We start from the raw sequence: 115,343 nt of genomic DNA on the forward strand, positions 1-115,343 counted from the left end.
CTGCTTCACGTGGGTGGGCTACTCCATCGGCATCGGCCTGCTGGCCAGCTCTTTCCCGTGGCTGCACCACAATCCGCTCCTCAGCGCCGGTATCGCGGTGGTCTTCGCCATCGTTCTGGGCGTCCTGCTGGACCACGTGCTCCGGCTGTGGCACAAGCACCTCGCCCGGAACGACGCGCAGGAGGTTGACGGGTGGCTCGACGGCGGCCCGTCCGGCGCCCGCAGCCCACGGAAGGGCAGCGCGCAGCACTATGCTTCCGCAGCCGGGGACGGCGAACCGGCAGCAAAGTAGCGGCTGGCTTTGGGCTCCTGCCCACCCTAAGGTGGGAACGTGACTGAGCCCATTGTTGACGCTGCCCCTGCCATCGATTTCGACCTGAAGAACCTGCCCAAGGTCTCCCTCCACGACCACCTGGACGGAGGACTGCGCCCGGCCACCATCATCGAGCTGGCGGAAGCCGTTGGGCACACACTGCCTTCCACCGATCCTGTCGCCCTGGGCGAGTGGTTCCGCGAGTCTGCCAACTCGGGTTCACTGGTCCGGTACCTCGAGACCTTTGACCACACCGTGGCCGTCATGCAGACCCACGAGGGCCTGTTCCGCGTGGCCAAGGAGTTCGTTGAGGACCTCGCTGACGACGGCGTGGTGTACGGCGAGGTGCGGTGGGCCCCTGAGCAGCATCTCCAGAAGGGCCTCTCGCTGGATGAAGCCGTCGAGGCCGTGCAGGAAGGCCTCGAGGCCGGCGTCGAGGCCGTGGGGGAGAGCGGGCGCGAGATCCAGGTGGGACAGCTCATCACCGCCATGCGCCACGCTGACCGCGGCCAGGAGATCGCCGAGCTCGCCGTCCGCCACCGCAACAAAGGTGCCGTCGGTTTCGACATCGCCGGAGCCGAGGACGGTTTCCTACCCTCCCGCTTCCGGGATGCCTTCACGTACCTTGCGCAGCAGAACTTCCCCGCCACCGTCCACGCCGGAGAGGCGGCCGGGCTCGAGAGCATCCAGTCCGCCCTGGTGGACGGCCGCGCCCTCCGGCTGGGCCATGGCGTCCGGATCGCCGAGGACATCATGGTGGAGTTCGAGGACGACGCCGAAGACACCGTTGGCCTGGTCACCCTGGGCGACCTCTCCAGCTGGATCCGGGACCGCGGGATCGCCCTGGAGATCTGCCCCTCCTCCAACCTGCAGACGGGTGCAATTGCCGGTTTCGGCGAGGGCATCGAAAGCCACCCCCTGGACATGCTGTACCAGCTCGGCTTCAACGTCACCATCAACACCGACAACCGGCTGATGAGCGGCGTTACGCTGACGGACGAGTTCGACCTCCTGGTGGAAACCTTCGACTACGACCTCGACGACCTGCTGGAACTGACCCTCAACGCAGCCGAGGCATCCTTCCTGCCCCTGGAAGAGAAGGAAGCCCTGGTGGAGTACATCAACGACTCCTACGCCAACCTTGGCTAACCAGCCGGACGCCCGCGGTTTCCCGGCGGGGGAGGTGGAGAAGCTTCAATACGTCATCGCTTCCCTGCGGGAGCACTGCCCCTGGATGGGGGCGCTCACCCACGCATCCCTGGTGGAGTACCTCCTCGAAGAGGCCTTTGAAGTGGCCGAAACGGTCGAGGCTGCCGTTCCCGGGGAAGGCCGGGGCGCGGGCGGGGCAGCAAATCCGCAGGGAATAGACGACGCCGAGCTGCTGGGTGAGCTGGGCGACGTCCTGCTGCAGGTGGTGCTGCACGCCCGGCTGGCCGAGGAACGCGGCGCCTTCACGTTCGACGACGTCGCACGCGGTCTGAGTGCCAAAATGGTCCGCCGGAACCCCCACGTCTTCCGCCCGGACGGTTCCCTGCAGGACACGTTCCCCGCAACCGTGGAGGAAATCGTGCAGAAGTGGGACGCCGTGAAGCGCACCGAGCGGCCGGAACGGCAGGATCCCTTCGCGGGGATTCCCCAGGCGCTTCCGGCGCTTGCCCGGGCACAGAAATCCATCGACCGGGCCGCGCGGGCCGGGGCCGCCCTGCCGCCTGCCGTTCCCATCCCCGGAACGGAAGAAGAGCTCGGGGAGCTGCTGCTCGCCGTCGTACGTTCCGCCCGGACCAGCGGATTAGATGCCGAGCGTGCCCTGCGCGGCGCCGTCCGGCGCTACCAGCAGGGCTAGCCGCACCATCATGACGTCCGGGCACTGGATAGTTTTCCGTAACCGGGACCACTCTCGACTACGCTGGTCTGTGACGAGTACGTCGAATCTTTCTGTTAGATCCCCCCGTTAATCGCCCATAAGGAGCAAATTCATGGCGCTTATCGATGCCATCCACGCCCGCGAGATCCTCGATTCCCGTGGCAACCCGACCGTAGAAGTTGAGGTCCTGCTCTCCGACGGCCAGATTGGCCGCGCAGCAGTTCCCTCCGGTGCTTCCACCGGTGAGCACGAAGCCGTTGAGCTGCGCGACGGCGACAAGGGCCGTTACCTCGGCAAGGGTGTCCAGAAGGCCGTTGACGCGATCATCGACCAGATCGCTCCGGCCCTGACCGGCTTCGACGCCACCGACCAGCGCAGCATCGACCAGGCCATGCTGGACCTGGACGGTACCCCGAACAAGGGCAAGCTGGGCGCCAACGCCATCCTGGGCGTGTCCCTGGCCGTTGCCAACGCAGCCGCCGCCTCCGCGGACCTGCCGCTGTACAAGTACCTCGGCGGCCCCAACGCCCACGTCCTGCCCGTCCCGCTGATGAACATCCTCAACGGTGGCAGCCACGCCGATTCCGACGTCGACATCCAGGAATTCATGGTTGTTCCGCTGGGTGCCGAGACCTTCTCCGAAGGCCTGCGCTGGGGTGTTGAGGTCTACCACGCCCTCAAGTCCGTCCTCAAGGAAAAGGGCCTCGCCACGGGCCTGGGAGACGAAGGCGGCTTCGCGCCGAACCTGCCGTCCAACCGTGCCGCACTGGACCTGATCCAGGAAGCCATCAAGAACGCCGGCTACACCCCGGGCAAGGACATTGCGCTGGCCCTGGACGTCGCCTCCTCCGAGTTCTTCACCGACGGCGCCTACCAGTTCGAAGGCAAGTCGCTGACCTCGGCCGAGATGAGCGCCTACTACGCCGAGCTCGTGGCCGACTACCCGCTGGTGTCCATCGAGGACCCGCTGGACGAGAACGACTGGGACGGCTGGAAGACCCTCACCGATTCCATCGGGGACAAGGTCCAGCTGGTGGGTGATGACCTGTTCGTCACCAACCCCGCCATCCTGCAGCGCGGCATCGACACCAAGACCGCCAACTCGCTGCTGGTCAAGGTCAACCAGATCGGTTCGCTGACCGAGACCCTGGACGCCGTCAGCCTGGCCCAGCGTGCCGGCTACACCACCATCACCTCGCACCGCTCCGGCGAAACCGAGGACACCACCATCGCCGATATCGCGGTGGCCACCAACGCCGGCCAGATCAAGACCGGTGCCCCGGCCCGCTCCGAGCGCGTCGCGAAGTACAACCAGCTGCTGCGCATCGAAGAGGAACTCGACGACGCCGCACGCTACGCCGGCCGCGCTGCCTTCCCGCGTTTCAAGGGCTAGTAGCCGCGTAAAACAATCAACGGTGGCTATGGTTGAAAGACCATAGCCACCGTTGCTGTTTCAGCAGCACGTGTTTCAGCAGTACGTGTTCCAGCCCAGATAGTGGCGGCCCAGGCAGGCTGCGTGTTTCAGGAGTGTCATGGCTACCCGCCGTCCCAAAGTCCCCAAGGTTGCCCCGGCCCGTTCCGCAAAGGACGCTTCCGGCGACGCGGAGGTCATCCGCGCAGGCTTCGGCCCGGGCAAGGACACCACGTCCGCCAAGGCGCCCTCGGAATCCGCCGGTGCACCGTCAGCCGCATCACCAAAGGGACGCCGGGAACCGCAAGGCCGCAAGGATGGCGGGCAGGTCAGCCGCCGCAAGGGGAGCAGCGCCACCTCGGGCACGGCACAACGTGCCGGCACCGGGGCCGCAGGCGACGAAGCAGCAGAAGACCAGCAGCCCGTACCGGCGAAGGCGTTCTCCGGACGGATGCTCGCACTGGCCGTGGTGATGGTGGCCATCACCATCATGCTGGCGCCCACGGTCAAGATCTTCTTCGACAAGAAGGCTGAGATCGATGCGCTGAACGCCGACATCGCAGCCCGCCAGGCCGAGGGTGACGCCCTCCGGCAGCAGGTCTCGCGCTGGCAGGACCCCAACTACGTGAAACAGCAGGCACGCGACCGCATTAACATGGTTATGCCGGGAGAAACCGGCTACTGGGTTTTCGGCAGCGACCTGCCGGCCGGAGAAACCAGCAGCCAGCCCGGCGCAGCAGCACAAGACCCCGCCGATCTGCCGTGGGTGGATTCCCTGTGGGAGTCCATCACGCGCGCGGCTACAGACTGAACCGCAACAGGAAGGACGGCCCGCCACAGTGGAACACAACACGGCAGCCGCCCGGGATGAATCCCGCCAGCCATCAGCACACGACCTTGAAGTACTGAGCCGCCAGCTGGGACGGCCGGTCCGTGACGTGGTGGAGATTCCTGCGCGCTGCATTTGCGGCAATCCGCTGGTGGCCGCCACCGCTCCCCGCCTCAGCAACGGAACACCGTTCCCCACCACTTTCTACCTGACGCATCCGGTCATCACCTCGGCGGTCTCAAGGCTTGAGGCAGCGGGCGTCATGAACGAGATGAATGACCAGCTGGCCGCCGACGAGGATTTGTCTGCCGCCTACCGCTCGGCCCATGACGCCTACCTGGCAGCGCGCAACGCCATCGGCGAACGCTCGGGGATCGGGGCCGTCCCTGAAATCGACGGTATCTCCGCAGGGGGCATGCCCACCCGCGTCAAATGCCTGCATGTCCTGGTAGGCCATTCACTGGCCGCCGGGCCTGGCGTCAACCCGCTCGGGGACGAAAGCCTGGACCGCATCAAGGAATGGTGGACCGCTGACAGGTGCTACTGCGAGGGAGCCTGGGACACCTCCGGCGAAGCCCCCTCGCGTGACCTCAGCCGCCATGGACCCCAGGGCCTGCCGGACATCGTGGGCCGGCCCGCCCCCGTCCGGAAATCCGCCGCCACCACGGAGGCTCCGGAATGACGAGGGTTGCAGCCATCGACTGCGGCACCAACTCCATCCGCCTCCTGATCGCGGACATCGAGCGCAGCAATGGAACCACCGCACTTACCGACGTGGTGCGTGAGATGCGCGTGGTCCGGCTGGGCCAGGGTGTGGACGCCACGGGGGAACTCGCGCCCGAGGCCCTGGAACGCACCTTCGCCGCCACCGCTGACTACGCGCGGCTGATCCGGGACCACGGGGCAACGAAGGTCCGCTTCGTGGCAACCTCGGCCAGCCGCGATGCACGGAACCGGCAGGTCTTCGTGGACGGAATCCGGAACCTGCTCGGCGTGGAACCGGAAGTGATCTCCGGCGACGAGGAAGCAGCCCTGTCCTTCGCCGGAGCAAGCAGCGTCCTGCCCATCCTTGACGGCCAGGAAGTGCTGGTGGTGGACCTGGGCGGCGGCAGCACCGAGTTCGTGCTGGGTACCGCCAGCGGGGTCACAGCCGCAAAGTCCGTGGACATCGGCTGCGTCCGCCTTACCGAACGGCACCTCCGGGACGATCCCCCCACTGCCCGGCAGATAGCAGCCGCGGAAGCCGACGTCGACGCCGCCATCACCCGCGCCCGCCAGGACGTTCCGCTGGAACGTGCCACCGCCGTCGTCGGTGTTGCCGGCTCCATCACCACCATCACCGCGCATGCGCTCGGACTGGCCGAGTACTCGCCTGGCGCGATCCACGGCGCCGAACTGCCGCTGGACACCGTGCGGGCCGCCTCCACGGGCCTGCTGGAAATGCCCCGTTCCCAGCGTGCCGCCCTGCCTTACATGCACCCCGGCCGGGTGGACGTGATCGGAGCCGGCGGGCTCGTGTGGCGGCGCGTCCTGGAACAGTTGGGTGAGCTTACCGGCGGCCGCATCACCACGGCCACCGCCAGCGAGCACGACATCCTCGACGGCATCGCCCTAAGCATCGGCTGAGCGATGCACCTCTCCATTTCACGGACTGCCCGCCTGCCGCGCGCTGCAGCCGCAGTACTGCTGGTCCTGGTCCTTGCGGCCTCCTGCCTTGGCTTCGGCCTCTACTCCGCCCCCGCGGCGCAGGCGGATGAGTGGCGGGACAAGCAGTACTGGCTCGCCGAGTCCGGCATCACCAAGGCCTGGGAGGTTTCCAAGGGCGCGGGCGTCAAAGTGGCCATCATTGACAGCGGTGTGGACGCAGAGCATCCGGACCTGAAAGGCGCAGTGGCCGGGGGCTATGACGCGTCCGGTTCGGGCCGGCCGGACGGACAACAGGGCGTCGGCGTGAAACCGGAACACGGCACCCTGGTGGCCACCATGCTGGCGGGGCGCGGCCACCAGCCGGCCACTCCCAGTCCCAGTCCCACCGCCAGCGCCAGTCCGGCACCCGCCCCCTCCGGCGCTGCGCCCGATGGCATCGTCGGGGTTGCCCCGGAAGCCCAGATCCTCTCCGTTTCCACCTGGCTGGGTTCGGCCAATCCCTCGGGCAAGAGCGACCAGGACCAGATCCCCGAAGCCGTCCGCTGGGCAGTGGACAACGGCGCAAAGGTCATCAACATTTCCCTGGGCAGCACCACTCCCCAGTGGCCGCAGAGCTGGGACGCCGCGTTCCTGTACGCAGAGCAGAAAGACGTGGTCATCGTTGCCGCTGCAGGGAACCGGGTGGGCGGCAATATACAGGTGGGTGCTCCGGCCACCATCCCCGGCGTCCTCACCGTTGCCGGGCTGGACCGGAAGGGCGCAGCGAGCATTGATGCGTCCTCGCAGGGCATCAGCATCGGGGTGGCCGCGCCGGCAGAGAACCTGCTCGGCGGCCTTCCGGGCGGGGGCTATGCAGAATGGGCCGGAACCTCCGGCAGCGCTCCGATTGTTGCCGGCGTAGCTGCGCTGATCCGCTCCAAGTGGCCGTCCATGAGCGCAGAGCAGGTCATCAACCGCATTGTCTCAACTGCCAGGGATGCCGGTGCGCCCGGCAAGGATCCGCTCTACGGCTTTGGCGTGCTGAACGCGGAGGCGGCACTGAAGGACAGCGTCCCGGAGGCTGCAGGCAACCCGCTGGGCTCCATTGCGGAATGGATCCGGGTCCACCGCAGGGGAAACCTGGCTACCCCCGCTCCGCTCCCCACCACGGACGTACCCAGCGCCGCTCCAACGCTGCCTGAAGCCACGGTGCCGGCAGCGGAGCCGCCCTCGCAGCGTGACAGCGCTATTGGGGCGACCGTCGTCATCGGCTTTGGCGTGCTGTTTGTGGCCATTCTGGGGGCGGCGGCGGTCCAGTTGCGGAGGGCCGCGGGGAACCCGGCGCTGCTCCGGGAGGACGCGGAGACCGGCGCCACCGAGACCGTGGAAACAGGCCCGACAACCTAGGATGCAGCCGGCCCAACCAGTTAGTGAAGATTTTCACAAACTGCTGTATCCTTAAACCCATGGCAACCACCCCAGAGCTCCAGGACCGTCCCAGGGTACTCGTCGTCGGCGGCGGGTACGTCGGCCTGTACGTAGCACTCAAACTGCAGAAGAAGATCGCGAATGCCGGTGGCATCGTCACCCTCGTGGATCCACTGCCCTACATGACCTACCAGCCCTTCCTCCCCGAGGTGGCAGGCGGCAACATCGAGGCACGCCACGCTGTGGTTTCCCACCGCCAGCACCTCAAGCAGACCGAACTGATCCAGGGCCGCGTCACCTCGATCGACCACGCCAACCGGACGGCCGTCGTGGCCCCCGCTGACGGCGGCGCGCACTTCGAGGTTCCCTACTTCGACGTCGTGATGGCCGCTGGCGCCATCACCCGTACGTTCCCCATCAAGGGACTCGCGGACAAGGGCATCGGCCTGAAGACCATCGAGGAAGCCGTTGCGCTGCGCAACAAGGTCCTCGAGCGCATCGAGGTCGCCTCCACCATGACCGATCCTGCCGCCCGTGCACGCGCCCTCACCTTCGTGGTGGTTGGCGGCGGCTTCGCCGGCATCGAGTGCATCACCGAGATGGAAGACCTCGCCCGGGCCGCCGTCCGGAACAACCCGCGCATCAAGCAGGAGGAAGTCCGCTTCGTCCTGGTCGAGGCCATGGGCCGGATCATGCCGGAAGTTACCGCTAAGCAGGCGGAATGGGTTGTGGAGCACCTCCGCAGCCGCGGCATCGAGGTGCTCCTCAATACGTCCCTGGACAACGCCGAGGGCAGCCTCAAGCTCATCAACCTCCCGGACAAGACCCCCGCACAGGAGTTTGAAACGGACACCCTCGTGTGGACCGCCGGCGTGCAGGCCAACCCCATGGTCCGCTCCACCGATTTCCCGCTGGAGCCGCGCGGCCGCGTCCGCGTCCTGCCGGACCTTCGGGTTGCCGGTGACGAAGGCATCATCGACAACGCCTGGGCAGCCGGCGACGTCGCCGCGGTTCCCGACCTGACCGGCAAGGGCCTCCCGGACGGCACCTGCGTCCCCAACGCCCAGCACGCGCTGCGCCAGGCCAAGCGCCTCGCCAAGAACCTGTGGGCTTCCCGCTGGGACAAACCGATGAAGGACTACAGGCACAAGAACCTCGGTGCCGTGGCCGGCTTCGGCCAGTGGAAGGGTGTTGCCAACATCAACCTGGTGGGCAGCATCGGCCTCAAGGGCGCCCTTGCCTGGCTGGCACACCGTGGCTACCACGGCATGGCAATGCCTACCTTCGAGCGCAAGTTCCGCGTGATCCTCAACTGGATCATCAGCTTCTTCACCGGCCGCGACACCACGCAGCTGATGGACCTGGACAACCCGCGCGGCGCGTTCGTCGCAGCAGCCACCCCGGCCCCCAAGCCCGCTGCGGCTCCTGCTCCGGCCCCGGTGGGCGGCGGTTCCGGCTCCTCGGCGACGTCCCCGGCCGCTGCTGAGGCCAAGGAAACGGTCTCCGCGAAGGCCAAGTAAGGGCCCACGGCCCCTGCGCCGGAAAAGTACGACGGCGGCTGCCCCCTGTTCGGGGGCGGCCGCCGTTTGCGTCCCGGCATGATCGTCTCCAGGAGGGTGCGTCCCGCCGACGGTGGTCAACGGCTCCTAGACTGGCACCATGACTGGCGGGAAGAACCTCGGGGCGCTGCTTGCCGCGCTGCATCCGGTGCAGCGCAGCGGCGAATATGTCTATGTCCTGTGGCCGGAGGGAAGGCCGCTGGTGCAGGGCATTGAGGCGGCAATCCGCGAAGCCGAAGGCCTGGCGGTGGTGCTGCCCCGGGCGATGGCTGACAGGGAGGGCCTGGCATACGGCTTCGTGGGCGCCTGGATCACGCTGGAGGTCCATTCTGCGCTGGACGCCGTGGGCCTGACGGCTGCCGTCAGCAAGGCCCTTGCCGAGGCGAGCATCAGCTGCAACGTGCTCGCCGGGTTCCACCATGACCACCTCCTGGTTCCGGTGGCCGATGCGCCCCGCGCCCTGGAAGTCCTGGCCGGGCTTTCCCAGGACAGCAGGCAGGTGCCACGGCCCGAGCTTCTGCTGCGCAGCGAGGCGCGTGAGGACCGCGAGGCCATCCTGGCCCTGACAGCTGACGCCTTTGCGGTCTCCCCGGCCACCGGCCTGAAAGTTGAGGGCGAACCCGTGGAGGTGAGGGTGCTCCGGGGCCTCTTCGAGTCCAAGGAGTACCTGCCCGAGTTCAGTGTGGTTGCCGTCCTGGACGGCCAGGTGGTGGGCCACGTCATCAGTACCCGGGCCCGCGTGGGTGACCACGGGCTGCTGGGCCTGGGGCCGATCGGCGTTACGCCCAGGCACCAGCGGCACGGTATAGGTTCTGCGCTCATGAAGGAGACCATCCAGCGGGCGAACGCTGCGGGGGAGAGCGGCATCGCCCTCCTGGGCAGCCCGGACTACTACTCGCGCTTCGGTTTTGTCCCTGCCACCTCGCTGGGCGTACTTCCGCCTGAGGAAGCGTGGGGCGACTACTTCCAGTTGTTGCCCCTGGCTCTCTGGCCCGGCGGCATCCACGGGACGTTCCGGTATGCCGAACCCTTCGCACTCGCCTGACGGGATACCATTGACCGGGCGCCCCAGTAGCCCAATTGGCAGAGGCAGCGGACTTAAAATCCGCGTGTTGTGGGTTCGAGTCCCACCTGGGGTACACAGCAGCTAAGCAAGGCCAGGAACGGAAGCCGTCCGCACCGCGGGCGGCTTCTTCCGTTTAATTCCACATATGCAACTACTGTTATAAGGATGTGACCTCAGTCACTTATCTTCGGCTCCGATTTGCATTAGCTTGAAGCTAAATCAGGAACACCTGATTTTTCGTGTCAAAGGCCGTTCGCACCTTTAGATCGAGGAGCTCGTAAATGACTTTATTCCCCCAGGCGGGAACCCGTGTTGCCAAGCTGACAGCGCTTGGCATCGGCGTCGCCTTTATGGCAACGGCTTGCGGCGGTTCGTCCACACCCACGGCAACCGAATCCTCTGCCACCGGATCAGCGGCAGGGATTGCTTGCCCCGCAACGGAGGGCAGTGGAGGCGCTGCCGCCAGCCAGCCTGCCGAGACCCCCTCGGTGCCGCCGTCAACCGGCTCTACTGAAACCCCCCTGCGGATTGGTTCGCTCCTTCCCACCACCGGATCGCTGGCGTTCCTCGGCCCGCCCGAAATCGCCGGTGTCAACCTTGGCATCGACGAAGTCAACAAGGCCGGCGGCGTCCTGGGCAAGCCGGTCGAAGTGATTCACCGCGACTCCGGTGACACCAAGACGGACATCGCCACCCAGTCCACGTCCGCGTTGCTGGGCCAGGGGGTCAGTGCCATCATCGGTGCAGCGTCCTCAGGTGTATCCAAGACGGTCATCAACCAGATCACCGGCGCCGGCGTCATCCAGTTCTCGCCCGCCAACACCTCACCGGACTTCACCACCTGGGATGACAAGGGCCTGTACTGGCGTACGGCACCCTCCGACGTCCTGCAGGGCAAGGTGCTCGGCAACTACATGGCCACCTGCGGCGCCCAGACCGTGGGCATGATCGTCCTGAACGATGCCTATGGCACCGGCCTGGCATCCAACATCAAGTCCGCCTTCGAGGCAGCGGGCGGCCAGGTTGTGGCGGAGGAACTCTTCAACGAGGGCGACACCCAATTCAGCAGCCAGGTGGACAAGATCATTGCGGCCAAGCCGGACGCCATTGCCCTGATCACCTTTGACCAGGCCAAGAGCATTGTCCCGCTGATGACCGGCAAGGGCGTCAAAGCCACCCAGATGTTCCTGGTGGACGGCAACACCTCCGATTACAGCAAGGACTTCCAGCCGGGCACCCTGAAGGGCGCGCGGGGCACCATCCCGGGCACGTTTGCCCAGGAGGAGTTCAAGAAGAAGCTGCTGGCCATCGACCCGGCGCTCAAGGACTACAGCTACGCCGGCGAGTCCTACGACGCCGTGAACCTCATCTCGCTGGCCGCAGAGGCGGCACAGAGCACCAAGGGCGTGGACATTGCGGCCAAGCTCAAGGAAGTCTCTGAAGGCGGCGAGAAGTGCACGTCCTATGCTGCCTGCGTCACGTTGATCAGGGAAGGCAAGGATGCGGACTACGACGGCCAGTCCGGCCCCGTAACCTTCTCCGAAGCCGGGGACCCGACAGAGGCCTACATCGGCATCTACGAGTACCAGGATGACAACAAGTACACCGCGGTCAAGGAAGAGTTCGGCAAGCTGTAAACGCCGTTCCTGACACACAAGGAAGCCCCCGTCCAGCTGAACCGGACGGGGGCTTCCTTGTGTTTGGCCTGGGCCTTATTCCACGGTGTCCGCCAGGGTGCCGAGGTAAAGCTGGATGACCTTGGGGTCCTTCATCAGCTCACGGCCGGTGCCGGTGTAGGCGTCCCGGCCCTGGTCCAGGACGTAGGCGCGGTCGCAGATCTGCAGGCAGCGCCGTGCATTTTGCTCCACCATGATCACGGAGACGCCTGCGCGGTTGATCTCGTGGACCCGGAGGAACGTCTCATCCTGCTTGACGGGGGAGAGGCCTGCGGAGGGCTCATCGAGGAGCAGCACGGCCGGATCCATCATCAGCGCCCGGCCCATGGCCACCATCTGCCGTTCTCCGCCGGAGAGGGAACCTGCACGCTGCGCGCGCCGCTTGCCCAGTTCGGGGAACAGGCCGGCCACGAAGTCGAACCGTTCCGCGAAATCCTTGGGCCGCTGGAACATGCCCATCTGCAGGTTTTCCTCGATGGTCAGCGTGGCGAACACGTTGTTCGTCTGGGGGACGAAACCCACGCCCCGGGACACGAGCTTGTTGGCTTTCAGCCCGGTGATATCCTGCCCGCGGACCACCACCGTCCCGGAATGGACTTTGACCAAACCGAACATGGCCTTCAGGAGGGTCGATTTACCGGCGCCGTTGGGGCCGATGATGCCGATCAGCTCGCCTTTGCGGGCTTCGATGCTGCAGCCGTTGAGGATGTTCACTCCCGGCAGGTAGCCCGCAACGAGGTCGGTGACCTTGACCACCGAGTCCCCGTCGCTGACTGGCTGTGCGGCCGGTGCCGCGCTGGTGCTGCTCATTGGCTGTCCTTCTCTGTGGTGCCTGTGTCCGTGCTTCCATGGCGGCCATGGGGGCTGCCGCCCTGATGCCGGCCGCCGCCCCGGCGTTCCGGTTCAGCCTCTGCCGCCACAACGTCCAGCGAGATGATTCCGGCGTTCTCGGTTCCCACAATCGATTCCTCGTCGGCTACGAGTTCGGCCGCAAGCTCCTTCAGGCCCTCGGAGTCCCCAAGGTCCACGTCATGGTGGGCACCCAGGTAGGCGTCGATGACCGCAGGGTTCTTCATGACCTCGCCCGGCGGGCCTTCCGCCACCACCTTGCCCTCAGCCATGACCACCACCCAGTCCGCGATATGCCGGACCATGTGCATGTCGTGCTCGACGAACAGTACCGTCATGCCTTCGGCCTTAAGGTTCTTGATGTGGTCCAGCAGGGACTGCGTCAACGCGGGGTTGACCCCTGCCATCGGTTCGTCCAGCATGACCAGCTTGGGCCGCACCATGAGCGACCGGGCCATCTCCAGGAGCTTGCGCTGGCCTCCGGAGAGGGACGCCGCATAGTCGTCCTTCTTGGCGTCGAGTTTGAACTTTTCAAGCAGGACGTTGGCCTCGTTGGTGATCTGTTTCTCCCGGCCGCCCCACATGCCCTTGAAGAGGGCTTTGGACAGCCGCTCGCCGGGCTGGTTGGCGGCGCCGAGCCGCATGTTTTCCATGACGGTCAGCTTGCCCATGACCTTGGTGAGCTGGAAGGTGCGGACCATCCCCATCCGGGCCACCTTGTAGGGGGACACCCCGGCAAGGCTCTTGCCTTCGAACTGCCACTTGCCCGTGTTCGGGGTGTCAAAACCGGTCAGCAGGTTGAACAGGGTGGTCTTTCCTGCGCCGTTGGGGCCGATCAGTGCCGTGATTTTGTGCCGGGGGATCTCGAGGTACTCGACGTCGACGGCGTTGATGCCGCCGAAACTGCGTGTCACGTTCTCCGCAACGACGATGGGGTCGCGCTTCTTGCAGCCGGGTGCTGCCTCGCCTGCCGCGATGGGCCGGGTGTCGGTCATGTAGTCCACGCCAGCTTCGCCGGCGGCTGCGGGTTCTTCGCTGTGCATGCTCATGCGAACGCCAGCTCCTTCTTGTTTCCAAAGACGCCCTGGGGCCTGAAGATCATCAGCAGCATCAGGGCGACGCCAACCAGGATGTAGCGCAGCTGCCCGGCCTGGACCGTATTCAGCCACGTGATGGCCCCTGACTCGATCAGGCCGTAGAGGATGCCCTGCGTAAGTGACAGGACCACCCAGAAGATCATGGCGCCGATGACCGGCCCAAGCACGGTGCCCAGGCCGCCGAGCAGGAGGCACGTATAGAGGAAGAAGGTCAGTTCCGTACCGTAGTTGGCCGGCTGGACCGCTCCACGCGGGAGCGTGAAGATCATGCCGGCGAGGGCTCCGAGAACGCCGCCGATGATGAGGGCCTGCATTTTGTAGGCGTAGACGTTCTTGCCCAGGGACCGGACGGCGTTCTCGTCCTCGCGGATGCCTTTGAGGACGCGTCCCCACGGGCTGCGCATCAGCAGCCAGACCAGGGTGCAGCAGAGCGCCACCAGCGCCCACCCCACCACGCGGATGAAGAAGTCGCGGTTGTTCATGCCGAAGTAGGAGCCTTCAGGGAAGGGGTTCATGCTGTAGAACCCGCCTTCGAAGGCCGCAAGGCCGTTGGCCGACCCCGTCACGGACGTGAGCTGGTTGGTGGTCACAATGTAGCGGACAATTTCCGCTGCCGCGATGGTCACGATGGCCAGGTAGTCCGCCCGGAGCCGCAGGGTGGGTATGCCCAGCAGCAGGGCGAAGACGGCAGAGGCAAGGATGGCTATGAGCAGCCCCACGAAGAAGGGGACCCCAAAGCTGAGGGTGGAGATGGCAAAGCCATAGGCCCCCACCGCCATGAAGCCTGCCTGCCCGAAGTTCAGCAGGCCGGAGTAGCCGAAGTGCACGGCGAGGCCGAGCGCGGCCATGGCGTATGCCGCCGTGGTCGGGCTGAAAATTTCACTGGCAGCGCTGGCAAGAATGAATCCAAAGTCCATGGCTGTCTCCTAACCCACGCGCTCGCGCCGGCCCAGGATTCCCTGGGGCCGAAACAGAAGGACAACGATCATGATGAACAGGGCGCCCACGTATTTCAGGTCCGCGGCGAGTCCGAACACGGTGGTCAGCTCCACAAAGATGCCCACGATGATCGAACCGATCAGGGCGCCGAAGACTGTGCCGAGGCCGCCGAGGGTGACGCCGGCGAAGATGAGCAGGAGGATGGCTGACCCCATGTCGAACGTCACGCCGGGACGGTAGTAGGCCCACAGGATGCCGCCGAGCGAGGCCAGCATGCCGCCCGTGATCCACACGATCCGGATGACGGAGTCCACATCAATGCCCGAGGCCGCTGCGAGGGCGGGGTTGTCGGCCACCGCACGGGTGGCCTTGCCCAGCCTGGTCTTCAGCAGCACGATGCCAATCAGGGCGATCACCACGGCGCTGATACCCAGGGACCATAGGTTGTTCGGCGAGATGGAGACCGGTCCAAGCTGGATCTCGGGGCTTTGGGCGTATGGCAGCTGCTGGGTGGCACCACCGAAGTAGAACTGGATGACGTAGCGGACGGCCAGTGCCAGGCCGATGCTGACGATCATCATGGGCACAAGTCCGGTTCCGCGGCGGCGCAGCGGCCGCCATAGGCCTCTGTCCTGGGCGTATCCGAAGAGGCCCCCGCCCAGCAGTGCCAGCAGGATGGCCAGCCAGAAGGGAAGGCCCAAAGCGTTGAAGGCGAACACCAGGACAGCGCCCAGTGTCACCATCTCTCCGTGGGCGAAGTTGGTGAGCCCGGTGGTGCCGAAGATCAGGGACAGCCCCACAGAGGCCAGGGCCAGGAGGAGGCCGAAGCTCAGTCCTGCGACGAGCCGGTTGAGCAGGTTCTGCCCGAAGTCCTGCTGCTGCACCACGATGCCCTTGCCGAACGCAAAGATCACGGAGAGGTTTGAGGTCTGGCTGAAGGTGACGTCGCGGGGGTTCTCCTGGCCTTCAGCCAGGGCGATGCCCTCAGGCAGTGTGGACTCGTCCAGTTCCACTGTGTAGGTGCCCTGTTCGGGCACCCCAATGTTCCAGGATCCGTTCGCGGTTGACTTCGCGGTGCCGGTGAAGTCGCCCTTCTTGGCCGTGATGGTCACGTCCGCCAGGGGTGCACGGGTGTCATCGCGGAGGAATCCGCTGATGTTGTTTTGGAAGGTTTGGTTCGACGGGGATGGTGTCGGTGATGGGGAAGTGGCCTGGGAAGCCGGTGCTGCCACGAGAAGGATTGCCAGGATGGAAGCGCTGATGGCTCCCAGTATTCTCAGCAACCCTCGCCGTGCGCCGGCCGGCGGGCCTTGGGGTGTACTTCTCAATTGGTAAACCTCCACTTGGGGGCGGTCTCGGCTGCGCCATTGCAGCCGCTGCGAACGGATGCAGGGGTACGATGGTGCCATCAGGCCGGCACCGTCACATGTGTGAGTTCCGTCACCCTGCTTGGCTTATGCTACAGCGCGGAAGTACCGGTAAATGCCGAGGTCCAGGCGCCGATGGTAGCGATCGGATAACAACTCCAGGGTCCTGTTTCCGACGGGGAACTATTGCGGGTGCATTTACGTGAGAATTGGTAGCGTAAACCTTAAGGTTCACAACACATCCCATATGGAGGAATCCCGCAATGGCACTTGGCGGCAACCCGATCTTCAACGGAAAGAGCTTCCGTGGAGCCACCCAGGCACCGCCTGTTCCGCAGGCTCCCTACGGACAGCAGCCTTACGGCCAGGCCCCTTACGGCCAGCAGCCGTATGGTCAGGCACCCTACGGCCAGGCCCCTTACGGCCAGCCGCAGAACATGACGGACGAGCAGTTGCGGCAGATGTACAACCAGCCCGCCGCAGGTCCGGCTGACACCGGCCGGATGACATACGACGACGTGATCGTCAAGACTGCCGCCTGCCTGGCGGTGCTGCTCGTCGGTGCCGGCGTGACAATGTTTGTCGGCCTGGGCCTGGCCTCTATGCTGATGATCGTCGGTGCGCTGGGCGGCTTTGTGCTGGCGCTCGTCAACACCTTCAAGAAGCAGCCGTCACCGGCGCTGATTCTCGCTTACGCAGGCCTTGAGGGTCTCTTCCTTGGTGGCCTCACCCGGGTCCTGGACACCATGTACCCGGGCGTTGGGCTCCAGGCCGTCATCGGCACGCTGTCCGTCTTCACCGTGACACTGCTCCTGTTCAAGAGCGGCAAGGTGCGCGCCACCCCCAAGGCCATGAAGTTCTTCATGATCGCTTTGGCTGGCTACGCCCTCTTCTCCATCGTTAACCTCGTCATGATGCTCACCGGCCTGACGACGGAACCCTTCGGGCTGCGCAGCGGCATCATCGGCGTTGTGATCGGAATCCTCGCAATCGGCCTGGCCGCATTCTCACTGGTCATGGACTTCACCAGCATTGAGGCAGGCGTGCAGAGCGGTGCCCCGCAGCGCTTCTCTTGGACTGCAGCGTTCGGCCTGACGGTGACACTGGTATGGCTCTACGTGGAAATCATCCGCCTGCTGGCCATCCTGCGCGGGGACGAGTAACGCCCACGCCGGCTCCCGCCGTCGGACATCCTTAACAGGTAAGGGCCCCACCTCTGAACTGCTCCCCGGAAGTTGGACTGAGAAATTCAGTTCTGACTTCCGGGGAGCAGTTCTTTGCGTGTAGATAGTTCGTTGTCCGCGGCTCAGCGTGAGGCGGCTGTAGCGTGGTTTGAGAAAGGCCTTGCAGATAAGGCGACAGCTAATTTGTTGGGCGTGTCTAATTGGCCGGTCAAGAGGCTGTATCGGCGGTGGAGGATTCATGGCCAAGGAGCGCTGGTGACCAAGCCGACAAAACAGTCATACTCTTTCGAATTCAAGCTCGCTTTGGTCGAACGGTTCCGCGCCGGCGAGACTGCCCCTGATTTGGCAGCAGAAGCTGGCCTGTCCTCTCCGGTCCTACTGAGAACGTGGGTACGCGCCTATCGTCTTGAGGGCCCGGACTCCTTGCGACCAAAACCAAAAGGCCGACCGCGGAAGCCAGACACCCCGCCGGTTGAACCATCCGAGCTGGAGCGGCTGCGCCGTGAGAACGAGCGTTTGCGGGCAGAAGTGGCCTATCTGGGAAAATTGCGGGCCTTGAGGGCTCAAGAACAACGGTGAAGGTCCAGGCCCTCACCGCCCTCAAGGCTGACTTCCCGCTTTCTGTTCTGCTGCAAGTGTCGGGTCTTGCCCGATCGACATTCTTCTATCACCAGTCACGACTCCAGGCTCCAGACCCCCAAGAGGCCCTCAAGGCCACAGTCTCGGAGATCTTCACGACGAACCACGGCCGGTACGGGCACCGCCGTGTCCACACGGAACTGCTCAAGCAGGGCTGGATACTCGCGAAGAAGACCGTGCTGAAGCTGATGCGCGCTGTCGGTGACGGTCGAAAAGTGAGCCATTGTGACGGTTGAAAACTGAGCCACCCGTTCCAAACGATTGGGTGGGTGATCACAGTGGAGGATTGGGCGCTTATTCGGCGGTTGCATCTGGCCGAGGGTGAGTCGATGAGGTCGATAGCGGTGCGGTTGGGGATCTCCAGGAACACGGTTGCGAAGGCAGTCAGTGCTGAGAGTCCGCCAACTTACGTCCGGTCGCCGCAGGACTCCGGGATCAAGGCTGTGGAACCGGCAATTCGTGCGCTGCTGCTGGAGAACCCGCGGATGCCGGCGACGGTGTTGGCTGAACGGGTGGGGTGGTCGGGGTCCCCGGCCTGGTTCCGGGAGAACGTTGCCAGGATCCGGCCCGAGTATGCCCCGGCTGATCCTGCTGACCGGATCTCTTACGATCCCGGGGATCAGGCGCAGTGTGATCTGTGGTTCCCGGAGGTCCGGATACCTGTCGGTGCCGGCAAGGCCAGGGTGTTGCCGGTGCTGGTGATGGTGTCTTCGCATTCACGGTTCATCAAGGCCAGGATGATCCCGTCCCGAATGACCGGGGACCTGCTGGCCGGAATGTGGGAGCTGCTCGGATCCCTGGGCGCGGTTCCGCGGCGGTTGATCTGGGACAACGAAGCCGGCATCGGCCGGCGGAACAGCTACGCCGCCGGAGTCGCGGCATTCGCCGGGGTCTTGGCGACCAGGGTCGTGCAAGTCAAACCCTACGATCCTGAGAGCAAGGGCGTGGTGGAGCGGGCCAACCAGTTCCTGGAGACTTCCTTCCTGCCGGGCCGGGTCTTCACCTCACCGGAGGACTTCAACACCCAGCTCGGCCAGTGGCTGCCGAAGGCCAACACCCGGCTGGTCAGGCGGACTGGCTCACGCCCGATGGACCTGCTCGCTGCGGACAAGGCGGCCATGCTGGCGCTGCCACCGGTTCCACCGGTTACCGGCTTCACCTCAAGGGTTCGGCTGCCGAGGGACTACTACGTCCGGATGGGATCTAACGACTACTCCGTCCACCCGCAGGCCATCGGCCGGTTCGTCGATGTCACCGCCGACCTCGAAACCGTCACGATCAGCATGGACGGCAGACCTGTCGGGACCCACCCCCGGTCCTGGGGCACCGGTCTGACGATCACCGACCCGGACCACGTTGAGGCGGCACGGGCACTGCGGAAGGCCTTCCAAACCCCGCACCCGGTGGGCGAAACAACCGGGCTGAGGGACCTGGCGGACTACGACCGGGCGTTCGGTGTTGTCTTCGATGACGGGCAGGTCGCCTGATGCCGGCCGCTAAGGAAACCATCGGCCAGATCGAGTACTACTCTCGGGCGATGAAAGCACCGCGGGTCCGTGAAGCAGCAACCCGGCTCGCGGATCAGGCCCGTGAAGGAGGCTGGACCCATGAGGAGTACCTCGCCGCTGTCCTGTCCCGGGAAGTCGCAGCCAGGGAAGCCTCCGGCGCCGAGATCAGGGCCCGGGCCGCAGGGTTCCCGGCCCGGAAATCACTTGAAGACTTCAACTTCGATCACCAGCCCGGCCTCAAACGCGACACCATCGCGCACCTGGCCACCGGGGCGTTCCTCACCGAAGCGTCCAACATCGTCCTGCTCGGGCCGCCCGGCACCGGCAAAACCCACCTCGCCACCGGGCTGGGCTTACGGGCCACCCAGCTCGGTCACCGGGTCCTGTTCGCCACCGCCATCGACTGGGTCGCACGGCTCCAAGCAGCCCACCAGAACGGACGGCTGCCCCAGGAACTGGTCAAGCTGCGCCGCTACGGACTGATCATCGTGGACGAAGTCGGCTACATCCCGTTCGAACAAGACGCCGCGAACCTGTTCTTCCAACTGGTCTCATCACGCTACGAGCACGCCTCGCTGATCCTGACCTCGAACCTGCCCTTTGCCCGCTGGGGCGACGTCTTCGGCGATCAGGTCGTCGCCTCGGCCATGATCGACCGCATCGTCCACCACGCCGAAGTCATCACCCTCAAAGGCTCCAGCTACCGCCTCAAACACACCCAGATCGACTCGCTGCCCTCGACAAGACCCGAAAATACGGCAGAATAACCAACGTCAAAGTGGCTCACTTTTCAGCCCACGAAATGGCTCACTTTTCGACCATCGCTGACAGCGCACACTCGGGCTGGCCTGCAAGGTCCGGCGGAGGAAGCGCTACAACTCCTATCAAGGCGAACAAGGCACTGCCGCGCCTAACCTGCTGAACCGGGAGTTCGAGGCCACCGCCCCGAATCAGAAGTGGGTCACGGACGTGACCGAATTCAGCGTCGGCGACCGGAAGCTCTACTTTTCACCGGTCATGGACCTCTTTGACCGGCAGATCATCGCCCATTCGATTAGCCCGTCCCCGAACCTTACACTCACCAACTCTTCGCTCAAGCAAGCCCTCGCCTGCCTGGAACCCGGTCAACAGCCGATCGTGCATTCAGACCAGGGCTTCCAGTACCGTCACGCCTCATGGAAATCGCTCCTCAAGGACGCCGGCGCAGCCCAATCCATGTCCCGCAAGGGAAACTGCTACGACAACGCCGTGATGGAAAACTTCTTCGGCCACCTCAAGGAAGAGATGTTCCACCACGTTCGGTTCATCAGCACCGACGCACTGACCGCAAACCTAAACGAGTACATCCGCTGGTACAACAACGACCGGATCTCGACAAAGCTCGAGGGCCTGAGCCCGGTGCAATACCGAGCCCAGGCCCTCGCGGCTTAGGATCTTACTTGGCCAGTCCAACTATCGGGGACCAGTTCACTCACGGTGGGGCCCTTACCTTTTAAGCGCAACACGGGAGCGTCTAAGCCACCCGCCGGGCTCCTGCTGCCGGGGACACCGTGAAGATGTCCGGCGCCCTGTAGCCGGCTTCCGCGAATGCCTTGACGACGGCGTCACGCACCTTCTGTTCCAGCGCCGCCGGCGTGAGCGCGATGGCCGCACCGCCAAAACCGCCGCCGGTCATGCGGGCCCCGATGGCTCCGCTGGCGCGCGCGGTGTCTACCGCCAGGTCAAGCTCCGGGCAGGAGATCTCGAAGTCGTCCCGCATGGAAGCATGGCTGGCGTCCAGCAGGGGCCCGATGGCGCCAGGCCCCTCGCTTGCCAGGAGCTCCACGGTCTGGAGCACGCGGTCGTTTTCGGTCACCACATGCCGGACGCGCCGGAAGGTGACTTCATCCAGGAGGCCGCTGGCTTCCTCCAGATCGCCCACCTGTACGTCCCGAAGCGCCTTGACCCCAAGCACCTCCGCGCCCAGTTCGCACGATGCCCGGCGTGACGCGTAGCCGCCGTCGGCATGGGAATGCGAGACGTTGGTATCAATGACCAGCAGCACCAGATCCGCAGGCTGGGTCTCAAACGGGACCAGGCGGGCGTCCTGGTCCCGGCAGTCCAGGAAGACGGCGTGGCCTTCCGAGCCGCGGAGGGACGCCGACTGGTCCATGATGCCCGTAGGGGCGCCGACGAAATCGTTCTCCGCCCGCTGCGTGGCAAGCACCATTTCCTGCGCGTCGAGGCCGGCACCCGCCAGTTCGTTCAGTGCAGAGATGACGGCGCATTCGATGGCATGGGATGAAGAAAGTCCGGCCCCGAGGGGAACGTTCGAATCGAGCAGGAGGTCCACACCCGGAACCTTGATGCCGCGCTCCTGCAGCGCCCACATCACACCGAGGGGGTACTTGGTCCAGCCTTTGGCGGAGCCCGGCCGCAGGGAATCCATTGCGGTGGACACAACGCCCTGGTCGCCGTAGGTGGAAAGCAGGCGCACGGCGGAGTCGGGGCGGACCCGGACGGCCACGCGTGCTGTCCGGTCAATGGCGAAAGGCAGCACGAAACCCTCGTTGTAGTCCGTGTGCTCGCCGATCAGGTTTACCCGTCCCGGCGCCTGCCAGATGCCGTCCGGTGCGCCGCCAAACTCCTTCGCGAACCGGGCGGACAGGTCCTCTGTCCCTGGCTGCCCGCGGGTGGCCAGGGGGTCCGGTGCGGCGTTCAAGCGTGGGCTCCTTCGGGGGTGGCCGCCAGGACGGCGGGAATTGTGGCGGGCGAGGGCAGAGTGACTTCCCGGAGACGCTCCGCCACGCTCTCCGGGGTGGTGTCGTTGATGAAAGCGCCCATTGCGGCCTCCGATCCTGCCAGGTACTTCAGCTTATCGGCAGCGCGGCGGGGGGAAGTCAACTGGAGGTGGAGGTACCCGGCGGGCCGCAGGACCGGATCCAAGGGAGCCTGGTGCCAGGCCGAGATGTAGGGGGTGGGCGTGGGGTAGAGGGCATCAATCCGCTGGAGGAGGTTGAGGTAGACGGACGCGAGCTCGTCCTTTTCCTCGCCGCCCAGCGCCGCCAGGTCCGGGACCTGGCGGTGGGGCACCAGGTGGATTTCCAGCGGCCAGCGGGCAGCAAAGGGAACATAGGCGCTGAAGTTTTCGCCTTCCAGGACCATCCTGCTGCCGTCTTCCCGTTCGGAGCGCAACAGGGATCCGGTGAGTGTGTCCCGGCCGTCGTGGGCGTCGTGGAACTTGCTGGCGGCGGCCCCGAGGATTCCTGCGCGGGGCGTGACGTAGGGGTAGGCGTAAATCTGCCCGTGGGGGTGGTGGAGCGTCACCCCGATGTCAGCGCCGCGGTTCTCGAATGGAAAGACCTGCTTGATTCCGGGGAGGGCACTCAACGCCTCCGTGCGGTGCGCCCATGCCTCGATGACCGTGCGCGCACGGGTTTCTCCCAGTTCACTGAACGAACCGGTGTGGGACGGGGTGAATGCCACTACCTCGCAGCGGCCGTACGCGGGTCCCTTGGTGCCCCATGAAGGTGCCTCCGGAACCGGGCCCAGTGCCGGCCCCAGCGAGGGGAACCGGTTCTCGAACACCACCACGTCGTAGTCAGACGCGGGAATCTCGGAAGGGTTGGCGGCAGTGGTAGGGCAAATAGGGCACTGGTCCGCCGGGGGGAGGTGGGTGCGGGCCTGGCGGTGCGCGGCCACTGCGACCCACTCGTCGGCCAGGGCATCGTAACGGACCTCGCCCGGTTCGCCCCTCGGAGGCAGGCCCCTATGGTCGGTGGTGAGTTCGGCGGCGCGCGACTTGGGCGCTGCAGCGTCGTCGAAGTAGATCAGCTCCCTGCCGTCGGAGAGGCTGGTGCTCGTGATACTTGTCATGAAAAAAGTGTGGCACATTCGATCAAAAAAGAATAGTTAACAACAAAATCTCACAAGAGAGGTGCTGCGCTCGGGGACTGCTCCGCGATACGGTATTGCTCATGACTTCCAGTTCACCCGAGGAATCCGCGCCAACACTGCAGGGCTATGCCACCGGCAGGCAGTATGAACTCCGCCGCGGCGACGCTTCGGCCGTAGTGACCGAGCTGGCCGCAGGGCTCCGCTCCTTCAGCAGGGGAGGAACCCTCCTGACCGAGACGTACGGGGACGACGACATTCCGCCCGGTGCCACGGGCATCACCTTGGCGCCCTGGGCAAACCGCGTGGAGGACGGCGTCTGGTTCCTGAACGGCAAAAAGCAGCAGCTGGACATCACCGAGGTTGCCAGGAACAACGCCAGCCACGGCCTCCTCCGCAACTCCGCCTACGCCCTCGTGGATGAGTCCGAACACTCCGTCACCCTCGAAGCCACCATCTTCCCGCAGCATGGGTATCCCTTCCTGGCGCGGCACCGGGTGCAGTATACGATCGACGGGGACCTGGGGCTCGTGGTCCGCCAGAGCCTGGTCAACGATGCCAAGGAGCCTGCGCCCTTCGTCCTGGGGGCCCACCCCTACCTGAGGCTGGGTGATGTGCCCATTGACGAACTGGTCCTGACGGTAGCGGCAGAGACGCGCCTGGTGGCCGATGACCGCCTCATTCCACGCAGTGCCGCTCCCGTGCAGGGCGATTCGGACTTCAGGGCAGGGCTGAACATTGCGGCCCTCGACGTGGATGTGGCCCTGACGGACCTGCGCTTCGAAGCAGGAAAGGCCCGCCACACGCTGTCGGCGCCGGACGGCAGCCAGGTAAGCCTGTGGCAGGACGAAGCCTGCCGTTACGTCCACGTCTTTGTCAGCACCCAGTACCCGGGCCGCAGCCGTGCCGTGGCCGTTGAACCGATGACCGGGCCCGCCAACGCCTTCAACTCCGGGGACGGCCTGCGCTGGCTTAGCCCCGGCGGATCGTTCACGATCGAGTGGGGGATTGACTACACCCCGGGGGCCGGCGGGTAGCGGTTTTCCGAATAAGCTTCCGCTGGGGAAGTATTAGGCTATGACGCCAGCAGAGGATGCCGTTACCTCCCCCAGCCCCGCTCCACGCCAGCAACAGCCTGCTTCCAGCGAGCCTGTCCGGGTCCTCGCGGACCGCGAACTGGACCGGGACATACCTTACGGCGTACGCATCGCAGCCTCCTGGGCCTGGCGCGTAGGGTTGATCCTCCTGGTGGGGGGTGCACTCGTCTGGCTGCTGAGCCGGATCAGCTTCCTCATCATCCCAGTCATGGTGGCTGCCCTCCTCGCCGGGCTCCTCAGTCCGGTGGTGCGGTGGCTCAAGCGCTACAGGCTGCCGTCCGGCGCGGCCGTTGCCGTCACCGTTGTGGGCTTCATCGGCCTGATCGGCGGGTCGCTGGCGCTGGTGGGAAGGCAGCTGGTTTCAGGCTTCGGCGAACTCTGGTCGGAGGCGCTCGCCGGGGTCAAGCAGATCCAGGACTGGCTGTCCGACGGACCGCTGCACCTGACCGCAGCCCAGATGGACCAATACCTGCAGGAAGCAACCACGGCCCTGCAGGACAACACCAGCAGCATCGTCAGCGGGGCGCTCTCCTTCGGCAGCACGGCCGGGCACTTTGCCGCCGGGCTCATCCTGGCGCTGTTCATCCTCATCTTCTTCCTCCTGGAAGGAGAGCGGATCTGGACCTTCCTGGTCCGGCTGCTTCCCAGGAAAGCCAGGGCGGCAGCTTTCGGTGCCGGCCGCAAGGGCTGGACCTCCATGGTCAGCTACGCGCGCATTCAGATGTTCGTGGCATTCGTGGACGCAGTGGGAATCGGCGCGGGTGCCGCCATCATCGGGGTGCCACTGGCGCTGCCCCTCAGCGTGCTCGTTTTCATCGGTTCGTTTATCCCGATTGTCGGCGCCCTTGTCACCGGCGCTATCGCAGTCCTCCTGGCACTGGTGGCGAACGGCCCCATCAACGCCCTGATCATGCTGGGCATCGTGCTCCTCGTCCAGCAGCTGGAAAGCCACATCCTGCAGCCGCTGATCATGGGCAAGGCAGTCGCACTGCACCCGGTGGCGGTAATCCTCTCGGTAGCCGCAGGATCCTATCTGGCAGGCATCCCTGGCGCCCTGTTCTCGGTGCCCATCCTCGCCGTCGCAAATTCCTCCATTCGCTACATCGCCGCCAGAACGTGGGAACATGAACAAGTGCCGGCTTTCGCCGGAGGACCCATGACGGCAGGCGCAGGACCGGACAACACCATCCGGGACGTCCGGCCGCCGGCCGGACTCAAACGCGGCAAGGGCGCCGCCGCCGGCACCAAATCAGAACTACCTGATGCCCCTCCCACTGCGGAACCGGGCGCAGGGGCCGAATCCAGAGGAGAATAGTCCGTGAACATCCTTGAAACCCTTCCCGTCACGCTGGACGATGTCCTGGAGGCGCAGAAGCTGCTCGACGGGATTATTGCGCGTACACCGGTGGAATCGTCCCGCGCCCTCGGGAAGCTGGCCGGCGGGGATGTGTACTTCAAGTGCGAAAACCTCCAGCGCGCCGGATCGTTCAAAGTTCGCGGCGCCTACGTCCGGATGGCCAAACTTTCCCCCGAGGAGAAAAAGCGCGGTGTAGTGGCAGCCTCTGCAGGCAACCACGCCCAGGGCGTAGCCGTGGCGGCCAAGAGCCTGGGCATCAAAGCCCGCATCTACATGCCACTGGGTGTTGCACTTCCCAAGCTGGCCGCCACCCGCAGCCACGGCGCGGAGGTCATCCTGCACGGCCACAACGTTGACGAGGCGCTCGCGGAAGCCCAGCGGTACAGCAACGAGACGGGGACCGTCTTTGTGCACCCGTTCGACAACGTCGACGTCGTGGCAGGACAGGGAACCCTGGGGCTGGAAATCCTTGAGCAGGTACCCAACGTGGATACCATCCTCATGGGCGTCGGGGGCGGTGGACTCCTGGCGGGGGTCGCCGTCGCCATCAAAGCCCGGGCCAAGGAGCTGGGGCGGGAGATCCGGATCATCGGGGTCCAGGCGGAGAACGCCGCTGCCTACCCCCCGTCACTGGCCGCTGATGCGCTGGTGCCCCTGAAGAAGGTGTCCACCATGGCGGACGGCATCGCCGTCGGCCGTCCCGGGCAGCTCCCGTTCAGCATCATCCGCGAACTCGTGGACGACGTCGTGACCGTCAGCGAAGATTCGCTGGCCCGTGCCCTGATCTTCCTTCTGGAGCGGGCCAAGATGGTGGTGGAACCTGCCGGCGCGGTTGGCGTGGCGGCGCTGATGGACGGCAAGATCGAAAATCCGGGAACCACGGTGGTGGTCCTCTCGGGCGGCAACATCGACCCCATGCTCATGCTCAAGGTCATCCAGCGGGGCCTCTCCGCTGCAGGGCGCTACATGACGGTCCGCATGATGCTCGATGACCGCCCCGGTTCCCTGGCCACCATCGCCAGGATCATCGCCGAGAACGATGCCAACGTCACAGGCCTGGACCACACCCGGGTGGGCGGCTCCATCAGCATGGGAGACGTGTCCATCACGGTGAACCTGGAAACGAAGGGCCACGAGCACGGGGAACAGGTGCTCAGCGCCCTCCGTGCGGAAGGCTTCCAGCCCATCGTGGTGCATTAGGAAATTCCATGGCCGGACTGACGGGAAACGGAAGCTTCGGGCAGCGCAGGACCGTGGCCGCCCGCGCCAAGGGCGGCCTGCTGGTGCTGGGCAGCTTCGTGGTTCTGCTCTTTGTCATCGAGCTGTTCAACATGGTGATGCTCCGCTCGCTCAACGCAACGTTCGGGCTCCGGCCCAGGAGCGCCGACGGGCTGCTGGACATCGTCACTTTCCCGCTCCTGCACGCAAACCTGAACCATCTGCTCTCCAACAGCCTGCCGCTGATCATTTTTGGTTTCCTGGTGTTCCTCTCGGGACTCCGGGTATTCCTGACCGCACTGGCCTTCAGCTGGCTGGGCTCCGGCCTCACGGTCTGGCTGATTGGCGACGGCGGCATCACAGTGGGCGCCTCGGGCCTGGTTTTCGGGCTGTTTTCGTTCCTGCTGGTGCGCGGGTTCATCAACCGCAGCTGGCGCCAGATCCTCCTGGCGGTAGTCCTCTTTATGGGTTACGGGAGCATCCTGCTGGGTGTCCTGCCCATCGGCGCCGGCTACATTTCCTGGCAGGCCCACCTGGGCGGAGCGGCCGGGGGAGTGGTGGCGGCCCTGCTGCTGCGGCGCCGCAGCCGCGCCCCTGGCCCGGCCCTGTAGGTATCTGGCACATCAACGCAAAACGCTGGCCGCCCCTTTCCGGGGCGGCCAGCGTTTGTATGTCGCTGCCGGCTGGCAGCGGTCAGGCGGCGTACGGCTTGGCGGACAGGATCTCCACCTTGATGTCCTTGCCGTTGGGCGCCACATAGCTCAGGGAGTCCCCTTCCTTGTGCCCCAGGATGGCGGCACCCAGCGGCGACTTTTCGCTGAAGACGTCCAGGTCGGAATCGCCGGCAATTTCACGGGATCCGAGCAGGAACGTTTCTTCGTCGCCGGCGATCTTGGCTACCACGATCATGCCGGGCTCCACGATTCCGTCGTCTGCCGGAGCCTCGCCCACGTGGGCGTCGCGGAGCAACGCGGTGAGCTGGCGGATGCGGGCCTCAATCTTGCCCTGCTCCTCCTTGGCTGCGTGGTAGCCACCGTTTTCCTTGAGGTCCCCCTCTTGCCGGGCTGCTTCAATCTTCTGGACGATCTCTGCCCGGCCTGCGCCGGAAAGGTGGTCCAGCTCTGCCTTCAGGCGGTCAAAAGCTTCCTGGGTGAGCCAGGCTGCAGCTGCGCTGTTGGTGGTAGACACGGACTTCTCCTCTGGTGGTCCTACATGCAAAAGACCCCGCCACGGTGGCCACTTGTGGAACAGTAACCAGCTCAGCGGGGTAAAGGTATTGATCCATTGTAGTCAATCCCTTGGACTTAACCCAACACGGAAGCGGCGCACGTCACACGCCCTGCCTTGGCTCCGGCCAAGATTTTTGGTGCCGTGTGCCGGTGCTACGTACCGGCAGCCCAGCAGCTGTCCACCACGCCGGATACGGAGAGTGATTCGGTGCGCACGGCCACGCGCTGGGCAACCGTGCGGCCGCCGTCGGCTGTTCCAGTGGCCTCCGTGGGAGGAACATCCACAACCTTCCATCCCACCACTGCAAACTTGGAATCCAGTGCCTTGACGGCGCACTTGACGGCGGTGCCGGGCTCGCGCGTGACCTGGAAGTCCACCTCCGCCAGGGTGGCATCCGTGGTGCTGTAGCCGATGTCCTTGAACGAGACATCGGACAATGACTGGGACGTGGAAACCCAGGCCAGGAATCCGATTCCTGCAGCCAGTGCCGCCCCGCCAATGATGCGTTTGGCTTTCGGCGTAAGCCTGCGCTTTTTAGCCCCATAGCGATTGGCTAGGCTAGTGTCTGCGGGCGCGGGTTGGGCCGGCTGGTCCGGGGAAGTCACCTCACCAGTTTAGTGCCCTTTCCGGGGGCGGCTTGTCAGCAGCCCCGCCAGGCGTCCGCCCGTTCAAGCGATCCGATCAGCGGCCACAGGCAGCAGAAGAATAAGGAGCCGTCCTTCGATGACAGCGTCCAGCACCACCCAGGCGCCTCTACGGCTGCTCGCCGTCCATGCCCATCCGGACGACGAGTCCAGCAAGGGCGCTGCGACGATGGCAAAATACGCTGCCTCCGGCGTCGACGTCCTTGTGGCCACGTGCACCGACGGTTCCAGGGGAGACATCCAGAACCCGGCCGTTGAGGGGGAGCCGCACCCCAAGCGGGACATGGCAGGTGCCAGGCGCCTTGAGATGCAGCGGGCGGCGGCCATCCTCGGCGTCAGGCAGCGATGGCTGGGATTCGTGGACTCCGGCCTTCCTGAAGGCGATCCGCTTCCTCCCCTTCCCGCAGGATCATTCGCCACTTTGCCCCTGCAGCGTGCTGCCGCGCCCCTGGTGCGGCTGGTCCGGTCCTTCAAGCCGCATGTCATCCTCAGCTATGACGAAAACGGCGGCTACCCGCATCCGGACCACATCATGGCGCACCGCGTTGCCGTGGAGGCCTTCGAGGCTGCCGGTGACGGTTCGCGCTATCCGGACGCCGGAAAGCCATGGGAACCCAGCAAGCTCTACTACGACAGGGCATTCAGCCCGGAACGCTTCAGGGCACTGCACTTCGCCCTGGAGGAAGCTGGACTCCAGTCCCCGTACGCCGAGCGGCTTGCGGCCTGGCTGGAAGCGGATGCCGAGGGCCACACGCCGCCGCCCGCCACGCATCCCACCACCACCCAGGTGGATTGCGGCGATTTCTTCGAGGTGCGCGACGACGCGCTCCGTGCCCACCGCACGCAGGTGGACCCCCTGGGGTTCTTTTTTGCCGTTTCCCCCGACATGCAGCGCCGCGCCTGGCCGTGGGAGGATTACTCGCTGATCCACTCCCGGGTTCCTTCCGAGCTCCCGGAGCGGGATCTGTTCGCAGGGCTAAGATAGAAGCAGCCGGCAATTTCTATGTCGCGTAGAAGTTAGGGTCTGGCGCTTTCGCCGTCCCGTCCGCGACCCCTGCGACCCGCTCCACAGAAGGTAAATAACCGTGCATCATCTGCTCCTCAGCTTGGCCACCACCCCGACGCCCCTGCCTACGCCAACGCTGCGTGAGGGGATCTCCGAGGACCAGGTGACCCCCGGCCTGCTGGGCTTCATCATGACGGCGTTCTTCGTAGTAGCCACCGCACTGCTGATCGTTGACATGGTGAGGCGCATCCGCCGCGTGCGCTACCGGGCGCAGGTGGAGGAGGACCGCATGGCTGCCGCTGCTGCGGCGGACGTTGAGGCGGCTGAGGCTGCCGAGGCGGGGGCTGCCGAGGCGGGGGCGCCTGGCCAGCAGGCCCGCGGCGGCGCGGCGCAGGGAACGGCCGACGACGGGACGGACCCCGCGCAGGACCAGCGTCCCTGACGCACGAACTGACTTCGCCCCGCGCTGGCTCCGGCCAGGCGTGCGGCTGCCCTAGCTGAGGACGGCCGTGGCGATGGCCGCGAAATGCGCGGCGAAAGCGACCACGGTCAGGGCATGGAACAGTTCGTGGAACCCGAAGTGGTGGTAGCTGAAGTTTGGTTTCTTGAGCGCGTAGAAGACTGCCCCGGTGATGTACAGGATGCCGCCCACGCAGATCAGGACGGCAGCGGACACGCTGGCCTGGAAGAACTGCGGCAGGTAGAAGAGGGCGCCGCAGCCCAAGGCAATGTAGATGGGTACGTAGAGCCAGCGGGGGGCGTCTGTCCACAGCAGCCGGAACAGTACCCCGAGGATGGCCCCTGACCAGATGACCCACAGGAGGAGGACTGCCTGCGGCCTTTCCAGGAGGGTCCAGGCAAGCGGTGTGTAGCTGCCGGCGATCACCAGCATGATGTTGGTGTGGTCCAGCCGCTTGAGGACGATCTTGACCCCGGGTGACCAGTTGCCCCGGTGGTAGACGGCGCTGACGCCAAAAAGCAGCACGCCCGTGGCCGCGTAGATCGCTGAGGTGATTTTGCGGTCGGCCGTCGGCGCAAGGACCACCAGGACGATCCCGGCCGCCAGGGCAAGAGGGGCTGTGACGGTATGGATCCAGCCGCGCCACTTCGGCTTGATCATCAGGAGTTCCGCCAGCCGGACCGCGGCGTCGTCCATCGGGTTGTTTGTTGCGCCCTTTGCTGCGCCGTTTCCCGCGCCGGGACTGTCCTGTGGCTGCGGCGTCCGGGGGGCGTCCGGGGTGTCCCTGTTCATGGTCCCAGAATAACTTACGGATCAGTAAGTTACCGATGGGTAGGTTTGCGGGGAGGGCTGCTCCGGGCGGGTGGAACGGCCCCTTGGCGCTTCGGACGGTAGCCTAGGATGTGCAAGTACGTACAGCGAGGAAGTCAGGTGAGTGGACGCGTGGAGTTGCCCGGGTTCCTCTATGGCTTCTACGAGCGCAGGCTGCTGAAGGATCTTGCCCGCGACCGCATTCCTCGCCACATCGGCGTCATGGTGGACGGGAACCGCCGCTGGGCCAAGCAGTTCAACGCGCCCACCAGCCAGGGCCACCAGGCCGGTGCCGACAAGATCCACGAGTTCCTTGGGTGGTGCCAGGAGCTCGGAGTCAAAGTGGTCACCCTGTACATGCTTTCCACGGACAACATGAACCGGTCCAGCGAAGAGCTGGACCTCCTGATGGGTATCATCGCCAACACCCTGGACCGGCTGGACGAGGACGCCAATATCTCCGTCCACGCGATGGGGGCTCCCGAGCTTCTTCCGGATTACCTTGCCGAGCGTCTCAACAAGCTGACGGCGCGCACCCCTGTACGGGAGAAGATCCACGTCAATGTGGCGGTGGGATACGGCGGCCGCCGGGAAATCGTGGACGCCGTGCGTGAGCTCCTCCACGACGCCGTGGCCAAAGGCAGGGACATCGGCCAGCTTGCGGATGAGCTCTGCGTTGATGACATCTCGCGCTTCCTTTACACCCGCGGCCAGCCGGACCCGGACCTGGTGATCCGGACATCGGGGGAACAGCGCCTGTCCGGATTCCTGATGTGGCAGAGCGCCTACAGCGAGTTCTACTTCTGCGAGGCATTGTGGCCCGCGTTCCGCAAAGTGGACTTCCTGCGGGCCCTCCGCGATTACGCGGGCAGGCAGCGGCGCTACGGCGCCTGACAGCTCCGGTTCATCACAAGTTCACGCCACCGCAACAGGAATCGCCGCGTAATGGTTGCGGAAATTACTTGGCGTGGATTTACGTTATATCCATCAGCTGGCAAAACCGCCGGCTGATCGGGGAGGCCAGTACATGGAGCGAAACATCGCACCGGTTGTATGGGAGGCCGGACCCGGCCTCCTGGCCGAGCCGCCTCACCAATAACAATTCCGGGCTGGTGCCCGGGGCTGGAGTCGATGTGGCTACTTCTGAACATCTGCCCAAGGTCGTTTTGGACCAGGCAGAGAAAGCTACCTCTCGCGCCACGCGAGCCACCTCACGAACCGGTTCAGCAGCGGATGCTGCGGCCGGTTTTGCTGTCTCCGGAAGGGAATTGGCCATTAACACCTTCGTCATCGACACCTCTGTCCTGCTGTCAGACCCCCGCGCCCTGCTGCGCTTTGCCGAGCACGAGGTCATTGTTCCGGTTGTGGTCATCACCGAGTTGGAGTCCAAACGGCACGACCCCGAGCTGGGCTATTTCGCCCGGAAAGCGCTGCGGCTCCTCGACGACCTCCGGGTTAAACACGGCGGACTGAACCAGCCCATTCCCATAGGTGACGACGGCGGCTCCCTCATGGTGGAGCTCAACCACATCTCCTCCGAGGTGCTGCCGCTCGGCTTCCGGAGCGGTGACAACGACAGCCGCATCCTCGCCGTCGCCAAGAACCTCGCCAACGAAGGCAGGAACGTCACCGTGGTGTCCAAGGACCTGCCCATGCGGGTCAAGGCCTCGGCCATGGGGCTCACCGCCGACGAGTACCGCAACGAACTGGTGAAGGACTCCGGCTGGACCGGTGTTGCCGAGGTCGAAGCCAATGAGCAGGAGATCTCAACCCTGTACGGCCACGAGCCGGTGTTCATTCCGGCGGCGGCGGAAATGCCGGTCAACACCGGCCTGGTCCTGCTGTCCAACCGGGGGTCCGCCCTTGGCCGGGTGGGCCCGGACAAGCAGGTCCGCCTGGTCAAAGGCGACCGCGACGTGTTCGGCCTGCACGGGCGCTCCGCCGAGCAGCGGCTGGCCATCGACATGCTGATGGATCCCGCCGTCGGCATCGTGTCCATCGGCGGCCGGGCCGGCACCGGCAAGTCGGCCCTGGCGCTGTGCGCCGGCCTGGAAGCCGTCCTGGAACGGCGCGAGCACCGCAAGGTCATCGTGTTCCGGCCCCTCTACGCTGTGGGCGGCCAGGAACTCGGCTATCTCCCCGGCTCCGAGTCCGAAAAAATGAACCCCTGGGCGCAGGCAGTCTTCGACACGCTCGGCGCCCTGGTGAGCCAGGAAGTGGTGGAGGAGGTCATGGACCGCGGGATGCTCGAGGTCATGCCCCTCACCCACATCCGCGGACGGTCCCTCCACGATGCCTTCGTGATTGTCGACGAGGCCCAGTCGCTCGAGAAAAACGTCCTGCTTACCGTCATGAGCAGGATCGGGCAGAACTCAAAGATCGTCCTCACCCACGACGTCGCCCAGCGCGACAACCTCCGCGTCGGCCGCCACGACGGGATTGCCGCCGTCGTCGAAACCCTGAAAGGACACCCGCTCTTCGGCCACATCACCCTGACCCGCTCCGAACGCTCGCCCATCGCCGCACTGGTAACAGAACTGCTCGAAGGCTAGTCTCCGATTGAGCAGCAAGGGCCGTGGCCGGGTTCGCCGGGCCACGGCCCTTTCGCGTGTCGGTGGTTAGGGTTCGTCCGCACCGAGTCCTTCGCCGTCGCTTAGACACCTCCCGCCGCGCCGCTCCGGTCGCTGGGCGACCTGCGCAGCGCTCTGGTCGGCGATGCGCTCCTACGCGAAGCACCCGGACCGGACGTGTGCCAAGGCAAGCCTTGCGGGGGTCAGGGGGCACAAGCTGCGTCGCAGTCCTTCTCGTAGGAGCGCATCGCGACGCATCGGGCACCGGAGGTCGCTCAGCGACCGAAGGTGCCCTTATGCGTTGTGTCTAAGCGACGGAGAAGGGCTGTGGCGCGGCGTACCCAGCCGCTCCCCGACAACACTGGTGAACGGCGAAGCGCTGGGGACGGACGAACCCGGCCACGGTGAGGCGCTCAGGTGATTTTGAGGAACTTCGCTGCTGCGTCGTGGCCCTGGACCTGCAAATCCCAGTCGGGGCGCTTGAAGGAGTCCGGGGTGAGGCGGACGTGCTGGACGGTCTCGATCCGGGTGCCCCAGGCTTTGCGGGTGATGCCGTTGAGTTCGTAGCCGAGGGAGCGGGAGACGCCCAGGGAGGCCTCGTTCCAGTCTGCTGCTTCGGACTCGGCTACTTCTGCGCCCAGCCAGTCGAACGCGTAGAGCACGACGGCGGCACGCATCTCCTTGCCAAAGCCGCGGCCCTGCACCGACTGCTTGAGCCATGATCCAGTACTCACGGTCTTCAGCGCGGCGAAGTCCTTGGCACCGACGTCCTGGCAGCCGATCAACTCGTTCTCGTGCCAGATGCCCAGGAGGAGCGTCCAGGATTCCGGGGTGCACTCGGCGCGGCAGCGCCAGTGCCAGCGTGCCATGTTCGGTCCAAGCTCTTCGTCAGGGAGTGCAGTCCAGGGAGTGCTGAAGGGGTTCCTGCCAGGCTCGTGAATGCCGCTCTGGGCCGCTGCAACCGCCGCCGGGATCTCATGGTCCTGGATGGGACGGAGTTCCAGCCGGGGCGTGGCCAGGGTGAGGCCGAAGAGTGGCCAAACGGAGCTGAGCGTAGTCATCCGCGAAGCCTAGCCGAGAATCCGAATGCTGACCTGTCACATCAGGCAGGAACATCCCAGCTGATGTGGCGGCGGACATCGGTGAGGTTCATGGATTCCGCCAGGAAGAGATCGTCCAGCATGTACTCGTCCACGGCAATGATGCGCAGCCAGTGGCCGTACTGGTCCGTTTCAGGTTCAAGTGAGCGGCTGGAGACACAGACGCCGGTACCCAGGTCCATCCTGACCCTGGAACGGCCCGGCATGCACAGCGGAGCGGCAGGATCCACCGGATGGTAGGCGGCTGTCGGGGCCACCACGGCCTCAAGCGCCGGCCGGCCCTCATGCTCAACCCGGCGGACCTCCTGCACCTCCACCGGATTGCTGCCGGGAAACTCGAGGGGCACGGGGGCGTTGCCTGCGAGCTCTACCGGATCCAGCGCCGCGGAGAAGCGTCCATTGCCAAAGCCAGGCTCCCCGTAGGCCGCCTCGGGGCGCCGCCTCACCAGTCCGAAGTCGTCATAAACGGGCGTCACCAGGTGGGGCGGCAGGAGCCAGGATTTGCGCGTGGAGCTTATGTAGAGGCCGTCCCTGGAATCGTTGATGCCCGTGGTGCTGTGCAGGACCAGTCCCTCAGGGCTTTCCAGCCGCAGGGCTCCGGGGCGCCGCAGCCAGGCGCGCACCAGGGGAGCGGCAGGGCTGGGGGCTTCGGCGAAGGGCTCATTCCAGTACTCGAAACGCAGCGACTGCCATTTCCAGGGCGAGGACCGGCACAGGTTCCGGAACATGGCTGAAAGGTCCGTGGGGGCAGCTCCACTGTCCGGATCCGGCCGGTGCCGGAAGTCCCACGTCGCCATATCCACAGTTTACGCGCGGGCGGTGCGTGGGCGCGTGGAAATCCAGTAGCATCCGAGGGTGATCCATCGACTGGGCGAACTATGGCAGCACACTCCGGCGGCCTTCTGGCTGGTGCTTGCCGCGTGCGCCTATTACGCGGTGATGGCCGTCCGGCTCACCGTGATCGATGTCCGTCACCACCTGCTGCCGAACAGGATCGTTTTCCCGTCCTATGCCGTGGCCGGCGTCCTGCTTCTGGCGGCGGCAGCGTTTGCAGGGACTGGCGCAGAGCAAGGTCCTGCTGGTCCCGTCGCGGGCCTGGCATCCCAGCCGGTGCTCCGGGTGGTGGCCGGGGCCGCCATCCTGTGGCTCTTCTACTTCATCCTCCGGCTGGTCTACCCGCCGGGTATGGGCTTCGGAGACGTGAAACTCGCCGGGGTCCTGGGCATGTACCTCGGCTACCTCGGGTGGGGGCATCTGTTTGCCGGCACTTTCCTGGCCTTCCTTTTGGGCGGCCTCTGGTCTATCGCACTCCTGGCTGCACGCAGGGGGACGCTCAAATCGTCCATCCCCTTCGGCCCGTTCATGCTCGCCGGAACCGCCGCCGCGATGCTGCTTCCGGCCTGACCCGCAGCCGCACCCGCAGCCGCAGCCGCAGCCGCAGGGACCTGGGCGGGTGGGGCGGGCAACGCAGGCAGACGGTTCGGTAGGCTGGCACAATGCCTGCGCCTGACTACGTCCTGAAGCTTCGCAAGAAAATCGGCACCGATCCCCTGTGGGTCCCGGGAGTGCGGGGCGTGGTGGTGGACGACGGGGGCCGCGTGCTGCTGGCCCAACGGGCAGACAACAGGCAGTGGGCCCTGGTGAGCGGCATGCTCGAGCCCGGCGAGCAGCCTGCACGCGGGCTGGTGCGGGAAATCTTTGAGGAAACGGCAGTGGTGGCCGAACCGGAGCGCGTGGTGTCCGTGGGGGCCGGGGGTCCCTTTACGTACCCCAACGGCGATGTGTGCGAGTTCCTGGACGTTGTGTTCCTGTGCCGCTATGTGTCCGGAACTGCGCGGGTGAATGACGACGAGTCCCTGGCGGTCGGCTGGTTCGGACTCGATGAACTGCCTGAACTCATGGCCGGACACCTCACCAGCATCCACCGCGCCCTGGCGCCCGCCGAGGCCGCGTATTTCGAGCCCTGACCGCGCCACAGGGGCGCCGCAACCCCCAAGATTGCGGCGCCCCTGTGTGGTTCCTCATGCACTCCTGTACCGCGGCCGGCAGGAGTACGACGGCGGTCAGCTGCGCTGGGAGACCAGCCCGCCGTCGTCGTCCTTGATGCTGTCCCCATCCCCAGCGTCAGGTGCCTTATCGGCACCTGCTGCCGGCCCGGTCAGTGCCGCGGCCAGCCGCTCGGCTTCCTCGCCGCCCACGGCCTCGCCTCGGGCCACCATGCCGGCTGTGTCCGAGAGCGGGATCTGCTTCAGCGTGATGGCCAGGATGAGGGCCGCCGCGATGAAGGGGATCAGGTACCAGAACACCGGGGCCAGGGACTCGGCGTAGGCGGTGACGATGGCGTCGCGCAGCTGCTCCGGAAGCTGGGCGAGTGCCTGCGGATCCAGCGTGCTGGTGGACTGGGCCGCCTGGTCAGCCGACGCTCCGGCGCCGGTAAAGGCGCTGGTGAGGGACTCCGAGAGCCGGTTGGTGAAAATCGCACCGAACACGGCCACGCCCATGGCGGCGCCTACTTCGCGGAAGTAGTTGTTGGTGCTTGTGGCGGTGCCGATCTGGTCGGCCGGGACGGAGTTCTGCACCACCAGCACCACTACCTGCATGATCAGGCCCAGTCCGGCGCCGAAGATGAACAGCTGGACGCAAATGATCCAGATGGGGGTACTGGCGGCGAGGGTGGTCATCCAGAGCATGGCGGCCATGGTCAGAGCCGCGCCGAGGATGGGGAACATCTTGTACTTGCCGGTTTTGGAGATGCGGATGCCGGAGTAGATGGACGTGCCCATCAGGCCGGCCATCATGGGCAGCATCAGCAGGCCGGACTCAGCCGCGGAGGTGCCGGAGGACATCTGCAGGAAGGTGGGGACGAACGCAATCGCGGAGAACATGCCCAGCCCCAGGGTGAAGCCGATTGCCGTGGCGTTGACGAAGATGCGGTTGCGGAACAGGCTCAGGGGAATGATGGGATCTTCGGCACGGCGCTCCACCATCACGAAGGCGGCCGCGGAAAGGACCATGCCTGCGCCAAAGGCCCACGTGAGCGGGGAGTCCCAGCCTTCGTCCTTCTTGCCGCCGAAGTCCGTGAAGAAGATGAGGCAGGTCGTGGCGGCCGAGAGCAGGATGACGCCCAGGATATCGATCCGCTTTTCTGCCTTCTTGTTCGGCAGGGTCAGGGTGAACCATGCGATGGCAAACGCCGCGATGCCGATGGGGATGTTGATGTAGAAGGCCCACTCCCAGGTCAGGTGGTCCACGAAGAAGCCGCCGAGCAGGGGGCCGGCCACAGCGGAGAGGCCGAAGACGGCACCGAGCGGGCCCATGTACTTGCCGCGGTCCTTTGCGGGCACGATGTCGGCGATGATGGCCTGCGAGAGGATCATAAGCCCGCCGCCGCCCAGGCCCTGGATAGCGCGGAAGATGACGAAGCCCCAGAAATCGGTGGCAAGGGCACAGCCTACCGAAGCCAGGGTGAAGAGGGCGATGGCTGTCAGGAACAGGTTGCGCCGGCCCAGCACGTCACCGAACTTGCCGTAGATGGGCATCACGATGGTGGTGGCCAGCAGATAGGCGGTGGTGATCCAGGCCTGGTGTTCCACACCGCCCAGCTTGCCCACGATCGTTGGCATGGCTGTGGAGACGATGGTCTGGTCCAGGCTGGAGAGCAGCATGCCGGCAATGAGGGCGGAGAAAATGATCCAGATGCGTTTTTGCGTCAGCAACAGCGGTCCGGCTGCTGCCCTGGGGCTGGTGGCGGTGCTCATGAGTGTCCTTCTGCGGGTACCGGGAGTTCGAATGGCTGTGAAAAGAGCCGGCTGGCGGCAGAGATGTTTTCCATCAGCAGCTCGGCGTAAGGGCGGGTATTGCCCTCGGAGAAGTAGGCCATGCTGCTTTTCCGAGCGATGGTCCCCAGCAGGACCACAGCCATCTGCACCACGGGGTGGTCGGGTGCCACGCCTTCCCGCAGGGCGACATCGCGGGCGAACTGGGCTTCGCGCTGCTCGGTCACTCCGATGATCCTGAGGATCAGTTGCGGCTCCTTCTTGACGACGCCGATCAGCTGGCGGGTTTCCTCCTCCGAGGCGGCCATGTGCTCGGAGAGCTTCAGGGAAAGCCGGACGAGGTCCTGGAACAGCGTGGGGGAGATTTCCCCGGCGGGCGAGGCGTTCCCGCCCGCGATGAATTCCTCCAGGACCTGCGCGGGAATGTCGTCGTCGATGTGGCCCAGGACGGCGTCTTCCTTGGTGGGGAAGTAGTTGAAGAATGTCCGGCGGGAAATCTCCGCCTGCTCACAGACCTCTTCCACGGTGTAGCCGCTGAGGCCGCGTTCGGCGGTCAGCTTCCGGGTGATCGAGGTGATCGCGGCGCGGGTTGCCGCCCGTTTGCGCTCGCGCAGGCCGCCCTCAAATTCTGCACTATCATTCACAAAGTAAAGTTTTGCACTTCACCTGAATGGGTGCAACTTTAAGGGGGCGTGATGGAGTTTTGTCCACGTATGGAGGGTTGAGCCGCGGCAGATTCATATGGTGGTTGCAACGTTCTGATTGATGGAGCGTTTGATGCCGAAGTTGTTTCCTGTCCATGTTCGTGATGATTTTCTTGATTTGGTGTGCTCCGGCGCGTCCGTCAGTGAGGCTGCACGGCGTGTCGGAGCCTCGCGCGGGACCGGGAAGAAGTGGTGGGCCGAGTCTGGTCAGATGACGCTGAGCATCTCGGCCCATGGCGGCCTGGCAGATCCTGCCCCGTCCGTGGAGGTCTCCTGCGGGCGGGCACTAAGCGAAGCCGAGAGGGGGATGATCCAGATGGGCCGGCAAGCCGGGATGAGCTACGCGAAGATCGGTGCGGCCATCGGACGGGACAAGTCCGTCATCTGGCGGGAGGTCAACCGCAACTGTGACGCCGAGGGCAGGTACAACGCTAAAGTCGCGCACACCAGAGCCCATCAGGCACGCCGCCGGCCCAAGCCCTTCAAGCTCATCGAGGACGAGGATTTGTGCCGGCTGATCGCGGTGTGGATGGACGATGGGTGGAGTCCGAAGCTGATCTCGTCGATGCTGGCGTTTTACTTTGCCGGTGACCAGACTATGCAGGTGAGCCACGAGACGATCTACCAGGCCCTGTATGTCCAAACCCGCGGAAGCCTGCGGAAAGACCTGGCCGAAAACCTCAGCCTGAAACGTAAACAACGCATCCCCCACACCGCCGACCGGCTCAAGAGCAGCCCCTACAAGGAGGCGTTCAAGATCAGCGAACGCCCCGCCGAGGTCCAGGACCGGGCGGTCCCCGGGCACTGGGAAGGTGACTTGATCATCGGTTCTGACGGGACCGCGATCGGCACTCTCGTGGAGCGCTCAACCCGGTTCACGATCCTGCTGCACCTGCCCGGGGACCATACCGCCGAAACCGTCGCCGCCGCGATGATCCGGGAAATGGCGAACCTCCCGGAGCACCTGCGCCGCTCGATCACCTGGGACCGCGGCACAGAACTCGCCGGCTACGCGAAGATCCAGACCGCGCTGGAAACCACGCTCTATTTCTGCGACCCGCACTCGCCCTGGCAGCGCGGCACCAATGAAAACACCAACCGGCTCCTGCGGTTCTGGTTCGAAAAAGGCTCCGACCTCTCGGCCCATACCCCTGAGGACCTCAACCGCATCGCGGCAAAGCTCAACCGCCGCCCCCGACCGACCCTCAACCTCGATACCCCAGCCAACCGGCTAAACCAGCTGCTGCAAGCGGCCTAACCACCCCGCGTTGCTCCCACCACTTGACATTGCCCGCGGCGGAGCCTGCATATCTGGACAAAAACTCCAAGGAACGACGACGGCCGGTACCTTTCATGGGAAAGGTACCGGCCGTCGTCGTACTTGAACGGTAAGTGCGGAAGCTACGCCTTGTGGGCGGGAGAGGTCATCGTGGTGACATCAAGTGCCTTGGCCAGGTCGGCTTCGGAGACCTGGCCCTCGCCGTCACCCACGAAGCCCAGCTTCTCGGTGGCCTGGCGGACGGTCAGGCCCTCCGCCACAGCCGTCTTGGCGATCTTGGCAGCGTTCTCGTAACCGATGTACTTGTTCAGCGGGGTCACGATGGACGGCGATGCCTCGGCCAGGAAGCGGGCACGCTCCACGTTGGCGGTGATGCCGTCGATCATCTTGTCTGCCATGACCCGGCTGGTGTTGGCGAGCAGGCGGATGGATTCCAGCAGGTTGGACGCCATGACCGGGATGCCGACGTTCAGCTCAAACGCACCGTTAGTGCCGGACCACGCGATCGCGGTGTCGTTGCCGATGACCTGGGCGGCGACCATGATGGAGGCTTCGCAGATGACCGGGTTGACCTTGCCGGGCATGATGGACGAGCCGGGCTGCAGGTCCGGAATGGCAATCTCGCCAAGGCCCGTGTTGGGGCCGGAGCCCATCCAGCGGAGGTCGTTGTTGATCTTCATGAAGGAGATGGCGATGTTGCGCAGCTGGCTGGACGCCTCGATCAGGCCGTCGCGGTTGGCCTGTGCCTCGAAGTGGTCGCGTGCTTCGGTCAGGGGGAGACCCGTGTCCGTGGCCAGCAGTTCGATCACGCGCTCCGGGAACCCGGCCGGGGTGTTGATGCCGGTGCCAACTGCCGTGCCGCCGAGCGGAACTTCGGCAACGCGGGGGAGGGATGCGTTGATGCGCTCGATGCCGTAGCGGACCTGGGCCGCGTATCCGCCGAACTCCTGGCCAAGGGTCACGGGGGTGGCATCCATCAGGTGGGTGCGGCCGGACTTGACGACGTCCTTGAATTCAGCGGCCTTGCGCTCCAGAGACTCGGCGAGGTAGCCGAGGGCGGGGATGAGGTCGTTGATCAGGGCGGAGGTGGCCGCAACGTGCACCGACGTGGGGAAGACGTCATTGGAGGACTGCGAGGCGTTGACGTGGTCGTTCGGGTGGACAACCTTGTCGCTGCCGGCCGCCTTGAGGGCGCGGGTGGCCAGCTCGGCGATCACCTCGTTGGTGTTCATGTTGGAGGACGTGCCGGAGCCGGTCTGGAAGACGTCGATGGGGAAGTCGCCGTCATATTTGCCGGTGGCTACCTCATCCGCGGCCGCCGCGATGGCCTTGGCCAGCTCGCCGTCGAGCACACCCAGTTCAGCGTTGGCCTGGGCGGCAGCCTTCTTGACCCGGGCCAGCGCTTCAATGTGCGCAGGTTCCAGGGTCTTGCCGGAAATCGGGAAGTTCTCCACTGCACGCTGCGTCTGCGCGCGGTACAGTGCGTTCACGGGGACGCGGACTTCGCCCATCGTGTCATGTTCAATGCGGAACTCTTCAGTGGAAGTCATGGGGCTAGCTTAGGACGCCCGGGCGCCGCACCGAAAACCGTGAACTGCTTGCTACACGCTGCCCGCCGGAGCCCCGTCAGGGAGCCGTCAGAGGTCGCCGATTCCGGAAACAAGGTTCGCGCGGCCCTCGGCCAGGCTGTACGAAAGTCCGATCACGGCAGCCTTGCCCGAGCCAATTGCGTCGGAAATCACACGGGAGCTGTCCACCAGGCGTTCAGAGGTCTGCTTAACGTGCTCCACCACCATGTCGTTGACGTCGGTTTGGTCGTTGCGGAGGGACGTCAGGACGGAGGGCGTGATGCGTTCCACGAGGTCCCGGATGAAACCTGCGGGCATCTGTCCGGTCTCCACGGCTGACTTCGTGGCGCTCACGGCACCGCAGCTGTCGTGCCCGAGGATTACGATCAGCGGCACCCCCAGCACGCCGATGCTGTATTCGAGGGACCCCAGGACGGCGTCGTCGATCACCTGGCCGGCGGTCCGGACCACGAAGACGTCGCCCAGGCCGACGTCGAAAATGATCTCAGCGGCGAGCCGGGAATCGGAGCACCCGAAGATCACGGCGAAAGGGTGCTGGTTTTCCACCAGGGAGGACCGGCGTGAGGCATCCTGGTTGGGGTGCGAGGTCTCACCGTTGACAAAACGTTCGTTGCCTTCACGAAGCCGGCGCCAGGCAAGTGCAGGGGTCAGGTAGGTAGTCACGCGCCTACCTTACGGGGCCGCGGCGGGGGAGGGTGAAACTGTGACAGCCGGGTTGCTCTCCAGGGATTCGACGACGGCGTCAGCGAGGGCTGCGAACTCGTCCAGCTGGGCTTCCCCGGACAAAACGACGGTGGTCCCGCGGTAGTCCAGCACCATGGACTTCTCGCCTTTGCCGGTGTCCCGAAGCTCCCATTCCTGCCCGCCGGCGTTCCGGGAACCGGTGACAGGTGCGTTGCGCGTCTGCTGAAGCAGCCAGGTGGGGTTCGCGTTCCTGGTCTGGACCAGGCCGATGAAGGACTCCTTGGGGGTCAGGTAACCAACTTCCCAGGTGGGTACGCCGTTGCCGGTTCCGGCCTCCCACCGGGCGTAGTTGGGGCGGAAGCTGTTGCCGGTCTCCGGCGCGACGGGTGTGAATCCTGCCACATCCGTGGCATTGCGCGAGACGGCCGCGACGTCGATGTCCGGGCGGTAGCCGTCGCTCTTGGGCAGCGGATTCATGAGGATGATGGGCAGGAACGCGGCAATGCTCACCACCAGGGCGATGATCATTCCGATGACCGAGGCGTTGGCGCGTTTGGCTGCGGCAGCCGGAATGACAGGCTTTACCGGCCCATTTCCTGCCGCGCCGCTGGACCCGCCGCTGCCCTCGGATCCGGCCGGCTCGGGGCTGGGACTGGTCTTTTCCTGCATGTCATTCACCCCTCTATAGTCGCCCATCCCGGCAGTCAACTTCCATTTGGGCCCCGCCGGCTCCTGCCGCCGTCGCCCGGTACATTGCGCGGGCGCGTCATCCGCCGCCCCGTTGAGCGGCTCGCGACTATGATCGGTAGCAGAGGAATCACCGCGCTGCTGCACCGGCGGGGCGGGTTTAATGATCGCCACTCGAAGAAGAGGTTCACGTGTCACCAGCGTCCATGACCCAGAAGTACTCCACGATTTCCCCGTCGCTTGCCGTAGGCATTGACGAGCCGGACCGCAACCTCGCCCTAGAGCTTGTCCGCGTGACCGAAGCCGCAGCTATTGCCGGGGGCCACTGGGTGGGCTTCGGCGACAAGAACAAGGCCGACGGCGCCGCAGTTGACGCCATGCGCTCCTTCCTCCAGACCGTCCACTTCAACGGCGTCGTGGTCATCGGTGAAGGCGAGAAGGACGAAGCTCCCATGCTCTTCAACGGAGAGCGCGTAGGTGACGGCACCGGCCCCGAGTGCGATGTCGCCGTCGACCCCATCGACGGAACCCGCCTGACTGCCTTGGGCATCAACAACGCCCTGGCCGTCCTCGCCGTGGCCGAGCGCGGCTCCATGTTCGATCCTTCAGCCGTGTTCTACATGGAGAAGCTCGTAACCGGTCCCGAAGCCGCGGACATGGTGGACCTCCGCCTCCCGGTCAAGCAGAACCTGCACCTTATCGCCAAGGCAAAGGGCGTCAAGGTCAACCAGCTCAACGTCATGATCCTCGACCGCGACCGCCACAAGCCGCTGGTGGAGGAAATCCGTGAAGCCGGCGCGCGCACCAAGTTCATCATGGACGGCGACGTCGCCGGCGCCATCGCTGCGGCCCGTACCGGGACGGGCGTCGACGCGCTGATGGGCATCGGCGGCACCCCCGAGGGCATCGTGGCGGCATGCGCCATCAAGTCCCTGGGCGGTGTCATCCAGGGCCGCCTCTGGCCCACGAGCGACGAAGAGAAGCAGAAAGCCATCGACGCCGGCCACGACCTGGAGCGGGTCCTCTCCACCAACGACCTCGTCTCCAGCGACAACTGCTACTTCGCGGCCACGGGCATCACCGACGGCGACCTGCTGAAGGGCGTGCGGTACTCCAAGGACAAGGTCCTCACCCAGTCCATCGTCATGCGCTCCAAGTCCGGCACCATCCGCTTCGTTGACGGCGAGCACCGCGCTGACAAGTGGGAAGGCTACGCCCGCAAGAGCTGACGCCCGGCGCGCTTTGAATGCCAGGCCCCCGGAGTGCGCAGCGCTCTCCGGGGGCCTGGCGTTTAAGCCGTTGGTATAGGGTTGAAGCCATGATTCCTGCTGTTGTGCCCTGTACTGACCGCGCCCTCTGGGACGACCACGTTGACCGGTTCCAGGGACATCCGCAACAGTTGTGGGGCTGGGGCGAAACCAAGGCCATGCATGGCTGGTCCGTGGACCGCGTGCTGATCAACGACGCCGGCAGCACGATCGGCTGCGCCCAGTTGCTGGTCCGCCGCCTTCCGCTTCCCTTCCGAGCTTTGGTCTACATTCCGCGCGGCCCCATGTGCGCCCCGGAACACGCGCAGGCTGTCCTGAACAGCCTGGCCGAGCATGCGGCTGTCCGCCATCGTGGAGTTGCCCTGAGCATCGAGCCCGACTGGGACCAGGACTCTGTCTTCGCGGGAGCCGTGGCTGCCGCGGGATTCCGTCCGTCCGCCAATACGGTGCTGATCCCGCGCACGCTGATCCTTGACCTCACCAGGAACGACGACGAGCTCATGGCGGACATGTCCAAGTCCACGCGTGCCAACATCCGCAAGGCGATGCGCAGCGACGTGGAGTTCCGCAAGGTGAAGAACGACACTGAACTGGAACAGGTGCTCGCGATCTACCACGAGACCGCTGAACGCGCCGGGTTCGGGATCCACGAGGACCAGTACTACCGGGACATTTTCCGGAACATGGGGGACGGCTCACCCATCATCGGGGCGTTCGACGGCGAACAGCTCCTGGCGTTCGTCTGGCTCGCCAGGAGCGGCTCCACTGCCTTTGAGCTCTACGGCGGCGTGTCCGCGGAGGGACAGAAACAGCGCGTCAACTACGGCGTGAAATGGGCGGCGCTCCAGGCGATGCGGGAGGACGGCTGCCGCCGGTATGACTTCAACGGACTCCTGAACGACGGCATCTCCGACTTCAAAAAGCAGTTCGCCAAGCACGAAAACATGCTCCTGGGAACCTGGGAGAAGCCGCTTTCGCCGCTTTACCCCGCCTATGCCCAGGCCATGCCCCTGGCGCGCCGGGGACTGCAGACCGGGCGGCGCGTCTTGAAGGCCGCTGCCGGCCGGGTGCAGCCTGTGCTTCAGCGGCTGCGCCCCGGCAGCTAGCTGCACCCACCAGCTGCGCTGTGCAATGGGCGACGGCGGCAAAGGGCGACGGCGGCACCCGCCGGGGTGCCGCCGTCGCCCTTTGCCGTTGCTGCCTGAAGCGCGCCGGCTGCTAAAGGCCGGTGGTCACGGCGAAAGCGAGTGCAGGCTCCGTGCTTCCGGCCACGGGGTGGACGTTGACCGGAGCTTCGGCGGCGGCCAGGAAGGCGCTGCCGCCCCGGGAGAGCTGCAGGTCGCCCTTGGGCGAGTCCAGGTAGATATCTCCGGCCACAACGATGACCACGGCCGCCCCGGACTGTGCCAGCGGAACGGGGGCTGCCCCAGGCGCGAGGTCGATGCGCTGGAGCTGGAATTCCTCGAACGGCGGGCGGAACACTTCCTGGTCCAGGACCGTCCGCTCGGCGGCAAGCCTGGGCACCGCAACAGGCTGGAAATCAACGGTGCGGAGCAGTTCGGGTACATCCACGAACTTGGGGGTAAGACCGCCGCGCAGGACGTTGTCCGAGGACGCCATCACCTCTACGCCGAGGCCGTGCAGGTAGGCATGGACATTTCCGGCCGGCAGGTACACCGCTTCGCCCGGTGCCAGTGAGACGCGGTTCAGCAGCAGGGAAATCAGGACACCTGGATCGCCGGGGTACTTCTCGTTGAGGCTAATGACGGTTTTCAGCTCGGACTCATAAGGGGCAAGGCCGGGCGTTGACAGGAGTGCTGCCACCACCAGCGCCGTATCATCGGCCACGGACTGGCCTCCGGTGATCAGGCGCTCGAAGGCCCTCCGGATGCCCTGGCCCTCATCGGCTGCACCAAGGTCCTCCTGCAGCGCTCCGACCAGGGCCGGAACCCCGGCTTCGCTGGAGCCGCATGCCGAGGCCACGTGCGCCAGGATCTGCCGCGTTTCCGGAGCCGGGCGGAACCCGCACAGCGCCTCAAACGGGGTCAGGGCGAGAATCATCTCGGGTTTGTGGTTGTCGTCCCGGTAATTGCGGTTCGGGGCGCCCGCCGGCACACCTTCCGCGTTTTCGCGGGCAAAACCGGCCCGCGCCTGCTCCAGGCTGGGGTGGACCTGCAGGGAGAGTGGCTGGGCTGCGGCGAGGATCTTGGCAAGGAACGGAAGCCGGGGGCCAAAGCGGGCCACTGATTCCGCTCCGAGGAAATGGCCCGGATCGCGGGAGATCAGGGCATCCAGCGGCGTCGCCGCTCCGTCCCCGGGGATGCGGGCGGTGGACGGTGAATCGGGGTGCGCGCCGATCCACAGTTCGGCTTCCGGGCGGCCGGACTCGGGCCGACCCAGGAGGGCCGCGATGGCCGTCGTCGAACCCCAGGCATAGTCGCGCAGGACGTTCTCAATCTCGTACAAAACCGGTTCCGTTCCCTAGGTCTGCTGGATAATGTGTGCGGCTACAGCGGTGCGCACTGGCCGTTGGTTGCCACGAGCTCGGCGATTGCCTGCTCGTTGCCCTCGAGCTTGAGCTGGGTCAGCATCTCTTCGGTGATCAGCTCGCCATCCGGCGTGGTGGTTACCGGAGTGAAGTCCGACGGCGCGGGCGACTGCTGTGCCCGAACGGCGCCGGCAAGGGGGAAGATGCCGGAGGGCCTGGCTGCCGCGGCCTGGAGACGGCCCGGTACGGTGCCCGTTTCCACCATGGTGTCGTCCTGCACGCCTGCCGCCTGGGGCGAGGACGCGGAGGCCAACAGCTGGTCCACGCGCTCGTGGATCTCGTCGAAGTTCGGAACCGTGGAGAATGAGGCGTCAAAGTCCGGCGGGCCGATGGTGAGCCGTCGGACCTCCTTGCCCTTAGCTTTCATGGCAAGGTCCACGAAGCTCCCCAGCTGCGAGGAGGAAATGTTGGAGTCCACCACCTTGGTGCCGGCGTCCGCGATGTCCTCGAACTTGGCCAGCAGCGTGGCAGGGTCCAGCTGCTTGAGCATGGCCTGCTGCACGCACTGCTGGCGCTGGATGCGCGAATAGTCGTCCACATACTCCCGCGACCTTCCGTACCAGAGTGCCTGGTTGCCGTCGAGGGTTTGTTCACCAGCCGGAATCCAGCCCAGAGGCATGCCGTGGGTCTGGCTGAAATCGTCGAAGTAGCCGCTCATGGGAACCCAGCCGCCGGCTTTGATCCTGATGCCGCCCATCGCGTCGATGAGCCGGGAGAAACCGTCCATGTCCACCAGGACGTAAGCCTGCACCGTGATTCCAAGCGTCCCGGAAACTGCTTCCAGGGTGGCCTGCGCCCCGGGGTCGGCCACCCCGGGGTAGAGGTCGGCGTACTCGTTCGTCACTTCGGTGTTGATGGCGTTGATCAGGCACTCATCACCGCAGTCGTAGCCGTCCGGGTAGATGGCCCGCATGGGGGAGTCCTCGCTGAACTGGGCGTTCTGGAGGTTCCGGGGCACTGAGATGATGGCGGTCTGCCCCGACTCGGCGTCCACGCTGAGGACCGAAAGGCTGTCCGGACGCCTGCCTGTACGGTCCTCGCCTGCATCCCCTCCCATCATCAGGAAGTTGTAGCGGCCTTCCACGGGATCAATGCTGGGGCCGGAGGAGAAGATGCTGCCGATGGCGTTGCGCCCCACGTTGAGCAGGTAGGCAGCATAACCAAGGGACCCGCTGCCCAGGACCATGGCCAGTACCAGGGCTATGCCGACTGCCGGCCGTGCCCGGGGTGCCAGCAGTATGGGGCGGATGAGCCGGAGGGTGTTGAGGAACAGCAATGCCCAGGCCACGGCCAGGGCTGCCAGCAGGACGACCATGACCAGTGAAGCGAAGGGGCTGGTGATGAGGTTGATCAGCAGAGTCCGGTTGAAGAGCAGCAGGAGCACGGCGGCAGCCACTGCCGCCCAGACGCCGAGCGTTACGCGCAAAGCGGCGCGCCCGAGTCTGCGGTCGCCGGCCACGATCTGGGCGCTGCCCGGAACTAGGAGGGTCAGGAGGATCAGGACAAAGGCCCGTTTTGTTCGTACCGGGGAGGAAGCGCTGGCAGGGTAACGGACCGGGTCCGTCATGGACGTGCCGGGGGCGGTCTGCTGCACTTTGCTGCTGGACATACGCGCCGCCTAGCGGCCGCCCCGCAGGGCGCCGTTGCCGTCCGCAAACACCTCGGTGACTTTCTGGCGCAGGTTGGCACCCTTGCGGGCCGCAACCGCGTTGAGGTCTGCTGCAAAATCAAGGAGGTCCGCGCGAAGCGACGCTGCGAGCTCGTCCGTGCCCGCAGCGAGTATCCGCACGGCCAGGAGCCCGGCGTTGCGGGCCCCGGCGATGGACACGGTGGCCACCGGAACGCCGGCGGGCATCTGGACGATCGACAGCAGGGAGTCCATTCCGTCCAGGGTTTTGAGGGGAACGGGGACGCCGATGACCGGGAGCGGGGTGACACTGGCCAGCATGCCCGGCAGGTGGGCTGCGCCGCCGGCCCCGGCGATGATGACCCGCAGCCCGCGCTCATGGGCCGTCTGCCCGTAGCGGATCATTTCGGTGGGCATCCGGTGGGCTGATACGACGTCGGCCTCGAAGGGAATGCCGAACTCCGCCAGCGCATCCGCCGCGGCTTCCATGACGGGCCAGTCCGAGTCTGATCCCATGACCAGTCCAACCAGCGGTGCGGCCTCCGAAGCGGCGGCGGGAGTGGTTTGGTCGCTCATGGCTTCTCCTCGAAAGTGCTTGGCAGTTCTTCTGCCGGTCCCCGGCCGTCGCGGATGATGCTTGCAACCATCGTGGCACGGCGGCGGACGGAATCAACGTCTGCGGTGGACGAACCCACCAGGTTCACGTGGCCGATCTTGCGGCCCGGGCGGACGGACTTGCCGTAGCAGTGCACCTTTGCGGCAGGTTCACTGGCAAGCGCCATCGGGTACGCGGAGAACAGGTCCTGGTTGTCGCCGCCCAGGAAGTTCTTCATGACCACCACGGGGCCCAGGACGTCGGTGGCGCCCAGGGGAAGGTTCAGTACCGCCCTCAGGTGCTGCTCGAACTGGCTTGTCACCGAACCGTCCTGCGTCCAATGCCCAGTGTTGTGGGGTCGCATGGCAAGTTCGTTGATCAGGAACCCTGCGCCCACGCCGGGGGTCTCGAACAGCTCAACGGCCAGCACTCCCGTAACGCCAAGCTCGCCGGCGATCCGGAGGGCAGCGTCCTCTGCGGCAGCAGCGACCTCCACCGGGATATCCAGGGCAGGAGCAATCACTTCATCACAGACACCATCCACCTGGATGGTGTGCACCACCGGCCAGGCGCGGGCTTCGCCGTCTGGCGTCCTGGCAACGAGTGCCGAAAGCTCCCGGGTGAATTCCACCTTGGCCTCGGCGAGGAGGGGGCTCATGGCCTCAAACCACTCGGTAGTGTCAGCGGCTTCTTCCGCCGAGGCGACGATCCTGACGCCCTTGCCGTCGTAGCCGCCGCGCGGCATCTTCAGCACAACCGGCCAGCCTGTCTCCTCGCCGAAGCTGACCAGGGCAGCGACGTCCGGGACGGAGGCCCATGCAGGGTTGGGAAGCTCCAGACGGTCGATGGCAGCGCGCATGACCAGTTTGTCCTGGGCGTTAACGAGTGCATCAGGCCCGGGCTGGACGTTGACGCCGGCGTCCTGCAGTGCGCGGAGGTGGTCCGTCGGGACGTGTTCGTGGTCGAAAGTCATAACGTCCAGGCCTTGGGCAAAGTCCAGGAGCGTCTGCAGGTCCTTGTAGTCGCCCACCGGAGAGGAGGGCACTGCCGATACGGCGGAGACGTCCTCCCCTTCGACGAGGACACGGAGTTCGAAGCCGAGTGCTGTTGCGGCCGGGGCCATCATTCGGGCAAGCTGGCCGCCGCCAACAACGCCTATTACTGGAAAAGTCACGTAGGCCAGCCTACCGAAGACCGTCCGGTATCCCGCGTTTCGGTCCGGCGGGCCGGGAGTATTTCGGCGCCTCGAGTACCCCTGTAAGGCCGTTGGGACGGCCCGCTCACAGGTTTGGGGGCTAAAATAGCCTGTGGCCCAATGGCCCACAGTTCACACAGCCATGGAGGGCCATGTTCACCACACTTGCAGACCGTATCCGGGGGCTCGCCTCGCTGTTTTGGCGCGAAGTGGCCAAGTTCGGAGCCGTGGGCGGTGTGGCCTTCGTGATCGACAACGGACTCACGTACTACCTGATGCACGGCCCGATGACCGACAGTGAGGCCAAGGCGCGGTTTGTCGGCGCCTCCGTGGCCACGGTCTTCTCCTGGATCGCCAACCGGCTCTGGACGTTCCGGCACCGACGGCAGGCCAACGTCCTCCGGGAATTCCTGATGTTCGTCCTCATCAACGGAATAGGCATCGGTATCTCCACGGGCTTCACCGCCCTCGCGAAATACGGGCTGGGCGTCACGGACAAGAACATGCTGTTCCTGGCCGGCGTGGCAGGCATTCTTGTGGCTACCGTGGTCCGCTTCTTCGCTTACCGGTTCCTGGTGTTTAACCAGGAACTGGACCAGGAGCCGGAGTTCTCGCACGACCACGAGCTCATCGAGCTTCACCACCATCACAAGGAGCAGGGCCCGGGGGTGGAGCGCGAAGCGGAGCGTGCACCTTCGAGGGACGGCCGCGCCAAGCCATAGCTGGACAGCTCAAGGCGGACAGGTTGGCCGCAGTGGGTCCCGCTTTCTTAGCTGCCGTGGATCCGCTCCGCTGCGAGCAGCTTGTCAGTCAGTTCCACATCCGGATGCGTCATGACCACCGATCCATCGTGCCGCCACGCGCCCAAAGCATTGGACAGGGCCTCTTCCAGCCCGTTCCCGGCCGGTACATGAAGGCGGACGCCTTCGTCGTGGCGCGCGGCGAAGCCATTGAGCAGGTCCTGGTGGGAGTACGCGCGGCCGTTGCCGGCCACCACCGCGCACCCGGACGGGTCGGGTTCGGCGTGCGCCATGAAGACGTCCCCGTGCGAGCGGACTTCCGCAGCGTAGTCCAGGAAGCCGGCAGCAAGCGTACCCGGCCACCGCATCGCCAGTGCGGGCAGGGCGACGGCGATGACGGCGTCGTAATTCCCCTCAGCTGACTCCGGATCGGCGGTAACCATGTAGTCCGCTGCACCGTCATCAAGCACGGTTTGCATCCCAACCTGCCAGGCAGCCAGCGCCCAGACCATGGATTTCCAGTGGGCGGGCAGTTCCATGCGCAGGCGCATGCCGGGGGCCGCGTCCAACTCGTCCTGAAGCAGGTTGGACGTTTTGGCGACCCAGTTGTCCAGGACCCTGCCGGAGAGCTCCACCCGTTCAGCGTCGGGGCCATACCAGGTGAGCCGGGGAGCCGTTGAATTGCCCGAACGGAGCGTTGACATCAGATCAGATAGCGGGTTGCCCATGGCACCATCCTGCCACCGGCGACGGTGGCAGTCACCGTTGACTCCGGACCGTCGTTTCCGGACAGTCGTTGAGGGAGGGAACAGCAGTACACGCCAGAGTGAGATATATCACAATAGATACTCAGCCTGCTTGCTATTTAGGGTCTTTGCAGGTATTTTTCCCGCCGTTGGGGGCGATCCGAGCGGTGCCCGGTCGCGATTCAGATGTCGCGGTGAGCCACGCCGTGCATCCGTAATAAATTCCCGGGCGTGGCGTACGCGGCCTTCGCCGTCCGGAGTGATTATTATCCGGCGGCGGCTTGACTCACCCAAGTTACACACGTGTAATTAGAGATAACTAAAGGCAACTGCGTAAATGCCGGCACACAACCGAGTGCCGCGTATCCAGGCAGTCGCTGCAAATCAGGAGGGTCGCCGATGGGGCAAGCAGAGCGTATCCAGGAAGACGCCGTCGTAGCCGGTCAGGCAACGGCAAAGTACCGTGCCAGGGGGGTACCGAGCGATTGGTACGTGGACCCCGCCGATCCTGATGCTGCCGACCGGTACAACAAAAACGCGGATGGGCTCCTTGAAGACCAGGCCACTGCCTTCCTCGCCGCCCACGAGGCACTTCTTGACGGTGGCGCGGAGTCGGAGGATGACCTCGACCCGCCCATGGAACTGGCCGCGGGCGGCGCAAGCCAGCCTGTGTGGATAGGGCTTCCCTTCCAGCAGGATTTCGACGACGAAGGCGAACTGGGCTGGCAGACAGACGCCCTGTGCGCCCAGACGGACCCCGAGGCTTTTTTCCCTGAAAAGGGCGGCTCCACGCGGGATGCAAAAAAAGTCTGCGGGGCCTGCAACGTGCGCTCCCAGTGCCTTGAATACGCTCTGGCAAACGATGAACGGTTCGGCATTTGGGGAGGCCTTTCCGAGCGTGAGCGCCGGCGGCTGAGGAAGCGAGCAATCTAATTCACCAGGAAGTTCATGTCACTGCCGTTGTGGTCGCCCACAACGGCAGTGCCTATCTGCCCAGAACACTTGCCGCCCTGGCGTCCCAGACCAGGCCTGCCGACTACGCCATCGGTATTGATGCCGGGTCACTGGATGACTCCAAGGTCCTCCTGGAGCGGGCCCTGGGCGAAGCCAACGTCACCAGCCAGCCGCGCGGCAAGGGCGGTATGGGCGCAGCTGTTTCCGCCGTGCTGGCGGAGCTGGCCCCATGGCGGGGAACCGCGGCACCGGACAGGGCGGAGTGGATCTGGCTGCTGCACGATGATGCAGCACCGGCTCCGCAAGCACTCGCCGAACTGCTCAGCGCCGTTGAACGGGCGCCGTCGGTTACCGTCGCAGGGTGCAAACAGCTGGACTGGCACGCGGAACGCAAGCTCATCGACGTCGGCCTGTCCACCAGCCGGTGGGCAGAACGGCTCACCCTGATCGATGCCGACGAGCTCGACCAGGGGCAGTACGACGGCCGCAGCGACACCTTCGCCGTCAACTCCGCCGGCATGCTTGTCCGCCGTGACATCTGGGAGCAACTGGGCGGCTTCGATCCCGCCTTGCCGGGCAGTGGCGACGACGTCGACTTTTGCTGGCGCAACCGGCTGGCGGGGCACCGCGTCGTCGTGGTGCCTGCAGCGCGCATGTTCCACGTTGCCCACAGGCCACACGCCCTGGGCAACGCGGCGGCCGCCCGGAAAGCCCAGGTCCATCTGCGCCTGAAGCATTCCACGCCATGGATGGTGCCGGTCCATGGAGCCGGGGCGCTCTTGGGCAGCCTCTTCAAACTCGTGCTGAGCATCCTGGTTAAGGATCCTGCGCACGGCCTGTCACAGCTGGTTGCCACCTGCGCGGCTCTCGGAAGGCCGCGCGCAGTGGCTAAGGCGCGCCGCAGTGCCCGCCGGACCCGCCGCATCCGCCGGTCGGTGATCCGTAAGCTCCAAACCCCCAGGCGCGAGGTTTGGAGCCACAGGCGGTCCCTGATGGAAGCGCTCGGCTCGGACAATTCGCCATCGGACGAGCTTGAACAGGATCCTTTGGCGCACCAGCCCACTGGCGACGCATCGGACGACTTCGCGGCTTTGGCCACCACAAAACGTGGATGGGTGGGCAACGGAGCCCTTGCCGTGGTCATTGTTGCGTCCGTGGCGTCGCTCCTGGCCCTGACAGGTCTCTTCCGGGCCGACGGCGTTTCCGGCGGTGCACTCATTCCTGTCGCCGCAAGCCTCGGCGACATCTGGCACCACGCTTCCAGCTGGTGGATCACCCTGGGGGCAGGGCTGCCCGGGCGGGGAGACCCCTTCGGATACGTCCTGTGGATCCTGGGAGTCCTGGGCGGAGGTGACGCCAACCCGGCCATGGCCTGGCTGCTGCTGCTCGCCACCCCGCTGTCCGGACTCACGGCATGGTTCGCCGCCGGGGGGCTGACCGTCCGCCGCCGGCTCCGGCTTGCCGCGGCCCTCCTGTGGGCCGCCGCGCCCGCACTCCAGGTTGCGCTCAACCAGGGCAGGGCTGGAGCACTGATTGCGCACATCATGCTTCCCCTGGTGGCCCTGGCGCTGCTGCGGGCCACCGGCTCCGCAGTGGGACACGGCCGTTTTACGTTGCCTTCCCCTGCCGAAGGCCGTCCCGGCGAGAGGCCCCCCATCAGGCCCGGTATCAACGGCACGCCGTCCTGGACCGCCGCGGCCGCAGCCGGCCTTGCGCTGGCGGTTGTTGTTGCGTCGGCACCCTCACTCCTCGTGCCGGCCGTCGTGGTGGTCGTGCTCTGCGGCTTCCTGCCCGGACGCCGCGGCCGCACGGTCTGGTGGGCCCTGCTTCCCACAGCGGCCCTGTTCATTCCCTTCGGTCTCTCCGTCCTCGACAGGCCCAGGTCATTACTGGCCGACCCCGGCCTGCCGCTTGCCTTTGAAGCGGCTCCGCTGTGGCAGCAGTTGCTGGGACAGCCGTTGCGGTTCGATCCGCAAGGGGGACTCGCAGGACTTCCCGCTTTTGCCGGCGGAAGTGCACCGTGGGCGTTGCTGCTGGCACTCCTGGTCGCTGCACCGGTGCTGGCGCTGGCTGTCGCCGGACTCGCCGTGCCCGGGCACCGCGCCGCCATGGCGAGGGTTTTTTGGGTGTCCGCCGTGCTTGTCCTTGCAGGCGGCTGGCTGGCCGGCCACGTGGCCAGTGGATTGAACGCCCAAAAGCTCGTGACCCCGTTTTCCGGGCCGGCAGTGTCTGCTGCGGCCTTCGCCCTCCTGGCGGCGGGCATCCTGGGAGCGGAACATCTCCTGGCCATGGCGCACAGGGGAGCGGCCACCGGCAGCGCCAAGCGCCGGGCTGCCCTCCAGTCCGCCACCGCCGTGGGAATGGCTATCCTGCTCGCGGGGCCCCTGGCCGGTATGGCTGCCTGGTCAGCCCAGAACCTGCTGCGCCCTGCCACGGCCTCTGCCGCCACAGGGGCCGCCGCGCCGGGCGCCGAGACCGCGGGCACAGCGACCCCCGATGACGACGCCGGCTCGCTCGGCACGCCCCGGCTGGTGGAGCCCGCCAACCCGCGCACCCTGCCTGCCACGGCCATTGACCGCGGTACCGGGCCTGAGCAAACACGCACGCTGCTGATTAGCACCCGGGACAACGGGACGTTTGACGCCTCCCTGATGCGCGGTGCCGGAACCACGCTGGACAGCCTCTCCACGATTGCTTCCGCGCGGAACATCATCGGAAGCCCGGGCGCCGAAACCATCCGCGACGACGACGATGTCACCGCTGCCGTCCGGCGCGTGGTGGCCACAATCGTCGCCGGCCAGGGCGTTGACCCCCGGAACGATCTCGAACAGCTGGGCGTGGGCTTTGTTGTCCTCCGCTCCGCTGATACCGCGGCCCAGCTGACGGCCAGCCGGGTGGACGCAGTACCGGGCCTTGTTGCCGTGGGCCAGACCGATGTGGGCTGGCTCTGGCGGATCACTCCGCTGAACCAGCCGGCGCTGCAGGCTGCAGACATTGCGCACCGCGTGCGGATCGTCGATGGAAGCGGTGCTGCCATCGGGCTGGTTCCCTCCGGCTACAGCGACGTGGATGCCCCCGTTCCGGCCGGTCCTGAGGGCCGCCTTGTGGTGCTGGCCGAACGAGCGGACGCCGGCTGGACCGCCTGGCTTGACGGCCGCAAACTGACTGCAACTACGTCCGGCTGGTCGCAGGCCTTCACGCTTCCCGCATCAGGAGGCCAGCTCACCATCCGCTACGAGAACCCCTGGGCCTTGGGGGCGGCCATTGCACAGATCACGGTGATCGGCCTGACAGTCCTGCTCGCCATACCGATGCCGGCCAGGAGGCCACGGACGGGCATCTCCCGGGATGAGGGCTCCCTGCGTAAGGAACACCAGAATGCATGAGCACACCACGCCGGCGCCGCCGGAGATCAAGTCCTCCGGCGGCGCCGGCAAGCCGCTGGACGACGCAAACACAGTGCGCCCGGACACCGGGGATTCCGGGCAGCGGCCCCAGCGGCAGGGAGGCAAAACCACGTTCGTGGGGCTCGCGTCCGCTGCAATGATCCTCGCCGGCGCAGGGGCGGTCGTGGCAGGGGGATCACTGCTGCCACCGCCGGAATCGAGCCGTGAGGTAGCCGCAGCCGCGGCAGCCGTCCCTGCCGGGGCCAGCCTGGGCGTTTGTCCTGGCCCTGCCCGGCTGCTGGAGGGCACCGAAGCCGGCGTGGACCCCCAGTTCAGCCCGGTATCAGCCACCGCGGCCAGCGCCGTGACGGGCGCGGTCCTCGGCGCGGCGGGAATACTCCCGGCCAGCCGGCTGTCCCAGCTGGACGGGACAACCGCCGTCGAAATCTCCGAAGGGCCCGGCCAGGGCACTTCTGCCGGGGCGCCCCAGGAACTCCTGGCAGGCGTTGTGGCGGCCCGTCCCGTGCAGCAGGTGAGCGTGCTGAGCGCCGACGCACTGGCAAACCAAAAAGCCTCGGCTGCTGCGGCGATGAAGTTTACCGCCACTGACGGGGATCTTCAGGGCACCGCAGCATACAACTGCCACCAGCCCTCGAACGACCAGTGGATCGCGGGGGCAAGCACCACCGTGGGCCGGGCGTCAGTACTGCTGTTAACCAACGCCTCCAGCACCCCCGCCACCGTCAGCCTGGAGCTCTTCGGTGCACAGGGCCAGATCCAGGCACCCGGCAGCAGGGGGCTGCTGGTTGCGCCGGGCAGTTCGCGGGCCGTGGTCCTCGCTGGGCTGGCGCCGGGGGAGGAGCAGCTGAGCGTCCGCGTCCGGAGTGCCGGCGGGCCCGTTGCCGCGGTCATCCAGCAGAGCGTCCTGCGGGGCCTCACGCCCGGAGGCGTTGACTTCATAGCCCCGGGAGCGGCTCCGGCCGTGCGGCAGGTCATGACAGGAGTGGATATCCAGGACCCCGCCGGGCTGTCCCAGCTCACGGGAAAACCGGGGTACGGGGACGCTGGACCGGCACTGCACCTGACAGTTCCGGGTCCATCGGATGCGGTGGTGGAAGTCCGGATTTACGGCCGGGACGGGCAGGTTGCCCTTCCCTCGGGCGGGGTCATCACTGCAAAGGCGGGAGCCGTCACCGAAATCTCCCTCGCGGGTGTCCCGGCCGGGCAGTACACGGTGGCGGCATCCTCGGACGTTTCGTTCGTCGCCGCGACCCGGGTCACCCGCGGGCTCCAGGATGGCCAGCCAACGGATGTTGCCTGGGCCGCGTCCGGAGTGCGGCTGGGGAGCCAGCACGTCGTTCCGGTGCCGCAGGGCGGGATCCGCAGCCTGGTGTTCGGTGCCCTGGATACCAGGGCAACCATCACGTACGCCGCCATTACGTCGGACGGGAAAGTCCGGGCACCGGCCACCGCCGATATCGCAGGCGGAACCACGTCCTCGATCGCTGTTCCGGAGAAGGAGGGTGACGCCGACGTGGTGGGATACGTGGTGTCCGCGTCAGGGGATGCCGCCTACGGTGCCGTCCTGATCCAGCAGGATGGCAGGAGCGACGTCTCAACCCTGGCGTTCCTGGCAGCGGCGGCGGGCCAGGAGACTGTGCCCGTTACCCTGAGCCACTAGGAGCCCTCAGCCGTTGGTTTGACCCCCGGTAAACCCCGGAAGGTCAGTACCTGCGGCGGTAGACCGGGTCCAGGGTTTCCGGAGCCACTCCCAGCATCTCCGCGGTGTGCTCCACCACAACGTCATGGACCAGGTCCTGGAGCTCTTCGGGGCCGGGGCAGCCCTGCTTCACCACGCGCCGGTACACCGTGATCATTGGCCCTTCGCCGTCCGCGGCTGGGGTGTAGGAGCCCATCGGCGCCGACGCGGAGTTGGCCGCCAGCTGTTCGAGGTCGGGAGGGATCTCATCGACGCCGAACCGCACGCCGTCCAGTGTCTTGCCCCAAATGTCGTGCAGCCTCTGTGCGGAGTCCATCACCATGTCATCAAAGCGGTCCGAGCGTGTCCGGTAGCCGGGGTGCGTGGGGAGCATGACCTCCCCACGGAGTCCGCGTCCGTGGCGGTTCCGGCGGCGCATCATGAAGCTCTTGCCGGAGGAGCCGGTACCCGGATTACCGGGGGCATCCGGACCAGCCAACCGGACCGTGAAACCTGATTTCTGGTTCGATGACTGCATACATCGACTCTAAACCCGGGGGAACATTTATGCGATACATTCCCCCGGCGGCCGGGACGCGTCGGGTCGGGCGGGCAATGCAGGGTTTTGGTGCGGACACGGAGTAGTCTGTGATGTCGTGGGAGCTATCCGTCAGTGTTCAAGATCTGCCTGCCGCCAGTCAGCGGTGGCTACCCTGACGTACGTCTACGCAGATTCCACCGCAGTCCTTGGTCCCCTGGCTACCTTCGCGGAGCCGCATTGCTACGACCTGTGCGAGCAGCACGCCGACTCACTGACCGTTCCCCGCGGCTGGGAAGTCCTGCGGCTGGCCATGCCGACAACACCGCAGCAGCCGGGCCCCGATGACCTTCTGGCCCTCGCCAATGCGGTGCGGGACGCAGCGGCCCTGCCGGCCCAGGGCCAGCAGCCGCCGGCGCAGCGCGCGCCCCATTCGGCGCTGGAAGCACCGGCCGGCGCCGAGGGTACACGCAGGGGACACCTGCGCGTCCTGCGTGAACCCTCCTGACATCCTCTGGCGGTAGGCTGGTAACTGCACACCAGTCCGCTACCGGCGCGAGCGCGCCCGCCAGGGAGCACCAAAAATGCCACATGTCAGTCCTGAGCTGCTGTCCGTCCTCCGCTGTCCCGTGACGGGTTCAGCCCTGGTGCAGGAAGGCGAGGAACTGGTGGCGGCCGTTGCCGGGGACTCCGGAGTGAAGCCGCGCTACGCCATCGAGGACGGCATACCGCTCCTCCTGCCGCCCGAGCTGCTGGCAGCGGCCACCGCGGCAGGTTCGGACCAGCACGATTCAGCCCGCGGAACGGGCCAGACCGCATAGCAGCGCTGCCCGCCTGGACGCAGGCGCCGTCGAACTTTACACAGCAGTACCGGAAGGCACAGCACTTTCGGACAGGACGAAGGACTACCCATGACTTTTGATTACAAGGTTGCCGACATCACCCTGGCGGAAGCCGGGCGGCACCAGATCCGCCTTGCCGAACACGAGATGCCGGGCCTGATGTCGCTCCGTGCCGAGTTCGGCCCCACGCAGCCGCTCAAGGGCGCCCGGATCGCCGGATCCCTGCATATGACCGTACAGACCGCTGTGCTGATCGAGACGCTCACGGCGCTTGGTGCCGAGGTCCGGTGGGCCTCCTGCAACATCTTCTCCACGCAGGACGAGGCCGCCGCGGCCGTAGTGGTCGGAAACGGAACCGTCGAGGACCCCCAGGGCGTTCCCGTGTTTGCCTGGAAGGGTGAGACGCTGGAGGAATACTGGTGGACTGCCGAGCAGATCCTCACGTGGCCCGGCGCGGACACTAACCCGGACCTCGGCCCGAACATGATCCTCGACGACGGCGGAGACGCCACCATGCTGGTCCACAAGGGCGCCGAATTCGAAGCACTTGGTGCCGTTCCGGCAGCCGCCGACGACGAGTCCGAGGAAGGCCGCGTCTTCCTCGAGGTGTTGCGCGCCTCGCTGCAGGCCGACCCGCAGAAGTGGACCCGGATCGGATCCCGCCTGCTGGGCGTCACGGAGGAAACCACCACCGGCGTGCATCGCCTCTACCAGCTCGCGGAGCAGGGCAAGCTGCTGTTCCCGGCCATCAATGTCAACGACTCCGTCACCAAGAGCAAGTTCGACAACAAGTACGGCATCCGGCACTCCCTGCCGGACGGCATCAACCGCGCAACGGACGTCCTGATGGGCGGCAAGATCGCCGTCGTCTGCGGCTACGGCGACGTGGGCAAGGGCGCGGCCGAGGCTTTCCGTGGCCAGGGATCCCGCGTCATCGTCACGGAAATCGATCCCATCTGCGCGCTCCAGGCAGCCATGGACGGCTACCAGGTGGCAAAACTGGAATCCGTCCTCAGCGAGGGCCACATCTTCATCACCACCACCGGCAACAAGGACGTCATCCTGGCCGAGCACATGGCCGGGATGCGGGACAAGGCGATCGTTGGGAACATCGGTCACTTCGACAACGAGATCGACATGGCCGGACTGGCCCGCATCCCCGGCATCAAGAAGGTCGAAATCAAGCCGCAGGTGCACGAGTGGGTACTCGACGAGGGAACAGACCGGGAGCGCTCCATCATCGTGCTGTCCGAAGGACGCCTGCTGAACCTCGGAAACGCCACCGGACACCCGTCATTCGTGATGAGCAACTCCTTCGCCAACCAGACCATCGCGCAGATCGAGCTCTTCACCAAGAGCAACCAGCCGGAAGGGGAACGGGAGTACGGGAACCAGGTATACGTGCTGCCCAAGATCCTCGACGAGAAGGTCGCACGGCTGCACCTCGACGCCCTCGGCGTGGAACTTACCGAGCTGTCAAAGGAGCAGGCTGCGTATCTCGACCTCGACGCCGCCGGCCCCTACAAGCCCGAACACTATCGTTACTAAGAAGTAAAGTGCCCGGGCGCCCAGCGCGCCCGGGCCGTTACTTTCTGCGCCTAGGATCAAAACATGGAGCCTGAAGTCCCGTCCCGCCGTCCCGGTCGAATGAAGAAGGTCTTTGTGGTGGCGGCTGTCTGCCTCCTCGCAGCCGTGGGCGGCGTCTTCGCCGCTGTCGCGCCGGACATCGCCCGCGGTGCCATCGAATCCGAGGCCAGCTCTGCCGTGAGGACGTCCCCGGGCATCGCAGCTCCGGTGGTGGCGCCGGTTACCTTCGACGCCGCGCCGGCAGACGGCGCGAAACAGATCAATCCTGCAGCGCCGGTCTCCTTGAAGGTCGCTAACGGGACCATCGAACGCGTAACCCTCACCAGCACCGGCGGCGAGGCCGTGGAGGGCTCCATCGACCCCCAGGGAACCGGCTGGACCGCTGCGGGCCCCTTGAAGTTCAACACTGACTACAGCTACACCTACGTGGTCAAGGACGGCGCGGGACGGGAGAGCAGCACCACCCAGTCCTTCAGTACCGTCTCCAGCTCCCATGAGGCCGACGCCGCCATCTACCCCCTGGAAGGCATGAAAGTTGGCGTGGGCCAGCCGTTGCAGGTCATCTTCAGCGAGCCCGTGGTCAACCGCGAGGCCGTGGAGAAAGCCATCAGCATTACCAGCAGTGCAGGCCAGACGGGCGCCTTCCACTGGCACAGCGACACCATGGTCAGGTACCGGCCGGAGAACTTCTGGGCCGCCAACTCCACTATTGCCATGGACATGAAGCTGTTCGGGGTTGACCTCGGCAATGGGCAAATCGCCAACTTCAACAAGAAGGTGAACATTTCCATCGGGGACAAGAAGGTGGCGGTGGCGGACTCTGCCGCTCATACGTTCACGCTGAGCGTCAATGACCAGGTAGTCAAGACACTCCCGGTCAGCATGGGGGACAAGCGCTTCCCGTCAGCCCGAGGCTACGGGGTGCTGATGGAAAAGAAGCGCTACGACCACTTCCGGGCCTCAAGCATCGGACTCAAGCCGGACGATCCTGCCTACTACGGGGACGTTGACGTGGAATACACCATCCGCCTCACCCTCAGCGGCGCCTACATCCACCAGGCGCTTGAGTCTGCCTATCCGTTCATTGGCAACGCGAATGTCTCGCATGGCTGCATTGGGTTCGCTCCCGACGGCGCTGCCTGGGTCTTCGACAACATGGGCACCGGCGACGTTGTGCAGATCGTGAACACTGAGGGCGACTACGCGGCCCATGATGACGGGTTCGGCGACTGGAACATCCCGTGGAACGAGTACGACAACTAGCTCAGCTTCCGAAAGGAAGCCGCTGCAGCCGCTCGCCGATATCTGTGTTGCGCCGGCGTGATTCCATCAGCCTGGCCAGTTCCCGGCTCCGGCGTTCAGCAACGACGGCGGCAAGGAAGTCGTCCGCGCTGGTTTCGGCCGGCGGGGGAGGGGCCACATGGGCGGACAGTTCCGTGGCGATGGACGCGGCCATTTCTGACCGGGACGCCGGCGCCATCCGTCCTGCCTGCCGGATGAACTGGGAAGCCCTGCGCGCCGTCGGGTCGGGAATCCGTCCAATGTCCGCGGCGGCAGCCCAGGCGCGGAGCCGCGGCGGTACAAACACTGGAACCGGCTGCTCCACGGGCACGCGGGTGCGGACCGCGTAGGTTCCGGCCATAAGGTCTCCGAGCCGCCGCGACCTGTCATTGAACAGCGCAACGGTCAGCGCCAGCCCGCCGAAGGTCAGGTAGATTTCCAGGAATCCGGTCAGCCCGCGGATGACGGCGTGGCGGAAACGGATGGCACCACCGTCGTCCCTGACCACGCGAAGGCCGGTGGCCAGCTTCCCCAGGGAGCGGCCGCGGCTCAGCGTTTCAACTGCTACAGGGACGATGACCAGGCAGAAGACCACGCTGGCCAGCGTCAGGGCACGGGCAGCAGCCTCATCCAGGTCCTCTCCAGCAGCGGCAAGCCCGATCAGGATCGCAATGAGCAGGATGATGTTGAAGGCGACATCCAGGACCAGCCCAAGGGCGCGGGCCGCGAAAGATGCCGGCCGCAGCTCCAGGACCACGGCCTCGCCCGTGATGATCGAACTCACTGTTCTTCCCCGTTCCGCCGCCCTCCCGGTGCGGTCGCTCAAAGTCTAGTGCGGTGGCGCTAGGCTGGTCGCGTGGATATGGACGCCTTTTCCGCAGCCAACGCGGACAAGTGGGCACGGCTGCACGAGCTCGCCGCCAAGGCCAGGCTCTCCGGCCGCGAGGCCGATGAGCTGCTCGCCCTGTACCAGTCCACGTCCGCCCACCTCTCCCTGATCAGGTCAGTTGCCCCCGAGAGCGGGCTTTCCGCCTCGCTGTCCGCCACCCTGGCGCAGGCCCGGACACGCTTCACCGGGGCCAGGTCCAACGTGCCTGCGGACCTGGCACGGTTTTTTGTGGTGGCCCTTCCGGCGGCGTTTTACCGGTTGACCTGGCTCACGCTGGCATGTGGAGCTGCCTTCATCCTCATAGGCGCGGCCTACGCGCTGTGGATCGGCACGTCCCCCGAGGCGCTGCGGGCAGTGGCCACCGAAGCAGCGGCCAGGCAGTACGTCGAGGAAGACTTCATCGACTACTACTCTGAAAACCCCGCGGCGTCTTTTGCCGGTGCCGTGTGGACCAACAACGCCTGGATCAGCGCCCAGGCCGTAGCCCTGGGGATTACGGGCTTCTGGGTACCAATGATCCTGTTCAGCAACGCCCAGGGCGTGGGCATCGCGGCCGGAATCTTCGCCGCCGCGGGCAAAAGCGACGTTTTCTTCAGCTACATCCTGCCGCACGGACTGATGGAACTCACGGCCGTGTTCATCGCCTGCGCGGCCGGCCTTCGGATCTTCTGGGCCATGGTGTCGCCGGGCAGGATGACCCGGGGACGGGCTGTTGCCGAGGAGGGCAGGTCCCTGGTCACTGTTGCCCTGGGCCTTGTCCTTGTGCTGTTTGTTTCGGGCTTGGTTGAAGGATTCGTGACCCCCAGTGCGCTGCCGGTGTGGGCCAAGATCGGGATCGGAGCCGCTGTCCTGGCGGCGTACTGGTTCTATGTGCTGAGGTGGGGCAGGCCGGCCTACCTTGCGGGAGAACGCGGGGATCTTCGGCGCGAGGACGCGGGCTACACCGAAATCGCTGCCTGAATCGTTGTAATTCCGCCGGGGTGGTTCCTCGTCCAGCCCAAGGCCCGGACGGTAGGCTCGACACCAGATAAGTGCGCCGGCTGAGCCCGGCCCGGCGCAGGAACACGACGGAAGTGACGCTGCTGTGAAAGACGAAAAACCGGTCCGCGCCAAGAGCGCCGAGCCGCAGCCGGAACCTCATCTGGACACGTCCGCGGACTCCGACGAGCCCGCGTTTTCCTGGCTGACCCCCGCAGCAAAGGGCTCCAGCACGGCATCGGGGTCCTCCGCTTCGCCCGCTGGTTCCGCCCCGCCTGCTGCTTCCGCCACTGAGGACGGCCCGGCCCCTGCCTCATCCACCGTTGACGGCGAATCCCCACGCCAGGGCGCCGGCGCTCCTTCGGCAGCTGCGCGGAGTTCTGCCGTTGCCATGGGCGCAGGAACCGCCCCGGCCCACCGGGACGGGTCCCTCCAGCCGGAGAGCAGGGCCGACCGAAAGGCCGCTGAAGCTGCCGCTGAGGGCCCGGGGGAGGACAGTTCCCCGGTCTTCAAGGAACCGCTCCCCACCTCCGCGCTGCAGGTCCGCCCGCCGGAGGAAGAGGTGGAACGCCGCAATGCCCAACGGGAGAGCGCCGCCAACGCCAAACCTGTGGCGCCGCGGGTTATGCAGGTCCTGCTCGCCATCTTCTTCCCGCTGGTCTTGCTGATCCTGGCTGTCCGGGCGGTAACCAGCCCGCTGTTCCTGTGGGTGGAGTACAACCGGCCCGGGTTCCCCGGCGACGGGTACGGCTTCAGCACAGATGACCGGATGACGTACGGCTCCTACGCCGTGGATTACCTGAGCAACTGGTCCGGCCCGCGATACCTCGGGGACCTCGTGCACCGCGGCGGCGACAAGCTGTTCAAGGACGGCGAGGTGAGCCACATGGCGGACGTCAAACTCGTGATCCTGTCCACGTTCGGCGCCGGTCTCCTGCTGGTCCTGTTCAGCATTATCGCCATCCTTTACCTCCGGAAGCGAAGCACCGGCGGAGTCCGGAGGGGCCTGTTCGCGGGTTCCATCATCACCTTGGTGACCATCCTGGGCCTGGGCACGCTGGCCGTCCTGGGCTGGCAGCAGTTCTTTACCGAGTTCCACCGCATTTTCTTCGCAGACGGCTCCTGGACGTTCAGCCTGGACGACACCCTCATCCGGTTGTTCCCCGGCCAGTTCTGGATTGATGCCGGCTTGGTGATTGCGGGCCTGGTGCTGCTGGCCGCACTCGTGACCCTGGTCCTCACCTGGCCCACCCGCCGGCGGCGCGGCCTGGCCAAGGACCGGGCGGCGGCACCCGCCGCAGGCACGGAATAAGCCACACAACGCGCCTGGCAGCCGGGGGACTGCACTAGGCGTACAGTTTGGTGATTTCCTCGGCGTAGTCGCGCACGACGGCGGCCCGCTTCAGTTTGAGGGACGGCGTCAAGTGGCCTGACTCCACAGTGAACTGGGCGTCCAGGAGCGAGAAGCTGCGGATGGACTCCGCCTTCGACACGAGCAGGTTGGCGTGGTCCACCGCTTCCTGGACTGCCGCGAGGACGTCCGGATCGCCGACCGCTTCGCCCACTGCCAGGGCCGGCAGGCCCCGTTCGGAGCGCCAGTTGTCCACGCCCTCCGGGTCCAGGGTCACCAGCGCCGAGACGAAGGGCTTGGCGTCGCCCACCACCACGGCATGGCCTACCAGCTGGTGGCCGCGGATCTTTTCCTCGAGCGGGCCCGGCGCCACGTTCTTGCCGCCCGCGGTGACCAGCAGGTCCTTCTTGCGGCCGGTGACGGTGAGGAACCCCTGCGCATCTAGTTCCCCGAGGTCGCCGGTCCGGAAAAATCCGTCTGCGAAGGCCTCTGCATTCGCGGAGGGGTTGTTGTGGTAGCCCTTGAACACACCGATCCCCTTGACCAGGATCTCGCCGTCCTCTGCCACCCGGATGGTGGTGCCCGGGACCGGTATGCCCACTGAGCCCACGCGGGTCCGGGCAGGGGTGTTGGCCGTGCACGGTGCCGTGGTTTCGGTCAGGCCGTAGCCCTCCAGCACGGGTATCCCCGCGCCACGGAAAAAGTGGGCGTCATCGGGGGACAGTGGGCTGGCGCCGGATACGGTGTACCCCACTTGACCGCCCAGGGCCTGCCGCAGCCGGGGATACAGGAGCCGGTCAAAGAGCGCGTGCCGCGCGCGGCAGAGCAGCCCGGGACCATCGCCTTGGCCGCGGTTGCGCCGGTCCTCCTCCCGCGAGTATTCAATGGCAGCGCGTGATGCCGCCCTGAAAAGCCGCGCCTTGCCCGCCAGCGCCGCCTTGTGGCCAGCGGTGGCCCGTACTTTTTCGAAGATCCGCGGCACCACCAGCAGGAACGTGGGCCGGAACGTGCCCAGGTCCTCCAGGAGCTGCGCCGCTCCCGGCGTGTGGCCAAGGGTGGCCCCGGCGGTAAGGCAGACCACCTGCACGGCGCGGGCCAGCACGTGCGCCAGCGGCAGGAACATCAGGGTGCGCGCCTGGTCCTGCAGCAACAGCTCCGGAAGGAACGCCACGATGTTCTTCGCCACCAGGGCGAAATTCCCGTGGGTGATCTCGCAGCCCTTGGGATTGCCCGTGGTGCCTGAGGTGTAAACCAAGGAGGCAATGTCATCCAGCCCGGCCTGGCTGCGGTGCCGCTCAAGCTCCGCGTCCGTGACCCCTGCCCCCGCAGCGGCGAGGCTGGCAAGGTCCGGCGCGTCGCCGTCGTAATCCATCCTCACCACGTTGACGAGCCGGTCCCGAAGCACGTCGGACCCAGCCACCACACCGGACACCAGGGCGGCAAGGCCGCGGTCCCCGGCAAAGACGCGGCGTACCCCCGCGTCCTGGATGATCCACTCCACCTGCCGCGCGGAGGACGTTTCGTAGATGGGAACCGTCACGCCGCCTGCAAACCAGATGGCAAAGTCCACCAGGGTCCACTCATAGGAGGTGGGGGACATGACCGCCACTTTGTCTCCGGGCTCGATGCCGCCAGCTATCAGGCCCTTGGCCAGGGCAGTGACATCATGCAGGAATTTTGCGGCCGTAACGTCCACCCAGCCATTCGGCCCTTTCCGCCGGTAGAGGGCGTGGGCCGGGTTGGCGGCATGCTGCTCCAGCAGCAGGTCAGTGACGTTGCTGGCGGCGTCAAGCTCAACCAGCAGCTCCGTGCTCGCTTCTCTCACAGCAGGTCTCCGTTCCGCTGCCACGCCGCGGCAGCGGCTCCGTTGGGGGTCTGATGCCATCCTGCCCTAGATCCAGGACGGCATCCACATCCGGACTTTCCAGGCGTCGTAGGGAATCGTTTCGGCCGCCCAGACAGGGTAGAAGAAGGCGGACAGCAGGATGACGGCAGCAACGAACAGTGCCACCAGGTAGAGCCCCGACCTGCGGCGCCAGGGCGGGTCGGAAGCCCTGCCCAGGACGAGGCCCAGGCAATATACGAGCGCCAGGATGAGGAAAGGCTCGAAGGACACCGCGTAGAAGTAGAACATGGTCCGCTCGGGGTACAGGAACCACGGCAGGTAGCCTGCGCCCACGCCGGCCAGAATGGCGCCGGCGCGCCAGTCCCGCCGGCCGGCCCACCAGAACAACAGGACCACCAGGGAAATGACGGCGCCCCACCAGATCAGCGGATTTCCCACGGACAGGATCGCGGAGGTGCATTTTTCTACTGCGCAGCCAGGGCTGCCCTGCGGCGGCGTTTCGTAGAAGAACGACGTCGGCCTGCCGAGTACCAGCCAGCTCCAGGCGCTGGCCTCGTACGGGTGGTCCGATCCAAGGCCCTGGTGGAAGGTGTAGGCCTCCCGGTGGTAGTGGGCCAGTGAGCGGACAGCGTCCGGCAGCCAGCCCCACTGGGCCGAAGGGTTGCTTTCCGCCCAGCTGCGGAAGTACGCGTTCCCGGACCGGAACCACCCTGTCCAGGAAATCGCGTACACGACTGCTGCCACCGGCACCATGCTGAGGAACGCGGGGACTCCGTCCTTGATGACGCCGCCGCTGATCCAGCCGCGGATGCCCGCAACCCGCCGGGCGTTGAGGTCCCACAGAACCGTGAGGAGCCCGAAGCCGGCTAGGAAGAAGAGCCCCGACCATTTGGTTCCGACGGCGAGCCCCAGGCACACCCCCGCTGCCACGCGCCACCACCGGATGCCCAGCCAGGGACCGGACAGCAGCTGGACCGCCGTCGGACGCCCTCCGTTGTCCGCGGCGGCCCGTGCCAGCCGCAGCGCCAGCCGCCGCCGGCCGCTGTCCCGGTCCAGCAGCAGGGCCCCGAACGCGGCCAGCACCCAGAACATCAGGAAGATATCCAGCAGCGACGTTCGGGACATGACCAGGTGGTGGCCGTCCACGGCCAGGAGGAGTCCGGCCGCCCCCGCCAGGGGCAGCGACCGGAAAAGCTTCAGGGCGATCAGGGACAGGAGCAGGATGGACAGCGTCCCGGTCAGTGCTGCCGCGAACCGCCAGCCAAAAGGGTTCTCCGGGCCGAAGAGTCCCATGCCGGCGGCAATCATCCACTTGCCCACGGGCGGATGGACCACATACTCGGGGGAGTCCAGCAGCACCCCGGGGTTTCCGGCGTTGAATGCGTCATTGGCTTTGTCCGGCCAGCCGCGTTCATAGCCGCTGACCAGATAGGAGTAGGCATCCTTGACGTAATACGTTTCGTCGAAGACCAGCTTGGGCGGCGCCTCAAGCCGGACAAACCTGAGGATCCCGCCGGTGACGGCGGTCAGGACGGGGACCAGAAGGAACCACAGCCGCAGCGACGGCGGGTAGTCGCGCCATCCGCGGGCGTTGCCCAGCAGCCGTGCCAGCAGGGCTTCGAGCGTGAAGGCCTCGGCGGGGCGGCTGACCCAGGGCCGCAGGGGGGAAGTGCCGGTGCCGACTGCTGTCTCCCCGGTTTCATCGCCGGCTGCCGCGGGGGCGGCCTGTCCGGCCCCGCCCGGCCGCGTCGAGGTCTGCGTCACCAGCCCATGCTACCGTTTGCGGCCGGCGGTCCCGGGCAGCAGTAGGCTGGTGGCGTGGACCCTAACCCCAGCACCCTTCCTGATTCCGGCCCGGCACCTGCGGGGCGCATCGTGCTTGCCGCCACCCCGATCGGAAACACCGGTGACGCTTCCGCGCGGCTGGTGGAACTGCTGGGAACCGCAGACATCGTGGCTGCCGAGGACACCCGCCGCCTGCACCGCCTGGTCCAGAGCCTGGGCGTCACCGTGGCCGGGCGGGTTATCAGTTACCACGAGCACAATGAGGCCACCAAGACGGCCGAACTGCTGGCACAGGTGCAGGCAGGAAGCACCCTGGTGATGGTCACCGACGCCGGGATGCCCTCAGTCTCGGATCCTGGTTTCCGTCTGGTTGAAGGGGCGGTCGCGGCCGGCCTCACCGTAACGGCGGTCCCGGGGCCGTCAGCGGTACTCACTGCGCTCGCATTGTCCGGCCTGCCCACTGACCGTTTCTGCTTTGAAGGGTTCCTTCCGCGGAAGGCCGGTGAGCGGGCGTCACGGCTGGCCGAGCTTGCCGGGGAGCGCAGGACCATGGTGTTCTTCGAGGCGCCGCACCGGCTGGAGGTGATGCTCCGGGCACTGCGCGAACGGTTCGGCCCGGACCGTCCCGTTGCAGTTTGCCGTGAGCTGACCAAGACGTATGAAGAGGTCATCCGCGGCACCCTCAGCGAACTTCTGGTGTGGGCGGAAAGCACGGACATCAGGGGCGAGATCGCTGTTGTCCTCGGCGGGGCGCCGGAAAAGGCGCCCGGGACGCCGGAGGACCATGTGGCAGCGGTGAACGAACTCGTGGCCCAGGGCATCCGGCTCAAGGAGGCAGTGGCAGCGGTGGCCGAGGACGTCCGGGTGAGTAAGCGGGAGCTCTACTCCGCGGTCCTGGCGGCCCGCTGACGTTCCAGGGCTACGTGCCGGACAGCTGTGCAGCTGCACAGCAACGCCATGATGCGGCAGTGCGCAACGGCGTAGACCTGCCGGAAGCCGCCGCAGTAGTCTGGCAGTAATCCAGCCTGTATGGGCCCGGTCACTCCGGCCGCCGCCAAGGGGCTGCACCAACCCTACTGACGAGGGAGTCATCGTGACTGTCACTGCACAGCCGGCCGTTTCCGCAGACCGCGAAAGCGCCCTTCTGGCCTCTGTCCCCACTGGCCTGCTCATCAACGGCGAATGGCGGGACGCCATCTCCGGGAAGACCTTCGACGTCGAGGATCCCGCCACCGGTAAGGTCCTGCTCAGCATCGCCGACGCCGGTGCCGAGGACGGGAAGGCCGCGCTGGACGCTGCCGCCGCGGCGCAGGAGTCCTGGGCGAAGGTCCCGCCTCGCGAACGGGGCGAGATCCTGCGCAGGGCGTTTGAGCTCGTGACCGAGCGGGCCGAGGACTTCGCGCTGCTGATGACGATGGAGATGGGCAAGCCGCTGGCCGAGGCCCGGGGTGAGGTCACCTATGGTGCCGAGTTCCTGCGCTGGTTCTCAGAGGAAGCCGTCCGCGCGTTCGGCCGCTACTCGGTGTCCCCGGATGGCAAGTCCCGGCTGCTGGTGACCAAGAAGCCGGTGGGCCCGTGCCTGCTGATCACGCCGTGGAACTTCCCGCTGGCCATGGCCACCCGCAAGATCGCCCCGGCCGTCGCCGCAGGCTGCACCATGGTCCTGAAGTCCGCGAACCTGACCCCGCTGACCTCCCAGCTGTTCGCCGCCGTCATGATGGAAGCCGGCCTGCCCGCCGGTGTCCTGAACGTCATCCCCACCTCCACCGCCGGCGCCACCACCGGGCCGCTGATCAAAGACTCCCGGCTGCGGAAGCTCTCCTTCACCGGCTCCACCGAGGTAGGCCGCCGGCTGCTCTCGGACGCCTCGGAGACGGTCCTGCGCACCTCCATGGAGCTCGGCGGGAACGCCCCGTTCCTGGTCTTCGAGGACGCCGACCTGGACGCCGCCGTCGCCGGGGCCATGCTCGCCAAGCTGCGGAACATGGGCGAGGCCTGCACCGCGGCGAACCGGTTCATCGTCCACGAGTCCGTCGCGGCCGAGTTCGCGGAGAAGTTCGCCGCGAAGATGAAGGACATGACCACCGCCCGCGGCACCGAGCCCGAATCCAAAGTCGGCCCGCTGATCGATGCCAAGAGCCGGGACAAGGTCCACGAGCTGGTCTCCGACGCCCTCGCCTCCGGCGCCACGGCGGTCCTGGGCGGCGGGCCGGTGGACGGGCCGGGCTACTTCTACCAGCCCACCATCCTCTCCGGCGTCACCGAAGGCACCCGCATCCTGTCCGAGGAAATCTTCGGCCCCGTGGCCCCGATCATCACCTTCAGCACCGAAGACGACGCCGTGCGCCTGGCCAACAACACCGAATACGGGCTCGTGGCCTACGTCTTCACCAAGGACCTCAACCGCGGGATCCGGATGGGCGAGAAACTCGAGACCGGCATGCTCGGCCTGAACGCCGGGGTCATCTCCAACGCCGCAGCACCCTTCGGCGGCGTCAAGCAGTCCGGCCTCGGACGCGAAGGCGGCCTCGAAGGCATCGAGGAATACCTCTACACCCAGTACATCGGCATCGCCGACCCCTACGCCGGATAACACCGGCAGCGGCAATCAGCTGCCGCTCTGCCGCCGGAGGCCGTCGCGTGCTCCCCGCCTGGAAAGACCAAGGCGGGAGCGCGCGGCGGCTTTCGCCGTCCTGCGCAGGATCCGGCCCGTGGCCAGGAACGGTGCAGCAAGCAGCCTGCCCAGCCGTCCCATGACCGACGGCGGAAGCCAGGCGGCCTGAAGCCGGCGCGCCAACCCCGCGTTGGCATGCAGCGACGATTCCACCGCCGTAACCTGCGCTGCCACGGTCCCTCCGGCGCCGCGCGCGGAACCGGACTGTCCGCCGTCGGCCGCCCCTTCGGTGAGGGCACCGGACGGAGGGCCATAGCTGTGGCGTTCGAAGCCGGCCGTGAGCGCCGCGACGGCCTGGTGCGCCGCCTGGTCCAGGCCGCCGGCATCGCCCAGCAGCCCGCCACGCAGCCGGGCTGAGTAAGCGCGCGGCGTTTCACTCGATCCGGGGGCAAGGCCATAATCGGTGCCGAGGTCCAGCAGCTCACGCCAGCCCAGGGGCAGCGCGCTGCCAGGGTCCCGCGGCCGCAGCCGCTGGGCCCTGATGCCCGCACGGATGAGCCGGGGCGTGGCCAGCAAAAGCGCTATCCCCAGGACTCCTGCCGTCCCCAGCAGCCACGGCAGGAGTTGCACACCCGAATCGGCACTTCCGCCGCCGCCGGGGGCAGGGGCCGCGCTGGCGCTCGGCGCAGGGGTGGGAGCCGGGGTGGCATCGGGCAGCAGGTCTTCATTGTTGTCCAGCACGTCGGGAGCGGCGGAGGTGGATGACTCCGTGGCGTAGTCGGGAACCACGCCACGGGAGGGTGTGGGTTCGAACGGCACCCAGCCCAGGCCCTGGAAGTAGAGTTCCGGCCAAGCGTGGGCATCGCGTGCGTCCACCTCATATTCCGGCAGTGCTCCCTGGCTGGCCACCGACACCGTGGCACCGGTGAGCCTGCCGGGTGCATAGCCCACCGCGATGCGGCTGGGGATCCCTTCGAGCCGCGCCATCACGGCCATCGCGGACGCGTAGTGGATGCAGTATCCGCTCTTTTGTTCCAGGAAGTCGGCCAGGACCGAAAGGCCATTGCCGTCATAGCCTCCCTGCACCGGAGACTGCAGGGAATAGGTGAACTCCGCCGACCGGAGGTACTTCTGGATGGCCATCGCCTTTGCGTAGGGTGTGCCCGTCCCCGCAATGGTATCGGCGGTGCTGCGGACAATGTCCGGAACGTTGCCGGGAATCCTGGTGAAGTCCTCCGGGATGCCCTGGACGGCGGCCGAAGACTGTGCCAGGAGCCCTGCCGTCAGCCTGGGGGCGGTGGACGTGACCAGGTACTCCTGCCGCCGCGACGTGGTGGTGTCCGAACCTTTGATGCTCAGGGTTGCCGGATCCCAGGTCCACCGCCCGCTGAGTCCGCGGACCGATTCCGGGGCATAGGGAGCAGGAAGGTAGGGGCTGCTGAAACTGCCGGCGTCGATGGCGGTGACCAGCCGTTGCTGTTCGTCCGCCAGGACCGTGTAGCCGGGATCAATGCGGCCGCCCAGGGGCAGCCGGGAAGCGTCACGGTCGTCCGGGCCCCAGGAGTCGCCGTCGAAGTGGTCCACGGTGACCGAGCGCAGGTACAGCGGGGTGGACGCATTCGTGGCGTAGGTGATCCGCCCGCTGCCGTCCGGTGTCCGCAGGCTGTTGCCCAGCGTGATCATCGGGTTCAGGCCAGTGGACGTGCCCCACGGGTTGAGCCGCGAACCTTGCGGAAATGTTCCTTGGTCAAAGCCGGGAATTGCCATGGGCACCACCAGGGTGGCGGCGAGGGCGACAGATCCCGTGAGCACGGCGCGCTTGAGCTGGCCCGGACTCCTGGCGGAATCTGTCTGGAGCCGGACGCCGGGGGCGAAATACTGGCTGCAGGCGAGGATCGCCAGGTATCCCGCCACGCTGAAGGCGAATCCCCAGAATCCCACGCTTTGCGGTTTGATCATGGCCGGCACCACCAGGACGGCCAGCAGCCCCGCCCCGGCCGCAGCGGGTATGCCGAGCGGCACCGCCAGGGCGTCCACCAGGATGACTGCCAGGCCCAGGACAGCGCAGATGACCATGACGATACCCACGTTGGGTGCCACGGGCGCCGTCTCGGAAAGTACGGTTTCGCTGGCCCTTCGGATGAGGCGGTCAAGCTCCACCAGGGTTCCGCCGGTGGGAATGAATCCGGCAACGCTGGAGCCGCGGAAGAATGTCAGGGTCAGGATGGCGGCCAGTGAGATGAATCCCCCGGCCGTCACCAGCAGGGGCTGGGCCCGCACGGAGCGAAGGGCAGCCAGCGTCAGGCTGACCACCAGCACGGTGGTCAGGGCAGGCCAGTACCAGCCCCAGCCGCGGAGCACCCCGTTCAGTGAAAGGGCGGCGCCGGAGACAGCCAGGGCGATGGCGCAGGCCATGGCCCAGGGGTACGCGCCAACCCGGCGCCGGGCGGTGGTTTTCTCTTCCCGGCTGCCGGACTGCCGGCTGGCTCCCGGACTGCGTGTTGGTGCCGCGGTCACCGCGCGGCCCCGGTTCCGCGGCGGACCTCCGCTGAGGGAGCGGGCACTGCCACGTCCTGGTCAAACTGGCTCCAGGCAGACGCCACGGGCACAGCGGGCGCAACGGCCACCGCACGCCAGCCTCCCTGCCGGAGCACTTCCAGGGCCTCCCCAGCCTCGCCGGGTTTTTCCGTCACGATGACGGCGAAAGCATTGGTGGCGTAGCCGGCGGCCGGGGCAAGGGCGAGGGCTTCCATCCGCGAGAGTGTTCCGAGGACCGCGATCACCGGCCCCCTCATCCTGTGTGCGGAAAGTTTGTCCATGAGCAGGTCATCAAACGCCTCAGGTCCAGCGTCGGGGGCACCGGGGTCGCTGGCTGCGCTGACCCTGCCCGCCCACGTGCGAAGCACATTGTCGCGGTGTGCGTGGCGGGGCCCGGTCAGCTGGATGGCGGCAAGGCTTTCGGCGATGGACTGGAGACCGGCTGCGCCGCTGTATTCCTCGGCCTCCGGCTCCGGAGCGGACGGGGAGTGCAGGAAAGCGGGTCCGCCCCCGGTGTCCAGCAGCCGAAGCGCATAGTTCCGTTCCGCCAGGTGTGCGCTGATCGACATGACCGCCACGACCGACCATTCGAAGGTTCCGCTGCTCGCCATGGGGTGCCCGTCCGGGCCCGCCAAGCCGTCCGGCCGGCTGCCGGAACCTCCGGAATATGCAGCGTACCTGTGGTCCATGATGACCGTGGCCTCCGGCGTGGTGACGGATTCCTCCTGGCGCACCATGAGGTTTCCGTGGCGTGCCGTGGCCGCCCAGTGCACCCGCCGCATCGGGTCGCCGTGGCGGTACTCACGGGTCATCACATCGTCGTCGCTGGGATTGGCGCGGATCCTGGTTGCCGTCACGCCGTCGTTGCCCCGCGCGCCGGCAAGTCCAGTGAGGGGAAGGACGACGGCGGCAGGCGTCACGGTGAGGATGTCGCCGTCGTCTATCGCCTGCCGGTGCAGTGACAAACCGAAAGGATCCGTGAATTCTGCGGTTACCGGGCCAATGAGGAACTGGCCCCGCTGGGCAGAACGGAGATGGTATTCATAGCGGCTGGTACCCCCGGTGGCTGCCCGGGAAGGGAACCGGAAAGCCGGCGACTCGCCAAAGCGGGCAGGCAGCTGCTCCTCCATGGTGGCGCTGCCGCTGCCGCTGCCCGTCCGTGCCACTGCGAGGCGCACGGCGGTGGGGGCGGACGTTTCCACGGGAGACGGAGTGAACTCGCGGTACACCCGGAACCGGGGCTTGACCAGCCGGATCCCGGCGAGGGAAACCAGGGGGAGGACAACCAGCAGTACGGCCAGGGTCAGAAGGTCCCTGCGGCCCATAACGTATGCGGCGCCCAACGCGACACCGCCGGCGGCGATCATGCCCCACCCCCGTTGGGTGAAGAGGTGCCGCGGCACCCTGTCCAGCAGCGCCATGGGCACCGCCTACTGGTTCCTGCTCAGCCCGGTGACCGGAGCGGCCGTCCTGCCGGCAGGTGCCGTATTCCTGGCCCCGGTTCCGGCGGCCTCGGAAGCCACGGGCAGGCGGGACAGGATGCCCCCCAGGACGCTGTGCGGGGTTTCCCCCGACCCTGCAGCCTTGCGGTCCAGGATGATCCGGTGCGCCAGGACGGCTTCGGCAACATGAACGACGTCGTCCGGCAGGACGAAGTCCCGGGCATCAAGGGCTGCGGTGGCTTTCGCGGCCCGCAGCAGCTGCAGCATGGACCGGGGGCTGGCACCGAGCCGGAGCAGCGGACTTTCCCTGGTGGCCCTGCCCAGCGATACGGTGTACTCCTTGACGGCCTGGGACACGTACACCTGCTGGACAGTGGTGATCATGGCAGCCACCTCCGCCGAGGTGACCACGGCGGAGACCTTGGCCAGGGGCGAGGTGGCCTGATGCGTTTCGAGCATCTCGATCTCGGCGTCCTTGTCCGGGTAGCCCATGGAGATCCGGGCCATGAACCGGTCCCGCTGGGCCTCGGGCAGCGGGTACGTCCCTTCCATTTCGATTGGATTCTGGGTGGCGACCACCATGAACGGCTCATCGAGCCGGTATGAGGTGCCGTCAACAGTGACCTGGTGCTCTTCCATGCATTCGAGCAACGCAGACTGGGTCTTGGCGGAGGCCCGGTTGATTTCATCGCCAATGACAATGTTGGCAAAGACCGCCCCGGGCCTGAACTCGAACAGCCGGGAGGACTGGTTGTAGATGGACACGCCAGTCACGTCAGACGGCAGCAGGTCCGGGGTGAACTGGATCCGGTTGACAGTGCAGTCGATGGTGCGGGCCAGGGTCTTTGCCAGCAGTGTTTTTCCCACTCCGGGCACGTCTTCGAGCAGCAGGTGCCCCTGGGCCAGCAGGACGGTCAGCGCCAGCCTGGCGGCGTCGGATTTCCCATCGATGACGGTATTGACAGACGAAAGGATGCGCTGCGTTGCCGCATGGAAGCCGGCTGCGTCCATGGCCGCCGGGCGGTGCCCGTTGAGGTGGCTGACGGGATCAGCGAGTCCCGCCAGAGGGCGGTTCGCAGCGCTCACATCGTTGGCAGTGCGTCGGTGGGATTCCATCGGCAACCTTTCAGCCCGGGGTGTCACCTGGACGGGACAACAAGCCTGCCGTCGCCCGTCGGTGGGCGTTCGCATGTGTTCGTACCAGACTACTAACACAACTGCCGCAGCTGACAGAGAGTTCCGACAAAAATAGGGAGGGGCCGCAGCTAGGCTGGATGGATGTGCACGTCGCTTCCTCCTGCTGCTTACCAGGACCCCGCCACCGAAGACGCGCCGGAGCCGCCCAGTTCCCGGCAGAAAGCCTTCCCTCCGGCTCCTGAGCCCCTGCCGGTGCCGGTGATGGACAACCACACCCATCTGGACTTCCCGGATGGCAAGGCTCCCGTCGGAATATCGGCAGCGCTTGATGCCGCCGCAGCCGTGGGCGTCCAGGGTGCGGTCCAGGTGGGCTGCGATCTTGAATCATCGCGGTTCACGGTCCAGGCGGTGGACCTGGACCGGCGGTTATTGGGGGCTGTTGCGCTGCACCCCAATGATGCTCCCCGCTACGCCGCCCGCGGCCAGCTGGAGGAGGCGCTCGCGGAAATTGAACAGCTCGCCGCCCATCCGCGGATCAGGGCCATCGGAGAGACCGGCCTGGACTTCTACCGCACCGAGGGGGACGGCCTGGCGCACCAGCGCCATTCCTTCCGCAGGCACATCGACATCGCCAAAAGGCTGGACCTGACGCTCCAGATCCACGACAGGGACGCACACGACGACGTCGTCCAGGTGCTCCGCGAAGAAGGCGCGCCCGAACGGGTGGTCTTCCACTGCTTCTCCGGTGACGAGGAACTGGCAAAGACCTGCAACCAGGAGGGCTGGTGGATGTCTTTTGCCGGAACCCTGACCTTCCGTAATGCCAGCAACCTGCGCGCTGCGCTCGCGGTGGCGGACCCTGGGCTGGTCCTGGTGGAAACCGATGCGCCGTTCCTTACCCCGCATCCGCACCGGGGCCGGCCCAACGCCAGCTACATGGTCCCTTACACGGTCCGGGCGATGGCCGAATTGACAGGGGCGGACCTGGCCACGCTCTGTGCAGGAATTGCCGCGAATACCGTGCAGGCATACGGAAGCTGGGACTAGCAAGCCGTTTTGCGGACGTTATAATTTAGATACCCGGTATGCATATTTCTTGGTCCCTTTATAACGCTACGGTTACAGTGGACATTTATTAGCCGGGGTCGGGGAAGGCCAACGGGTAATTACACTTCTTTCTGCAGCAGGATTGCTGGGCGCTGTCCCGGCTTGCCCGTTGCGCGGAGTGGGCGGCGCAACGGTGCCCGGACTGCCATTGCTGGCGGTGCCGGGCCTTTTACTGCGCGATTCCCCGTGCCCGGACAGACCTAAAGTTACGGGCAAACGTGAGCAAGTTTTTCACATCGGACGGCAAGTTCAGTTTCGTCAAGGTTGGTGCCCAGCTTCTGGTGCTGTGTGCGCTCGTCGTGGGCCTCGTAGCCTTCGTGGGCAATAACAAAACCATCACACTCAACGTTGATGGAAAGGTCTCGTCCGTGCAGACGTTCGGCGGAACCGTGGGGCAGGTGGTCAAGAGCGCCAACCTGGAGCTGAACCCTGCAGACCGTGTGTCTCCGTCGGTTGATGCCTCGGTGCAGGACGGCACCGTTATCAACGTCAACAAGGCCAAGGAAGTCAAGGTCAGCCTTGACGGTTCCGAGAAGACGGTCAACACCACCGCGCAGGACGTTGCCGGCCTGGTCACCGAACTCGGCGTTGCCAGCGCGTCCTCGGTGTCCGTGCCCAAGGATGCCCAGCTGTCCATCGCCGGATCCTACGTCGCCATCTCCACCCCCAAGACCGTCAGCCTCGTTGCGGACGGCAAGGTGGATACCGCCACCACAACGGCCGCCACGGTGGGCAAGGTGCTCGAAGATGCCGGCTTGGTTCTGGGAGCCAACGACCGCTCCTCGCAGCCCGTCAACGCCCACGTGGTAAACAACATGGTCATCAAGGTCTCACGCGTTGACACCGGCCAGACCACAGTCAGCACCGAGGACGTTCCGTTCGAGACCGTAACGAGTGAGAGCAGCGAACTGCTCAAGGGTGAGAAGGAAGTTACCCAGAAGGGCGCCGCAGGCAAGCTGGAGAAGACCTTCAAGCTGGTGCTGGTGGACGGCCGTGAAGCCTCGCGCAGCCTTGTGTCGGAGACGGTTACAGTGCAGCCCGTGGCCGAGAAAGTCTCCGTGGGAACCAAGCCGAAGCCCGTTGCCCAGGCTGCCCCCGCAGCAAGTGCCGCACTCCCCGCAGGTACAGGCACCAACACCGGTGCTGCCGCTCCGGCCATGATGAACGAAGCCATGTGGGACAAGATCGCCCAGTGCGAGTCCACCGGAAACTGGAGCATCAACACCGGCAACGGCTACTACGGCGGCCTCCAGTTCGACATCCGGACCTGGATCGGCGCCGGCGGCGGGGCCTACGCTCCCAACGCCAGCCTTGCCACGAAGGCCCAGCAGATCGACATTGCCAACCGGGTCTACGCACAGCGCGGCCTTCAGCCGTGGGGTTGCGGCTGGGCTGCCACCAGCTGACCATAGCGATTGCGTGCCCGTCAGGGCGCTGCGGCCGGGTACGGACTTCCGTGCCCGGCCGCAGCCTTTAACGGGTCCGTCTGTCCCGGCCTTCCAAATCACCTGGGTTGCTGGCCGTTTACCGACCGATTTTCCCACCTGCCGCTCCCTGGTCCGTCCCCGGCCTTTCCCAGGTTTTTACTCGTTTCGCACTCGTTTTCGCCTGTGGGGCGCCGTGCGCGGCGCGGGATAGGATACCTAGGTGACTGAACCAATCCCCGCGCCCGCACCGCTGTTTGGTGCATCCGACATTCGCCGGCTCGCGGAGGAGATCGGGATCCGCCCCACCAAGACCCTCGGCCAGAACTTTGTGATTGACGGAAACACCATCCGCCGGATCGTGGCCGCCGCAAGTGTTGGACCGGACGAGACGGTGCTGGAGGTGGGCCCGGGGCTGGGATCCCTGACCCTCGGACTGCTCGATGCCGCCGCGTCCGTGGTGGCAGTGGAAATAGACCCCGTGCTGGCCGCCAAACTCCCGGCAACGGTCAAGGAGTGGAGGCCATCGGCTGCAGCCCGCTTCCACCTGGTACACGCCGATGCCATGAAAGTCACGGAGCTCCCGGTGCAGCCCACCGCCCTGGTGGCCAACCTGCCCTACAACGTGGCGGTCCCGGTGGTGCTGCACCTGCTGCAGCATTTCCCCAGCCTGCAGCACGGGCTGGTGATGGTCCAGGATGAGGTGGCTGACCGGCTGGCCGCAGGCCCCGGATCCAAAACCTACGGCGTGCCGTCCGTCAAAGCCGCCTGGTACAGCAAGATGCGCAAGGCCGGAGTCATCGGAATGAATGTTTTCTGGCCTGCGCCGAAAATCCACTCCGGGCTGGTGGCCTTTACGCGCCGCGAGCCTCCCGCAACCACGGCCACCCGGGAACAGGTCTTCGCCGTGGTGGACGCCGCCTTCGCCCAGCGCCGCAAAACCCTCAGGGCGGCCCTCGCCGGGTGGGCGGGAGGGGCGCCGGAAGCGGAACGCTGCCTGGTTGCTGCCGGCGTCGACCCCACGGCCAGGGGCGAGGTCATAGACATCCAGGCCTTCGCCAGGATCGCAGAAGCCAAGCAGGCGCCGGCATGAACGCCCTGCCAGGCCGGTTTGCCGCCAGGACAGTCCGGGTCAAAGCCCCCGGCAAAGTCAACGTCTCCCTCGAGGTAGGACCGCTCCGCCCCGATGGCTACCACTCGGTCGCGAGTGTCTACCTCGCCGTATCCCTCTACGAGGAAGTTGCGGCCACCAGCACCGAATCGCCGGGGATCACCCTCAGCCTCAGCCGGGCGAGCACCGTTGACCTGGACGCCGCCGACATTCCCCTGGACGGGAACAACCTGGCCTACAAGGCCGCAGCCATCATGGCCGACGTCTCCGAACGCCCCACCGGGGTCCACCTGGAGATCACCAAGCGGGTCCCCGTGGCCGGCGGCATGGGCGGCGGATCGGCTGATGCTGCCGCAACCCTCCTGGCATGCGACGCCCTGTGGAACAGCGGGCTTTCCCGCGAGGAACTTGCACACCTGGCCGCGGAACTGGGCGCCGACGTCCCCTTTTCCCTCCTGGGCGGCACGGCCGTCGGCCTGGGCGTGGGCGATGAGCTCTCCCCGGCGCTGGCGAAGGCCCAGACCCACTGGGTTCTCGTCACGGCGGACTACGGCCTTCCCACCCCCGAGGTGTACCGGACCCTGGACCGCATCAGGGACGCCGGCGGCATCCAGGCCGCCGAACCCACCGGAGTCGACCCCAAGATCCTCACCGCCCTCCGTGGCGGAGACGCCGAAGCGCTGGGCCGGGTCCTGGTCAACGACCTCCAGCGGGCATCCATTGAACTGGCACCGGCCCTGCGCGATACGCTGGGTATCGGGGAGTCGCACGGAGCCATTGCGGGCATCGTCTCCGGGTCCGGGCCCACTGTGGCCCTGCTGGCCGACGACCCGGTGGCGGCGGAAGGCCTGGCCGCCGACCTGCGGCATTACGGCCTCACGGCCCTCGCCGTCCACGGCCCGGTACCGGGCGCGCGCATCATCTCCGACACGCACCTCTAAGTCTTCAAATCCTCCCTCAGCGGCAGAAAGCAGTTCCTTGTGGCACACCTTCTCGGCGGCGAGAACCTGACGGTCTCCTACGCAACACGCACCGTCCTGGACGGCATCACCCTGGGGCTGGAGGAAGGTGACAGGATCGGCATGGTGGGCCGCAACGGTGACGGCAAGTCCACGTTGATGCGGCTGCTTGCCCTGCGTTCAACCCCCGATTCGGGCCGGGTCACCAAACGCGGCGACGTCAACGTGGGTTACCTGGACCAAAGCGACGTGCTCGACGGCGACCTGACGGTGGGTGCGGCGATCGTGGGGGACCAGGCGGACTACGAATGGGCCCGCAACCCCCAGATCCGTGAAGTTATGGGCGGGCTTGTTTCCGACGTCGACTGGCACGCCAACGTCCACGCACTGTCCGGCGGACAGAAGCGGCGCGTGGCCCTGGCCAAGCTCCTGATCGAGGACCACGACGTCATCATGCTCGACGAACCGACCAACCACCTCGACGTCGAGGGCGTGGCGTGGCTGTCCCGGCACCTAAAGACCCGGTGGCGCGCCAACCAGGGCGCATTCCTGGTGGTCACCCACGACCGCTGGTTCCTCGATGAAGTCTGCAACAAGACGTGGGAAGTCCACGACGGCATCGTTGATCCTTTCGAAGGCGGATACGCGGCTTACGTGCTCGCCCGCGCCGAGCGTGACCGCTCCGCCTCCGTTATGGAAGGCAAGCGGCAGCAGCTGGTTAAGAAGGAGCTGGCCTGGCTCCGCCGCGGCGCTCCTGCCCGGACCGCAAAGCCGAAGTTCCGCATCGAGGCCGCCAACGCCCTCATCGCCGACGTGCCCGCCCCCCGCGACTCGATGGCCCTCAGCAAGATGGCCACCGCACGCCAGGGCAAGGACGTGCTGGACCTGGAAAATGTCTCCCTGGACTTCCAAGGTGGAGAGGACGGACGGAAGCTCTTCGATAACATCACCCTGCGGCTGGCCCCCGGCGAACGCCTGGGACTGGTAGGCGTCAACGGCGCCGGCAAGACCACCCTGCTGAAACTCCTTAACGGGGAAATCACCCCCGACGCCGGAAAGGTTAAGCGGGGCAAGACAGTGGTCACCGCGGTCCTCAGCCAGGAGGTCAAGGAGCTCGACGACGTCTCGGACCTGCGCGTCATCGAAGTCATTGAACGCGAAAAGCGTTCCTTCAACGTTGGCGGCAAGGAGTTCAGCGCCGGCCAGCTGGTTGAACAGCTTGGCTTCACCAACGAGAAGCAGTGGACCCCGGTCAAGGACCTCTCCGGCGGCGAGCGGCGCCGCCTGCAGCTCCTGCGGCTGCTGGTGGGGGAGCCCAACGTCCTGATGCTCGACGAGCCCACGAACGACCTGGACACGGATACCCTCGCGGCCGTGGAGGATGTGCTGGACGGCTGGCCGGGAACCCTGGTGGTTGTCAGCCACGACCGGTACCTCCTGGAGCGCGTCACCGACCACCAGATGGCGCTCCTTGGCGACGGAAAGCTTCGCGGCCTGCCCGGCGGTGTTGACCAGTACCTCGAGCTGCGCGAGTCCGCACTGGCAGGGTCCACGGTGACCGGCGGCGGCAATCCCGTCACCAGCGCCGGATCCGCGCCTGCATCTGCGGCTGCCTCCGGCGCCTCGGAAGCCGAAAAGCGCGACGCCCGGAAAGCCAAGAACCGCATCGAGCGCCAGCTGGGCAAGCTCGAACAGCAGGAGAAGAAAGTCCACGACCAGATGGTCAAAAGCACCGAGCAGTCGGACTTCGATGCCCTGGCCGAACAGAACAAAAAGCTTAAGGATCTGGCGGGAGAACGCGAAGCCCTCGAGCTCGAATGGTTGGAAGCACTCGAGGTCCTCGGCGAGTAAGCCGTTCCCCCCGTTGCTCGTGCCAGGCTTGGGTGCCGGAGCCGGCCCTTCGACGTTCGCCCGCCTTGGGTGCCGCAGCTGGCCCTTCCGCGTCGCTTAGACACGTCGCAAAGGGGGCATTCCGGTCGCTGGGCGACCTCCATGCCCCGATGCGCCGCGATGCGCTCCTTTCGGAAGAACCAGCTCCGGCGCACGGAAGTCACCTTCCCGAAGAATCACCTCCGACAACGAACGCCACCTCACGCCGAGGAGCAGCAGGCAACTCGCCCGGAACCTTCGGCAGGTGGATGAGGGGGTGGGTGCGGGGCGACTCCCCAACGGAACCTTCGCCAGGTGGGGCGGGAGACAGCTCGGGACGAAACTCAAACACTCGTGCCGTGGGGACCCTTCGCCCGACGGAACTTCCGCACGAGCGGTGCGGGGGGCCTTCGTGTAGTCGCGCATCGCGGCGCATCGTGGCGTGAAGGTCGCCCAGCGACCGTAGCGTCACCTATGCGACGTGTCTAAGCGACGGCGAAGGTCTCCTGCGCCGCGAACCTAACCACGGCCGCCGGCGAAAGTCTCCTGCACCGCGAAGGTGACCGAAGGCCACGAAAGGTGAGGCTCAGCCCTCGGACATCAGTTCCGGGTCTTTTTTGAGGCCGGTGAGGCCGTTCCAGGCGAGGTTGACCAGGTGCGCGGCGACGGTGTGCTTGTCCGGCTGGCGGCCGTCCTGCCACCATTGGCCGGTCATCGCCACCATGCCCACGAGCATCTGGGCGTACATGGCCCCGTCCTCGCCGCTGAGGCCGCGGCGCGAGAATTCGTCGGAGAGGATGTGTTCCACGCGGGCGGTGACGTGGGAGAGCAGCGTGGAGAAGGCGCCCTCGGGCTGCGACGGCGGTGCGTCCCGCATCAGGATCCGGAACCCTTCCGTGCGGTCCTCGATGTAGGTCAACAGTGCCAGGGCCGCCCGTTCCACGAGGACCCTGGGCTTCGCCTCTTCGGTCAGGGCGGCGCTGATGGCGTCGAGGAGGAGCCGGAACTCGTGGTCCACCACCTGGGTGTACAGGCCTTCCTTAGAACCGAAGTGCTCGTAGATCACCGGCTTGGACACCCCGGCGCACGCCGCAATCTCCTCGATAGTGGTCCCGTCCAGGCCCCTTGCGGCGAAAAGTCCGCGTCCGACGTCGATCAGCTGGCTCCGCCGCTGCAGGCCGGTCATGCGTGTCCGCGGAGGGTTGTTGCTCACATTTCCATCATGCACCACCGGTCACGGGCAGGACTGCAGCGGGACGGCAGGCGTACCGCGGTCCGCGAAACCTGAGTCGCGGAACCGGTGGGACTGTCCCGTGTCGCGCAGCGCCCCGAACCCGTGGCAAAATAACTACTTGTGCCCGGCCGCGCGCCACGGCACGGTCCGCTCTGGTGTAATGGCAGCACCCCGGCCTTTGGAGCCGTGGAGTATAGGTTCGAATCCTATGGGCGGAACTGCTGCGCATGGAGCGTTCAGTAGCATGACATACGGTGCGGCCCGCAATGCGGCCGGACACCGTCAGCGCCAGCATAACCAAGCAAGGAGAGCCCGTACGTGATCCCCGAGAACACCGGCCCGGCCGCAGTCATCGTCCTGGCGGCAGGCGCCGGTACCCGGATGAAGTCGCGTACCCCCAAGATCCTGCATGAGATCGGCGGCAGGTCCATGGTGGCCCATGCTCTGCTGGCCGCCCGCAGCGTCAACCCCCAGCAACTGGCCATCGTGGTCCGCCATGAACGCGACCTGGTGGCGCGCCACCTGGCGGACGTCGACCCGGCGGCAGTGATCGTGGACCAGGATGACATCCCGGGCACCGGCCGTGCCGTGGAAGTCGCCCTCCAAGCCCTCGACGCCAGCGGGCCCCTGGCGGGAACCGTGGTGGTGACGTACGGCGACGTGCCCCTGCTCACCGGCGCCCTGCTTGCTGAACTCGTGGCCACCCACGAGCGCGAGGCCAACGCCGTGACCGTGCTGACGGCCGTCCTGGACGACGCCACAGGCTACGGCAGGATCCTCCGCGGTGAGGATGGAACGGTCACCGGCATCCGTGAGCACAAGGACTCCTCTGAAACGGAGCGGCTCATCCGGGAAGTCAATTCAGGCATTTACGCCTTCGACGCAGCTGTTCTCCGCGATGCCCTGGCCCATGTGACCACTGACAATTCACAGGGCGAAAAGTACCTGACGGATGTGCTGGGCCTGGCCCGTGAGTCAGGCGGCCGCGTGGCCGCCGTCGTCACTGCGGACCGCTGGCAGGTGGAAGGCGCCAATGACCGCGTCCAGCTCTCGGCCCTCGGCGCCGAGCTGAACCGCCGCACGGTGGAGGCCTGGATGCGCGCCGGCGTGACGGTAGTGGACCCCGCAACCACCTGGATCGACTCGTCGGTGACCCTTGACGAGGATGTCCGCATCCTCCCCAACACGCAGCTTCACGGCACCACCACTGTGGCCCGGGACGCCGTCGTCGGCCCCGATACCACCCTGACGGACGTCACCGTCGGCGAGGGCGCCACCGTGACCCGCACCCATGGTTCCGGGGCGGTCATCGGCGCCCGGGCCGCCGTCGGGCCCTTCACCTACCTCCGCCCGGGTACGGTGCTGGGGGAGACCGGCAAGATCGGCGCCTTCTACGAAACCAAGAATGTGACCATCGGGCGCGGCTCCAAGCTCTCGCACCTCGGCTACGCCGGTGACGCCGAAATCGGCGAGGACACCAACATTGGCTGCGGAAACATCACCGCAAATTACGACGGCGAGAAGAAGCACCGCACGGTGATCGGCTCAGGCGTCCGCACGGGTTCCAACACCGTCTTTGTTGCCCCGGTCACCGTGGGGGACGGCGCCTACAGCGGCGCCGGCGCGGTGATCCGCAAGGACGTGCCCGCGGGAGCGCTCGTGCTGACAGTCGCAGCGCAGCGCAACACGGAGGGCTGGGTGGCGGCGAACCGCCCCGGAACCCGCTCCGCTGAACTGGCCCAGGCAGCCACCAAAGATTCCTCAAGTACCCCGGCATCTACAGAAGAGGGCAACCAACCATGAGCGAAATTACGGCGCGCGGCGAAAAGAAGCTGGTGCTCGCCACCGGACGGGCCCACCCCGAGCTGGCCCGGGAAATCGCCAAGGAACTGGGTACCGAACTGCTGCCCGTGGACGCCTACGACTTCGCCAATGGCGAGATCTACGTCCGCGCCGGCGAGAGTGTCCGCGGCACCGATGCGTTCGTCATCCAGGCGCACCCGGCACCGCTGAACAACTGGCTGATGGAACAGCTGATCATGATCGATTCCCTGAAGCGCGCCTCCGCCAAGCGCATCACGGTGGTCTCGCCGTTCTACCCCTACGCCCGCCAGGACAAGAAGGGACGCGGCCGCGAACCCATCTCGGCCCGGCTGGTAGCGGACCTGTACAAGACGGCAGGCGCAGACCGCATCATGAGCGTGGACCTGCACACCTCGCAGATCCAGGGCTTCTTCGACGGTCCGGTGGACCACCTCATGGCCATCCCGCTCCTGGCTGACTACATCCGCACCCGGGTGGACGCCGAGAACGTCACCGTTGTCTCCCCGGACACCGGACGCGTGCGGGTGGCGGAGCAGTGGGCAGAGCGCCTGGGCGGCGCGCCGCTCGCGTTCGTGCACAAGATGCGCGACCTGACGGTGCCCAACCAGGCTGTTTCCAAGACTGTGGTGGGCCAGATCGAGGGGCGCACCTGCGTCCTGATCGACGACATGATCGACACCGGCGGAACCATTTCCGGTGCCGTCCAGGTGCTGAAGAACGCCGGGGCGAAAGACGTCATTATCGCGGCCACCCACGCGGTCTTCTCCGATCCCGCCGCCAAGCGGCTCTCGGAGTCCGGCGCGCGCGAGGTAGTGGTGACCAACACCCTTCCGCTCACCGGATCCCAGCGCTTCCCCCAGCTGACGGTGCTCTCCATCGCACCGCTGATCGCCCGCGCCGTTCGTGAGGTCTTCGACGACGGCTCGGTCACCAGCCTCTTCGACGGCAACGCGTAGGTTCGACGGCAACGCTTAGTCAGGCCCGCGGCGCCGGTCCCGTTTTCAGTAAACAGGACCGGCGCTGGTAAGCTTGTCAGCGATACCTTGGCGAGGGAGAGCGCCGGTCACCGTTCACTCGGTCACCGGAGTGCAGGTCTCCGTTATCGACTGGGTCTGAATCTCCCTTCGAAGATGGGCATGGCTCCGGCCGCCTGGCGTTGAAGGTCGCGACAGACCTCCGCCCTTGCTGAACACCGTTTAGTTTTCAAGGAGATTTCCATGTCTGAGCAGAAGCTCGCAGCAGAAGTACGCACCGAATTCGGCAAGGGCTACGCCCGCCGCGCACGGATGGCCAACCTCATCCCCGCCGTCATCTACGGCCACGGCGCAGACCCCATCCACATCACCCTGCCGGCAAAGGCAACCACCCTGGCCGTCCGCACCGCCAACGCCCTGCTGTCCCTGGACATCAACGGTGAAGGCCACCTGGCCCTGGTGAAGGATGTCCAGCGCGATCCCATCAAGCAGATCATCGAGCACATCGACCTCCTGACCGTCCGCCAGGGCGAAAAGGTGACCGTTGACGTTCCCGTCCACGTTTCGGGCGAAACCGCCCCCGGCACGGTGCACAACCTCGAGCTCACCGTGGTGTCCCTCGAAGCCGAGGCTACCCACCTGCCCGAGTCCGTTGAGGTCAGCATCGAAGGCCGCGCAGCCGGCGAGCACATCCACGCTTCCGACCTGGTGCTGCCGAAGGGCTCTGTCCTGCTCACCGACGCCGAGGCGCTCGTGGTGAACATCTCGGAAGCTGTCGAGATCGCCGAAGAAGAAGAAACCGGCGAGGGCACCGAAGCCGCTGCCGAAGAGGCTCCCGAAGCCACCGAGGAAGCAGCAGCCGAGTAATCAGCCGCATTTCCCGCCAGTGGCCGGACTCCTGTGGGGGTCCGGCCACTGGCATGTCTACTGCCCTTAACCGGCGCCGGGCGCGGCAAACCCCCACCCTAGGATTGATTCATGACTGATACCTGGCTCATCATTGGCCTCGGAAACCCGGGGGCACAGTACCAAGGCAACAGGCACAACGTAGGCCAGATGGTGCTCGACGAACTCGCCGCCCGGATGGGTGCCGGTTTTAAAAGCCACAAGGCCCGCGCCCAGGTCCTCGAAGGACGCCTGGGCATTGGCGGACCCCGCGTGGTGCTGGCCAAGCCGGTGAGCTACATGAATGTTTCAGGCGGTCCCACCGCGGCACTGGCAAATTTCTACGGCATCACCCCTGACCATGTGGTGGCTGTCCACGACGAGATCGACATTCCGTTCAACACTGTGAAGCTCAAGACCGGAGGGGGAGAGGGTGGCCACAACGGGCTGCGGGACATTTCCAAGGCCTTGGCCACCAAGGACTACCTCCGCGTCAGGGTAGGGGTGGGACGGCCGCCCGGGCGCATGGAAACGGCCGACTATGTCCTGCGCGACTTCGGCACTGCCGAACTCAAGGAACTCCCCTTCCTGCTGGACGAAGCAGCGGACGCAGTGGAGGTCCTGCTCCTTGATGGCCTGACCGCAGCGCAACAGAAGTTCCACCCCGCGAAGTCCGAACGTTAGCAACATGAAAACTTAATGGCCCTTGGCCCTGTCTCGTTGTCTGTGCCCCGGGGTAGTCTTCTTCCTATGCGGGGGAGCAATGGGGCTACATCCCGTTATCGCGGGGATGTAGGGGAAAAGTTCATGTCAATCGAGCCACTCAGCTGGGGACGTGGGTCAACGCCCCACGACGTCGGGCTGAACAGGGATACCTCCGGCAAGCGGGAGGGTCAGCCCTGGTCTGCCCCTGCCCGAGGCGCAAACCTCGAATCTGTCCGTACCGCCCTCACCAGCGCCGATTCCCTTGGGGTGGTCATCACCGGGGGACGCGGCGTGGGAAAGTCCTCGCTGGCCCGGGCAGCGGTCATGGAGCTGGGCCCGGACGTGTGGTCACTTCAGCTCCGCAGCGGCCCAGCCGGTTCCAGCACGCCCTACGGCTGCCTCTCCTTCCTCCTGGCCCGGCTCCCGCAGGCCTACATGGGATCCCCCACGGCCATACTCCGCGGCATTACATCCCTGATCCGCAGCGATGCCGCCGGCAGGCCCTGCGTGATCACCCTGGACACCTCCGGCTGCATCGACGAGATGAGCGCGGGGGTACTGCTGAACGTACTCCTGACCGGCACAGCGAAGATCATTGCCGTGGCGCCCAAGATCAGTGATCTCCCGGCGGACTTCCACTGGCTGCTGACGGACCGCCGCCTCGCTGAAGTCCGGCTCAGCAACCTTAACGAGCTGCAGACCCGCCAGGTTCTGCTGTCGCTCCTGGGCCACCGCGTGTCCGCATCGCTGGTGAGTACCTACCACCACATGGTGGGCGGCAATCCGCTGCTGCTGAAGGCTCTCGTTACCGAACAGCAGCTGTCCGGGAACCTCGTCCTGTCCGATTCCGTCTGGACGCTGCGGGACAAAGTGGTGCTCGACGGCGCTGCCAGCCTTGACGACATTGTCCGGTCCCGCTGGTCCAGGGAGACTCCCCAAACCCGGGAAGTCATCGAGATGCTGTCCTGCGCACGCCGTGTGGAACTCTCCAGGCTTACCGCCATCTACAGCGCCGAAGTGGTAGCGGACATGGAGGACGGCGGGCTGCTGGAGATCGATGCCTCGGACCACCGCTGGGTGTCGCTGCGCGAAAAATACATTGGTGATGTGGTTCGCACCTGGCTGAGCATTGCCCGGCGCCGGGAGCTGCGGAGCGTGCTCCTGGGCGGCACGGAACCCGATCCAGCCGGGATGACGGTTGAGGAACTGATGGCTTTCGCGGCCTGGACCCACGAGTGCGAGGCGGACCTGAGTCCAGCCCTTGCACTCGCGGCCGCCGACGCCGCCGTCCAGCTGTTCGATCCACGGTTTGCCCTGACCTACGCGGAGATGCTTCGCCGGACGGACCGGGAGTGGGTGGCCGGGCAGCGCCAGAAAGCCGCCGCATACCTCCAGCTGGACATGCCCGTCCAGGCCATGGCCGCCCTTGATGACATCTCCCAGCCGGAGCTGGACGGCCTCGACGCAGGGGAGTACGCCCACGTCATAGCGGCCAAGTCGCAGGTCATGATGTGGCTGCCGGAGGCAGCAGCCAGGGTGCCGGACCTGCTGGCTGAAGCCAGGCAACGGCTTGAACAGGCGCCGAACCGCACTGCGTGGCCGGAGCCTGGTGCTGCGGCTGTTCACCGGGTGGAATTGAGCGAGTTCGAGTACCGGGCCTTCGTGGGCGACTACGCCTCCATCATTCCCGCCCTCGAAAAGGCCTCTGATCCAGCGCTGAACCCGGATACCGAGCACCGTATGAATGCAGCCATCCTGCTGATGACCGCGCTGGCCCTGACGGGGCGAGAAATGGATGCGCTCAGCGTCATGCGGCAGCTGGGAGGCCAGATCAGTGACGCCTCCCATATCGTCGGCCTTCGCGAGCGGTACACCAAGGAGGCCTACCTGGTGCTGCTGATCGCGGGCCAGTGGCGGCGGTGCATCGACCTCCTGGGCCCGCAGGCCACTGACGAACCGCACAGCCTTCCCTTCCGGAGCGCTGCTACGGAGCTGGCTGCCGGCATCGCCTACGTCTACTCGGGCCGTGGAGCCGCTGCCCTGGACCCCCTGATCTCCGCGGCAGCACAGCTGGAGCTCCAGCCCGTTCAGGCCGCCCTCCGCTGCGCGTACGCAGCCATCGCACTGGCCCATGCCCAGACCGGCAATGCTGCGCAGGCACGCAAATACCTGGCCAAAGTCCAGAGGACATCCGGGACGTCCAGCTTCATCGCCGAGAGCATCGCTGAGTTCTGCGCGCTCGTGGCGGGCCGGTGGCTGGGCGATCCTGACGCCGTTGCCGGGCTGAAGCAGTCCGCCCGGCAGCACATGGAGGCAGGGCGTTTCACCCTGGCCGGAATCAGCCTGCTCGCCGCCACCGTGAACGGCAGCGACGCGGATTTCCGCCAGCTGGAGGAGATTGCGGGGCACCGCCAAGGGCCGCTGGCCGAGATTTCCCGCCTGGTCGCCATAGGCACCAGGACCAAGGATGCCAAGACCCTCCTCGCGGGCGGCGAACTGGCCGCCACCCTGGAACTCGATGCCGTGGAAGCCCGGTGCATGGCACTTGCAGTGGATTTCGCACGCCAGGACGGCGACTCCCTCACAGCCCGGACGGCACAGGCCCGGCTCGATATCCTTGCAGCCACCGTGGCCAACCTTCCCATCGTACCCAGCAGCGGAAGCCCGCTGCTGACCAGCAGGGAGCGCCAGATTGCCCGGCTGGCAGGACGCGGCGCTTCCAACCGGGACATCGCCCTGGAGATGGGCGTCTCAGTCCGTACCGTTGAAGGCCACCTCTACCAGGTCTTCACCAAACTCGGCGTAACTTCCAGGGGTGATCTGACTGGACTCGTCTAACGGGCACAAGCCCAACACCACGCAGCGTTTCCTCACCGGGCGGAAAGAACCGCTGGACCGGATCTGCAACATGGTCCGGAACCGCAGCAGCCAGGCGGTTTTCATCATGGCCGGCCCCGGCATCGGAAAATCCTCACTCACGGAGGCCATTGCCGAGCGGGTTACCGGGGAAATGAATGTGCTGCAGATGCATGGCAGCTCCGCCCTCGCCGCGGTCCCGTTCGGTGTCCTCACCCCGTACACCGGTGACCTGACCGCCGAGGATTCGGTCTCTCCTGTCGCCGTCCTGCGGTCCATGTGGAGCTATTTCGAGGAAGTGAAGGCCGGCAACGGGGCGCCCGTCCTGCTCATCGTTGATGATGCGCATTACCTGGACGAGGATTCCGCCGGCGTGGTGGCTGAGCTGATTTCAGCTGGCTGGGCAACAGTGGTGGCGGCGGCGAGGCCGCGTCCGGGCTTGCCCCAACCGCTGGACCAGCTCTGGTACGACGGCCTGGCCGAACGCGTGGATCTGCGCCCGCTGAACCGGGAACAGATCGAGGAAGTCCTGGCCCACGTCCTTGACGGCACCGTCCCTGACGCCACAGTGGATGCCGTCTGGAGCGCCTCCGGAGGCAACCCGCGCGTCCTGGATGCCCTGCTGCATGACGCTGCCGAGTCCGGGATACTGGCCAAACGGAACGGAATCTGGGTCCTGCTGGGCTCCTTGCCAACGGACGGGGTCCGCCTCACGGCTGTGGTCACCAAGGATCACCTCCGGCGGCGGCCGGAGGAACAGGAAGCCCTGAAATTCATCGCCCTCGCCGGACCTGTGGGCCGGAAAGTGATCGAGGAAATTTGCGGGGCGGCGATTGTCCGTTCCCTGCTGGACCAGCAGATGGTTGTTGAAAACTCCGGCGTCCCCTCCGAACTCACCATTTGGAACGGGCTGTTCGCAAAGGCCATCCGGAACACCATCTCGGTTTCCCGGAGCCTGCAGCTGCTGGAAAAAATCCGGGAGCACCAGGACCCAGCCGCCCTTCGCGGGGAAAGCCGGCTGCGGTTCGTGGAGTGGTCGCTTGAGTGCGGCCTCCGTGTGTCCGACGCCGACATGCTGGACGCCGCGCGCGAAGCACTGGCCCGCTTCCGGAACCACAGCGCGCGATCCATCGCTGCCAAGGTGCAGGACGGCGATCTTGTGCACCTTGCGCACGCCGTGCAGGCGCGCGCCCTTTACAACGAGGGCGCCTACGCCGAAGCCGCCGCGCTGCTTGACGACAGCTGGCTGCAGCTGGCGGGAGGCCCCCAGGGCCCTTCGGTCCTGCTGCTGCGGGCGTCGGCCCACCAGGCAACAGGCCGTCCCCCGGCTGCCCTGGCCGAGGACGTGCGGGAGCACAACCAAGGGTTGCCGGAGGCATTACGTGTAGGGCAGGAAGATCTGCTGCAGCTGCTGCAGTCCGGCGCGGACGTCAACGTGCCGGCCCTTTCCAGCCGGGTGGCGGACCTCAGGAGCCACAGCTCCACGGGAAAAACCGGCGAGCCTTTGAAAGCCATCGGCGAGGCGCTCCTGGCGCATGCCCTTGCCGCGGCCGGCCGGCCCGCGGAAGGGCTCGACGCTGCGCTGCTTGCAGCTTCCGAGCTGCCGACGCTGGAGGACGACCTGTTCTTCTACTCCGAGTTCGTCCTGGGGCGGCTGGTCATTGGCTACCTTGCCATGGGGGAGTGGGAATCCGCGGAGCGTGAACTCGAAAGCTATGCGGCAGGACATGCCGCCGGGACCGGGACGTTCAACGGCAGCCTGCAGGTGCTTCGCGGCTACTCAATGCTGCGGCAGGGCCGGATGGAGCGGGCCTACCAGCTGCTGCTGCCAGCGGTGGAAGCGCTCAGGCTCAGCGATCCACTGCAGCTGTTCCGCTTCGGTTCGGCCCTCGGCTTTTACGTTGCCGCGCGGCTCGGTGACACTGCCCAGGCAAAGCGGCTGGAACAGGACTGCAAGGACGCGGTGGCAGGAGGCCCCGCCCATGACCTTCTGGCGGGCGCCTACGGTGCGGCCGCTTCAGAGTACCTGGCCCGCGACGGCAAGGGCCTCGCCGCCCTCCATACCCTGGCGACCACCACGGAGGCCTCGTCAAGGGCCGGCACCCTGCTGGAGCTCCTGTCGCTGCTCTGGGACCTGGGGGATGCATCGGTGATCCCCATGGTGCAAAACGCGGCCCGCGGCGTAGAGGGCCGCTGGGCCGCGGCAATGCTGAAGCTGGCTGCCGATTGGGAGGCAGCGGATGGCGATGCCCTGATGGGAACGGCCGCCGCCCTGGAGGAATCCGGCTTCGTAAACCTTGCCCGCGAGGCCTATGCCCGTGCCAGCACGGTGCTGGAGCAGGCTGGGGAGCGGCGGCGCTCCCGGCAGGCCGTTGCCCAGCGCGAAAAGTGTGACCACGAACTCGGCGAGCGTTTCCGGGAGGGCCGGTTCATTGCCGCGGCCCCCGCAGTCCATCTCACCCGCAGAGAACAGGACATCGTTGAGCTCGCAGTGCAGGGGCTCACGGACCGCGAGATCGCCCAGCGGCTCATGGTTTCCGTCCGGACGGTTGAGGGACACCTTTACCGCACCTACGTAAAGCTCGGCGTGCGCAGCCGGGACGAGCTGGACTCGGCGCTTCCCAAGTAGCAGGACGAGGGCTTCGCTAACTCCAGACTGCTCCAGCGGACTCAGCCACCTTCCTCCTGCCCTTTCCGAGCTGCTGATCACAGCCTGCCCGCGGTTCGTGAGAAAGCCCCACCGGGTATCAGCCCCCGGTCCCGGTAGTACCCCGCCAGGGAATTCGAGTACTCCCTACTCGTGTATGTCCGGACCCCGCGGGCTTTACTTAAGGAAGTGAAAAAAGCGGCCGTAAAGAGGCCGCAAACCACGCCTGAGAAGTTCAAGGTCTCGCAAGCTTCCGGTCAAGGTGACCGGGCCAGACGGGGCCGGCGACGTCAGAGTCTTCTGAGACCGAGACTCTCCCCCCAGCCGTCGCCGGCCCTCCAATCCGCGGGGCTGAAGCCCGGAGCGGACGTGGCGGCTGCCCCTCCCGGGCGGCCGCCACAGCCGTGCTGTGGGACAATTGAGTGTCATGGTTGGCATCTCAAGGAGTACGTCTTGGCCGTAGTATCAACGCCGCCCACGCTGGAGCGCGCCCTGCCGGTCATGGATAACGCCGAGGTGCTCCGCATCCGCAACGATTTCCCGGTCCTGGACCAGCTGGTCAATGGCCAGCCGCTGGTCTACCTCGATTCCGGAGCTACCTCCCAGAACCCCCTGAGCGTCATTGAAGCCGAGCAGGAGTTCTATGAGCAGCGCAATGCGGCGGTGCACCGGGGCGCACACCATCTTGCCGTGGAGGCCACCGAGGTGTTCGAGGATGCCCGGCAGACCGTCGCGGACTTTATCGGCGCTGACTACGCGGAAACGATTTGGACCTCAAACGCCACTGAGGGCCTGAACCTGATCAGCTATGCGTTGTCCAACGCCGGCCTGTGGGCTGCCCAGGGCAGGGGGGATGCCCGGCTGAAGGAGCTTGCCCTGAACCCGGGCGATGAAATTGTGGTGACGGAGATGGAGCACCACGCCAACCTGATTCCCTGGCAGGAACTGGCGTTCCGTACCGGTGCCATCCTGCGCTACATCCCTGTGGACGACGCCGGGTCACTCCGCATGGACCAGGCCGGGGACATCATCGGGAGCCGGACGCGTGTGCTGGCGTTCACCCACGCTTCAAACGTGCTGGGGACAATCAACCCCGTAGCGGAGCTCGTGGGACTGGCCCGGAAAGCCGGCGCGCTGGTGGTCCTGGACGCGTGCCAGTCAGCCCCGCACCTTCCCCTGGACGTCAAGGGACTCGGCGTCGACTTTGCTGTGTTTTCCGGCCACAAGATGCTTGCCCCCACGGGCATCGGGGTCTTGTACGGTAAGCAGGAACTGCTGGACATCCTGCCGCCCTTCCTCACCGGCGGCTCCATGATCACCACGGTCACCATGGAACGCGCTGAGTATCTTCCCGCGCCCCAGCGCTTCGAAGCAGGTACGCAGCGGATTTCCCAGGCTGTGGCGCTGGCTGCAGCGGCGAACTACCTGACGGAGACGGGCCTGGACCGTATCCACCAGTGGGAGTCAGGGCTCGGCCAGCGCATGGTTGCGGGGCTGGAGTCGATTCCGGGAATCCGGGTCCTGGGGCCCGCCGCCGGCCAGGAGCGGATCGGGCTTGCCGCCTTCGACGTCGAGGGTGTTCATGCCCATGACGTGGGCCAGTTCCTTGACTCGCGGGGCATCGCCGTGCGCGTGGGCCACCACTGCGCCCAGCCGCTGCACCGCAGGCTGGGGCTGACCGCCACTACCAGAGCTAGCGCCTACCTGTACAACACCACGGACGACATCGACCAGTTCCTGGATGCCGTCGCCGGCGTGCGGGCTTATTTCCGCGCCTAGCAGGGAAGACCGAAGGTAACACTATGAGCCTTGACCAGCTGTACCAGCAGATCATCCTGGACCACTCCAAGGCCCGGCACGGCAGCGGCCTTGCGGGGACAGAGGCGCCTGAGGGCGCGAACACCGGCCAGTCGCACCAGCTCAACCCTGTGTGCGGGGACGAAGTCACGCTGAGGGTCGCGGTTGAGAACGGAAAAGTGGCCCAGGTGGCGTGGGACGGGGCGGGATGCTCCATCTCCATGGCGTCCGCCTCGGTGCTCAGTGAAATGGCCGAGGGGATGACGGTGGCGGAGCTGCACAAGGCCATTGACAGCTTCCGTGAAGTCCTGCGCTCACGCGGGAAGGTCTCCGCGGATCCTGACCTGCTGGGGGATGCGGCGGCATTTGAAGGGGTGGCCCGCTATGCGGCCCGCGTCAAGTGCGCCATGATTTCCTGGGTTGCCGCGGAGGACGCGCTCAACCAGGCTGCCTGACCCCTGAGGGCATTCCTCCCCGGGGTGATAAGAACCAATGAAGGCCCTCCTCCCGGCGGGACGAGGGCCTTCATCTTGCACCTAATTCGTACAGCGCTTTCCTGCTGGCAGTGCAGGCCGCTTAGCCGGCCAGCGCCATAACGCCAATGACGGCCGTGGCGGCGCCCAGCACCATGGAGATGCTGACCAGCACCACATGGACTGTCAGGAACCTGGTGGCCTTTCCCGCGGAGTCCCGGGCACGCGGATCCTTCATGACGCGGCGCAGGAACTGCGGCCAGACCACCAGGGACCAGACTCCCGCGATGATCAGGACCAGTGAAGCGAAACCGGGCAGTTCCACGGGTTAGTGGCTTTCCAGCCAGGCCTGTGCCTGCTTGGCCTGGAGGTTCAGGGCCTTGGCAACCATCGGCTCTGCGGCATCAGCGATCTTCCCGCCAAGGAACGGCACCGAGGACTTTACGGCGCCCTCAAGCTCGACGCGGGTGCCGCCGTCGGCAGCCACGAGCCGCTGCACGGCGGTGACGTCAACGGGGGCGCCGGCAATCTTCAGCGAGATGTTGCTCTGGCGGGAGCCGTCAGCAGCCGGAGCGTCCCAGTGCTCCACCTGGGTCACCTTGAGCTGCTCACCCACGAACTTCCGGGCAATCTCTGGAAGGCGGGTGGTGGGCAGGGTCCGTACCGAAGTGGCGCTGAAAGCTCCGGCAACGTCTCCATCCACGGTGAACGATTCCAGCGAGCCGCCCACGAGCTGGCTGACGTGGCGCTGGAAGTCCTCGTTCACCAGGACAGCTGCGACGTTGTCGACGGAGTGCGGAAGGGTGGTGGTTGCGCTCAGGGCCATGTGTCCTCCTGGGACGTGCGGAACGGTTTTAACTCCACACATCCTACGGGCTTTGTTCTGCGTGCTCCGCATCCACGATCTTTTGGGCGGCGCTGGTGATGTTCCGGGCCATGGCGGGGAAGATCAGGCTGTGGAAGGGCAGCACGGCGAGCCAGTACAGCCTTCCGCTGAGCCCTTTGGGGAAGAAGATTGCACGCTGGCGGTAGCGGCTCCCGGTTCCGTCGGGCTCTACGGAGAGCTCCAGCCAGGCACGCCCCGGAGCGCGCATTTCTGCCCGCAGCCGCAGCAGCTTCCCGCGGTCTATCCGTTCCACACGCCACCAGTCAACAACCTCCCCGGTGGCCAGGGTGTGGGGATGCCGCCGTCCGCGGAGCAGCCCGGCTCCGCCGGTCAGCTTGTCCAGCCAGCCGCGGACCTGCCACGCCAGGGGAAGGGAGTACCACCCGTTCCGCCCGCCGATGCCCTCGATCACCGTCCACACATGGGCCGGGTCCACATCTCCGTGGAAAGTCCGTTCGTCGATGTAGACCTTGTGCCCGGCCCACTCGGGGTCGCTGGGCAGGGGATCCGAAGCCGCCCCGGCATTGGCCCACGTCGTTTGCACCTGGCCGTCGCGTTCCTTGCCAAGGGCCAGGGCCACCGCCGTGCGGTAGGTGGTCAGTCCGCCGTCGGGCTGCGGGATGTACTGGTCGATGTCGTGCTCGTCGGACACGGCATCGTGCTGGAGGGACTGGACCAGCGGTACGGCCATGGATAAGGGGATGGGGGTGGTGAGCGCCACCCACATGCCGGCAAGCTTGGGCGCCGGGACGGGAAGCGCCAGCACCACGCGGTAGGGGAGGCCGGCTTCGGCGGCGTACTCCTTCATCATCCCTGCATAGGTGAGGACCTGCCGGCAGCCGATATCGAACGTGCGGTTGATCGGTCCTTCCAGGGACGCCGCCGAGACCAGGTAGTAGAGGACGTCCCGCACCGCGATGGCTTCGATCCGGTTGCGGACCCAGCTGGGTGCCGGCATGAGCGGCAGCGTCTCGGAAAGGTGGCGGATCATTTCGAAGGACGCAGAGCCTGAGCCGATCACCACGCCGGCCTGGAACACGATGGCATCCACCGGGCTGTCCAGGAAGACTTTCCCCACCGCTTCCCGGGAACGCATATGGGTGGACAGCTCGACACCCGTGGGGTGCAGCCCCCCGAGGTAGACAACCCTGCCGACCCCCGCAGCAGCAGCGGCTTCCGCCGCCGTCCGGGCCATGGCCTGCTCCTTGGCTTCAAATCCGGACCCGGCCGCCATGGAATGCACCAGGTAGTAAAAAACGTCAACGCCGCCCAGCGCCTCCCGCAGGGCACCGCCGTCGTCAAGGCTGCTTTCCACAACCTCCACATCGTCCCGCCACGGCACCCCGGCGATCTTGTCCGGGGAGCGCACCAGGACTTTGACCGTGTGGCCGGCCTCCAGGAGCTTGGGCACAAGCCGGCCCCCAATGTAGCCGGTGGCTCCGGTGACCAGGACAGTCCTGGATTTCCGCGGGGTGCTGCTGGTTTCAGTCATGGTGGCTCCTTATCGTCCACAGGCCATTCGGAGCGGCCCGCGGTCTGGACGGCTGCTGCTTGCGCAGACTGCCGCCGGCTTCAGCTGCCTGTCTTGTCCGTCACTGCCAGCCTAGCCCGCGCCAGAGTGCCAGCCCTGTGCGAGAGTGCCAGTCTTGAGCCAGCACGCTTTGTCGGAGCTGCGCGGTAGGCTGGGTTTACCCGGGATTCGCAGCGAATTTCGGGTTTTCGCGTTGCCTGCTTTCCGTAACACCACAGGAGCTTCTGCCATGAGCCTTCCCGGCCAGTCCAATCACGGCCCCTCGCTGGACGGTCTGCGCCGCGCACTTGCCGCGGACCAGACCTTCGCGCGCGTCCGCGTCGAGGCTGCCCGCGGGTTCGCGGTCCGCGGCCAGGATTACCAGATCAGCGCGCCCGCCGGGCTGCGGGCGGTGCTTCTTGCTGAGATGGCGGACGGCATTGCCGCCTCCGGAGCCGGGGACGACGCCGGCGGGTCGGGTGTGGTCCTTGCCGTCACCGCCACGGGCCGGGAGGCTGAGGACCTGACGGCCGCGCTGCGGGCGTACCTGCCAGCCGACTGCGTGGCCGAGTTTCCCAGCTGGGAGACGCTGCCCCACGAGCGCCTCTCGCCCCGTTCGGACACCGTAGGCCGGCGCCTGTCGGTGCTGCGCCGCCTGGCGCATCCTGAAACCTCGACGGCGGGCCCGCTCCGGATTGTGGTGGCTCCCGTGCGCGCCGTGGTCCAGCCGGTGGTTGCAGGCCTCGGTGAGCTTGTCCCGGTCACCTTGAAGGTGGGCCAGGAACGGCCCTTCACCGAGGTTGTGCGGAGCCTGTCCGACGCAGCCTACGCCCGGGTGGACATGGTGACGCACCGCGGTGAATTTGCCGTCCGCGGCGGGATCATCGACGTCTTTCCGCCCACCGAGGACCACCCCATCCGGGTGGAGTTCTTTGGTGACGAAGTGGACCAGATGCGCTGGTTCGCCGTGGCAGACCAGCGCTCGCTGTCCTCGCCCGGGCTGCACCACCCCACCGAGCTGCACGCGCCGCCCTGCCGCGAGATCCTCATCACCCCGTCCGTGATGTCCCGGGCAGCCACCCTCAAGGCGCAGCTCCCGGCCGCGGCCGACATGCTGGAAAAGATCGCCGGCGGGATCGCCGTGGAGGGCATGGAATCCCTGGCGCCGGTGCTGGTGGACTCCATGGTCCCGTTCGTGGAGCAGCTGCCGGCAGGCTCCATCTCGGTGGTTGTTGAACCGGAAAAGGTCCGCACCCGTGCCCACGACCTCGCGGCCACCAACGAGGAGTTCCTGGAGGCGGCGTGGTCCACGGCGTCCGACGGCGGGACGGCACCTTTGGATCTGAGCTCCCAAGCCAGTGCCGCGCTCCATTCCGCCAGCTTCCGGTCCCTGACGGAAACGCGCAGCTCCTCCCTGGAGCACGGGGTGTCCTGGTGGTCCATCACCTCGCTGGCGCAGGACGAGGAACTGCTGCCGGACATCGACGTCCTCAACCTGCATGCGCGGGAACCGAGGGGCTACCAGGGCGATGTGGCCGAGATGATGGACTTCATCGGCTCCCATGTCCGGGACCAGTGGCGGATCGTCGTCGCCACGGAAGGTTCCGGTCCGGCCCAGCGCCTGGCAGAGCTGTTCCACGAGAACGACATCCCCTGCGCCCGGGTGGACAGCCTGGACCACGAGCCCCAGGCGGGCATCATCGAGGTGACTACTGCCGCCGTCGGACGCGGTTTTGTCCTGGACGGGCTCAAGCTGGGCCTCCTCACCGAAGCCGACCTGCTGGGCCGGACCTCTGCCGGTTCCACGAAGGACATGCGGCGGATGCCGTCCAAGCGGCGCAACGCCGTGGACCCGCTGCAGCTCGTGGCCGGAGACCACGTGGTGCATGAGCAGCATGGCATCGGCAAGTTCGTGGAGCTGATCCAGAGGAAGGTCGCCGGTGGCGGCGACGGGGTGCGCGAGTACCTGGTGCTGGAGTATGCACCGTCCAAGCGCGGAGCGCCGGGGGACAGGCTGTTCGTTCCCACGGATCAACTGGACCAGGTGACCCGCTACGTGGGCGGCGACACCCCCGTCCTGAGCAAGATGGGCGGCGCGGACTGGGCCAGCACCAAGTCCAAGGCACGCAAGGCCGTCAAGGAGATCGCCGGCGAACTCATCCGCCTGTACTCGGCCCGGATGGCGTCCCGCGGGCATGCGTTCGGTCCTGACACCCCCTGGCAGCGGGAACTGGAGGAAGCCTTCCCCTACGTGGAGACGCCGGACCAGCTGACCACCATCAACGAGGTCAAAGCGGACATGGAGCGCGAGATCCCCATGGACCGGCTGGTCTCCGGCGATGTGGGCTACGGCAAGACGGAGATCGCCGTGCGGGCCGCGTTCAAGGCAGTCCAGGACGGCAAACAGGTGGCCGTGCTGGTGCCCACCACGCTGCTGGCCCAGCAGCACTACGAAACGTTCACCGAGCGGTTCTCCGGCTTCCCCCTGCGCGTGAAGCCGCTGTCCCGGTTCCAGGCGTCCAAGGAGGCCAAGGAGACAGCCGAAGGCGTCAAGAACGGCACCGTGGACGTGGTGATCGGAACACACCGGCTGCTGTCCAAGGATTTCGAGTTCAAGGACCTGGGCCTGGTGATCGTGGACGAGGAACAGCGCTTCGGGGTGGAGCACAAGGAAGCGCTCAAGAAGATGCGCACCAACGTGGACGTGCTCGCCATGAGCGCGACCCCCATCCCGCGCACGCTGGAGATGTCGCTGACGGGCATCCGGGAGACCTCCACCCTGGCCACCCCGCCGGAGGAACGGCACCCGGTCCTGACGTATGTCGGCCCCTACACGGACAAGCAGACCTCCGCCGCCATCCGGCGCGAGCTGATGCGCGAGGGCCAGGTCTTCTTCGTCCACAACAGGGTATCCACCATTGAACGGACGGCTGCAAAGATCCGCGAACTGGTGCCCGAGGCCCGCGTGGAGGTGGCGCACGGCAAGATGTCCGAGAGCCGCCTGGAACAGATCATCGTGGACTTCTGGGAAAAGCGCTTTGACGTCCTGGTGTGCACCACCATCATCGAAACCGGGCTGGACATCTCCAACGCCAACACCCTGATCGTGGACGGCGCTGACAAATACGGCCTGTCACAGCTGCACCAGCTGCGCGGGCGCGTGGGCCGCGGGCGTGAACGCGCCTACGCCTACTTCCTCTACCCCTCGGAGAAGCCGCTGGGTGAGGTGGCACTGGAACGGCTCAAGGCCGTGGCCACGCACAATGAGCTGGGCGCGGGCATGCAGCTGGCCATGAAGGACCTGGAGATCCGTGGTGCCGGCAACCTGCTGGGCGGCGAACAGTCCGGCCACATCCAGGGCGTCGGATTCGATCTGTACATCCGGCTGGTGGGCGAGGCCGTGGCGGACTTCCGCGGCGAGGCCGAGGAAAAGGCAGCGGAGATGAAGATCGAACTGCCGGTCAATGCGCACCTTCCGCACGACTACGTGCCGGGGGAGCGGCTGCGCCTGGAGGCCTACCGGAAGCTCGCGGCTGCGCTCACCAACGAGGCCATCGACGAAGTCCTCGCCGAACTGGTGGACCGGTACGGAGAGCCGCCGCTGCCGGCCCAGAACCTTGTGTCCGTTGCCCGCTTCCGTGTGGGCGCCCGTGAGGCCGGCCTGTCCGATGTGGCCCTGCAGGGCAACTTCATCAAGTTCTCGCCGGCCACCCTGCCGGAATCGAAGGTCATGCGGCTTAACAGGATGTACCCGGGGTCCCAGTCCAAGCCGGCGCTCGATGCCGTGCTGATCCCCAAGCCCAAGACGGCAAGGATCGGCGGGCGGGACCTGCAGGACGCGGAAATCCTGGAGTGGGCCAACGGCGTGATCCGGAACATCTTCGCTGATGCTCCGCTCGCTGCTCCCGCAGTCAGCAGCTAGGGGGTGATGGGGGGACACCACGCCGCGTCGGGAGCCGCGGCGTGGGTAGCTATTGCCTCGACGGGCCCGTACACGCTGGGCTGGTACCCGCTGGACGCCACCGGGATCCTGATTGGTGGAATGGCAACGGCGGGAACAGCCCTGGTCTGCGACTGGGACCACCGGCACAGTACGGTTGCAAACTCCCTGCCGCCGCTGTCCAACATGATTGCCGTGGGGATCGAAAATGCCAGCGGCGGGCACCGCCAGGGCACGCACTCCGTCCTCGGGGCGGCGTTCTTTGTCCTGCTGGCCACCCTGGCTGGCCAGGTCCAGCTTGAGACGGAGTGGGGGCTGCTGTCTGTGGGGGCAGGGCTGCTGTGCATGTTCATGATCAACATCGCGGCGAAGGCCCTGAAGCTTTTTCCCAAGGCGGGCTTCATCAGCAACTGGATCTTCGCGCTGACCATGGCGGGGCTGGTCACCTGGTTCGCGCCGGACCAATGGACCTGGCTTCCGGTCTCCATGCTGACCGGTGTGGTGGTCCATATTGTGGGTGACTTGGTCACCACAGGCGGCGTGCCCCTGCTGTGGCCGCTGGTGGTCCGGCCGCCGAAACCCCTGCGGCGGGTGCCGCTGCTGCGCCAGGTGTGGCGGCCCAACGGGGCGCTGTCCCTTCCGCTGCTGGGACGGGGCGGGTCCAAACGCGAGTGGCTTGTCCTGATTCCGGTGAGTGCCTACGCCATGGTGGGCCTGAGCATGGCCGCCTGGTCCGTAGCGCATGCGCACTGGGGCAGCGCCGCCGATGCCGCCGTGGCGTGGGCCCGCGTCTGGTTCTGAAAGCAGAAAAGAACCCTTGGACTGAACAGTCCAAGGGTTCTTTGTGGTTCACCATCCCAACTGGTTACCACCAAGTGTCGTTGTGGCCTTCATAACGACACTTGGCGCTACGTGGTTGGGCCTAGTGTTCGCCGGCGGAGTCCGAGCGGCCCAGGATGCTCTGCGGAATCCAGAAGGCAAGGGCGAACAGGCCGATGCAGACTGCCATGGGCCAGGGGTTGTCCAGCGTCAGGAAGGAGAGGGAGTACACGGCTCCCAGGAACAGCGCGATCATGATCACAAAAAGGAGGACGCTCGTGCCGAGCTTGTTCTCGTTCTGCGGGGTCTGGATGGTGCCTTCCTGGGCAGATGAGCCCTGGCTGGACGCCGTGATCTTGCTGGACATAGTTCCTCCTCGGCCCCGCGGGGCTCAATCTGTGGCGGCTTCCGGTGCCGTCAGTACGACGATGAACCCTGTTCACCCTTGACAATGGCAATTCCGGAGCTGGCACCAATACGTGTTGCACCTGCTGCAATCATAGCCTGCGCGTCAGCCAGGGACCGTACCCCGCCGGAGGCCTTGACGCCCAGGCCCGGGCCCACCGTGGAGCGCATCAGGGCGATGTCCTCCGCCGTTGCACCCCCGCCGTTGAACCCGGTGGAGGTCTTCACGAAGTCCGCTCCGGCTTCTACGGCTGCCTCGCAGGCCGTGACCTTCTGGCTGTCGGTGAGCAGCGCGGTTTCAATGATGACCTTCAGGATCGCGCCGCTGGCGTGCACCGCCTCGGCCACGGCGGAGATGTCCTCGACAAGCGCGCCTTTGTCCCCCGCCCGGGCAGCGGCGATGTTGATGACCATGTCCACTTCGTCGGCCCCGTCCAGGACCGCGCCGCGGGCTTCGAAGGTCTTGACGTCCGTAGGGGTGGCACCCAGGGGGAACCCCACTACCGAGCAGGTGAGGACGCCGGTGCCCCTCAGTGCGGTCTTGACGGTTTTGACCCAGATGGGGTTGACGCAGACGGACTTGAAACCGTATTCCGCCGCTTCGGCGCAGACCTTGAGGACGTCCGCTTCCCCGGCCTCAGGCTTCAGCAGCGTGTGGTCGATGTAGGACGCTATGGCGCTGGAACCTGCGGTGCCGGTGGCTGCAGTCTGAACGGAAGGGGTGGCTTCGTTGCTCATGGTGGTCCTCTCCAGGGGCCTGTGGGCCGGGCGTTGTAACGCCCATGACTCGTTTCGGAACCATCTTGCCACAGCAAGGCCTTGGGCCCGGGCCCGCGACCGGAGCGGCCCCGGGGCGGTAAGTGGCCGCCGCGTTGTATCGGCTCAGGCGGCAGCCTGCAGGGGGACGGCAGCCGAGGCGGCGGTCAGCAGCTGCGTGGCGCAGGCGCCCGCAGCAGAAGCCGCGGCAACCAGCAGGCCCAGCCGCACGCCGTCGAACGCTGCGGCGTCACCGAGGGCCCAGATGCCGGGGACTGACGTCCGGAAGTCCTGGGTGATGACGATCCCTCCGCTGGGTGCCGTCCGCAGGCCGGCGCTGGCGGCCAGTCCGTCCCGCGAGACCCGCTCCTCGGCCAGGACCACCAGGTCACCGTTCATGCTGCTGCCGTCCTCGAAGATCACAGCGGACGCAGCAAAGCCGGACCCGGACGTGCCGGGAACGACCGCCGCGGGGCGGGCCGTGGTGCGGACCGGGCGGACACCCTGGGCGCGGAGCACGGCCTCGGCCTGGCCGGCCGCCGTGCCGTTGCCCACCAGGATTCCCAAGGGCCGGCGGCCCAGCTCCCTGGCTACCTCGCTGACGGCCTCCCCGATGCGGGCGGCGTCATCGATGGTGGAGTAGCTCAGGCACGCGCCCGCCCCCTCCACCGGACTGGCCACGGGTGCCGACCCGGTGGCGATGACCAGCTGGTCGTAGGCGAATTCCATGCCGTCCGCAGTGGCCACGGTGCGGTTGACGGCGTCGATGTGGCTGGCGGGCTGGCCGAACCGGACCGAGACCTGCGGCAGCAGCGCCAGATCCAGCAGTTCCTCAGGGGTGTCGTCCCGGTTGCTCAGCACAGTGATGGTGCCGGTGAAACGGGCCCGGTCCAGCTGGCTGACAAGCGCCTGGGCAGCAGGACCCGCCCCTGCAATGACGATGCGGGTGGCGGAGGAGGTGGACGTGGAGGGTGCCGGAGCGGACATGTGCTGGCCCTTTCGCTGGCGGCCGGGAGCGGCCGGAACTTCGTGATGGAACCCAGCGTAGGCCCGCGCTTTTTCCGGCGTGTTTCCCGGCAGTTGCTGTTTCGAGGCCCCGTGTTCGCCAGTGTTTACCGGCCGGTAACAGAACCCGTGACTTGGCTCTCATCCGCCAGCCGGCCGACACATTTGCGCTGTGGTGCCGCCTGTTCCGGGACCGCTAGACGCGGATACGGTATCCGCGCTTCACCACCGTCTCCACCAGGCGGCCATCAGGCAGGGAGGAGCGGAGACGGCTGACGGTCATGTCCAGGGCGTGGACGGACCCCCGCAGTTCCAACAGGTCGGACAGCGATTCGCGGGACAGGACTGCGCCGCCGGCGCCCAGCAGGGCACGAAGCAGCAGCAGCGGCGCAGGGGCCAGTTCCACGGCCTGCCCGTTGATGCGCAGGCTGCGGCCGCGCAGCTCAATGCTGCCGGAACGGGTGTCCAGCCGGCGCACGTGGTTGAGGGCGAGGTGCTCACACACCAGCCGGATCAGCGCACCCATCCGGAAGCGTTCAGGGATCAGCGGCGTCACGCCTGCGTCCAGCAGGGGCTGCGCCGTGACCGGACCCACCACTGCCGTGGTGACGTTGGTCTTCAGGCTCTCGATCAGCTGCTTGTAGACGCCCATTTCGTGAGCGGTGCTCCACATGGCATCCACCGCAGGGGCGCTGGTGAAGGTGAGGACGTCCAGGTTCCCGCTGCAAGCCGCCTCGATCAGCCGGGGGAGCCGGTCCTCGCCGTCGGGCTTTACCCAGCGGTACGGCGTGACTGTCAGGACGGTGGCACCGGACATGCGCAGGCGCTCCAGCTGACGGACGTCGGTGTAGCCGTGCAGCTGCACGGCAACGGTTTTGCCGCGCACGCCCTCGGCCAGCAGCATGTCCACCAGTGTCGCGGTGGTTTCGTCGCTGCTGATTCCGACGTCGGCGAGGCCGGCGGCGCGCACCGCACCGCGTGCCTTGGGCCCGCGGACGAACATCCGGCAGGCGCCCAGGGTCTCGAGGAGCTGCTCTCCGATACCGAATGAATCCGCGGCCTCGCACCAGCGCCGCATCCCGTACGCTGTGGTGGCAATACAGAGGTCCGGCCTGGCCGCGATGATGGCCCTGGTGTCCTCGATGAGCCGCATGTCCTCCTGCACGGGCGCAATCTTCAGGGCGGGCGCGTGCAGCACTTCCGCTCCGCGGCGTTCCAGCGCCTCGATCAGGTCCTGGGAGCGCCGGTGCGAGGTGACACCAATGCGGAAACCCTCCAGTGGAGCCTCTGCGGCCTCAGGTGCTTCCTCAGGCGTTTGTACGACCTGCGGTGGTTCGGCCGGTGCAAGTGCAGTCATGGGGGTCAATCCTTTCACGAACCCAGCAGCGAGGCCGCCAGCCTGTCCAGGTCGGCTGCGGCCTCGGCATGCCCGCGGTTGGCTTCAGCCACCCGGACCACCTCGCCGATTACCAGCACGGCGGGGTTGCTGCATCCGGCAGCGGCGGAGGCGATGGTGCCAAGATCCGCGATGGTGGTGCGCTGGCCGGGACGGTAGCCCCGCTCCACTACGGCCATGGGCATGTCAGCCCGCATTCCGGCCCGGCGGAGACCGGCGGCGAGCTGGTGAAGCGTTCCGATGCCCATCAGCACCACGATGGTTCCGCCCAGGCCGGCAAGGTGCTGGTGCTCCTTTTCGGTCAGCGGGGCGTGGCCGGACACCACGGTGAACATGTGGCTGACTTCCCGGTGGGTGACGGGGATGCCTGCGGCGGCGGGGACGGAAATGGCGCTGGTGACGCCGGAGATGACACGGACCTTGACGCCGGCGGCCACGCAGGCGGCAACTTCCTCTCCGCCGCGGCCGAAGACGTAGGGGTCCCCGCCCTTGAGCCGGACCACGTTGTTGCCGGCCAGGGCGCTTTCGACCATCAGCTTCTCGATGTCGCCCTGGCTTACCTTGTGGTGGCCGGGCTTCTTGCCTACGTCCACCAGTTCACCTGAGGTGAGCGACGGAAGTTCCTGGTACGGGGCGAGCCGGTCATAGAACACCACGTCGGCGTCGCGGAGTGCCTTGACGGCGGCCACGGTCAGGAGCTCGGTGGTGCCGGGGCCGCCGCCTACCAGGGTGACGTGCCCCGGGGCGCCGGCGGCGGGCTCCGCAGCCACCGGAATTCCGGTATCCCTGCACCGGCCAAGGAGGGAATCCCAGCCGGGCTGTCCGTCCTCCACCGCGGCAACCAGGAAGGGGCGTTCGGGCAGGGGACCGTCGTGGGCTGCGCCCTGCGGAGTGCTGAGGCGGTAGACGACGGCGCCCGCGGCTTCGTAGCGGCGGACCGCCTGGCGGGCGGCATGGTCCGAGCCCGTCACCAGTACTTCGCGGCCGGTGAGATCGATACTGAGCTGCATGCCTATACCTCGTTCCTGATGGGTTCCGGCGTGCCGGGGCGGACCGGGATGGAAGCTCCGATGAGGACTTTCCCCTTCTCTTCGGGCGTTGCCGGGCGCATCTGGCCGCGCTCGTCGGGGACGAAGGTGATGGAATCGTCCTTCTGGTCGGGCGCGTTGACGAAGGAACGGAAGCGGCGCAGCCGCTCGGGGTCCTTCAAGGTGTCTGCCCATTCGTCGATGTAGGTATCCACGTGTTTGGCCATGGCAGCCTCAAGGTCCGCGGCGATGCCCAGGGTGTCCTTGACCACCACGTCCTCGACGTGCTTAATGCCGCCGTCGAGCTCTTCCTGCCACCGTGCGGTGCGCTGCAGCCGGTCGGCGGTGCGGATGTAGTACATGAAGTAGCGGTCGATGTACTTGATCAGCGTTTCGTCGTCGAGGTCCTTGGCGAGCAGCTGGGCGTGGGCCGGCGTGGCGCCGCCGTTGCCGCCGACGTACAGGTTCCAGCCGTCCGCGGTGGCAATGACGCCCACGTCCTTGCCGCGGGCTTCCGCGCATTCGCGGGCACAGCCGGAAACGCCCATCTTGAGCTTGTGCGGGCTGCGCAGGCCGCGGTAGCGCAGTTCCAGCTGGATGGCCATGGCCACCGAATCCTGGACGCCGAACCGGCACCAGGTGGAGCCGACGCAGGACTTCACCGTGCGCAGGCTCTTGCCGTAGGCCTGGCCGGATTCGAAACCGGCATCCACCAGCTCCTTCCAGATCTCGGGCAGCTGCTCCAGCCGGGCACCGAACATGTCGATCCGCTGGCCGCCGGTGATCTTGGTGTACAGGTTGTACTTTTCGGCGACGGCGGCGATCACGCCGAGCTTCTTGGGGGTGATTTCGCCGCCGGCGATGCGGGGGACCACCGAGTAGGTGCCGTCCTTCTGCATGTTGGCCAGGGCGCGGTCGTTGGTGTCCTGCAGGGTGCCGCGGCCGGCATCCAGGACGTAGGCGCTGTTCTGGCTGGCCAGGATGTTGGCGATGGTCGGCTTGCAGATGTCGCAGCCGGCGCCGGTGCCGTACTTGGCCATGATCTCTTCGAAGGAGGTCAGTTCCAGGACGCGGATGGCGTCGAAGAGTTCCTGGCGGGACAGTTCGATGTGCTCACAGAGGGCCTTGGAAACCTCGACGCCGGACTTGGTCAGCTCGGTTTCGAGCAGCTTCTTGAGCATGGGCACGCAGGAACCGCACTGGGTCCCGGCGCGGGTGCAGCCCTTCAGTTCGCCCAGTTCCTGGACGGGCGCATTGCCCTCGCAAGCGCCGCAGCCGTTGATGGCGTCGCGGATGCTGCCGGCGGTGACGTTGTTGCAGGAACAGAGCGTTGCGTCGTCCGGCAGTTCGGTTTCGGGGGCTTCGCCGCCGCCGGCCGCACTGAGGAAGGCACCCGGCTCGGCGGGAAGTTCGCGGCCCAGCAGGGGGCGCAGGCTCATGTACGGTGAAGCGTCGCCCACGAAGATGCCGCCCAGGAGGGTCTTGGCGTCGTCGGTGGTGACGATCTTCTGGTACACGCCGCGGGCGGGGTCGGCGTAGACGATTTCGAGGGCATGCTCCGTTTTGGCGAAGGCGTCACCGAAGCTGGCGACGTCCACTCCGGACAGCTTGAGCTTGGTGGCGGTGTCGAAGCCGGGGAAGGTGGCGTCGCCGCCGTGGAGGCGGTCGGCAACGATTTCGGCCATGGTGTTGGCCGGGGCAACCAGGCCCAGGCACATGCCGCCGAAGTTGGCCACTTCACCGATGGCCCAGATACCGTCCACCTCGGTGGCGCAGTAGTCGTTGATGACCACACCGCCGCGCTGGCCCAGCGAGAAGACCTGCTCTTCGCCTTCCGCGGCGCGGAAGAGTTCATCCCGGGGCCGGACGCCGATGGCCACGATGACCATGTCCGCTTCGATGATGCGGCCGTCTGCCATGAGGACGCCGGTGACCTGGCCGTCGTCGTCGGAGAGCACCTCGGACGGGAAGACGCCGCCGTGGACTTCAAAGCCCTTGGCCTTGATGAGCCGGCCCATCGCCTGGCCTGCGCCCTCGTCGAGCTGGGTGGCCATGAGCCACTGCGAACCGTCGATGACGATCGGGTTGGCACCAAGCTGTTCCGTGCCGGCGGCCGATTCAAGGCCGAGCAGGCCGCCGCCGATGGTGACGGCGTTGACCTTGCGGCCCAGCTTCTCTTTCAGCCCTGCGATGGCCTGGTTAATGGCCCAGACGTCTTCGAGTGTGCGGTAGACGTGCGTGTGCTCGGCGCCGGGGATGGGGAGGCGGGCGGCGTTCGACCCGGTGGCCACCACCAGTTCGTCATACTCGAAGGTGTTGCCGGCGGCGGTCTCCACGGTTTTGGCTTCGGCGTTGATCCTGATCACCCGCTCGCCGGTCTTGAGCTCCAGGGAAGGGTGGTCCCACATGGACGCACTGCCCAGCGTAAGGTCCACGTCCTTGTCCGTGAGCGCCTTGGACAGGGCAACACGGTCGTAGGGAAGGTGGACTTCCTCAGTGAGGACCGTGACATGCCAGCCGTCGAGGCCACGGGCATGCATTGCGTCCGCAAAACGGTGGGCCGCGGGGCCGCCGCCGGCGACGACGATGCGGCGCGGAGTCTCTGTGCTTGAAGTCTGTTCGGTCACTGATGGCCTTTCGCATGGGCCGCAGTGAACTGCAGCCTTCTCTGTCGAGCTGTCCATCCAGACTAGGGAGACGCAGTTTCGCTTCAGTTTCCCAATTGTTTCGTCAACTTAACTTCTGCATCACGAGCGCATTTCCGGCCGTGTGAGGTGTCTTTTACGCGCCGGACACATTCGCTGCACGCCGCTGAAACACCCGGAGCCTAGCGTGGTTCACGGCTGCAAAGGCGGCCCACTGCGAAGGATTACACGCACAGGGAGAGGAGCCGGACATGACGGCAACACTGGAACTTGGGGCACTCGAAGCCGGCCTTGACGAGGCGGTATCCGGGATCACGGGCGGCTGGCACAGCGTTTGCCCGGTGGAGGACCTGGAAATCGCCTGGGGCGAGGCAGCCCTGGTTGCGGGGCGCCAGATTGCCCTCTTCCGCACCGGTTCCACCGAAGTTTTCGCGGTTGCGCACGAGGACCCTGCCACCGGAGCCCATGTCATGGCGCGCGGAATCCTCGGCTCCCGGGGCGAGCGCCCCACTATCGCGTCGCCGCTGCACAAAGAGGTCTACGACCTTGAAACCGGTGAATGCTTCAGCACCCCGGGCCTGGCCATTGCAACGTTCCGCACCCGCATCAGCGGCGGCATGGTGGAGATTGAGCTGTAGCGGCGGCTAAAGCCCCAGCGCTTCACTGACGTCGCGGAGCACCTCATCCAGCGCTGCCCGCGCCGCCTGCCGGGCGGCGGGCAGCTCCGCGGCAGAACCCACGTGCTGGATCACCTCGAGGTAGCACTTGAGCTTCGGCTCGGTGCCGCTCGGACGGATAATCACGCGCGTCAGGTCCCGGGTGACGTACAGCAGCCCGTCCGTGGGCGGCAACTGGTCAGTGCCCTCGGCCAGGTCCGTGTAAACCTCGACGGCGGATGATCCGAAGGTTTCCGGCGGGGAGACCCTGAGCCGGTTCATCATCGCGTCCAGGAGCCCCAGGTCCGCAACCCGGATGCTGAGCTGGTCGCTGGCGTGCAGGCCGTGCTGCAGGTAAAGCTCGTCCAGGGTGTCAAAGACAGTCTTGCCGTCAGCCTTGGCCGCCGCCGCCAGTTCCGCGATCAGCAGGGCAGCCGAGATCCCGTCCTTGTCCCGCACCAGATCCGGCGCCACGCAGTAGCCCAGGGCTTCCTCGTAGCCGTACACCAGTCCGGGAACCCGGGAAATCCATTTGAACCCGGTCAGTGTCTCCTGGTGGGCATAGCCGGCTGCTGTGGCGATGCGGGCAAGCAGCCGGGAGGACACGATCGAATTCGCGAACACTCCATGCGCACCCTCTTCCGTGCCGCCGTCGTCCTTTGCCTTCCCCGCGGCAATCCGGGCGGCGATGTGCGCTCCAAGGAGTGCACCCACCTCGTCGCCGCGGAGCATCCGCCAGGCGCCGGTGTCAGGGTCCTTCGCCGCAACAGCCGCCCTGTCGGCGTCGGGATCATTGGCGATCACGATGTCTGCCCCGCGCCGCTCGGCGGACTCCAGCGCCAGGTCCAGGGCGCCGGGTTCTTCCGGGTTGGGGAAGCTGACGGTGGGAAAATCCGGGTCCGGTTCGGCCTGCTCCGCAACCAGGGTGATGTCTTTGAAACCTGCGGCATTCAGGACCGCCAGCGCGGTCCCGCCGCCCACACCGTGCAGCGGAGTCAGGACGATGCTCAGGTCACGGGCCGGGAACCCGCCGGGCATGGCCAGCGCAGCTGTGGCACGTTCGTAGTCGGTTGCAATGGACGCGTCCAGGACAGTCCAGCCGGAGGGGGCAAGGGTGACCGATTCCAGCGGCCCCACCGCATTGATCCGGGCGGCGATGGCGGCGTCGTAGGGGGTCACGATCTGTGCGCCGTTGCCGTTCTCCGGCACGGCGTGGCGCCCCAGGTACACCTTGTAGCCGTTGTCCTGCGGCGGGTTGTGGCTGGCGGTCACCATGACCCCGCCGTCGCATTCCAGCGCCCTGACGGCGAAGGCCAGCAGGGGAGTGGGCAGCGCGGCCGGCATAAGGAACGTTTCTATCCCCGCTGCCGTGAAAATCGCTGCGGTTTCCTCGGCAAAGATATCCGAGTTGTGCCGGGCGTCGTAGCCGACGACGGCGCGCGGCCGGGTTCCCGGCGAGGTCTCGCCTACCGCCGACAGGAGGAAGTCCGCCAGGCCGGCGGCGGCCCGCCGCACCACGATCCTGTTCATCCGGTTCGGGCCCGGCCCCAGCGCCGCGCGAAGCCCCGCCGTGCCGAACTGCAGCGTGCCCCGGAAGCTGTCTTCGAGTTCCTGGCGGGCTGCCGGGACGCCGTTTTCCACCTGCCCGATGAGCTCGAGGAGGGAGGCCGAGGTCACCGGATCCGGATCTTGGGCAGCCCACGCGCGGGCATCATCGAGCAGGCGGATTTCGGCATCGGAAGACGTCATGGGCATAACGCTATCGTTATTGGCCGGCCACTTCTTCCAACCGGGGCTCCTGAATGCTTGCTGGTGGCGCCCCGCAAGCGGCCGGTTGCCCCGTCAGAGCCGGGCGATGATCCCGGCCAGCAGCTTCGAAATCCGCGGGCCGGCAGCCTGCCCGGACTCGATGACTTCCTGGTGGCTCAAGGGTTGCGGGCTGATGCCTGCGGCGAGGTTGGTGACCAGCGAAATGCCGAACACCTCCATGCCGGCGTGGCGTCCGGCGATGGCTTCCAGCGCCGTCGACATGCCCACCAGGTCCGCACCGATGCGCTTCGCGTACTGCACCTCGGCGGGCGTCTCATAGTGCGGGCCGGGGAACTGGGCGTAGACGCCTTCGTCCAGGGTGGAATCGACTTCCCGCGCCAGGCCACGGATCCGGGCAGAGTAGAGATCGGTCAGGTCCACGAACGTGGCCCCCTCCAGCGGCGAGGCGGCGGTGAGGTTGATGTGGTCGCTGATCAGCACGGGGGTGCCCGGGGCCCAGTTTTCGTTCAGCCCTCCGCAGCCGTTGGTCAGCACCAGGGTTTTGCAGCCCGCGGCCGCGGCTGCACGGATGCCGTGCACCACCGAACGCACGCCTTTGCCCTCGTAGTAGTGCGTCCTTGCACCCAGGACCAAGGCCCGCTTACCGTCCGTGGTCAGGACCGAGCGGATGGTGCCCACGTGTCCTTCCACCGCCGGGGCGTGGAAGCCGGGGACCTCGTCGGCGGACAGGGTGGCAGTGGTCTCGCCAATCAGGTCGGCTGCTTCGCCCCAGCCGGAGCCAAGCACCAGGGCGACGTCGTGGCTGTCCACGCCGGTTTCCTCGGCGATGTAGTCGGCGGCGGCCCGCGCGGCGGCGAAAGGATCGGTGTTCAGGAAGTCAGTTGTACTCACAGGTACAAGCTATCCTGCCGCCCGTGATGCCGCCCACCCGGGGCCGGTTCTCCTGAGAGACCGTTTTCTTTGGCGGTGCGGGGGAGTTGCAGGAGAATGATTGTTTGTGACTACGCATCCAGATTTCAGTTCCCCCCGGATCGCAATCCTGGGAGGTGGTCCCGGCGGGTACGAAGCCGCCATGGTGGCCGCCTCGCTGGGGGCGCAGGTCACCATCATCGAGCGTGCCGGACTGGGCGGATCGGCTGTGCTGACCGACGTCGTCCCCTCCAAAACCCTGATCGCCACCGCGGACCTCATGACGCGCGTAGGCGAGGCGGGCGAGCTGGGTGTGAAGTTCGACGTCGACGGCGGAGACTTTGTGCCCGTGATGCGCGCCGACCTCAAACATATCAACGACCGCCTGCTGAACCTTGCCCGCAGCCAGTCCAAGGACATCCACGATGGCCTGGAAAACCTGGGAGTGCGGATCATCACCGGATCGGGCCGCCTGCTGGATGACCGCACCATCGAGGTCCTCACGGCGGAAGGCACCGAAACCGTTGAGGCGGACACCATCCTGCTCGCCGTGGGCGCCCATCCGCGCGAGCTTCCCACGGCCCGGCCGGACGGCGAACGGATCCTCAACTGGACGCAGATCTACGACCTTGACGAGCTGCCTGAAGACCTGATCGTGGTGGGTTCCGGTGTCACCGGGGCCGAGTTCGCCTCCGCTTACAACGGACTGGGATCCAAGGTCACGCTGA

99 protein-coding genes and 2 tRNA genes (2 of these 101 running past the window's edge) are annotated in these 115,343 nt (G+C 66.3%); 61 read left to right on the forward strand and 40 right to left on the reverse strand.

Annotated elements, in window-relative coordinates; translation table 11 throughout:
• From ABRP28_RS01570 to ABRP28_RS01625, 12 genes are all read left to right on the forward strand, one after another.
• On the forward strand, positions 1-292 hold the 3' portion of the coding sequence (locus ABRP28_RS01570; RefSeq protein WP_350004265.1) for a DedA family protein. Its footprint begins 437 nt before the window's first position; the window shows 292 of its 729 coding nt (coding positions 438-729); the start codon falls outside the window, past its left edge; its stop codon occupies positions 290-292.
• A 39-nt stretch (positions 293-331) separates the two neighbouring features.
• Complete coding sequence (locus ABRP28_RS01575) at positions 332-1,462, forward strand: adenosine deaminase (protein WP_350004264.1); 1,131 nt, start codon at positions 332-334, stop codon at positions 1,460-1,462.
• Between the two features lie 85 nt (positions 1,463-1,547).
• Entirely contained in the window at positions 1,548-2,156 is a 609-nt protein-coding gene (locus tag ABRP28_RS01580) for a MazG nucleotide pyrophosphohydrolase domain-containing protein (protein ID WP_350004363.1), read from the forward strand.
• Between the two features lie 133 nt (positions 2,157-2,289).
• On the forward strand, positions 2,290-3,570 hold the full coding sequence (gene eno, locus ABRP28_RS01585; protein WP_350004263.1) for a phosphopyruvate hydratase: 1,281 nt from the start codon (positions 2,290-2,292) through the stop codon (positions 3,568-3,570).
• Positions 3,571-3,709: 139 nt separating this feature from the next.
• Positions 3,710-4,399: a septum formation initiator family protein gene (locus tag ABRP28_RS01590; protein ID WP_350004262.1), complete on the forward strand. Its 690-nt coding sequence runs from the start codon at positions 3,710-3,712 to the stop codon at positions 4,397-4,399.
• 28 nt (positions 4,400-4,427) lie between these two features.
• A complete protein-coding gene (locus tag ABRP28_RS01595) occupies positions 4,428-5,099 on the forward strand; it encodes a DUF501 domain-containing protein (RefSeq protein ID WP_350004261.1) in 672 nt (223 codons plus the stop codon).
• Complete coding sequence (locus tag ABRP28_RS01600) at positions 5,096-6,043, forward strand: Ppx/GppA phosphatase family protein (RefSeq protein WP_350004260.1); 948 nt, start codon at positions 5,096-5,098, stop codon at positions 6,041-6,043. The genes ABRP28_RS01595 and ABRP28_RS01600 overlap by 4 nt, the downstream gene beginning before the upstream one ends.
• 3 nt (positions 6,044-6,046) lie before the next feature.
• Positions 6,047-7,450 (forward strand): S8 family serine peptidase, encoded by a 1,404-nt coding sequence (locus ABRP28_RS01605; RefSeq protein WP_350004259.1) that lies wholly within the window; start codon positions 6,047-6,049, stop codon positions 7,448-7,450.
• A 59-nt stretch (positions 7,451-7,509) separates the two neighbouring features.
• Entirely contained in the window at positions 7,510-8,991 is a 1,482-nt protein-coding gene (locus ABRP28_RS01610; RefSeq protein ID WP_350004258.1) for an FAD-dependent oxidoreductase, read from the forward strand.
• Positions 8,992-9,130: 139 nt separating this feature from the next.
• Entirely contained in the window at positions 9,131-10,075 is a 945-nt protein-coding gene (locus ABRP28_RS01615; protein ID WP_350004257.1) for an ACT domain-containing protein, read from the forward strand.
• 20 nt (positions 10,076-10,095) lie between these two features.
• Positions 10,096-10,169, forward strand: a tRNA-Leu gene (locus ABRP28_RS01620).
• 208 nt (positions 10,170-10,377) lie between these two features.
• Positions 10,378-11,733 (forward strand): ABC transporter substrate-binding protein, encoded by a 1,356-nt coding sequence (locus ABRP28_RS01625; protein WP_350004256.1) that lies wholly within the window; start codon positions 10,378-10,380, stop codon positions 11,731-11,733.
• A gap of 75 nt (positions 11,734-11,808) precedes the next feature.
• Here ABRP28_RS01625 and ABRP28_RS01630 read toward each other — a convergent pair whose 3' ends face one another.
• The 4 genes from ABRP28_RS01630 to ABRP28_RS01645 are packed head-to-tail and all read right to left on the reverse strand — an operon-like array spanning position 11,809 to position 15,940.
• On the reverse strand, positions 11,809-12,582 hold the full coding sequence (locus ABRP28_RS01630; RefSeq protein WP_231457236.1) for an ABC transporter ATP-binding protein: 774 nt from the start codon (positions 12,580-12,582) through the stop codon (positions 11,809-11,811).
• A complete protein-coding gene (locus ABRP28_RS01635) occupies positions 12,579-13,670 on the reverse strand; it encodes an ABC transporter ATP-binding protein (RefSeq protein WP_350004255.1) in 1,092 nt (363 codons plus the stop codon). The genes ABRP28_RS01630 and ABRP28_RS01635 overlap by 4 nt, the downstream gene beginning before the upstream one ends.
• Complete coding sequence (locus ABRP28_RS01640; protein WP_350004254.1) at positions 13,667-14,635, reverse strand: branched-chain amino acid ABC transporter permease; 969 nt, start codon at positions 14,633-14,635, stop codon at positions 13,667-13,669. Before ABRP28_RS01640 ends, ABRP28_RS01635 begins: the two co-directional genes overlap by 4 nt.
• A 9-nt stretch (positions 14,636-14,644) precedes the next feature.
• Entirely contained in the window at positions 14,645-15,940 is a 1,296-nt protein-coding gene (locus ABRP28_RS01645) for a branched-chain amino acid ABC transporter permease (protein WP_374152997.1), read from the reverse strand.
• 347 nt (positions 15,941-16,287) lie between these two features.
• Here ABRP28_RS01645 and ABRP28_RS01650 point away from each other — a divergent pair, with 347 nt between their 5' ends.
• The 6 genes from ABRP28_RS01650 (at position 16,288) to ABRP28_RS01675 (ending at position 20,786) form a co-directional block, all read left to right on the forward strand.
• On the forward strand, positions 16,288-17,187 hold the full coding sequence (locus tag ABRP28_RS01650) for a Bax inhibitor-1/YccA family protein (protein WP_350004253.1): 900 nt from the start codon (positions 16,288-16,290) through the stop codon (positions 17,185-17,187).
• A gap of 276 nt (positions 17,188-17,463) precedes the next feature.
• Positions 17,464-17,787, forward strand: coding sequence for a helix-turn-helix domain-containing protein (locus ABRP28_RS01655; protein ID WP_350002653.1), 324 nt, complete (start codon positions 17,464-17,466; stop codon positions 17,785-17,787).
• Complete coding sequence (locus ABRP28_RS01660) at positions 17,784-18,083, forward strand: IS3 family transposase (RefSeq protein ID WP_374152910.1); 300 nt, start codon at positions 17,784-17,786, stop codon at positions 18,081-18,083. Before ABRP28_RS01655 ends, ABRP28_RS01660 begins: the two co-directional genes overlap by 4 nt.
• Positions 18,084-18,116: 33 nt before the next feature.
• Positions 18,117-19,334, forward strand: a complete 1,218-nt coding sequence (gene istA, locus ABRP28_RS01665) for an IS21 family transposase (RefSeq protein WP_374152871.1) — start codon at positions 18,117-18,119, stop codon at positions 19,332-19,334.
• Positions 19,334-20,122, forward strand: coding sequence for an IS21-like element helper ATPase IstB (istB, locus tag ABRP28_RS01670; protein ID WP_374152872.1), 789 nt, complete (start codon positions 19,334-19,336; stop codon positions 20,120-20,122). Before istA ends, istB begins: the two co-directional genes overlap by 1 nt.
• A gap of 76 nt (positions 20,123-20,198) precedes the next feature.
• Positions 20,199-20,786, forward strand: a complete 588-nt coding sequence (locus ABRP28_RS01675) for an IS3 family transposase (RefSeq protein ID WP_374152998.1) — start codon at positions 20,199-20,201, stop codon at positions 20,784-20,786.
• Positions 20,787-20,868: 82 nt separating this feature from the next.
• On the opposite strand, the gene galK is transcribed toward ABRP28_RS01675, so the two are convergent.
• Positions 20,869-22,056, reverse strand: coding sequence for a galactokinase (gene galK / locus ABRP28_RS01680; RefSeq protein ID WP_350006155.1), 1,188 nt, complete (start codon positions 22,054-22,056; stop codon positions 20,869-20,871).
• Positions 22,053-23,210, reverse strand: coding sequence for a galactose-1-phosphate uridylyltransferase (gene galT, locus ABRP28_RS01685; protein WP_350006153.1), 1,158 nt, complete (start codon positions 23,208-23,210; stop codon positions 22,053-22,055). Before galT ends, galK begins: the two co-directional genes overlap by 4 nt.
• Positions 23,211-23,311: 101 nt before the next feature.
• Between galT and ABRP28_RS01690 the strand changes: the two genes are divergently transcribed.
• Genes ABRP28_RS01690 through ABRP28_RS01705 form a run of 4 tightly spaced genes read left to right on the forward strand, consistent with a single transcriptional unit; the run spans position 23,312 to position 27,511 of the window.
• Positions 23,312-24,265 carry an aldose 1-epimerase family protein gene (locus ABRP28_RS01690; RefSeq protein ID WP_350006151.1) on the forward strand — a complete coding sequence of 318 codons (954 nt, stop codon included), beginning with the start codon at positions 23,312-23,314 and terminating at the stop codon, positions 24,263-24,265.
• Positions 24,266-24,305: 40 nt separating this feature from the next.
• Complete coding sequence (locus ABRP28_RS01695) at positions 24,306-25,640, forward strand: AI-2E family transporter (protein ID WP_350006149.1); 1,335 nt, start codon at positions 24,306-24,308, stop codon at positions 25,638-25,640.
• 3 nt (positions 25,641-25,643) lie between these two features.
• Positions 25,644-26,882 (forward strand): threonine ammonia-lyase, encoded by a 1,239-nt coding sequence (ilvA, locus tag ABRP28_RS01700; protein WP_350006147.1) that lies wholly within the window; start codon positions 25,644-25,646, stop codon positions 26,880-26,882.
• A gap of 8 nt (positions 26,883-26,890) precedes the next feature.
• Complete coding sequence (locus ABRP28_RS01705; RefSeq protein WP_350006145.1) at positions 26,891-27,511, forward strand: rhomboid family intramembrane serine protease; 621 nt, start codon at positions 26,891-26,893, stop codon at positions 27,509-27,511.
• Positions 27,512-27,593: 82 nt separating this feature from the next.
• Here the strand turns inward: ABRP28_RS01705 and greA are convergent, their stop codons facing one another.
• Together greA and ABRP28_RS01715 are read right to left on the reverse strand one after the other, a co-directional pair.
• Entirely contained in the window at positions 27,594-28,088 is a 495-nt protein-coding gene (greA, locus tag ABRP28_RS01710) for a transcription elongation factor GreA (RefSeq protein WP_231457761.1), read from the reverse strand.
• A gap of 194 nt (positions 28,089-28,282) precedes the next feature.
• Positions 28,283-28,735, reverse strand: coding sequence for a DUF4307 domain-containing protein (locus ABRP28_RS01715; RefSeq protein WP_350006143.1), 453 nt, complete (start codon positions 28,733-28,735; stop codon positions 28,283-28,285).
• Positions 28,736-28,853: 118 nt separating this feature from the next.
• On the opposite strand from ABRP28_RS01715, the gene mca reads away from it, so the two are divergent.
• Positions 28,854-29,759, forward strand: coding sequence for a mycothiol conjugate amidase Mca (gene mca / locus ABRP28_RS01720; RefSeq protein WP_350006141.1), 906 nt, complete (start codon positions 28,854-28,856; stop codon positions 29,757-29,759).
• Between the two features lie 100 nt (positions 29,760-29,859).
• Complete coding sequence (locus ABRP28_RS01725) at positions 29,860-30,222, forward strand: hypothetical protein (protein WP_350006139.1); 363 nt, start codon at positions 29,860-29,862, stop codon at positions 30,220-30,222.
• Positions 30,223-30,273: 51 nt separating this feature from the next.
• Here ABRP28_RS01725 and ABRP28_RS01730 read toward each other — a convergent pair whose 3' ends face one another.
• On the reverse strand, positions 30,274-30,936 hold the full coding sequence (locus ABRP28_RS01730) for a hemolysin III family protein (RefSeq protein WP_350006159.1): 663 nt from the start codon (positions 30,934-30,936) through the stop codon (positions 30,274-30,276).
• Between the two features lie 246 nt (positions 30,937-31,182).
• Between ABRP28_RS01730 and ABRP28_RS01735 the strand changes: the two genes are divergently transcribed.
• Positions 31,183-31,944 carry an isoprenyl transferase gene (locus ABRP28_RS01735; RefSeq protein WP_350006157.1) on the forward strand — a complete coding sequence of 254 codons (762 nt, stop codon included), beginning with the start codon at positions 31,183-31,185 and terminating at the stop codon, positions 31,942-31,944.
• Between the two features lie 239 nt (positions 31,945-32,183).
• Entirely contained in the window at positions 32,184-33,602 is a 1,419-nt protein-coding gene (locus tag ABRP28_RS01740; RefSeq protein WP_350006137.1) for a PhoH family protein, read from the forward strand.
• A 431-nt stretch (positions 33,603-34,033) separates the two neighbouring features.
• Here the strand turns inward: ABRP28_RS01740 and ABRP28_RS01745 are convergent, their stop codons facing one another.
• Both ABRP28_RS01745 and ABRP28_RS01750 read right to left on the reverse strand, forming a co-directional pair.
• Positions 34,034-34,681, reverse strand: coding sequence for a GNAT family protein (locus tag ABRP28_RS01745; protein WP_350006135.1), 648 nt, complete (start codon positions 34,679-34,681; stop codon positions 34,034-34,036).
• A 41-nt stretch (positions 34,682-34,722) separates the two neighbouring features.
• Entirely contained in the window at positions 34,723-35,517 is a 795-nt protein-coding gene (locus ABRP28_RS01750; RefSeq protein WP_350006133.1) for a hypothetical protein, read from the reverse strand.
• Positions 35,518-35,575: 58 nt separating this feature from the next.
• Between ABRP28_RS01750 and ABRP28_RS01755 the strand changes: the two genes are divergently transcribed.
• Entirely contained in the window at positions 35,576-36,124 is a 549-nt protein-coding gene (locus ABRP28_RS01755) for an A24 family peptidase (protein WP_231457768.1), read from the forward strand.
• Positions 36,125-36,216: 92 nt separating this feature from the next.
• Entirely contained in the window at positions 36,217-36,687 is a 471-nt protein-coding gene (locus ABRP28_RS01760; protein ID WP_350006131.1) for an NUDIX domain-containing protein, read from the forward strand.
• A 96-nt stretch (positions 36,688-36,783) separates the two neighbouring features.
• On the opposite strand, the gene ABRP28_RS01765 is transcribed toward ABRP28_RS01760, so the two are convergent.
• Both ABRP28_RS01765 and ABRP28_RS01770 read right to left on the reverse strand, forming a co-directional pair.
• Positions 36,784-38,478 carry an MDR family MFS transporter gene (locus ABRP28_RS01765; RefSeq protein WP_350006129.1) on the reverse strand — a complete coding sequence of 565 codons (1,695 nt, stop codon included), beginning with the start codon at positions 38,476-38,478 and terminating at the stop codon, positions 36,784-36,786.
• Positions 38,475-39,140, reverse strand: coding sequence for a TetR family transcriptional regulator (locus ABRP28_RS01770; protein WP_350006127.1), 666 nt, complete (start codon positions 39,138-39,140; stop codon positions 38,475-38,477). Before ABRP28_RS01770 ends, ABRP28_RS01765 begins: the two co-directional genes overlap by 4 nt.
• A 133-nt stretch (positions 39,141-39,273) precedes the next feature.
• Between ABRP28_RS01770 and ABRP28_RS01775 the strand changes: the two genes are divergently transcribed.
• Positions 39,274-40,458, forward strand: a complete 1,185-nt coding sequence (locus ABRP28_RS01775; RefSeq protein WP_374152828.1) for an IS30 family transposase — start codon at positions 39,274-39,276, stop codon at positions 40,456-40,458.
• 143 nt (positions 40,459-40,601) lie between these two features.
• Here the strand turns inward: ABRP28_RS01775 and ABRP28_RS01780 are convergent, their stop codons facing one another.
• From ABRP28_RS01780 to ABRP28_RS01790, 3 genes are all read right to left on the reverse strand, one after another.
• Entirely contained in the window at positions 40,602-42,029 is a 1,428-nt protein-coding gene (locus ABRP28_RS01780) for a class II fumarate hydratase (RefSeq protein WP_350003810.1), read from the reverse strand.
• A gap of 87 nt (positions 42,030-42,116) precedes the next feature.
• Positions 42,117-42,731 (reverse strand): carbonic anhydrase, encoded by a 615-nt coding sequence (locus ABRP28_RS01785; RefSeq protein ID WP_231457959.1) that lies wholly within the window; start codon positions 42,729-42,731, stop codon positions 42,117-42,119.
• A 9-nt stretch (positions 42,732-42,740) separates the two neighbouring features.
• On the reverse strand, positions 42,741-43,421 hold the full coding sequence (locus ABRP28_RS01790) for a DUF4245 domain-containing protein (RefSeq protein ID WP_350003817.1): 681 nt from the start codon (positions 43,419-43,421) through the stop codon (positions 42,741-42,743).
• Positions 43,422-43,645: 224 nt separating this feature from the next.
• Here ABRP28_RS01790 and glpX point away from each other — a divergent pair, with 224 nt between their 5' ends.
• Complete coding sequence (glpX, locus tag ABRP28_RS01795) at positions 43,646-44,668, forward strand: class II fructose-bisphosphatase (RefSeq protein WP_174175542.1); 1,023 nt, start codon at positions 43,646-43,648, stop codon at positions 44,666-44,668.
• A gap of 89 nt (positions 44,669-44,757) precedes the next feature.
• Positions 44,758-45,813 (forward strand): peptidoglycan bridge formation glycyltransferase FemA/FemB family protein, encoded by a 1,056-nt coding sequence (locus ABRP28_RS01800; protein WP_350003809.1) that lies wholly within the window; start codon positions 44,758-44,760, stop codon positions 45,811-45,813.
• 112 nt (positions 45,814-45,925) lie between these two features.
• On the opposite strand, the gene manA is transcribed toward ABRP28_RS01800, so the two are convergent.
• The 4 genes from manA to ABRP28_RS01820 are packed head-to-tail and all read right to left on the reverse strand — an operon-like array spanning position 45,926 to position 50,651.
• Positions 45,926-47,173: a mannose-6-phosphate isomerase, class I gene (manA, locus tag ABRP28_RS01805; protein WP_350003808.1), complete on the reverse strand. Its 1,248-nt coding sequence runs from the start codon at positions 47,171-47,173 to the stop codon at positions 45,926-45,928.
• Between the two features lie 41 nt (positions 47,174-47,214).
• The gene (locus tag ABRP28_RS01810; RefSeq protein WP_350003807.1) at positions 47,215-48,864 is read right to left on the reverse strand and encodes an LCP family protein; all 1,650 of its coding nucleotides are present in this window, start codon (positions 48,862-48,864) and stop codon (positions 47,215-47,217) included.
• Between the two features lie 9 nt (positions 48,865-48,873).
• Positions 48,874-49,458 (reverse strand): 5-(carboxyamino)imidazole ribonucleotide mutase, encoded by a 585-nt coding sequence (gene purE / locus ABRP28_RS01815; protein ID WP_231457274.1) that lies wholly within the window; start codon positions 49,456-49,458, stop codon positions 48,874-48,876.
• Complete coding sequence (locus tag ABRP28_RS01820) at positions 49,455-50,651, reverse strand: 5-(carboxyamino)imidazole ribonucleotide synthase (RefSeq protein ID WP_350003806.1); 1,197 nt, start codon at positions 50,649-50,651, stop codon at positions 49,455-49,457. Before ABRP28_RS01820 ends, purE begins: the two co-directional genes overlap by 4 nt.
• A gap of 173 nt (positions 50,652-50,824) precedes the next feature.
• Here ABRP28_RS01820 and ABRP28_RS01825 point away from each other — a divergent pair, with 173 nt between their 5' ends.
• Positions 50,825-51,394 carry a GtrA family protein gene (locus ABRP28_RS01825; RefSeq protein ID WP_350003805.1) on the forward strand — a complete coding sequence of 190 codons (570 nt, stop codon included), beginning with the start codon at positions 50,825-50,827 and terminating at the stop codon, positions 51,392-51,394.
• Between the two features lie 47 nt (positions 51,395-51,441).
• On the opposite strand, the gene ABRP28_RS01830 is transcribed toward ABRP28_RS01825, so the two are convergent.
• The gene (locus ABRP28_RS01830) at positions 51,442-52,140 is read right to left on the reverse strand and encodes a TIGR03089 family protein (protein WP_350003804.1); all 699 of its coding nucleotides are present in this window, start codon (positions 52,138-52,140) and stop codon (positions 51,442-51,444) included.
• Between the two features lie 417 nt (positions 52,141-52,557).
• Here ABRP28_RS01830 and ABRP28_RS01835 point away from each other — a divergent pair, with 417 nt between their 5' ends.
• Genes ABRP28_RS01835 through ABRP28_RS01845 form a run of 3 tightly spaced genes read left to right on the forward strand, consistent with a single transcriptional unit; the run spans position 52,558 to position 58,179 of the window.
• On the forward strand, positions 52,558-53,091 hold the full coding sequence (locus tag ABRP28_RS01835) for a WhiB family transcriptional regulator (protein WP_350003803.1): 534 nt from the start codon (positions 52,558-52,560) through the stop codon (positions 53,089-53,091).
• Positions 53,092-53,120: 29 nt separating this feature from the next.
• On the forward strand, positions 53,121-56,498 hold the full coding sequence (locus ABRP28_RS01840) for a glycosyltransferase family 2 protein (protein WP_374152911.1): 3,378 nt from the start codon (positions 53,121-53,123) through the stop codon (positions 56,496-56,498).
• Entirely contained in the window at positions 56,491-58,179 is a 1,689-nt protein-coding gene (locus ABRP28_RS01845; protein ID WP_350003802.1) for a DUF5719 family protein, read from the forward strand. Before ABRP28_RS01840 ends, ABRP28_RS01845 begins: the two co-directional genes overlap by 8 nt.
• Positions 58,180-58,222: 43 nt before the next feature.
• On the opposite strand, the gene ABRP28_RS01850 is transcribed toward ABRP28_RS01845, so the two are convergent.
• On the reverse strand, positions 58,223-58,735 hold the full coding sequence (locus ABRP28_RS01850; protein ID WP_350003801.1) for a metallopeptidase family protein: 513 nt from the start codon (positions 58,733-58,735) through the stop codon (positions 58,223-58,225).
• Between the two features lie 118 nt (positions 58,736-58,853).
• On the opposite strand from ABRP28_RS01850, the gene ABRP28_RS01855 reads away from it, so the two are divergent.
• The 4 genes from ABRP28_RS01855 (at position 58,854) to ABRP28_RS01870 (ending at position 62,427) form a co-directional block, all read left to right on the forward strand.
• Positions 58,854-59,243 carry a DUF3499 domain-containing protein gene (locus ABRP28_RS01855; RefSeq protein ID WP_231457267.1) on the forward strand — a complete coding sequence of 130 codons (390 nt, stop codon included), beginning with the start codon at positions 58,854-58,856 and terminating at the stop codon, positions 59,241-59,243.
• A gap of 76 nt (positions 59,244-59,319) precedes the next feature.
• The gene (locus ABRP28_RS01860; protein ID WP_350003800.1) at positions 59,320-59,556 is read left to right on the forward strand and encodes a hypothetical protein; all 237 of its coding nucleotides are present in this window, start codon (positions 59,320-59,322) and stop codon (positions 59,554-59,556) included.
• Between the two features lie 90 nt (positions 59,557-59,646).
• Entirely contained in the window at positions 59,647-61,125 is a 1,479-nt protein-coding gene (gene ahcY / locus ABRP28_RS01865; protein ID WP_350003799.1) for an adenosylhomocysteinase, read from the forward strand.
• A 63-nt stretch (positions 61,126-61,188) separates the two neighbouring features.
• The gene (locus ABRP28_RS01870; protein WP_350003798.1) at positions 61,189-62,427 is read left to right on the forward strand and encodes an Ig-like domain-containing protein; all 1,239 of its coding nucleotides are present in this window, start codon (positions 61,189-61,191) and stop codon (positions 62,425-62,427) included.
• Between the two features lies 1 nt (position 62,428).
• Here ABRP28_RS01870 and ABRP28_RS01875 read toward each other — a convergent pair whose 3' ends face one another.
• Positions 62,429-63,229, reverse strand: a complete 801-nt coding sequence (locus ABRP28_RS01875) for an RDD family protein (protein WP_350003797.1) — start codon at positions 63,227-63,229, stop codon at positions 62,429-62,431.
• Positions 63,230-63,301: 72 nt separating this feature from the next.
• On the opposite strand from ABRP28_RS01875, the gene ABRP28_RS01880 reads away from it, so the two are divergent.
• Complete coding sequence (locus ABRP28_RS01880; RefSeq protein ID WP_350003796.1) at positions 63,302-64,294, forward strand: stage II sporulation protein M; 993 nt, start codon at positions 63,302-63,304, stop codon at positions 64,292-64,294.
• Positions 64,295-64,418: 124 nt separating this feature from the next.
• Positions 64,419-65,624 carry a TIGR01906 family membrane protein gene (locus ABRP28_RS01885; RefSeq protein ID WP_350003795.1) on the forward strand — a complete coding sequence of 402 codons (1,206 nt, stop codon included), beginning with the start codon at positions 64,419-64,421 and terminating at the stop codon, positions 65,622-65,624.
• A 34-nt stretch (positions 65,625-65,658) separates the two neighbouring features.
• On the opposite strand, the gene ABRP28_RS01890 is transcribed toward ABRP28_RS01885, so the two are convergent.
• Together ABRP28_RS01890 and ABRP28_RS01895 are read right to left on the reverse strand one after the other, a co-directional pair.
• Positions 65,659-67,488: an AMP-dependent synthetase/ligase gene (locus ABRP28_RS01890; protein ID WP_350003794.1), complete on the reverse strand. Its 1,830-nt coding sequence runs from the start codon at positions 67,486-67,488 to the stop codon at positions 65,659-65,661.
• A 66-nt stretch (positions 67,489-67,554) separates the two neighbouring features.
• Positions 67,555-69,273 carry a phospholipid carrier-dependent glycosyltransferase gene (locus ABRP28_RS01895; RefSeq protein ID WP_350003793.1) on the reverse strand — a complete coding sequence of 573 codons (1,719 nt, stop codon included), beginning with the start codon at positions 69,271-69,273 and terminating at the stop codon, positions 67,555-67,557.
• A gap of 54 nt (positions 69,274-69,327) precedes the next feature.
• Here ABRP28_RS01895 and rsmI point away from each other — a divergent pair, with 54 nt between their 5' ends.
• Together rsmI and ABRP28_RS01905 are read left to right on the forward strand one after the other, a co-directional pair.
• Complete coding sequence (gene rsmI, locus ABRP28_RS01900; RefSeq protein ID WP_350003792.1) at positions 69,328-70,203, forward strand: 16S rRNA (cytidine(1402)-2'-O)-methyltransferase; 876 nt, start codon at positions 69,328-69,330, stop codon at positions 70,201-70,203.
• A 184-nt stretch (positions 70,204-70,387) separates the two neighbouring features.
• Positions 70,388-71,887, forward strand: a complete 1,500-nt coding sequence (locus ABRP28_RS01905) for an NAD-dependent succinate-semialdehyde dehydrogenase (RefSeq protein ID WP_350003791.1) — start codon at positions 70,388-70,390, stop codon at positions 71,885-71,887.
• A 15-nt stretch (positions 71,888-71,902) separates the two neighbouring features.
• On the opposite strand, the gene ABRP28_RS01910 is transcribed toward ABRP28_RS01905, so the two are convergent.
• The 3 genes from ABRP28_RS01910 to ABRP28_RS01920 are packed head-to-tail and all read right to left on the reverse strand — an operon-like array spanning position 71,903 to position 77,004.
• A complete protein-coding gene (locus ABRP28_RS01910) occupies positions 71,903-74,425 on the reverse strand; it encodes a DUF3488 and transglutaminase-like domain-containing protein (RefSeq protein WP_350003790.1) in 2,523 nt (840 codons plus the stop codon).
• Positions 74,422-75,867, reverse strand: coding sequence for a DUF58 domain-containing protein (locus ABRP28_RS01915; RefSeq protein WP_350003789.1), 1,446 nt, complete (start codon positions 75,865-75,867; stop codon positions 74,422-74,424). The genes ABRP28_RS01910 and ABRP28_RS01915 overlap by 4 nt, the downstream gene beginning before the upstream one ends.
• A 9-nt stretch (positions 75,868-75,876) precedes the next feature.
• Positions 75,877-77,004, reverse strand: a complete 1,128-nt coding sequence (locus ABRP28_RS01920) for a MoxR family ATPase (protein WP_350003788.1) — start codon at positions 77,002-77,004, stop codon at positions 75,877-75,879.
• 162 nt (positions 77,005-77,166) lie between these two features.
• On the opposite strand from ABRP28_RS01920, the gene ABRP28_RS01925 reads away from it, so the two are divergent.
• The 5 genes from ABRP28_RS01925 (at position 77,167) to ABRP28_RS01945 (ending at position 83,477) form a co-directional block, all read left to right on the forward strand.
• Positions 77,167-78,072 carry a TatD family hydrolase gene (locus ABRP28_RS01925; protein WP_350003787.1) on the forward strand — a complete coding sequence of 302 codons (906 nt, stop codon included), beginning with the start codon at positions 77,167-77,169 and terminating at the stop codon, positions 78,070-78,072.
• Between the two features lie 278 nt (positions 78,073-78,350).
• The gene (locus ABRP28_RS01930; protein WP_350003786.1) at positions 78,351-79,538 is read left to right on the forward strand and encodes a transglycosylase family protein; all 1,188 of its coding nucleotides are present in this window, start codon (positions 78,351-78,353) and stop codon (positions 79,536-79,538) included.
• 241 nt (positions 79,539-79,779) lie between these two features.
• Positions 79,780-80,649, forward strand: a complete 870-nt coding sequence (rsmA, locus tag ABRP28_RS01935) for a 16S rRNA (adenine(1518)-N(6)/adenine(1519)-N(6))-dimethyltransferase RsmA (RefSeq protein ID WP_350003785.1) — start codon at positions 79,780-79,782, stop codon at positions 80,647-80,649.
• Positions 80,646-81,608 carry a 4-(cytidine 5'-diphospho)-2-C-methyl-D-erythritol kinase gene (locus ABRP28_RS01940; RefSeq protein WP_350003784.1) on the forward strand — a complete coding sequence of 321 codons (963 nt, stop codon included), beginning with the start codon at positions 80,646-80,648 and terminating at the stop codon, positions 81,606-81,608. The genes rsmA and ABRP28_RS01940 overlap by 4 nt, the downstream gene beginning before the upstream one ends.
• A gap of 39 nt (positions 81,609-81,647) precedes the next feature.
• Positions 81,648-83,477 (forward strand): ABC-F family ATP-binding cassette domain-containing protein, encoded by a 1,830-nt coding sequence (locus tag ABRP28_RS01945; protein WP_350003783.1) that lies wholly within the window; start codon positions 81,648-81,650, stop codon positions 83,475-83,477.
• A 604-nt stretch (positions 83,478-84,081) separates the two neighbouring features.
• Here the strand turns inward: ABRP28_RS01945 and ABRP28_RS01950 are convergent.
• Positions 84,082-84,708 (reverse strand): TetR/AcrR family transcriptional regulator, encoded by a 627-nt coding sequence (locus tag ABRP28_RS01950; RefSeq protein WP_350003782.1) that lies wholly within the window; start codon positions 84,706-84,708, stop codon positions 84,082-84,084.
• Positions 84,709-84,875: 167 nt separating this feature from the next.
• On the opposite strand from ABRP28_RS01950, the gene ABRP28_RS01955 reads away from it, so the two are divergent.
• The 9 genes from ABRP28_RS01955 to sufU all read left to right on the forward strand — a co-directional run bounded on the left by ABRP28_RS01955 (position 84,876) and on the right by sufU (position 96,872).
• Positions 84,876-84,947 (forward strand) — tRNA-Gln (locus tag ABRP28_RS01955).
• Between the two features lie 100 nt (positions 84,948-85,047).
• Positions 85,048-86,532: a bifunctional UDP-N-acetylglucosamine diphosphorylase/glucosamine-1-phosphate N-acetyltransferase GlmU gene (gene glmU / locus ABRP28_RS01960; protein ID WP_350003781.1), complete on the forward strand. Its 1,485-nt coding sequence runs from the start codon at positions 85,048-85,050 to the stop codon at positions 86,530-86,532.
• The gene (locus tag ABRP28_RS01965) at positions 86,529-87,509 is read left to right on the forward strand and encodes a ribose-phosphate diphosphokinase (protein WP_104185336.1); all 981 of its coding nucleotides are present in this window, start codon (positions 86,529-86,531) and stop codon (positions 87,507-87,509) included. The genes glmU and ABRP28_RS01965 overlap by 4 nt, the downstream gene beginning before the upstream one ends.
• 261 nt (positions 87,510-87,770) lie before the next feature.
• On the forward strand, positions 87,771-88,394 hold the full coding sequence (locus tag ABRP28_RS01970; RefSeq protein ID WP_350003780.1) for a 50S ribosomal protein L25/general stress protein Ctc: 624 nt from the start codon (positions 87,771-87,773) through the stop codon (positions 88,392-88,394).
• Between the two features lie 111 nt (positions 88,395-88,505).
• Positions 88,506-89,096 (forward strand): aminoacyl-tRNA hydrolase, encoded by a 591-nt coding sequence (pth, locus tag ABRP28_RS01975; RefSeq protein ID WP_350003779.1) that lies wholly within the window; start codon positions 88,506-88,508, stop codon positions 89,094-89,096.
• A 123-nt stretch (positions 89,097-89,219) separates the two neighbouring features.
• Complete coding sequence (locus ABRP28_RS01980) at positions 89,220-91,955, forward strand: LuxR C-terminal-related transcriptional regulator (RefSeq protein WP_350003778.1); 2,736 nt, start codon at positions 89,220-89,222, stop codon at positions 91,953-91,955.
• Positions 91,956-92,025: 70 nt separating this feature from the next.
• Positions 92,026-94,602 carry a helix-turn-helix transcriptional regulator gene (locus tag ABRP28_RS01985; RefSeq protein WP_350003777.1) on the forward strand — a complete coding sequence of 859 codons (2,577 nt, stop codon included), beginning with the start codon at positions 92,026-92,028 and terminating at the stop codon, positions 94,600-94,602.
• 471 nt (positions 94,603-95,073) lie between these two features.
• A complete protein-coding gene (locus ABRP28_RS01990; RefSeq protein ID WP_350003776.1) occupies positions 95,074-96,399 on the forward strand; it encodes a SufS family cysteine desulfurase in 1,326 nt (441 codons plus the stop codon).
• A 23-nt stretch (positions 96,400-96,422) separates the two neighbouring features.
• Positions 96,423-96,872 carry a Fe-S cluster assembly sulfur transfer protein SufU gene (gene sufU, locus ABRP28_RS01995; RefSeq protein WP_350003775.1) on the forward strand — a complete coding sequence of 150 codons (450 nt, stop codon included), beginning with the start codon at positions 96,423-96,425 and terminating at the stop codon, positions 96,870-96,872.
• A 121-nt stretch (positions 96,873-96,993) separates the two neighbouring features.
• On the opposite strand, the gene ABRP28_RS02000 is transcribed toward sufU, so the two are convergent.
• Genes ABRP28_RS02000 through ABRP28_RS02010 form a run of 3 tightly spaced genes read right to left on the reverse strand, consistent with a single transcriptional unit; the run spans position 96,994 to position 99,268 of the window.
• Positions 96,994-97,215: an SCO4848 family membrane protein gene (locus ABRP28_RS02000; RefSeq protein WP_350003774.1), complete on the reverse strand. Its 222-nt coding sequence runs from the start codon at positions 97,213-97,215 to the stop codon at positions 96,994-96,996.
• Positions 97,216-97,218: 3 nt separating this feature from the next.
• Positions 97,219-97,716: a DUF2505 domain-containing protein gene (locus tag ABRP28_RS02005; RefSeq protein WP_350003773.1), complete on the reverse strand. Its 498-nt coding sequence runs from the start codon at positions 97,714-97,716 to the stop codon at positions 97,219-97,221.
• 43 nt (positions 97,717-97,759) lie between these two features.
• Positions 97,760-99,268 carry an SDR family oxidoreductase gene (locus tag ABRP28_RS02010; RefSeq protein WP_350003772.1) on the reverse strand — a complete coding sequence of 503 codons (1,509 nt, stop codon included), beginning with the start codon at positions 99,266-99,268 and terminating at the stop codon, positions 97,760-97,762.
• Between the two features lie 268 nt (positions 99,269-99,536).
• On the opposite strand from ABRP28_RS02010, the gene mfd reads away from it, so the two are divergent.
• The gene (gene mfd / locus ABRP28_RS02015) at positions 99,537-103,208 is read left to right on the forward strand and encodes a transcription-repair coupling factor (RefSeq protein WP_350003771.1); all 3,672 of its coding nucleotides are present in this window, start codon (positions 99,537-99,539) and stop codon (positions 103,206-103,208) included.
• A gap of 6 nt (positions 103,209-103,214) precedes the next feature.
• Positions 103,215-104,027, forward strand: a complete 813-nt coding sequence (locus ABRP28_RS02020; protein ID WP_350003770.1) for a metal-dependent hydrolase — start codon at positions 103,215-103,217, stop codon at positions 104,025-104,027.
• Between the two features lie 121 nt (positions 104,028-104,148).
• On the opposite strand, the gene ABRP28_RS02025 is transcribed toward ABRP28_RS02020, so the two are convergent.
• The 6 genes from ABRP28_RS02025 to nirB form a co-directional block, all read right to left on the reverse strand.
• Complete coding sequence (locus ABRP28_RS02025) at positions 104,149-104,412, reverse strand: hypothetical protein (RefSeq protein ID WP_350003769.1); 264 nt, start codon at positions 104,410-104,412, stop codon at positions 104,149-104,151.
• Positions 104,413-104,462: 50 nt separating this feature from the next.
• Positions 104,463-105,188: a deoxyribose-phosphate aldolase gene (gene deoC, locus ABRP28_RS02030; protein WP_350003768.1), complete on the reverse strand. Its 726-nt coding sequence runs from the start codon at positions 105,186-105,188 to the stop codon at positions 104,463-104,465.
• Between the two features lie 144 nt (positions 105,189-105,332).
• Positions 105,333-106,193 carry an FAD-dependent oxidoreductase gene (locus ABRP28_RS02035; RefSeq protein ID WP_350003767.1) on the reverse strand — a complete coding sequence of 287 codons (861 nt, stop codon included), beginning with the start codon at positions 106,191-106,193 and terminating at the stop codon, positions 105,333-105,335.
• A 214-nt stretch (positions 106,194-106,407) separates the two neighbouring features.
• Positions 106,408-107,568 (reverse strand): uroporphyrinogen-III synthase, encoded by a 1,161-nt coding sequence (locus tag ABRP28_RS02040; RefSeq protein ID WP_350003766.1) that lies wholly within the window; start codon positions 107,566-107,568, stop codon positions 106,408-106,410.
• 14 nt (positions 107,569-107,582) lie between these two features.
• Positions 107,583-108,617: a uroporphyrinogen-III C-methyltransferase gene (gene cobA, locus ABRP28_RS02045; protein WP_350003765.1), complete on the reverse strand. Its 1,035-nt coding sequence runs from the start codon at positions 108,615-108,617 to the stop codon at positions 107,583-107,585.
• Positions 108,618-108,619: 2 nt separating this feature from the next.
• Positions 108,620-111,262 (reverse strand): nitrite reductase large subunit NirB, encoded by a 2,643-nt coding sequence (nirB, locus tag ABRP28_RS02050; RefSeq protein ID WP_350003764.1) that lies wholly within the window; start codon positions 111,260-111,262, stop codon positions 108,620-108,622.
• A 269-nt stretch (positions 111,263-111,531) separates the two neighbouring features.
• Between nirB and nirD the strand changes: the two genes are divergently transcribed.
• The gene (gene nirD, locus ABRP28_RS02055; RefSeq protein WP_350003763.1) at positions 111,532-111,918 is read left to right on the forward strand and encodes a nitrite reductase small subunit NirD; all 387 of its coding nucleotides are present in this window, start codon (positions 111,532-111,534) and stop codon (positions 111,916-111,918) included.
• Between the two features lie 6 nt (positions 111,919-111,924).
• Here nirD and ABRP28_RS02060 read toward each other — a convergent pair whose 3' ends face one another.
• Positions 111,925-113,685 (reverse strand): phospho-sugar mutase, encoded by a 1,761-nt coding sequence (locus tag ABRP28_RS02060; RefSeq protein ID WP_350003762.1) that lies wholly within the window; start codon positions 113,683-113,685, stop codon positions 111,925-111,927.
• A 93-nt stretch (positions 113,686-113,778) separates the two neighbouring features.
• A complete protein-coding gene (locus ABRP28_RS02065; protein WP_350003761.1) occupies positions 113,779-114,597 on the reverse strand; it encodes a purine-nucleoside phosphorylase in 819 nt (272 codons plus the stop codon).
• A gap of 106 nt (positions 114,598-114,703) precedes the next feature.
• Between ABRP28_RS02065 and ABRP28_RS02070 the strand changes: the two genes are divergently transcribed.
• Positions 114,704-115,343: the 5' end (the start) of an NAD(P)H-quinone dehydrogenase gene (locus ABRP28_RS02070; RefSeq protein WP_350003760.1), read on the forward strand. Its footprint extends 776 nt past the window's final position; the window shows 640 of its 1,416 coding nt (coding positions 1-640); it begins with the start codon at positions 114,704-114,706; its stop codon lies off the right edge, out of view.

The organism is Pseudarthrobacter sp. WHRI 8279, assembly GCF_040224115.2.
Lineage (GTDB): Bacteria > Actinomycetota > Actinomycetes > Actinomycetales > Micrococcaceae > Arthrobacter.

Bases quoted from the DNA above. Each gene is read 5' to 3' on its own strand.
- ABRP28_RS01580 (WP_350004363.1), top strand. From the start codon at position 1,548: ATGGGGGCGCTCACCCACGCATCCCTGGTGGAGTACCTCCTCGAAGAG.
- eno (WP_350004263.1), top strand. From the start codon at position 2,290: ATGGCGCTTATCGATGCCATCCACGCCCGCGAGATCCTCGATTCCCGT.
- ABRP28_RS01590 (WP_350004262.1), top strand. From the start codon at position 3,710: ATGGCTACCCGCCGTCCCAAAGTCCCCAAGGTTGCCCCGGCCCGTTCC.
- ABRP28_RS01600 (WP_350004260.1), top strand. From the start codon at position 5,096: ATGACGAGGGTTGCAGCCATCGACTGCGGCACCAACTCCATCCGCCTC.
- ABRP28_RS01605 (WP_350004259.1), top strand. From the start codon at position 6,047: ATGCACCTCTCCATTTCACGGACTGCCCGCCTGCCGCGCGCTGCAGCC.
- ABRP28_RS01610 (WP_350004258.1), top strand. From the start codon at position 7,510: ATGGCAACCACCCCAGAGCTCCAGGACCGTCCCAGGGTACTCGTCGTC.
- ABRP28_RS01615 (WP_350004257.1), top strand. From the start codon at position 9,131: ATGACTGGCGGGAAGAACCTCGGGGCGCTGCTTGCCGCGCTGCATCCG.
- ABRP28_RS01625 (WP_350004256.1), top strand. From the start codon at position 10,378: ATGACTTTATTCCCCCAGGCGGGAACCCGTGTTGCCAAGCTGACAGCG.
- ABRP28_RS01630 (WP_231457236.1), bottom strand. From the start codon at position 12,582: ATGAGCAGCACCAGCGCGGCACCGGCCGCACAGCCAGTCAGCGACGGG.
- ABRP28_RS01635 (WP_350004255.1), bottom strand. From the start codon at position 13,670: ATGAGCATGCACAGCGAAGAACCCGCAGCCGCCGGCGAAGCTGGCGTG.
- ABRP28_RS01640 (WP_350004254.1), bottom strand. From the start codon at position 14,635: ATGGACTTTGGATTCATTCTTGCCAGCGCTGCCAGTGAAATTTTCAGC.
- ABRP28_RS01650 (WP_350004253.1), top strand. From the start codon at position 16,288: ATGGCACTTGGCGGCAACCCGATCTTCAACGGAAAGAGCTTCCGTGGA.
- istB (WP_374152872.1), top strand. From the start codon at position 19,334: ATGCCGGCCGCTAAGGAAACCATCGGCCAGATCGAGTACTACTCTCGG.
- galT (WP_350006153.1), bottom strand. From the start codon at position 23,210: ATGACAAGTATCACGAGCACCAGCCTCTCCGACGGCAGGGAGCTGATC.
- ABRP28_RS01690 (WP_350006151.1), top strand. From the start codon at position 23,312: ATGACTTCCAGTTCACCCGAGGAATCCGCGCCAACACTGCAGGGCTAT.
- ABRP28_RS01695 (WP_350006149.1), top strand. From the start codon at position 24,306: ATGACGCCAGCAGAGGATGCCGTTACCTCCCCCAGCCCCGCTCCACGC.
- ABRP28_RS01705 (WP_350006145.1), top strand. From the start codon at position 26,891: ATGGCCGGACTGACGGGAAACGGAAGCTTCGGGCAGCGCAGGACCGTG.
- mca (WP_350006141.1), top strand. From the start codon at position 28,854: ATGACAGCGTCCAGCACCACCCAGGCGCCTCTACGGCTGCTCGCCGTC.
- ABRP28_RS01730 (WP_350006159.1), bottom strand. From the start codon at position 30,936: ATGGACGACGCCGCGGTCCGGCTGGCGGAACTCCTGATGATCAAGCCG.
- ABRP28_RS01745 (WP_350006135.1), bottom strand. From the start codon at position 34,681: ATGACTACGCTCAGCTCCGTTTGGCCACTCTTCGGCCTCACCCTGGCC.
- ABRP28_RS01750 (WP_350006133.1), bottom strand. From the start codon at position 35,517: ATGGCGACGTGGGACTTCCGGCACCGGCCGGATCCGGACAGTGGAGCT.
- ABRP28_RS01760 (WP_350006131.1), top strand. From the start codon at position 36,217: ATGCCTGCGCCTGACTACGTCCTGAAGCTTCGCAAGAAAATCGGCACC.
- ABRP28_RS01765 (WP_350006129.1), bottom strand. From the start codon at position 38,478: ATGAGCACCGCCACCAGCCCCAGGGCAGCAGCCGGACCGCTGTTGCTG.
- ABRP28_RS01775 (WP_374152828.1), top strand. From the start codon at position 39,274: ATGCCGAAGTTGTTTCCTGTCCATGTTCGTGATGATTTTCTTGATTTG.
- ABRP28_RS01780 (WP_350003810.1), bottom strand. From the start codon at position 42,029: ATGACTTCCACTGAAGAGTTCCGCATTGAACATGACACGATGGGCGAA.
- ABRP28_RS01790 (WP_350003817.1), bottom strand. From the start codon at position 43,421: ATGCAGGAAAAGACCAGTCCCAGCCCCGAGCCGGCCGGATCCGAGGGC.
- glpX (WP_174175542.1), top strand. From the start codon at position 43,646: ATGACCCAGAAGTACTCCACGATTTCCCCGTCGCTTGCCGTAGGCATT.
- ABRP28_RS01800 (WP_350003809.1), top strand. From the start codon at position 44,758: ATGATTCCTGCTGTTGTGCCCTGTACTGACCGCGCCCTCTGGGACGAC.
- ABRP28_RS01810 (WP_350003807.1), bottom strand. From the start codon at position 48,864: ATGTCCAGCAGCAAAGTGCAGCAGACCGCCCCCGGCACGTCCATGACG.
- purE (WP_231457274.1), bottom strand. From the start codon at position 49,458: ATGAGCGACCAAACCACTCCCGCCGCCGCTTCGGAGGCCGCACCGCTG.
- ABRP28_RS01825 (WP_350003805.1), top strand. From the start codon at position 50,825: ATGTTCACCACACTTGCAGACCGTATCCGGGGGCTCGCCTCGCTGTTT.
- ABRP28_RS01830 (WP_350003804.1), bottom strand. From the start codon at position 52,140: ATGGGCAACCCGCTATCTGATCTGATGTCAACGCTCCGTTCGGGCAAT.
- ABRP28_RS01835 (WP_350003803.1), top strand. From the start codon at position 52,558: ATGGGGCAAGCAGAGCGTATCCAGGAAGACGCCGTCGTAGCCGGTCAG.
- ABRP28_RS01845 (WP_350003802.1), top strand. From the start codon at position 56,491: ATGCATGAGCACACCACGCCGGCGCCGCCGGAGATCAAGTCCTCCGGC.
- ABRP28_RS01850 (WP_350003801.1), bottom strand. From the start codon at position 58,735: ATGCAGTCATCGAACCAGAAATCAGGTTTCACGGTCCGGTTGGCTGGT.
- ABRP28_RS01860 (WP_350003800.1), top strand. From the start codon at position 59,320: ATGCCACATGTCAGTCCTGAGCTGCTGTCCGTCCTCCGCTGTCCCGTG.
- ahcY (WP_350003799.1), top strand. From the start codon at position 59,647: ATGACTTTTGATTACAAGGTTGCCGACATCACCCTGGCGGAAGCCGGG.
- ABRP28_RS01870 (WP_350003798.1), top strand. From the start codon at position 61,189: ATGGAGCCTGAAGTCCCGTCCCGCCGTCCCGGTCGAATGAAGAAGGTC.
- ABRP28_RS01915 (WP_350003789.1), bottom strand. From the start codon at position 75,867: ATGGCGCTGCTGGACAGGGTGCCGCGGCACCTCTTCACCCAACGGGGG.
- ABRP28_RS01920 (WP_350003788.1), bottom strand. From the start codon at position 77,004: ATGGAATCCCACCGACGCACTGCCAACGATGTGAGCGCTGCGAACCGC.
- ABRP28_RS01925 (WP_350003787.1), top strand. From the start codon at position 77,167: ATGTGCACGTCGCTTCCTCCTGCTGCTTACCAGGACCCCGCCACCGAA.
- ABRP28_RS01940 (WP_350003784.1), top strand. From the start codon at position 80,646: ATGAACGCCCTGCCAGGCCGGTTTGCCGCCAGGACAGTCCGGGTCAAA.
- ABRP28_RS01965 (WP_104185336.1), top strand. From the start codon at position 86,529: ATGAGCGAAATTACGGCGCGCGGCGAAAAGAAGCTGGTGCTCGCCACC.
- ABRP28_RS01970 (WP_350003780.1), top strand. From the start codon at position 87,771: ATGTCTGAGCAGAAGCTCGCAGCAGAAGTACGCACCGAATTCGGCAAG.
- pth (WP_350003779.1), top strand. From the start codon at position 88,506: ATGACTGATACCTGGCTCATCATTGGCCTCGGAAACCCGGGGGCACAG.
- ABRP28_RS01980 (WP_350003778.1), top strand. From the start codon at position 89,220: ATGTCAATCGAGCCACTCAGCTGGGGACGTGGGTCAACGCCCCACGAC.
- ABRP28_RS01985 (WP_350003777.1), top strand. From the start codon at position 92,026: ATGGTCCGGAACCGCAGCAGCCAGGCGGTTTTCATCATGGCCGGCCCC.
- sufU (WP_350003775.1), top strand. From the start codon at position 96,423: ATGAGCCTTGACCAGCTGTACCAGCAGATCATCCTGGACCACTCCAAG.
- ABRP28_RS02005 (WP_350003773.1), bottom strand. From the start codon at position 97,716: ATGGCCCTGAGCGCAACCACCACCCTTCCGCACTCCGTCGACAACGTC.
- ABRP28_RS02010 (WP_350003772.1), bottom strand. From the start codon at position 99,268: ATGACTGAAACCAGCAGCACCCCGCGGAAATCCAGGACTGTCCTGGTC.
- mfd (WP_350003771.1), top strand. From the start codon at position 99,537: ATGAGCCTTCCCGGCCAGTCCAATCACGGCCCCTCGCTGGACGGTCTG.
- ABRP28_RS02020 (WP_350003770.1), top strand. From the start codon at position 103,215: ATGGGGGGACACCACGCCGCGTCGGGAGCCGCGGCGTGGGTAGCTATT.
- ABRP28_RS02025 (WP_350003769.1), bottom strand. From the start codon at position 104,412: ATGTCCAGCAAGATCACGGCGTCCAGCCAGGGCTCATCTGCCCAGGAA.
- deoC (WP_350003768.1), bottom strand. From the start codon at position 105,188: ATGAGCAACGAAGCCACCCCTTCCGTTCAGACTGCAGCCACCGGCACC.
- ABRP28_RS02035 (WP_350003767.1), bottom strand. From the start codon at position 106,193: ATGTCCGCTCCGGCACCCTCCACGTCCACCTCCTCCGCCACCCGCATC.
- ABRP28_RS02040 (WP_350003766.1), bottom strand. From the start codon at position 107,568: ATGACTGCACTTGCACCGGCCGAACCACCGCAGGTCGTACAAACGCCT.
- cobA (WP_350003765.1), bottom strand. From the start codon at position 108,617: ATGCAGCTCAGTATCGATCTCACCGGCCGCGAAGTACTGGTGACGGGC.
- nirD (WP_350003763.1), top strand. From the start codon at position 111,532: ATGACGGCAACACTGGAACTTGGGGCACTCGAAGCCGGCCTTGACGAG.
- ABRP28_RS02060 (WP_350003762.1), bottom strand. From the start codon at position 113,685: ATGACGTCTTCCGATGCCGAAATCCGCCTGCTCGATGATGCCCGCGCG.